Consider the following 84192-nt stretch of genomic DNA (forward strand, 5'->3'; position numbering starts at 1 on the left):
TGCGCGACACCCCCTTGCGAACCGGTCTGCGGTCAGGGCTTGTCGGTCTCCGGGGCCTCGGCCGGCTCCGCCTTGCGCAGGTCGGCCTTGGTCTCCGTCGCCGTCTTCACGGCGCCTTCGGAGGCCGCCGCCTCTGCGGGTACGGCGTCCTTCCGCTCCGCCGGGCGGTCCGCGGGCGCGGCTTCGTCCCCGGCCTCGGACCCCGCATCGGCCTTCGCGGCGCCGGCGTCCGGGACGGCTCCGGCCTTGCTGCCGGGGGCGTCCGGTTCGACGACCTCCTCGCGGCCCGGCCGCAGCTTCGCCGAGACCACCAGGTAGACCACGGCCAGCACGAAGACCACGATCGCGGTCCACACGTTCAGCCGCAGGCCCAGGATGACGTGCGCCTCGTCGACCCGCATGTACTCGATCCAGACCCGGCCGGCGCAGTACGCGGCCACGTACAGGGCGAAGGCCCGCCCGTGGCCGAGCTTGAAGCGGCGGTCGGCCCAGATCACCAGGACCGCGACCCCGACGCACCACAGCGACTCGTACAGGAACGTCGGGTGGTAGGTGCCCGCGACCCGGTTCGGGCCCTCGCTGATCTCCACCGCCCAGGGCAGGTCGGTCGCCCGGCCGTACAGCTCCTGGTTGAACCAGTTGCCCCAGCGGCCGCAGGCCTGCGCCAGCGCGATGCCGGGGGCCAGGGCGTCCGCCCAGGCCGGCAGCGGGATGCCGCGCAGCCGGCAGCCGATCCAGGCGCCCACCGCGCCCACCGCGATCGCGCCCCAGATGCCGAGCCCGCCCTCCCAGATCTTGAAGGCGTCGACCCAGTTGCGGCCCTCGCCGAAATAGAGCTGGTAGTCGGTGATCACATGGTAGAGGCGGCCTCCGACCAGGCCGAACGGCACCGCCCACACAGCGATGTCCGCGACCGTGCCCGGCTTTCCGCCGCGTGCGATCCACCGCTTGTTGCCGAGCCAGACGGCGACGAAGACGCCGAGAATGATGCAGAACGCGTAGCCGCGCAGCGGGACCGGTCCGAGATGGATCACGCCGGTCGACGGGCTGGGGATGTAAGCAATGTCCATGGCAGACATGACGCTACCCTGCCGGGCGGTGCTGACCGCAACCCGCCCGGCAAGCCGAAACCAAATCCTCACCCGGCACGGGTGTCGCTCAGTTCTCCGGGGAACCGCCGGAACCGGCCTTCGGGGCCGGCTTCGACCCGCTGCCCGAGGAGTCGGACGACGGCGAAGCCTTCGCCCCTGCCCCTGCCGTGGCCCCTGTCCCGGATCCGGACACCGTGCCGGAGCGGGAGCCCGTGCTCGCGGACGGCGAGGCCTTGCCCGCGCCCTTCGAGGACACGGCGCCGCCACCCGCGTCCTTGGCGCTGCCGCCGCCGGAGCCCTTGGCCGCGGCCTCCACCCGCTCCTTCAGCTTCTGCGGGGTGAGCGGGTCGGACTGGTCGGCGAAGATGTCCTTGCCGTCCAGGAGGATCGTCGGGGTGCCCCGGAACTTTCCGGTCCGGAAGGCCTCCTGCGATGCGGCCACCCAGCTGTTGTGCGTGCCGTCCTCGACGCACTTGCGGAAGGCCGGGGTGTCCAGCCCCTCCACCTTGCCCGCCAGTTCCAGCAGCTTGGCGTTCTTGCCGTAGGCGTCGTCGACCTCCGGCGGCTGGTTCTGGAAGAGCACGTCGTGGTACGCGGTGAACTTGCCCGCGTCCTGCGCGCAGGCCGCCGCGTTCGCCCCCTTGAGGGAGCCGCTGCCGCCCATGTTCCCGTCGATGAGCGTGACCAGGTGGTAATCCGTCTTGAGGAGCCCCTTGGCCTCCAGCTCGTGGATGGTGTCCCGGTAGTTGTCCTCGAAGGACTTGCAGGCCGGGCAGCGGAAGTCCTCCCATACGGTCAGCGTGGACTTGGCCTCTTCCTTGCCCGTCCGGATGGCGAGCGCGTCCTTGCCCGTGGCCCCGGAGGGGGCGATCACCGGTCCCTTGGCGGAGTCCCCGCTCTTGCCGGCATTGGCCGCGATCAGGCCGACGACGGCGGCGAGGCCGAGCACGCCGACCACCGCCGCCGACACGACGAGGGTCCGCCGTCGCTTGTCCCGGGTCTTCTGCCGCTCGCGCTCCAGCTGGAGTCGCTCCCGGGCCGATCGTTTCGTCGCATCGCGGTTCGCACCGTCGTTCTTCTCGCTCACGTTCGGCCAAACGAAGCGGGGAGGCACTCGCGTGCCTCCCCGCTCCCACTTCCACCCGATCGGGCTACAGAACCCGCCCGGCGGACCGCTGTACGTCAGCTCCTGCGTACGCCTTCCGCAAGCTCGCCCGCCAGTGCGCGCACGGCGGCCAGCCCGGCGGGCAGGTCCGGCGCGTCCAGCAGCAGCTTCACGAAGGCCGAGCCGACGATCACACCGTCGGCGAACGCCGCCACTTCCTTGGCCTGTACGGCGTTGGACACGCCCAGGCCGACGCAGACGGGCAGCCCGTCGCGGGCGCCGGGGGTGGCGCGGGTGCGCTCCACCAGGTCCTGGGCCTGGTTGCCGACCGACTCGCGGGTGCCGGTGACACCCATGAGGGAGGCGGCGTAGACGAAGCCGGAACCGGCCGCCGTGATGGTGGCCAGGCGCTCGTCCTTGCTGCTGGGGGCGACGACGAAGACGGTCGCCAGACCGTGCTTCTCCGCGTGCTCGCGCCACAGCGCGGATTCCTGGACCGGCAGGTCGGGCAGGATGCAGCCGGCGCCGCCCGCCTCGGCCAGCTCGGAGGCGAACCGCTCCACGCCGTAGCGGTCGATGGGGTTCCAGTAGGTCATCACCAGGACCGGGGCGCCGGTCGCCGCGTGGGCCTCGCGCACCGTGCGCAGCACATCGGCGATCTTGACCCCGCCGCGCAGGGCGATGTCGTCGGCGGTCTGGATGATCGCGCCGTCCAGGACCGGGTCGCTGTGCGGCAGGCCGACCTCGACCACGTCCGCGCCGCCCTCGACGACGGCCTTGACGGCCTCGATGGCCCCGTCCACGGTCGGGAAGCCGGCCGGGAGGTAGGCGACGAGGGCCGCGCGGTCCTCCGACTTCGCCTTCGCGAGGGTGTCCTTCAGCAGCTGGATGCGCCCGGTCTTCTCGCCGGCGGTGCTCACTTGCTCTCCCCTTCGGTTCCGTCGTAGAGCCCGAAGTAGCGGGCCGCCGTGTCCATGTCCTTGTCGCCGCGACCGGACAGGTTGACCACGATGAGCCCGTCCGTGCCCAGCTCCTTGCCGAGGTCGAGGGCGCCGGCGAGGGCGTGGGCCGACTCGATGGCCGGGATGATCCCCTCGGTACGGGAGAGCAGGCGCAGGGCCTGCATCGCGGCGTCGTCGGTCACCGCGCGGTACTCGCCGCGGCCGGAGTCCTTCAGGTAGGAGTGCTCGGGGCCGATGCCCGGGTAGTCCAGACCGGCCGAGATCGAGTAGGGCTCGGTGATCTGGCCCTCCTCGTCCTGGAGGACGTACGAGCGGGAGCCGTGCAGGATCCCGGGCTCGCCCGCGGTCAGCGTGGCCGCGTGCTCACCGGTCTCGACGCCGTGCCCGGCGGGCTCGAAGCCGACCAGGCGGACGTCCGCGTCGGGGATGAAGGCGTGGAAGAGGCCGATGGCGTTGGAGCCGCCGCCGACGCAGGCCGCCACGGCGTCGGGCAGCCGGCCGGTGCGCTCCAGGATCTGCCGGCGGGCCTCGACTCCGATGACCCGGTGGAAGTCGCGGACCATGGCCGGGAAGGGGTGGGGGCCCGCGACCGTACCGAAGAGGTAGTGGGTGCGGTCCACATTGGCGACCCAGTCGCGGAACGCCTCGTTGATGGCGTCCTTGAGGGTCCGGGAACCGGAGGTCACGGCGATGACCTCGGCGCCCAGCATGCGCATGCGGGCCACGTTCAGGGCCTGGCGCTGGGTGTCGATCTCACCCATGTAGATGGTGCAGTCGAGGCCGAAGAGCGCGCAGGCGGTGGCGGTGGCGACGCCGTGCTGGCCCGCGCCGGTCTCGGCGATGACCCGGGTCTTGCCCATGCGCCGGGTGAGCAGTGCCTGGCCCAGCACGTTGTTGATCTTGTGCGAGCCGGTGTGGTTCAGGTCCTCGCGCTTGAGGAAGATCCGGGCCCCGCCGGCGTGCTCGGCGAACCGGGGCACCTCGGTGAGGGCGCTCGGCCGGCCGGTGTAGTTGACCATCAGGTCGTTCAGCTCGGCGGCGAAGGCCGGGTCGTCCTTGGCCTTGTCGTACTCGACGGCGACCTCGTCCACGGCGGCGACGAGCGCCTCCGGGATGAACTTGCCGCCGAAGTCGCCGAAGTAGCCCTCGGCGTTCGGGACGTGACCCTCCGGGTCCGGGATGAAGAACTCGCTGGACATGCCCAGTACTCCTACGGATGCGTGGTGCGGCGGTGGTTTTCACCGTATTGCGCCGCCCGCCCGTGATGCGCACACCCCGCTGGGGCATGCGTGCGTACGGTACGGGGCGGCCCGTGCCCGGAGCCGGCGGCCCGGGCGGCGGGCCGTACGGGAGCAGCCCGCGGCAGGTGCCGCGCGGCGTTCCTCGTTACGGCGCGTCTGCGCGGCGCCATCGCATGCCGTTGACCTGACCGGGCTCGGAGCCGATCACGTACCGGACCCGCCGCCCGTGCACGCGCCGGGCCGGGGCGCGGCAGCCGCGGGGGCGGCAGCCGCGCGCCAGGGGCGCGTGCGCCGTCGGCACGCCGGCCGGGCGGGAGCCCGGTCGGGTGCGGACGGAGGAGCGGTCGTGGGCCATGGGACGGGTCAGCTCCGCCCGTGGCGCAGGGCGGGGTGGGCGCCGGCGGCGACGAGGTCGGCCACGGCCGACTTCGGGTCACGGCCGGTGACCAGGGACTCCCCGACGAGGACGGCGTCGGCGCCCTCGTTGGCGTAGGCGATGAGGTCGTGCGGCCCGCGGATGCCGGATTCGGCGACCTTGACGATGTGGGCCGGGATCTCCGGTACGACACGCTCGAAGGTGGAGCGGTCGACCTTCAGGTCCTTGAGGTTGCGGGCGTTGACGCCGATGATCTTGGCACCGGCGGCGACCGCGCGCTCGACCTCCTCCTCGTCGTGGACCTCGACGAGCGGGGTCAGGCCGATGGACTCGGCCCGCTCGATGAGGGAGACGAGGGCTTCCTGCTCCAGGGCCGCCACGATCAGCAGCGCGAGGTCGGCGCCGTAGGCGCGGGCCTCCCACAGCTGGTACGCGGTGACGATGAAGTCCTTGCGCAGGATCGGGATGTCCACGCGGGCGCGGACGGCCTCCAGGTCGGCCAGCGAGCCGCCGAAACGACGCTGCTCGGTGAGGACGGAGATGACCGACGCACCGCCCGCCTCGTAGTCGGCGGCGAGCCCGGCCGGATCCGCGATGGCTGCCAGCGCGCCCTTCGACGGGCTGGAGCGCTTGACCTCGCAGATCACCTTGACGCTGTCGCCGCGCAGGGCAGCGACGCCGTCCTTGGCCTGGGGCGCCTTGGCGGCACGCTCCTTGAGCTCGTCGAGGCTCACGCGGGCCTGCCGTTCGGCAAGGTCTTCGCGGACCCCTTCGATGATCTCGTCGAGCACACTCACGCGAGCGGCCCCCTTCCGGGTCGATGACGGTCGGCCGCCTTGCAGACACGTACAACTGCAAGGTCAGCAATCAAATGGTATCCGCAGGAGGCCTTGCTCTCCGCACGCGGTTGACGGCGTCCCAGTAACTGGACATCCGGAATCAGGGCTTCATATGGCCTGCTGACAGGGCTCAGGGCGCGAGCGCGGAGCCGAAAGAAAGATTTCGGATCACGGCGAAAACGAGGGCCGCGACGCCGATCCCCCACCAGTACGGGGGCTTCAGGGAGATCGTCGGCACGGACCCCCCGCGGGCCGCCCGGAACAGCCACAGGGCCATGAACCCCGCGAAGGCGAAATAGCCGAGGACGGCCAGGGCATTTGCCCCGAAAGCTGTGATCAGATCGCCGTGGGCGAACGCGTGCGCGCTGCGCAGCCCGCCGCAGCCGGGGCACAGGACTCCGGTCAGCCGGAAGAGCGGGCAGACCGGGTAGTGACCGGGCTCGTTGGGGTCCACCGCGCCCACGTACGCGAAGGCGGAGACGGCCCCCGCCAGGACGAGCACCGGCGCGGCCGCCCGCCGGACCCGGCCCCGGGCCCCGGCCCCGCCCCGTACGGAACCACCCGGGACGGGCGCTCCGGGGGCGGGCACCCCGCCGGCCGGCGCGGTTCCGGGGGGCGGCACGGCGTCGGGGGTGCGAGAGGCGTCCACCCGCTGATTGTCTCCGCTCATGACAAAAGGCGCAGCCCGACGGGGCCGCGCCTTCCGGCTGCTCCGGATCCGCCTCGGCCGGGCGCTCAGACCTTGGCGGGAGCCTTGGACGCGGCGATGACCTCGGCGAGGTCCGTGTAGGTGGCCTTGGGCGCACCCATGCCGGCGGCCTTCATCGCCATGCCGACGACACCACCGAGCACGACGACACCGAGACCGAGCCAGAACCCGAGCTGGTTCGCCAGCACCATGAAGGCACCTGAGATGCAGAAACCGATGAAGGCGATGATGACACCGGTCCAGGCGGCCGGGGTGTGTCCGTGTGATGTGCCCGCCATGAGTTGCTCCTTGTTGCTCTGTCTTGTGTGTCGAACGCTGGTGCACATTGTCCCGCACCGGGCGTGGTCGCCGTCCACGGGGGTCCGGTCGGCGCACGGGGTCAGCGGGTCGGATCCTCGCCGCGGTCCAGAGCCTTCCACAGATCTTCCGGACGTTCCGGATCCACCGCCGCGGCCGCGGGCTTCCGGGGGCTTCCGTCACGCTCGTAGCGGCCCCCCATCGCGGGCCAGCCCCGCCCGAAGAACAGGGCGAGCAGTCCGGCCGCCAGGATCAGGGCCCCTCCGGCAGCCGTCACGTACGGCCACGCCGTGTGGGTCAGTCCCGCAACCTGCGCGGCGGTGTCCGCGGTCGTACGGGCCGCCTCCGCGTCCAGGGCCTGCCGGTCGTCGGCGGCGAAGACGGCGCCCAGGGCCGCGCCCAGCCCGCTCAGGGCGAGGAGCCCGGAGACCAGCAGCCGGCCCTTGCCGCGGACGGCGAACACGGCCACCAGCGCGGCGAGGCCCACGATGGCCAGCGCCGCCGGGAGGCCGGTGACGGCCCGCCCGTCCGCGGTCAGCGGCAGGGCACCGCCCCCGACGGCGGCGGTGCCCCGGGCCCAGACCCGGCCGGAGGCGAGCAGGACGACGGTCGCGCCGAGCGCTCCGAGCAGCAGCGCGGCAGCCACGCTGCGGCGGCTGCTGCGGCTGTCGGGACCGGCAGGACCCTGCGGGCCCCCGGGGTCGGAGGCGGCATCGGGTCGGGGCGGGGGTACGGCGCTCACGTACCCCACTATCCCCTACGCCCTCAGGAGCTGTGGAGGCGGTTGGCCGCTCCCACCGCGCGCAGCACGGCGGCCGCCTTGTTGCGGCACTCGTTGTCCTCCAGCTCGGGCACCGAGTCCGCGACGACCCCCGCTCCGGCCTGCACGTACGCCGTACCGTCGCGCAGCAGCGCGGTGCGGATGGCGATGGCCGTGTCGGAGTCCCCGGCGAAGTCCAGGTACCCCACGCAGCCGCCGTACAGGCCGCGGCGGGAGGGCTCCAGCTCCTCGATGATCTGCATGGCCCGCGGCTTCGGCGCCCCCGAGAGGGTGCCCGCCGGGAAACAGGCGGTCAGCACGTCGAAGGCGGTCTTCCCCTCGGCGACCCGGCCGGTGACGGTCGAGACGATGTGCATGACGTGCGAGTACCGCTCGATGCTCATGAAGTCGACGACCTCCACGGAGCCCGGCTCGCACACCCGGCCGAGGTCGTTGCGGCCCAGGTCGACGAGCATCAGGTGCTCGGCGCGCTCCTTGGGGTCGGCCAGCAGCTCCTCGGCGAGGTCGTGGTCCTCCTGCGGGGTGGCGCCGCGGTGCCGGGTCCCGGCGATCGGGTGGACCATGGCCCGCCCGTCCTCCACCTTGACCAGGGCCTCCGGGCTGGAGCCGACGACGTCGAAGCCGTTCTCGAAGCGGAAGAGGTACATGTACGGGGACGGGTTCGTGGCCCGCAGCACCCGGTAGACGTCCAGCGCGGACGCCTGGCAGGGGGTCTCGAACCGCTGCGAGGGCACCACCTGGAAGGCCTCGCCGGCCCGGATCCGCTCCTTGATGTCCTCGACCGCGGCCTGGTACTTCTCGCCGCCCCACAGCGCCGAGAACTGCGGCAGTTCGGAGGCGGGCAGCGGGGCCGGCACGTAGGGGGCGGGCCGGGCGAGGTCGGCCTCCATCGCGTCGAGCCGGGCGAGGGCGTCCGCGTACGCCTCGTCGACCCCGGTGTCCAGGTCGTTGTGGTTGATCGCGTTCGCGATCAGCTGGACCGTGCCGTCCCAGTGGTCCAGCACCGCCAGGTCCGAGGTGAGGAGCATGGTCAGCTCGGGCAGCTCGAGGTCGTCGGTGGTCCGGTCGCCGATGCGTTCCAGCCGCCGCACGATGTCGTAGCCCAGGTAGCCGACCATGCCGCCGGTGAACGGCGGCATGCCCGCCGCGAGGTCGCGGGGGGTGTGCAGGGCCTCGACGGTGGCGCGCAGGGCCTCCAGCGGGTCGCCGCCGGTGGGGACGCCGACGGGCGGCGTGCCGATCCAGTGCGCCTGCCCGTCCCGGGCGGTCAGGGTGGAGTCGCTGCGCACGCCGATGAAGGAGTAGCGGGACCAGGAGCGGCCGTTCTCGGCGGACTCCAGCAGGAAGGTGCCGGGGCGCTCCCCGGCGAGCTTGCGGTAGAGCCCCACGGGGGTGTCCCCGTCGGCCAGCAGCTTGCGGCTCACGGGGACGACCCGGCGGTCGACCGCGAGCTTGCGGAACGTATCGAGATCCATGTGCGTGGGACCCTACTCAGTCGGCGTCGCGGAAGAGGACATCGGCGTCGAAGCAGGTGCGGGCACCGGTGTGGCAGGCGGCGCCGACCTGGTCGACCTTGACGAGCACGGTGTCGGCGTCGCAGTCGAGGGCGACGGACTTCACGTGCTGGAAGTGGCCGGAAGTGTCCCCCTTCACCCAGTACTCCTGGCGGCTGCGCGACCAGTACGTGCAGCGTCCGGTGGTCAGGGTGCGGTGCAGGGCCTCGTCGTCCATCCAGCCGAGCATGAGCACCTCACCGGTGTCGTACTGCTGGGCGATGGCCGGTACCAGGCCGTCGGCGGAGCGCTTGAGGCGCGCGGCGACGGCGGGATCGAGGCTGCCGGGGCGGGGGGACGTACTCATGCGGCCATTGTGCCGGGCCGCGATGCCGGATACGGATCACCGTCCGCCTGATGAGCAGGCACGCGGCGTGTTCCGGCCGTAGGCTTTCGCGCATGTCTACCCATGCGAAGCGCGAACGACTGCTGCTGGCGGACCTGTTGGAAGCGGCGGGCCCGGAGGCCCCGACGCTGTGCGACGGCTGGACCTGCCGGGAACTGGCCGCGCACGTCGTGGTCCGGGAGCGGCGCCCGGACGCGGCGGGCGGCCTGCTGCTGAACGTCCTGAAGGCACGGCTGGACAAGGCGATGGAGGAGTACACGGCCAAGCCGTACGAGGAACTCGTCCAGTTGATCCGGACCGGGCCGCCGAAGCTGTCGGTGTACGCGCTGAAGCAGATCGACGAGGCCGCCAATGCCGTGGAGTTCTACGTCCACGCGGAGGACGTCCGGCGGGCCCAGCCCGACTGGTCGCCGCGGGAGCTGGACCCGGTGTTCTCGGACAGCCTGTGGTCCCGCCTGGAGAAGATGGCCCGCCTGACGGGCCGCCGCTCCCCGGTGGGGCTGGTGCTGCGCCGGCCGGACGGGCGGACCGTGGTGGCGCACAAGGGGGCGCCGGTGGTGACGGTGACGGGCGAGCCCGGGGAGCTGATGCTGTTCTGCTTCGGCCGCCAGGACTCCGCCGCGGTGGCGCTGGACGGGGAGAAGGAGGCCGTCGCGCAACTGACGACGGCCCGGCTGGGCATCTGATCCGGGCCGGCGGACCCCTCACGCGGCGAAGGCCGGCGTCGGGGCGGGGGCGAGGGCGCCGATGCCCGCCGAGCCGGCGATCAGGGTGACAGGATCAGCCCGAGGGTGAGCGGCGGCGAGGTCCCGGGCCGGCTGAGCGCGCGCCCGCCCCTCCCCCTTGGGCTGGACCGCAGGAGGAGGGGGCGGGCGGACCGGCTAGCGGACGGGGTGGCCGGCCTCGCGCAGGACGTCCTTGACCTCGGAGATCCGCAGGTCGCCGAAGTGGAAGACGGACGCCGCGAGCACCGCGTCCGCGCCCGCCTCGATGGCCGGCGGGAAGTGCGCGAGCGCGCCCGCACCGCCCGAGGCGATCACCGGGACCGTGACGTGCTTGCGCACCGCCGCGATCATCTCGGTGTCGTAGCCGTCCTTCGTGCCGTCGGCGTCCATCGAGTTCAGCAGGATCTCCCCGGCGCCCAGTTCGGCGGCCCGGTGGGCCCACTCGACGGCGTCGATGCCGGTGCCCTTGCGGCCGCCGTGCGTGGTGACCTCGAAGGAGCCCGACGCGGTGCGCCGGGCGTCGACGGACAGGACGAGGACCTGCCGGCCGAAGCGCTCCGCGATCTCCTGGATCAGCTCGGGGCGCGCGATGGCCGCGGTGTTCACGCCCACCTTGTCCGCGCCCGCCCGCAGCAGTTTGTCCACGTCGTCCGCGGTGCGGACGCCGCCGCCCACCGTGAGCGGGATGAACACCTGCTCGGCGGTCCGGCGCACCACGTCGTACGTGGTCTCCCGGTTGCCGGAGGAGGCCGTGATGTCGAGGAAGGTCAGCTCGTCGGCGCCCTCGGCGTCGTACAGCTTGGCCATCTCCACGGGGTCGCCCGCATCACGCAGGTTCTGGAAGTTGACGCCCTTGACCACCCGGCCGTTGTCCACGTCCAGGCAGGGGATCACCCGTACGGCGAGGGTCATGCCGCCCCTCCTTCGGGGGTCTGCGCGGGCCCGTACGCCTCGACCTCCACCTCGACGACCATGCTGGGGTCGACGAAGCCGGAGACGATGATCATCGTCGCGGCGGGGCGGACCGCGTCGAACAGTTCCTTGTGCGCGCGGCCCACCTCCTCCACGTCCCGGGCGTGGGTGAGGTACATGCGCGTGCGCACCACGTGCTCGGGGCCGAGCCCGGCCTGGGCGAGGGCCTTGAAGGCGACGCCGAACGCGCGGACGGCCTGGTCGTACGGGCCGCCGCCGTCGGCCGCGGTGCAGCCGGAGACGAGGACGAGGCCGTTGGGGAGCTGCACCGCACGGGAGTAGCCGATGACGTCCTCGTACGGGCCGCCGGAGGAGATGCGGCGCACTGCGTCGGCGCTCATGCGGATACCACCTTCAGGGCCTCTTCCAGGGTGAAGGCCTTGGCGTACAGGGCCTTGCCGACGATCGCGCCCTCGACGCCCAGGGGCACCAGCGCGGACAGGTCGCGCAGGTCGTCGAGGGAGGAGATGCCGCCGGAGGCCACGACGGGCCGGTCGGTGGCGGCGCAGACGTTCTTCAGCAGCTCCAGGTTGGGGCCGGTGAGGGTGCCGTCCTTGCCGATGTCGGTGACGACGTAGCGGGCGCAGCCCTCGGAGTCCAGGCGGGCGAGGGTCTCGTAGAGGTCGCCGCCCTCGCTGGTCCAGCCGCGGCCCTTGAGGGTGGTGCCGCGGACGTCGAGGCCGATGGCGATCCTGTCGCCGTGCTCGGCGATGGCCTTGGCGGCCCACTCGGGGGTCTCCAGGGCGGCGGTGCCGAGGTTGACGCGGGTGCAGCCGGTGGCCAGGGCCGCCGCCAGCGTGGCGTCGTCGCGGATGCCGCCGGACAGCTCCACCTTGATGTCCATGGCGCCCGTGATCTCGGCGACGAGGGCGCGGTTGTCCCCGGTGCCGAAGGCGGCGTCGAGGTCGACCAGGTGCAGCCATTCGGCGCCGGCGCGCTGCCAGGCGAGGGCCGCTTCCAGCGGGGAGCCGTAGGAGGTCTCGCTGCCGGACACACCGTGCACGAGGCGGACGGCCTGTCCGTCGCGGACGTCGACCGCGGGGAGGAGCTCGAGCGTCTTGCTCATCAGAGGGTCTCGATCCAGTTGGTGAGGAGCTGGGCGCCGGCGTCGCCGGACTTCTCGGGGTGGAACTGGGTGGCCCACAGGGCCCTGTTCTCCACCGCCGCGACGAAGCGCTCGCCGTGGGTGGCCCAGGTGACCCTGGGGGCGCGGATCAGCGGGTTGGTGACTTCGAGGCTCCACTCGCGCGCCGCGTAGGAGTGCACGAAGTAGAACCGGGCGTCGGCGTCCAGGCCGGCGAAGGCCTGGCTGTCCTCGGCCGCCTCGACGGTGTTCCAGCCCATGTGGGGGACGATCGGGGCCTTGAGCGGGCCGACCGTGCCGGGCCACTCGTCCAGGCCCTCGGTCTCGACGCCGTGCTCGATGCCGCGTTCGAAGAGGATCTGCATGCCGACGCAGATGCCCATGACGGGGCGGCCCCCGGAGAGCCGGCGGCCGATGATCCAGTCGCCTCGGGCGTCCTTGAGCCCTTGCATGCAGGCGGAGAAGGCGCCGACGCCGGGGACGAGGAGTCCGTCGGCGTCCATGGCCTTGTCGTAGTCGCGGGTGATCTCGACGTCCGCACCGACGCGCGCGAGGGCGCGCTCGGCGGAGCGGACGTTGCCGAAGCCGTAGTCGAAGACCACGACCTTCTTGGTGGGGCGGACAGCGCTCATTCCCAGATTCCTTGGATCCGCAGGACTCCGGCGGCGAGGCACATCGCGGAGCCGATGGCGAGCAGGATGACGACCGACTTGGGCATCTGCTGCTTCTGGAAGGAGTACACGCCACCGGCCAGGAAGAGGCCGAGGACGATCAGGATGGTGTTGAGCCCGGTCACGGTTAGAGGGCGCCCTTCGTGGAGGGAAGGATGCCGGCCGCGCGCGGGTCGAACTCGGCGGCGTAGCGCAGGGCCCTGGCGAGGGCCTTGAACTGGCACTCCACGATGTGGTGGGCGTTGCGGCCGTACGGCACGTGGATGTGCAGGGCGATCTGGGCCTGCGCGACGAAGGACTCGAAGATGTGCCGGGTCATCGTCGTGTCGTAGGTGCCGATCATCGGCGCCATGTTCTCGGGCTCGGTGTGCACGAGGTACGGGCGGCCGGACAGGTCGACGGTCACCTGGGCGAGGGACTCGTCGAGCGGCACGGTGCAGTTGCCGAAGCGGTAGATGCCCACCTTGTCGCCGAGGGCCTGCCTGAAGGCGGCGCCGAGCGCGAGGGCGGTGTCCTCGATGGTGTGGTGGGTGTCGATGTGCAGGTCGCCGTCGGTCTTGACCGTGAGGTCGAAGAGGCCGTGGCGGCCGAGCTGGTCGAGCATGTGGTCGTAGAAGCCCACGCCCGTCGAGACGTCGACCTTGCCGGTGCCGTCGAGGTCTATCTCGACGAGGACCGAGGTCTCCTTCGTGGTGCGCTCGACCCGTCCGATGCGGCTCATGCGTGCTGCTCCTTCTTCAGTGCGCGAACCGCTTCCAGGAACGCGTCGTTCTCGGCCGGAGTGCCGGCGGTGACCCGCAGCCGGCCCGGTACGCCGTTGTCCCGGACCAGGACCCCCTGGTCGAGGATCTTCTGCCAGGCGGTGTGGGAGTCGTCGAACTTCCCGAACTGGATGAAGTTCGCGTCGGACTCGGTGACCTCGTAGCCGATGGCCCGCAGTTCGTCGACCAGGCGGTCGCGCTCGGCCTTGAGCTGCTCGACGTAGCCGAGCAGGGTGTCGGTGTGCTCCAGGGCGGCCAGCGCGGTCGCCTGGGTGACGGCCGACAGGTGGTACGGCAGGCGCACCAGCTGGACTGCGTCCACGACGGCGGGGTGCGCGGCCAGGTAGCCCAGGCGCAGGCCGGCGGCGCCGAAGGCCTTGGACATGGTCCGGGAGACCACCAGGTTCGGGCGGCCCTCGATCAGGGGCAGCAGCGAGTCGCGGTGGCTGAACTCCACGTACGCCTCGTCCACGACCACCAGGGACGGTTTGGCCGCCTGCGCGGCCTCGTAGAGGGCGAGGACCGTCTCCGCCTCGACCGCGGTGCCCGTGGGGTTGTTGGGGGAGGTGATGAAGACGACGTCGGGGGCGTGCTCGGCGATGGCGTGCTCCGCCGCGGCCACGTCGATGGTGAAGTCGTCCCGGCGGGGGCCGGAGATCCAGCCGGTGCCGGTGCCGCGCGAGATCAGCGCGTGCATGGAGTAGGACGGCTCGAAGCCGATCGCGGTGCGGCCGGGACCGCCGAAGGTCTGCAGCAGCTGCTGGATGACCTCGTTGGAGCCGTTGGCGGCCCACACGTTCTCCCGCGCGACCGGGTGCTTGCCCGTACGGGTGAGGTAGGCGGCCAGCTGGGTGCGCAGCTCGACCGCGTCCCGGTCCGGGTAGCGGTTGAGGGTGCGGGCGGCGTCCGCGACGCGCTCGGCGATCCGCCGGACCAGCTCCTCGGGCAGCTCGTACGGGTTCTCGTTGGTGTTCAGCTGGACGGGTACGTCCAGCTGCGGGGCGCCGTACGGGCTCTTGCCCCGCAGCTCGTCCCGGATGGGGAGGTCGTCGATTCCGATGGGCGTGCTCACTGCTGGGGCACCTTCCATCCGAAGCGCGCCTTGAGGGCGGCGCCGTGCGCGGGCAGGTCCTCGGCCTCGGCCAGCGTCACCACGTGGTGGGTGACCTCGGCGAGGGCGTCGCGCGTGTAGTCGACGATGTGGATGCCGCGCAGGAAGGACTGCACGGACAGGCCGGAGGAGTGGCAGGCGCAGCCGCCGGTGGGCAGCACGTGGTTCGACCCGGCGCAGTAGTCGCCGAGCGAGACGGGGGCCCAGGGGCCGACGAAGATCGCGCCGGCGTTGCGGACGCGGGCGGCCCAGGCGGCCGCGTCGGCGGTCTGGATCTCCAGGTGCTCGGCGCCGTACGCATCGACGACCTTGAGGCCGTCCTCCAGGCTGTCGACCAGCACGATCGCGGACTGCTTGCCCGCGAGGGCGGGCTTGATGCGGTCCTCGACGTGCTTGGTGGCCGCGACCTGCGGCTCGAGTTCCTTCTCGACGGCGTCCGCGAGCTCCGCCGAGTCCGTGACGAGGACGGCGGCGGCCAGCGGGTCGTGCTCGGCCTGGCTGATCAGGTCGGCGGCGACGTGCACCGGGTCGGCGGTGGAGTCGGCGAGGACGGCGATCTCGGTCGGGCCGGCCTCGGTGTCGATGCCGATCTTCCCGGTGAAGTAGCGCTTGGCGGCGGCGACCCAGATGTTGCCGGGGCCGGTCACCATGTTCACCGGCAGGCAGTCCTGCGTGCCGTACGCGAACATCGCGACGGCCACGGCGCCGCCGGCCGCGTACACCTCGTCCACGCCGAGCAGCGCGCACGCGGCGAGGATCGTGGGGTGCGGCAGGCCGCCGAACTCCTTCTGCGGCGGGGAGGCCAGCGCGATCGACTCGACGCCCGCCTCCTGTGCCGGTACGACGTTCATGACGACGGAGGAGGGGTACACCGAGCGGCCGCCCGGGGCGTACAGCCCCACGCGCTCCACGGGAACCCACTTCTCGGTCACGGTGCCGCCGGGGACCACCTGGGTGGTGTGCTCGGTGCGGCGCTGGTTGCGGTGCACGATCCGGGCGCGCCGGATCGACTCCTCCAGGGCGGCGCGGACGGCCGGGTCCAGCTGTTCCAGGGCGGCCGTGATGGCCTCCTCGGGTACCCGGACCTGCGAGAGCTCGACACCGTCGAACTTCTGCGCGTACTCGATCAGCGCCGCCGTGCCACGATGATGGACGTCCTCGCAGATGGGCCGCACCTTCTCCAGGGCAGCTTCTACGTCGAACTCGGCACGGGGCAGCAGATCGCGCAGGGCGCCGCCCTCGGGGAGGGCGTCACCGCGCAGGTCGATACGAGAGATCACCCCCCAATTCTCTCAGACCGTGCAGCGCCACCGTTCTCCCGTATCACTGGCTGATACACGCCCCGGACGTCACAGGGGCCGGTTAGCGTTCCCCTACACGCAGGTGACAGCGGAGGGGGGCCGCCATGACCGAGGCACGCGCCGGTGAGGAACCGGCGGACCTCACGGATCCCGAGCGCCGCATGTGGAGCGCCTTCCGCACCGGTGGCGTCTGCGATCTGAGCGCCCGCTCCGCCGACCGCGACGACCCCCACGGCGACCGGGTCTGGGGCCCGGAGCGCAGCGTCCGCGCCCAGGTGGTGGCGCTGCTGCTGCTCCACGGACCGTCTCCGGTGCCGGGCCGGGTGGCCTCGCTCAAGCTGCGCGGTACCCGGATCACGGGACGGCTGGACCTGTCCGGGGGCACGGTGGCCCCGTACGTGGAGCTGCAGTCCTGCCGTTTCGACAGCGAGGTCCAGCTGTCCGAGGCACGCTTCGGCACGCTGCGGCTGATGAACTGCGCGATCCCCCGGCTGGAAGCGGCGCGCCTGCACACCGAGGGGGATCTGCACATGCCGCGCTGCCGGGTGGCCCGCGGGGTGCGGCTGACCGACGCGCAGATCGGGACCGACCTGCTGATCAGCCAGGCGGTGGTGCAGCGGGACGGCAAGGGCCGGGCGATCGCCGCGGACGGGATGTCGGTGGCGCAGGACTTCCAGGGCGAGCTGCTGGAGACGTACGGGGAGGTGAGCCTGCGCGGGGCGAAGGTCGGGGTGTCGATGAACCTGCGCGGGGCCTGCCTGCGCAACCCGTACGGCCGGTACGCGCTGAACGCCCCGCAGCTGACGGTCGAGCGGACCCTCCACCTGACCTCGATCGCCCTGGACTACGTGCCCGGCACGAACTCCTCGACTCCCCCGTACGGGGTGGGGGCGACCCCGCCGCGCGGCCGGCCGGCGCACCCGTTCGAGTGCCGGGGCGGGCTGCGGCTGGACGACGGCCGCTTCGGCGACGCCATCGACTTCTACGGGGCGCGGTTCGTGCTCACCGCCGAGCAGGAGATCTCCCTGCGCCGGATCCAGACCCCCGAGTTCCGTTTCGTGGGCGAGCGGCCCGAGCAGGGGCGGGTGGTGGTGTCGGGGGCGAAGGTGGTCAAGCTCGTCGACACCTCCACGAGCTGGCCGGGCCCGGGCGGGGTGTCGATCGAGGGGTTCGTGTACGAGAACCTGGCGCCCCGCGGCCATTTCCCCCTCGGCCGCCGGCTGGCCTGGGTGGAGGCGTCCACCCCCGAGTACTCGCCGGAGCCGTACGAGCGTCTCGCCGCCGTGCTGCGGGCGAGCGGCGAGGACGCGGACGCCCGCGAGGTGCTGCTGGCCAAGCAGCGGCGCCGCCGGGCCACCCTGCCGATGGCGGCCAGGGCCTGGGGGTACGTGCAGGACTGGACGGTGGTCTACGGGTACCGGCCGGGCCGGGCCGCGCTGTGGATGGCGCTCCTGTGGGCCGCGGGGACGCTGTTGTTCTCGCAGCTCGACCCGCCGGCGATCAAGCAGAACGAGCATCCGCAGTGGAACGCCGCCCTGTACGCCCTGGATCTCCTGCTTCCGGTGATCGATCTCGGGCAGCAGGGCCAGTGGCGGGTGGAGGGCGGGTGGCAGTGGGGCGCGGCCGCCCTCGTCCTGCTGGGGTGGATCCTGGCCACGACGGTGGCGGCGGGCGCTTCCCGGCTGCTGAGGCGGGGGTGACGGCTCCGGGTCCGTGGCCATTACCCTGTGCCTCGTGACCACCGTTCGCCTGCCCCTCTTCCCGCTCAACTCGGTGCTGTTCCCGGGACTCGTCCTCCCGCTGAACGTGTTCGAGGAGCGTTATCGCGCCATGATGCGCGAGTTGCTGAAGACGGGCGACGACGAGCCGCGCCGCTTCGCGGTCGTGGCGATCCGGGACGGCCGGGAGGTCGCTCCGACGGCGCCGGGCCTGCCGGACCAGACGGCGGTCCCCGAGCGGGGGCCCGCGGCGGGCTTCGGCGCGGACCCCATCCAGGCCTTCCACCGGGTGGGCTGCGTCGCGGACGCGGCGACGATCCGGGAGCGGGAGGACGGCAGCTTCGAGGTGCTGGCCACCGGTACGTCCCGGGTGCGGCTGCTGTCGGTGGACTCCTCGGGGCCCTTCCTGACCGCGGAGCTGGAGGAGCTGCCGGAGGACGCGGGCGACGGCGCCGGGGCACTGGCCGAGGGGGTCCTGCGGGCCTTCCGCGCCTATCAGAAGCGTCTGGCGGGGGCCCGCGAGCGGTCGTTGACCGGTGCGGACCTGCCCGACGAGCCGTCGGTGGTCTCGTACCTGGTGGCGGCGGCGGCCGTGCTGGACATCCCCGCCAAGCAGCGGCTGCTCCAGGCCCCGGACACCGCGACCCGGCTGGCGGAGGAACTGAAACTGCTGCGGACGGAGACGGCGGTGATCCGCCACCTGCCGTCGCTGCCGGCGGTGGACCTGACCCGCGCTCCGACCAGCCCGAACTGACGACCGGATGACGATGGCGAAGAAGTCGAAGCAGGCGTCGGGGACCCCGGCGATCGTCGCCCTGACGGCGGCGGGGGTCCCCTTCACGACCCATGCGTACGAGCACGACCCGGCGCATCCCTCGTACGGCGAGGAGGCGGCCGAGGCGATGGGCGTCTCCCCGACGCAGGTGTTCAAGACCCTGGTGACGGACGTGGACGGGGTCCTGACGGTGGCGGTGGTCCCGGTGTCGGGCTCGCTGGACCTGAAGGCCCTGGCGGCGGCGGTGGGCGGCAAGCGGGCGGCGATGGCCGAGCCGGCGCTGGCGGAGCGCACCACGGGCTACGTCCTCGGCGGCATCTCCCCGCTGGGCCAGCGCAAGCGGCTCCGCACGGTGCTCGACGCCTCCGCCGCGGCCCACGCCACGATCTGCTGCTCGGCGGGCCGCCGCGGCCTGGAGATCGAACTCTCCCCCGCCGACCTCACCACCCTGACGAACGCCACCCTGGCCCCCATCGCCCGCCCGTAACCCGGCACATCCAGCCCCGCCGGCGTTTGCGGCGGGGGGCCTGTGCGGAGCCCCGCGAGACGGCGCCGCAGGGGCCGTACCACCCGGCGCCGCACATCCAGCCCCGCCGGCGTTTGAGGCGCGGGGTCACGGGGCGGAGCACCGGGAGACGGCGCCGCGCAGGCCGTACCACCCGGCGCCGCACCCGGAGCGTCAGCCGCGCGGAGGCTCCGGCGCGGCAGCAGGATCGGCATGGACGTGCGGCGGCGGATAGACACCGGCCCACTCCGGCAAGGGCGCCGGATCCCTCGGCGCCCACAGGGCCGTGAGGCCGAGATGGACCAGGACGGCGGCCATCGGCCAGGTCAGCAGCACCCCCTGCGCGAGCAGTTGCAGCGGCGCGTCGAAGGGAACCCCCTTGCCCGCCCCGGCGGCGGCCGCCGCCAGGTCCGCGGACGGCCCCAGCCACACTCCGCCGCGCCAGCCGACGAGCGCGGCGAAGAGCGATCCGATTCCCAGCCCGATCACCAGCGGTACGCCGCCCTTGCGGCGCCACAGGAAGACGGCCCCGGCACTCAGCACGCCCAAACCGGCCGAGAGCAGGAAGAACGTCCCGTCGGCGCCGATCCGCGCCTCGCTCTCCGTGTTGCGCAGGAAGACGGCCTCGCCGTTGGACACGTACTGCGTCCGGGGCGCCAGCCAGGCCCACAGCAGGGCGAGGAGGACACCGGCCGCCCCGACCGCCAGCGCGACGGCGGCGCCGTCGCGGACGTCCAGCGGGGTGATGCGCCCCGTCGTGTCGGCCGGCTTCCCGGGTGGGAGCGGCGGCGGGTCGAACGGGGACGGCGGGGTCACGGCTTCGGTCACCCCCACATCGTGCCAGGTACGCCCGGCAGCGGCGTCAGCGGACCGCCGCCCGGCGGTACGCCCACGTCGCGGCGGCCAGCGAGAGGACCCCGACGGCGGCGCACACGCCGAGGTCGAGCACGACGGCGGCCCAGTCCGGGTGGGGGGCGAAGGTCCGCGCGAAGGCCTCCACCCCGTACGTCGACGGCAGCAGGTCCCGCGCCCACACGATGACGTCCGGCATCCGCTCCGGCGGCAGCACCCCCAGCAGGAGCGCCGCGGACATGCCGAGCTGCCCGGCGAGCGTGGCCAGTTCCTGGCGGGGTGCGAGCAGCCCCAGCGCCGCCCCGAGCCCGGCCAGCGCGGCTCCGGCCAGCGGCACGACCGCGGCGAGGATCCACAGCCCGCTCAGGGGCAGCCCGAACAGCACGCAGCCGAAGACGGCGGTGACGAGCGTGCCCGGCAGGGTGAAGGAGGCGTACGCGGCGGCCGCGCCCAGCACGACCGAGGCGGGCGGCACCGGCAGGGTGGCGTAGTGGTCGAGCCCGCCGCCGGCCCGCAGCTGCCCGAAGTACTGCGCGAGCAGGTTCAGGGCGACGAAGGCGACGACGAGCACCGAGGAGCCGGCCACGACGGCCCGGGCCTCCGAGCCGCCGTCCACCACGCCCCGCATGAGGATCATGATTCCGACGGACTGGAAGGTGGCCACGAACAGAAGCGGGATCCGGGCCACCCGGGCCCGGGAGAGCTGTGCCCGGTACACGGCGGCCAGCGCCGGGAAGAAGCGTGCGCGGGCCGCGAGCGGCGCCGGGGCGGCGGGGTGGCGCGGGGCGTCGTCCTGCGCGCCGCCGGGTACGGCGTCCTGCGCGAGGCCGGGCACGGCGTCCTGTGCGACGGCGCCCGGGGAGCGGTCGCTCACGACTTCACCAGCCCTTTCGTCCTGCCGCCGAGGGCGAGGTACACGTCCTCCAGGCTCGGGGTGGCCAGGGTGAAGTCGTCGAGGGCGGCGAAGGCGGGGCCGCCGGTGACCGCGGCCACCGCGGCCCTGGCCTCGTCCGGCGCCAGCCGCAGCACCCAGCGGCGTCCGGACTCGACGGCGTCCTGGCGCAGCCGCGCGACCTCGGGCACGTCCAGCGGGGCGGCCTCGCGCCACACCAGTTCCAGCCGGACCTCGCCGGACACCTGGGCCTTCAGCCCGGCCGGGGTGTCGCAGGCGATGACCTTGCCCTGGTCGATGACGGCGACCCGGTCGAGGACGGTCTCGGCCTCGATGACGTTGTGGGTGACGAGCAGGACCGTGGCCCCGTGCTGCGCGCGCCGCCGGTCCACGGCCGCCCACACCGCCCGCCGGGCCACGGGGTCCATGCCGGTGGTGGGCTCGTCCAGGACCAGGACGGGCCGCTCCCCCACCAGTGCGGCGGCGAAGCAGGCGAGGCGCCGCTGTCCGCCGGAGAGCTTCTTCAGGGTGCGTCCCGCGAGGGGGGTCAGCCCGAGTTCGTCCAGTACGGCGTCCCGTGCGGCCCGGGCGTCCCGGGCGCCCAGTCCGCGCAGCCGTCCGGTGGTCTCGGCGGCGAGGGACACGGTGAGCTCGTCGAGGGCGGTGGACTCCTGCCCCAGGTAGGCGAGCAGCCGGGCCGCCCGCTCGGGGTGGCCGACGAGGTCGTGGCCGAGGAGGGTCACGCTGCCGGAGTCGGGGCGCATCAGGCCGGTCAGCTGGCGGACCAGGGTCGACTTGCCGGCGCCGTTGGGGCCGAGCAGGCCGAAGATCTCGCCGCGCCGGACGTCGAGGGAGACCCCGTCGTTGGCCCGAGTCCCGGGCAGGGCGGGGGCGCCGCGGCGGCCCCGTACCGCGGGGTAGGTCTTGACCAGGTCACGCACCGCGCAGACGACGTCGGAGGCCGCTCCCGCGGCTGCTGCCGAGGCCGCCGCCATGGGGTGTCCCGCGTGTGCTGTGCCCGTACTCACGAGGGAGCAGCCTACGGGGTTCCCGGCCCTACTCGGCCGCCGGGGTGGCCGGGGCTGCGGGCGTGGCGGGGGCGGCGGTGGGGACGGCGGTGGGGACGGCGGCCACGTGTTCGGCGGCCGCCCGGACGTCGATCTCGCGCCAGAACCCGGCCCGGATGGCATACCGGTCGTGCTCGTCGATCTGGTCGTCCTTGTGCGCGAGCAGCCCGAAGCGGGCGGCGTAGCGCAGCAGCTCGCCGTCGATCCGGTGCGGGATCCGCGGGTACATGGTGGCCAGTTTCTGCAGGTGCACGGTCTCGGGGAGCCGTTCCATCCAGCGCCGGGCGAACACCTGTCCCACCTCGAAGGGGTCCCCGCCGACGGTGGTGATGTCCTCCTCCCGGTCGGCCCAGCGCTGCTCGGCGCTGGTGAGCTGGGCGAGGGTGGGCAGCGAGGCGGTTTCGGCGGGTTCGCCGAGGGGGCCGGCCCGGTCGATCCAGCCCTTGTCGGAGGACCAGCGCAGGGCGCTGCCGGCCGGGGCCGGTGCGGCGTGCTGCGCGCCGGCGGGGGCGGCCTGCTGGCCGGGCGCCCGCAGGGATCCGGCGAGGTCCTTGGGCGTGGGTACGGCGGCCTTGGCCGCGGAGCCGGTGGGGGCGGGCAGCGAGGGGCCGCCGCCCCCGGCGTCGCCCGCGGTGCCTCCGTTGCGGGCGGCTTCGGCGAGGGCCGCCTCGGGCAGCGGGGCGGAGAGGATGGCGGCGATGTCGGGGCGGGGGGCGGGCGGCGGGGCGCAGAGTCCGGTGAGGTCCTTGGCGCGGACGGCCCGGGTGATCCAGGCGCGGTCGAGGACGCGGCGTTCGTCGGCTTCGGCGACGAGGTCCTCGGACTGGTTGTAGTCGCCGTCGGCAGCCTGGACGGCCCACAGGTGGACGGCGACGCCGTGTTCCTTGGCGGACATCAGGCCGGGCAGCAGGTCGCCGTCGCCCGTGACGAGGACCACGTCGGAGCAGGCGCGGTTGCGGGCCAGCTCGGTCAGCTCGGCGTGCATGGCGGCGTCGACGCCCTTCTGGGCCCAGCGGCCGTCGCTGCGGGTCAGGGCGCCGAGGCGGACGGTGACGCGGGGCATGACGCGCAGCCGCCGGTGCTCGGGCTGCGGCACCCGGTCGGGTGCGCCGTCGAACCAGTAGATGCGCAGCAGCGGCTGCTCGGTGTCGGCCTCGGCCCGCTCGCGCAGGCCCTGGATGAGGGCGGTGTGGTCGACGGTGATGCGGGAGCGCGAGGGCTCCCCTGCGAGAAGGCTCGCGGCGGCGCCCAGCAGATAGCCGGCGTCCACCAGGACGACGCAGCGGTCCACGCGTTCCACCCTCTTCCCTGGGGGTCCTCTGTGCTTTCGGGGAGTGCCCCGAGTCTGCCCGACCGCAAGGGTGTTGACGGCCGGAACTGGATCATCGGCGTGGCGTATCTCTCAGGAGGTGCGGGAATGCGCACCGGCCACGCGCAGTAATGATCCAAAATGCGCGCTTTGGGGCGCTGTGTGAGTGTGAAGGCGGTCCTGGACCCTAGACGCAACGGAGGCTCCACCATGGCCAAGAACAAGAACCAGAAGCAGCCGTCCAAGCAGCAGTCCGGCTCGGCCTCGCAGGATCCGTCGAGGCGTGCGCAGGAATCCGCCTCGGAATCCGTGTCGCCGTCGCCGAGTCCGCTGGACATGGCGCACAAGAGCAAGCAGAAGAAGTTCGGCCACAACTGACGTCTGCGCGTCCGCTCGGCCCGTCGACGACGGAAGGGCCTGCCCGGCTGCCGGGCAGGCCCTTCCGTACGGCCGCGCCCCGCGCCGCGGGCGCGGGGCGCGGGCGGGCCCGGCGCTATCCGGCGAGGCAGGACGGGCCGAGCAGCACCTTCAGGTCGCCGAAGAGGGCCGGGTCAGGCTGGACGCGGTGCTTGTCGAGGCGCAGCACGGTGGTGGTCCGCGGGCCCTGGAGCTTGATGCGCACCTCGGTGTTGCCCTTGTGGTGGCGCAGGATCTCCCCCAGGCGGGTCACCATCGGCGGGGTGACCTTGACCGTGGGGATGGTGAGGACCACGGGGGCGTTGGTGCCGGCCGAGGACAGGTCGGGGACCATCATCTCCATGGCGACGAGGCGGGGTACGTCCTCCCGCTTGTCGAGGCGGCCCTTGACGAAGACGACGGTGTCCTCGACCAGCTGGGTGGAGACGAGCTGGTAGGTCGCGGGGAAGAACATGCACTCGATGGAGCCGGCCAGGTCCTCGACGGTGGCGATGGCCCAGGCGTTGCCCTGCTTGGTCATCTTGCGCTGGAGACCCGAGATGATGCCGCCGATGGTGACGACCGCGCCGTCGGAGTGCTCCCCGCCGGTGAGCTGGGAGATCCCGGCGTCCGTCTTGTCGGAGAGCACGTGCTCCAGGCCGAAGAGCGGGTGGTCGGAGACGTAGAGGCCGAGCATCTCGCGCTCCTGGGCGAGCAGGTAGGACTTCTCCCACTCCACGTCGGAGAACTCCACGTCGAGTCCGAAGCCGGGCTCGTCGCTCGCGCCCTCGTCGCCCATTGCGCCGAAGAGGTCGAACTGTCCCTCGGCCTCCTTGCGCTTGACGGCCACCACGTTGTCGATCATGGGCTCGTGGTGGGCGACCAGGCCCTTGCGGGTGTGGCCCATCTCGTCGAAGGCGCCGGCCTTGATCAGGGACTCGACGGTCCGCTTGTTGCAGACGACGGCCTCGACCTTGTCCAGGAAGTCGGGGAAGCTGGAGAACTTCCCCTTGGCCTTCCTGGTCTTGATGATCGACTCGACGACGTTGCTGCCGACGTTGCGGACGGCGGTGAGGCCGAAGAGGATCACGTCGTCGCCCTGGGCGGCGAAGTTCGGCTCCGACTCGTTCACGTTCGGCGGCAGGACCTTGATGCCCATGCGCCGGCACTCGTTCAGGTAGATCGCGGACTTGTCCTTGTCGTCCTTGACCGAGGTGAGGAGCCCCGCCATGTACTCGGCCGGGAAGTTCGCCTTGAGGTAGGCGGTCCAGTAGGAGACCAGGCCGTACGCGGCCGAGTGGGCCTTGTTGAAGGCGTAGCCGGCGAAGGGGACCAGGACGTCCCAGAGGGCCTTGATCGCCTGGTCGCTGAAGCCCTTCTTCTTGGCGCCCTCCTCGAAGATGACGAAGTTCTTCGCCAGTTCCTCGGGCTTCTTCTTGCCCATCACGCGGCGCAGGATGTCGGCCTCGCCGAGCGAGTACCCGGCGATGATCTGGGCGGCCTTCTGCACCTGCTCCTGGTAGACGATCAGGCCGTAGGTGACCGCGAGCACCTCTTCGAGGGGCCCTTCCAGCTCCGGGTGGATCGGGGTGATCTCCTGCTGCTTGTTCTTGCGCAGGGCGTAGTTCGTGTGCGAGTTCATGCCCATCGGACCCGGCCGGTACAGGGCCGAGACGGCGGAGATGTCCTCGAAGTTGTCGGGCTTCATCAGGCGCAGCAGGGAGCGCATGGGGCCGCCGTCGAACTGGAAGACGCCGAGGGTGTCACCGCGGCCGAGCAGTTCGAAGGTCTTGGGGTCGTCGAGCGGGAGGGCCAGGAGGTCGATGTCGATCCCCTTGTTGGCCTTCACCATCTTGACGGCGTCGTCCATGATCGTGAGGTTGCGCAGGCCCAGGAAGTCCATCTTCAGCAGGCCGAGCGACTCGCAGCTCGGGTAGTCCCACTGGGTGATGGTGACGCCGTCGGTGTGCCGCACCCAGACGGGCACGTGGTCGGTGATCGTCTCGCTGGACATGATCACGCCGGCCGCGTGCACGCCCATCTGGCGGACCAGGCCCTCCACGCCGCGGGCGGTGTCGATGACCTTCTTCACGTCCGGTTCGTTCTCGTACATCCCGCGGATCTCGCCGGCCTCGCCGTAGCGGGGGTGCGTCGGGTCGAGGATGCCGGAGAGCGGGATGCCCTTGCCCAGGACGTCGGCGGGCATGGCCTTGGTGAGCCGGTCGCCCATGGCGTACGGGTAGCCCAGGACGCGCGCGGAGTCCTTGATCGCGTTCTTGGCCTTGATGGTGCCGTACGTGCCGATCATGGCGACCTTGTCGGCGCCGTACTTCTCGGTCACGTACCGGATCACCTCGACGCGCCTGCGCTCGTCGAAGTCGATGTCGACATCGGGCATGGAGACGCGCTCGGGGTTCAGGAAGCGCTCGAAGATCAGGCCGTGGGTGAGCGGGTCGAGGTCGGTGATGCCCATGGCGTAGGCGACGATCGAGCCGGCCGCGGAGCCTCGGCCGGGGCCCACCGCGATGCCCTGGTTCTTGGCCCACATGATGAAGTCGGCGACCACGAGGAAGTAGCCCGGGAAGCCCATCGAGATGATCGTGTCCATCTCGTACTCGGCCTGCTTCATCCGGTCGTCCGGGATGCCTCCGGGGTAGCGGCGGTGCATGCCGCGCATGGTCTCCTCGCGGAACCAGCTGACCTCGGTGTGGCCCTCCGGGATGTCGAACTTCGGCATCAGGTTCCGGAACGTGAACATGCCCTCGGTGTCGACCTGGTCCGCGACCAGCTTCGTGTTGGCGCAGCCCTCCTGCCAGGCGTCCGAGGAGTCGATGGCGTACATCTCGTCCGTGGACTTCAGGTAGTAGCCGGTGCCGTCGAAGCGGAAGCGGTCCGGGTCCGAGAGGTTCTTGCCGGTCTGGATGCACAGCAGGGCGTCGTGGGCGCCGGCCTCGCTCGCGTAGGTGTAGTGCGAGTCGTTGGTCACCAGCGGCGGGATGCCGAGCTTCTTGCCGATCTCCAGCAGCCCGTCGCGGACCCGGCGCTCGATCTCGATGCCGTGGTCCATCAGCTCGAGGAAGTAGCGGTCCTTGCCGAAGATGTCCTGGTACTCGGAGGCCGATTTCAGGGCCTCGTCGAACTGGCCGAGGCGGAGCCTGGTCTGCAGCTCTCCGGAGGGGCAGCCGGTGGAGGCGATGAGCCCCTCGGACCACTTGGAGATGGTCTCCTTGTCCATGCGGGGCCACTTCGTGAGCCAGCCCTCGGCGTAGGCGTCGGAGGACAGCCGGAAGAGGTTGTGCAGGCCGGTGGCGTTCGAGGCCCAGATCGTCTTGTGCGTGTAACCACCGGAACCGGAGACGTCGTCGCGCTTCTGGTGGGGCTGGCCCCACTGGATGCGCCGCTTGTTGCGCCGGGACTCGGGGGCGACGTACGCCTCGATGCCGATGATCGGCGTGATCCCGGCCTTCTGGGCGGTGTGGAAGAAGTCGTAGGCCCCGTGGAGATTGCCGTGGTCGGACATGGCGATGTGCGTCATGCCCATCTCGTTGCACGCGTTGAACATGTCCTTCAGCCGCGCGGCACCGTCCAGCAGCGAGTACTGGGTGTGGACGTGCAGGTGCGTGAACGGCGGCTTGGTCACGGTGGGAGTCCTCCGGGGGGAGAGAGGGGCGGCAGCTCTGAATCCTACGTCTCCCGAGTGACACATCCGGGGCACCGACGGGTACCTTCATCCGTTGCAGAGCCAGAGGGGACGGACGCCCGTCCGAGCCCCTCCGGATCCGAACGTGATCGGCAAGCGATCCACCCCGCACCACCAGGAGGCACCGGCCATGGCGGTTCCCGAGACGACCGACGAGCAGCGCGCCGAGCAGATACTCGACGTGTTCGACACCGCGTTCGGTGAGCTGCTCGCCGCCGACCCCGCCGCCTTCCAGGTCAAGTTCCGGAAGATGGCCGCCTCCGCCTTCGCGTTCTACCGGGGCACGGCCTGCCTGTTCTACGCGGACCTGGAGCACGACCGGCACGGCGGCCCGTACCTGGACGAGCGGACGGGCCGGGTGTGGATCCACGGCGATCTGCACGCCGAGAACTTCGGCACGTACATGGACTCCAACGGCCGGCTGATCTTCAACGTGAACGACTTCGACGAGGCCTACGTCGGCCCCTTCACCTGGGACCTCAAGCGCTTCGCGGCCTCCGTCGCGCTGATCGGCTACACCAAGGCGCTCAGCGACGGTCAGATCGGCGAGCTGGTGCGGATCTACGCGGGCGCCTACCGGGAGCGGATCCACCGGCTGGCCGTCCGGGGCGCGGCCCCCTACAAGGACGAGGTGCCCTCCTTCACCCTCGACACCGCCGAGGGCCCGCTGCTGGCGGCCCTGCGCGCGGCCCGCTCCCGTACCCGCTTCTCCCTGCTGGACTCGATGACGGAGATCCGGGAGTGGGAGCGCCGCTTCACCCCGGGCGGGGGCACGGTCGAGCTGGACGCCGCCACCCGCTACAAGGTGCTGGCCGCCTTCGACGGGTACCTGGAGACCCTCCCCGACGAGTCGCTGGTCCGCCCGGACTCCTACCGGGTCAAGGACGTGGTGGGCCGCCGGGGCGTCGGCATCGGCTCTGCGGGGCTGCCCTCCTACAACATCCTGCTGGAGGGGCACAGCGACGCCTTGGAGAACGACGTCGTGATCTACCTCAAGCAGGCCCAGACCCCGGCGGTGTCCCGGCACATCACGGACCGGGGGGTACGGGACTACTTCCGGCACGAGGGGCACCGCACGGTGATCTCCCAGCGGGCCCTGCAGGCCCATGCCGACCCGTGGCTGGGCTGGACGGAGCTGGACGGCGCGGGACAGCTGGTGGCGGAGGTCTCCCCGTACGCGGTGGACCTGGACTGGTCCGACCTGGACGACCCGGAGGAGATCGCCGCGGTGGTCGCCGACCTGGGCCGGGCGACGGCGACCATGCACGGGGCGGCCGACGCGGCCGAGAGCGGGCAGACGCTGGTGCCCTTCTCCACCGAGCGGGCGATCGACGCGGCCATCGCCGCCGACGAGGAGGGCTTCGCGGAGCTGCTGGTGGACTTCGCCCACGCGTACGGGGCCCGGGCGCGCGCCGACCACCAGATCTTCGTGGACCTCTTCCGCAACGGCCGCCTCACGTCCTGACCGGCGGAAACGGGACCCGGCAGGAACCCCAGGTCCCGTTTTCACAGGGTCGCATGGCACACTCGCGGCGATGGACATATCAGGGGCAGGACTGCGGGGGCTGCGGGCGGCGCTGTTCAGCGCGCTCGTCGTGCTGCTCTCGGCGGGCTCGCACGTCCTGATGTCGCGGGTACCGCTGCCGGCCCCGCTGGCGGTGGGGGCCTTCGCCACCGTGTTCGTCACCGCCTACGCGCTGGCGGGCCGCCGGCGCGGCTTCGGCCCCATCGCCGCACTGCTCGTGCCGCTGGAGCTGGCCGCCGACACCGTCTTCACCGCCGGACAGCACGTCTGCTACGGCCCGGCGGGCGGCCCGGTCTCCGGGCCGCTGCGCGCGCTCGGCCTGGACGAGCTGTGCGGGGGCGCGCCCGTGGGCGGGCCGCTGGCCGAGGTGGGCGGCCCGGCCGCCGACCCGGCGGCCCTGCTGGCCTCGCCCGGCCCTTGGGCGCCCTGGCTGCTGCTCGGCGCGCACGTCTCGGTGGGGCTGCTGGCCGCCGCCTGGCTCGCGTACGGCGAGCGGGCCCTGGGCCAGTTGCTGCGGGCGGCGGCCGCCTGCGCGTTCCGGCCGCTGCTGCTGGCGGCGGCCAGGGCGTCGACGGCCGCGGGCCCGGCCCGGCGGGTGCTGCGGCCCTTCCGCGCGGGCTCGGTGGCCCGTACCCGGTTCCCGGCCCATTCCGTGGGGCGGCGGGGACCTCCCGTGCTCGGCGCGCTCGACGGCGCCTGACGTACGCAGGGCAGTCCCCACCCCCTTCCGCATGTCACTGACATGCCACACCCACGGAGATCACGATGAGTGCACGCAACAACCAGGCGAACAAGGCGGCGGCCCGCGAGCGGCTGCGCGCCGAGCGCGAGAAGCAGGCGAAGAAGGACAAGGCGCGCCGCCAGGTGATCGTGGCGGGCGCGGTCGCCGCGGTCCTGGCCCTGGCCGGCGGCGTCGGCTACCTGGTCATGCAGGCCAACGAGCCCGGCTACTGGGACAAGGCCGCCAAGGCCGAGCTGGTCAAGCCGGCGAACACCACGGGCGAGGACGGCACCACGGTCGTCATCGGCAAGCCCGAGGCTCCCAAGACCCTGGAGCTCTACGAGGACTCGCGCTGCCCGGCGTGCGCCTCCTTCGAGCAGGCGAGCGGCGAGCAGATCAAGAAGGACGTCGACGCCGGCAAGTACAAGCTCCAGTACGTCGGCGCGACCTTCATCGACAACGCCGTCAAGGGCGAGGGGTCGAGGAACGCCCTGAGCGCGCTGGGCGCGGCGCTGAACGTCGGCCCGGAGGCCTTCCTCGAGTTCAAGGCGGCCCTGTACTCGAAGGAGCTGCACCCCGAGGAGACGGTCGACAGCTTCGCCAAGGACGCCTACCTGCTGAAGGTCGCGGACACCGTCCCGGCGCTGAAGGGGAACGCCGAGTTCAAGAAGGCCGTCGAGGGCGGTACGTACGACCGGTGGGCGATCGAGATGTCGAAGTCCTTCGACAAGTCGGGCGTGACGGGCACCCCGACGCTCAAGATGGACGGCAAGAAGATCAACACCCCGGACTCGGCGCAGGCCTTCACCGAGGCGATCGACAAGGCCCTGAAGGGCTGATCCAGCCAATCGGATCACCGGTTTCCGGACACCGGAGACCAACAGGCGGGCGGACTCCCGGAGTTCGCCCGCTTTTTGCGTTCCCGGGGATGTCCGAGAACGCGTACCCATCAGTAATATGATCATCCGTGACCAGTCATCTCCCCTCTGTTACGACCACGGCAACTCCCCGCCGCCGTACGGTCGTCCTCGCCGCCGCGGCCACCGCCGCGCTGGCCCCGCTCGCTCTGGGCTCCACCGCCGCCCACGCGGCGGACGCCGCCCCCGCCTTCCTGCACGGCGTCGCCTCCGGCGACCCGCTGCCCGACGGGGTCCTGCTGTGGACCCGCGTCACCCCGACCCCCGAGGCCGTACCCGGCTCGGGCGCCGGCCCCGCCACCCAGGTGACCTGGGAGGTGGCCGGGGACAAGGCCTTCTCCCAGATCGTCGCCCGGGGCGCGGTCACCGCGAGCGCCGCCACCGACCACACGGTCAAGGTGGACGTGCGCGGACTGCGGCCGCAGACCTCGTACTGGTACCGGTTCACCGCCGGCGCCACCGTCTCCCCGGCCGGGCGCACCCGCACCACCGCGGGCCGCGACGTGACCACGGCCGGGGTCCGGTTCGGCGTGGTCTCCTGCGCCAACTGGGAGTCCGGCTACTTCTCCGCCTACCGCCACCTGGCCGCCCGTACGGACCTGGACGCGATCCTGCACCTGGGCGACTACATCTACGAGTACCAGTCGGGCGGGTACCCGGAGGCCAAGTACGTCGTGCGCGCGCACGAGCCGAAGCACGAGATCGTCTCGCTCGCCGACTACCGGACCCGGCACGGGAAGTACAAGACGGACGGCGACCTGCAGGCGCTGCACGCCGCGCACCCGGTCGTCGCCATCTGGGACGACCACGAGTTCGCCGACGACGCCTGGTCGGACGGCGCGGGCAACCACACGCCGGGCGCCGAGGGCGAGTGGGCGGCCCGCGCGGCCGCCGCCAAGCAGGCGTACTTCGAGTGGATGCCCGTCCGCGCCTCCATCGCCGGCACCGTCTACCGGCGGCTGCGCTTCGGCACCCTCGCCGACCTGCACCTGCTGGACCTGCGCTCCTTCCGGTCCCAGCAGGTCAAGGTCGGCAGCGGCTCGGTCGACGACCCGGAGCGCACCCTCACCGGGCGCGCCCAGCTGGACTGGCTCAAGGCGGGCCTCGCGGAGTCCGACGCGACCTGGAAGCTGGTCGGCACCTCGGTGATGATCTCGCCGGTGGCCCTCGGATCGCTGCCCGCGCACCTGCTCCAGCCGCTGGCCAAGCTGCTGGGCCTGCCGCAGGGCGGCATCGCGGCCAACGTGGACCAGTGGGACGGCTACACGGACGACCGGAAGGAACTCCTGGGCCACTTGAAGGACCGCAACGTCAGGAACACGGTGTTCCTGACCGGCGACATCCACATGGCCTGGGCCAACGAGGTCCCGGTGAACATGGCGACCTACCCGGGTTCGGGCACCGCGGCGACCGAGTTCGTGGTCACCTCGGTGACCTCCGACAACCTCGACGACATGCTGCACGTCCCGGCGGACACCGCCTCGCTGGTCGCCGAGTCCGCCGTCAAGAGCGCCAACTGGCACGTGAAGTGGCTGGACATGGACGCGCACGGCTACGGCGTGCTCGACGTGACGGCCGAGCGTTCACAGATGGACTACTACGTGGTGTCCGACAAGCGGAGGCAGGACGCCTCGGCCGCGTGGGCGCGCTCGTACCGGACCCTGAACGGGACGCACAAGGTGGAGCGGGCCGACCGACCGGTTCACTGACAGACCGTCAAATTTGCGGTACAGAGGGGCCCCTGGTGCAGACCAGGGGCCCCTCTGTCATCAGAAGCAACAAATCTTTTACGCAGGAGGCTTGACCTGTACGTGTCATCAACCCATAAGCTTCGCGCCAACCGGAAAGATCTTCAGGCCGGAAACCCCCCACCGAGACCCCCACCTCGAGGAGCACACGTGCGCGCTGTCGCCCGCATATCCCCCCTTCTCCGCCGCCGCCTGCTGGGCACCGCGGTCCTGGCCGGGACCCTGGCCTTCACCCCGCTCTCCGCCCCCACCACCCTCGCCGCCGCCAAGACCCCCGCCGAGGTCTGTGCCGAGGAGTCGGCCGCCGCTCCCGCCGACGCCCGCGTCGTACGCCCCGAGGACCACCACGCGGCGGAGCCGAACGAGGTCACCGAAGCCCAGGCCAAGGCCATGGACGCCGACCTCAAGGCGAAGCTGGACAAGGCCCTCAAGAACCAGCCGCAGCGCGGCCTCGGCGCCACCGCCGCCGTGGTGAACATCCCCGTGTACTTCCACGTCGTGCACTCGGGCACCGCCGGCAAGCTGTCCGCCACGGACATCGGCAAGCAGCTCTCGGTCCTGAACGCGGCCTACGGCGGCCAGGGCACCGGCAACGCCAACACGAACTTCCAGTTCACCCTGGCGTCCACCGACTACACGGACAACGCCTCCTGGTACAACCTGGCCTCCGGCTCCCAGGCCGAGAAGGACATGAAGAACACCCTGCGCAAGGGCGGACCCGGCGCGCTCAACTTCTACACCGCCAAGCTCTCCGGCGGCCTGCTCGGCTGGGCGACCTTCCCGAGCTCCTACGCCTCCAGCCCCACGATGGACGGCGTGGTCGTGCTCGACTCCTCGCTGCCGGGCGGCTCCTCGGCCAACTACAACGAGGGCGACACCGCGACCCACGAGGTCGGCCACTGGCTGGGGCTGTACCACACCTTCCAGGGCGGCTGCAACGGGAACGGCGACTACGTCTCCGACACCCCGGCCGAGAAGAGCGCCGCGTACGAGTGCCCGACCGGGCGTGACAGCTGCGCGAGCAAGCCCGGTGCGGACCCGATCCGCAACTTCATGGACTACACGTACGACTCCTGCATGTACCAGTTCACGGCCGGCCAGGTGAGCCGGATGCAGAGCAGCTGGACCGCCTACCGGGCCGGCTGAACCACCCCGGGCCTCCCCCCGGGACACCTCACGGACGACCAGAGACCGGCTCCCGCGGCCAACCGGACCGCGGGAGCCGGTTCCGTCGTCCTCCGGGGCGGTCAGAGGGTGTCGAGGAAGCCGATCGCGACCTTCCAGACCTGTTCGGCGGCCTCGGCGTCGTAGTCCTCCAGCCCCGGGTCGGTGAACAGGTGACCGGCCCCCGGGTAGTTGTGGACCTCGACGTCGGCCCCGGCCCGCTGCATCCGCAGGTACCAGGCGGTCAGCCAGTCGTGCGGCTCGAAGGGGTCGGGGTCGGCGACGTGCAGCTGCACGGGCAGCCCGTCGACCGAGGCGTCGTCCTCCAGGTCCGCCGTCCCGTGCAGGAGGAGCAGCCCGCGCGCCTTGTCGTCGGCCAGCGCCAGGTGCTGGGCGACGGAGCCGCCCAAGGAGAAGCCCGCGTAGACCAGGCCCTGGTCGGAGTGCGGGGCGGAGGCCAGCACCGCGCGCCGGAGCAGCTCGTCGCGGCCGATCCCGTCCTGGTGGGCCATTCCCTCCTCGACGGTCTCGAAGGTGCGCCCCTCGAAGAGGTCCGGCACCTGGACCTGGTGCCCGGCCGCGCGGAGGCGGTCGGCCGCCGCGTGCACCGCGGGCCGCAGCCCGTACGTCGAGTGGAAGAGCATGATGTTCATGCCCCTCATCGTGCCAGCCGCCGAGGAAAGGTGTGAGGAGGCGGCTTCCGGTTACCTTCCTCCCCATGGAGATGGAGAACGTACTGCGCCCCGTCGCGGTCGTCGGCGGTTCGCTGGTGATCACCCTGTTCGCGGGGTGGCTGCTGGACCTGCTGCTGCGCCGCGCCGACGCCCGGCACACCGAGACCCCTTTCTGGGGCCTGCTGCGCCGCTGCCGCGTCCCGTTCCAGCTGGTCCTGTGCACGACGCTGCTGAGAGGCTCCTACCGCCAGGCGCGGGTCCTGCCCGACCACTCGGTGGGCGTGGGCCGGGCCCTGACCCTGGTCCTCATCGCCGGGGCGGCGTGGCTGCTGGTGCGGTTCGCGACGGCCGTCGTCGACTCCAGCTACGCCCGGTACGCCGCCGCCACCCCGGACGCGGCCCGGGTCCGGCGGGTCCGCACCCAGGTCACGCTGATCCAGCGGGTGGTCACCGCGGTGGTGGTGGTCGTGGCGCTGGCCGCGATGCTGCTGACCTTCCCGCCGATGCGCACCCTCGGCGCCTCCATGCTCGCCTCGGCCGGTGTCCTCGGCATCGTGGTGGGGATCGCCGCCCAGTCCTCGCTGAGCAACCTCTTCGCCGGCCTGCAGATCGCCTTCGGCGACACCGTCCGCATCGGCGACACGGTGGTGGTCGACAAGGAGTGGGGCACCGTCGAGGAGATCACCCTGACCTTCCTGACCGTCCGCACCTGGGACGAACGCCGCATCACGATGCCGGTCTCGTACTTCACGAGCAAGCCGTACGAGAACTGGTCGCGCGGCGGGGCCCAGATGACCGGCACGGTCTTCTGGCACCTGGACCACAGCGCGCCGCTCGACCTGATGCGCGAGCAGCTCCAGCGGATCCTGAAGGAGATCCCGGAGTGGGACGGCCGGGGCGGCGGACTGGCCGTGACGGACACCACCCCGCACACGGTCCAGGTCCGCGCGGTGGTCACCGCGGTGAACGCGGACGACGTCTGGACGGTCCGCTGCGCGGTCCGCGAACGAATGATCACCTGGCTCCTCACCCACCATCCCTACGCCCTCCCCCACATCGCCACCACCCCCGCCGTCCCCCCACCCACCCCCTGACCCCGACTCCGCCCCGCACCCCCACACCCAGCCCCGCTTCCGCACAACAAGCCCCGCCGGCGTTCGAGGCGCCGGGGCCGGCGGCGAAGCCCCGTCTCCCCCAGCCGCCGCCCCGCCGATCCAGCCCCGCCGGCGCTTGGGGCGCCGGGGCCGGGGGCGAAGCCCCGGTACCCGGTTCCCAGCCGCCGCCCCGCATACCCAGCCCCGCCGGCGCTTGAGGCGCGGGGTCCGGGGCGGAGCCCCGGTCTTCAGCCCCGCCGGCGTTTGAGGCGCGGGGCCGGGGGCGGGGCCCCCGCGGCGGGGCCGCGCCCCGGGTCAGAACGTCAGCCGGAACAGGGCTCCGCCCCCCGGCGCGGCTTCCGCCACCAGCTCCGCCCCGTGCGCCCGCGCGATCTGCCGCGCCATGGCCAGCCCCAGCCCCGACCCCGGCAGCGCCCGCGCCGCCTCGGCCCGGTAGAACCGGTCGAAGACGTACGGCAGGTCCTCCGCCGCGATCCCCGGCCCGTGGTCCCGTACCGTCACCACCGCCCCGACCCCGGCCCCGCCCCCCGGCGCCGTCAGCTCCACCTCCACCGGCAGCCCGGCAGGGCTGAACTTCGCCGCGTTGTCCAGCAGGTTCCCCAGCAGCCGGCTCAGCCGGGCCGGCACCCCCGCCACCACCACCCCACTGCCCGCCTCCACCCGCACGCGCAGCTCGACCGGTACGTCCGGCCAGTGCGCCCGCGCCGCCCGCACCCCGTGTTCCACCAGCGCGTCCAGCCGCACCTGCTCCACCAGCGGCTGCGGCTCCTCGTCCCGGGCCAGCTCGATCAGGTCGTTCACCAGCCCCGTCACCTCCCGCAGCTGCCGCCCCAGCGCACCGGAGGCCCGCTCGCGCTGCGCGGGGGTGAGCCGGTCGGCCCGGGCCAGCAGCTCCGCGTTGGTCCGCAGGGCCGTCAGCGGGGTCCGCAGCTCGTGGGAGGCGTCCGCGACCAGCCGCCGCTGGGCGGTCACGGACTGCTCCAGCTCCCCGAGCATGGTGTTGAAGCTCCCGGCCAGCCGGGTGATCTCGTCCTCCCGCCCCGGCGGAGGGAGTTCGATGCGGTGCCGGGGGTCCCGGGTCGCCGCGATGCGCTCGGCGGTGGCGGTGAGCCGGGTGACGGGAGCCAGTCCGGTCCGCGAGACCCAGTACCCGAGCACGGCGGCGAGCAGCACTCCGGCCGCCGCCGTCAGGAGGAGCCACCACGCGGCCTCCTCGATGCCCGCCTCGACCCGGTCGGCCCGCAGGGCCACCTGCAGCGCCCGCCCGTCGGCGTAGTCGGTGGTGAGCATCCGCGCGGGGTGCCCGGCGAGCACGAAGTCCGTGTAGTACGGGGCCCGCTCGCCCCGCGCGACCTCCCGGGCGGCCGGGTCGACGGGCAGCAGTCCCGGCGTACGGGGGTCCCGGGCCGGATCGGCCGGGACCACCTCCGCACACGCCGGGGCGGCCAGGAAGCGGCACTCCCCGGCCAGCGGGCCCGGCCCGGCACCGGGATTGCGCTGGGCGGCGAGCCGGGCGGACTGGGTGAGGCTGAGGTCCAGCTGCTGGTAGAGCGCCCCCCGTACGACGAAGAAGGCCGCGGCGCACACCCCGACTGCCACGAGCGCCACCGCCGCCGTGGCGGCCAGCGCCAGCCGGGTGCGCAGCGGCCTGCGCCTGCGCCAGGCCGCCCCGAGCCGCCGCCGGCCGCGCCCCCGCCCCGGCCGGGCCCCGGACCCGGAACCGGCCCCGGTCACGCGGTGTCCAGCCGGTAGCCGACCCCGTGCACGGTGTGGACCAGCCGCGGCTCGCCCCCGGCCTCCAGCTTCCGGCGCAGGTAGCCGACGTACACGGCCAGCGAGTTCGAGTCCGGCCCGAAGTCCCGGCCCCACACCAGCTCCAGGATCAGCTCGCGCGGCAGCACCTGGCCGGGGTGGCGCAGCAGCAGTTCCAGCAGCGCGGCCTCGGTGCGGCTGAACTCCAGCGGCCTGCCGCCGCGCTGCCCGGTACGGGTCGCGGGGTCCAGGACCAGGTCGGCGAAGGCCGGCGGGGCCGCGCCCGCGGGCTCGGGCGCGGCCCGCCGCAGCAGCGCCCGTACCCGGGCGACGAGTTCGTCCAGCGCGAAGGGCTTGACCAGGTAGTCGTCGGCGCCCGCCTCCAGCCCGTCGACGCGTTCGCTGACCGAGCCGAGCGCGGTCAGGACGAGTACGGGCGTCCGGTCGCCCAGCGCGCGCAGCTGCCGGCACACCCCCAGCCCGTCCAGCACCGGCATCATCACGTCCAGGACGACGGCGTCCGGCTCCCAGGCCGCCACCTCGGACAGCGCGGCCAGCCCGTCCGCCGCCCCCCGCACCTCGTAGCCCTCGACGGCCAGGCCGTCCTCCACGGCGGCCCGCACCTCGGGCTCGTCGTCCACCACCAGAATCCGATGCCTGTTCAGGGAGCTCATGGACAAAGCCTGCCAAAGTCCCGTCGCGTTCCTCTTAGAACCTTCTTAGGGCGCACCAGCAGGGTGCGTCCATGACCACAGGCACAGGAGACACGCGAGACGCACAAGACATACGGGACACGCCCCGGGCACCCCTCTCCGTCGTGATCGGTGCGGGGGGCACCGGCGGCCACATCTATCCGGGGCTGGCCCTCGCCGAGGCGCTGCGCGCGGCCGTCCCCGGCGCCGTGGTCTCGTTCATCGGGACCGAACGGGGCCTGGAGACCGAGCTGATCCCCCGCGCGGGCTACCGCCTCCACACCGTCGACATGATCCCCTTCGATCCCGCGCTGGGCGCGAAGCGCTATCTGCTGCCCGCCGCGCTGCTGCGCTCGGCGCACCAGGCCCGTGCGGTGATCCGGGCCCAGGGCGCGCACGCCGTCGTCGGCATGGGCGGCTATCCGAGCGCGCCCGCCGTGCTCGGTGCCCGCCTCGCCGGGCTGCCCGCCGTGATCCACGAGTCCAACGCGGTACCCGGCCGCGCCAACCAGTTCGCCGCCCGGCTCACCCCGCACGTCGCGGTGGCCTTCGACCGCAGCCGCGGACACCTCGCGGGCGGGGCGCGGGCGCTGACCACCGGGATGCCGATCTCCGCGGCCCTCGCCGGACTCGCGGGCCTCCCCGCGGCGGAGCGGGCGGCGCTCCGCGCCGAGGCCCGGCGGGCCCTGCGGGTTCCCGCCGGGCGGCGGCTGGTGGTGTTCAACGGCGGCAGCCTGGGCGCGCTGCGCCTGACCGGTGCCGCGGCCGCGCTGGCCGGGCTCTGGCAGGGGCGGGACGACGTACAGCTGCTGGTCAAGACGGGTCCGGCGGCGCTGGCGGACACCGAGCGGGAGCTGGCCGCCTCGGGCGGCCACCGGATCGCGCGGGCCGTGCCGTACCTGGACCGGATGGACCTGGTCTACGCGGCCGCCGACCTGGTGGTCTGCCGGGCGGGCTCGGCGACGGTCGCGGAGCTAGCCGCGACCGGGGTCCCCGCGGTGCTCGTCCCCTACCCCCACGCCCCGGGCGACCACCAGACCCACAACGCCCGTGTCCTGTCCGACGCGGGAGCCGGGCTGCTGCTGCCCGACGCCTCGACGACCGGCGAACGCCTCGCCGGACTGCTCGGCCCCCTGCTGGCCGACCCGGCCCGGCTGGCGGCCATGGCCGGCGCCGCCGACCCCGGCCCGCACGCGCGGGCCGCCGAACTGCTGGCGGCGGAGGTCCTCCGGGTCGCCGGCCTCGTCCCCGTCCCCACCCCCCTCATGGAGCGCATGTGAACAGCTGGACCGACCGCACCGTCCTCGTCACCGGAGCCGAGGGGTTCATCGGCTCGACCCTGGTGGACCTCCTGGTGGCACGAGGTGCGCGGGTGCGCGCCTTCGTGCACTACAAGCCGTACGCGGAGAAGGGCAACCTGGCCCGCTACCTCGCCGACCCGGACGGTCCGGTGGAGATGTGGGCGGGGGACGTCCGCGACGCCGGGCGGGTCAGCGACGCGGTGGCGGGCTGCGACACCGTCTTCCACCTGGCGGCGCTCATCGGGATCCCGTACAGCTACGCCTCGCCGGGCGCGTACGTGCAGACCAACGTCACCGGCACGCAGAACGTGGCGGAGGCCTGCCGCCGCCACGGGGTCCGCCGCCTGGTGCACACCTCCACCAGCGAGGTGTACGGGACGGCGCTGACCGCCCCGATCGCCGAGAGCCACCCGCTGCAGCCGCAGTCGCCGTACTCCGCGTCGAAGATCGGCGCGGACATGATGGCGCTCTCCTTCCACCACGCCTTCGAGCTGCCGGTGACGGTGGTGCGCCCCTTCAACACGTACGGCCCCCGCCAGTCGGCCCGCGCGGTCGTCCCCACGATCCTGGCCCAGCTGCACGCCGGCGCGGCGGAGATCCGCCTCGGCTCGGTGACGCCCACGCGGGACTTCACGTACGTGACGGACACCGCGGCGGGCTTCCTCGCGGTGGCGGAGTGCGACCGGGCCCTGGGCCAGGTGGTCAACCTCGGCACGGGCGAGGAGATCTCCGTGGGCGACCTCGCGCGGGCCCTGATCGCGGCCTCGGGCCGGGAGGCGGAACTGGTCGTGGACCCGTCCCGGCTGCGCCCCTCGGGCAGCGAGGTCCAGCGCCTGCTGTCGGACAACACCCGCGCCCGCGACTGGGCGGGCTGGCAGCCGGAGGTCTCCCTGGCGGAGGGCCTGCGCCGGACCTCGGACTGGATCGCGTCCCACCTCCACCTCTTCGCCCCGGACCGCTACGCGGTGTAGCCCGGGCCGGCCCGGCCTGCGCTCAGCTGCGCAGGCTCCGGACGTCCAGGTGCCGCAGCACCCGGTCGACGATCTCGGGATCGGAACCGGGTTCGCTGCGGGCCGCGAGGACCTCGTGGCGGGCGGCCGACATCATCTCGCGCTGGATCCGCTGGATGTCCCGGATCCGCTCCACCCGCTGCGCGTACGCCTCCCGCCGTTCCTCGTCCACCATGTCGGGGCTGATCCGGGCCCCCACCTCGTACGCACGCCGGTACAGCGTCTCCACCAGGTCCTCCGCGAGGTCCTCCACCTCCTGGATCTCCTTGAGCCGCCGCTTCGCCGCCTTCGCCGCGCGGACCGCCAGCTGCCGCTCGGTCTCCCGCTCCGCGTCCGGGTCCGCCTCCACGCCGAGCCGCCGGACCAGCCACGGCAGGGTCAGTCCCTGGAGCACCAGCGTCGTCATGATCACGGCGAAGGCGATGAAGACGATCTGGTCCCGGGCGGGAAAGGGGTCGCCGGCGTCCGTACGGAAGGGGATGGCGAGGGCCAGCGCGACCGAGGCCACCCCCCGCATCCCGGCCCACCACATCACGACGCTCTCCCGCCAGCTCAGCGGGATCTCCTCGTCGTAGTCGCGCCGCTTGTGCAGCTTCTTGGCGACCCAGCCGGCCGGCAGCAGCCACACCAGCCGTACGCCGACCACCACCGCGACCACGACGGCCGCCCACCCGGCCATCTCCCCCGCGCGCCCCTGGGCGGTGCCGAACACGTTGTGGAGCTCCAGCCCGATCAGCCCGAACGCCACCCCGGTGACCAGGACGTCGACGACCTCCCAGAAGGTGTGCCCGGCCAGGCGCCCCAGGACGTCGTCGGCGTCGGTGGCGTACTCGGCGAGGAACAGTGCGGTCGTCAGGACGGCCAGCACCCCCGACCCCTGGAGTTCCTCGGCCACCACGTACGCCACGAACGGCACCAGCAGCGTCAGACCGATCTGGAGCGTGGCGTCGCCGAGCCGCCCCATCAGCCAGTGGGTGGCCCGGCCGAGGGCCAGGCCGACGGCCACGGCGACGACGGCGGACAGGACGAACTCCCCGAGCGCGTCGGGCCAGGAGAAGCTTCCGCTGACGGCGGCGGCGACCGCCACGTGGTAGAGCACGATGGCGGTGACGTCGTTGAAGAGCCCTTCGCCCTCCAGGATCGACACCATGCGGCGGGGCAGGCCGAGCGATCCGGCGACGGCGGTGGCCGCGACCGGGTCGGGCGGGGCGACGAGTGCGCCGAGCGCGACGGCCGCGGCGATCGGCAGGCCCGGCACCACGGCGTGCGCGACGGCCGCGACGGCCGCGGTCGTGACGAACACCAGCGCCACGGCGAGCAGCAGGATCGGCCGGACGTTGGCGGCGAACTGCCGCCAGGAGGTGCGCTGCGCGGAGGCGTAGAGCAGCGGGGGCAGCACCAGCGGCAGGATGTACTCGGGCGGGATGTCGACACTGGGCACGGCCGGCACCAGCGCGAGCACCACCCCGCCGAGTGTCATGAGCACGGGCGCGGGCAGCCCGAGCCGGTCTCCCAGCGGAACCGTCACCACGGCCCCGAGCAACAGCACGAAGAGCAGAGCAAGCTGATCCACTCCCCCACCCTGCCAGTCCGCTGCGCTCGGCCAAGCACCCGGCAAACCCCGGCCCCCGTGTCGCCCCCGCCCCCGCCGGACCGATCCCGGCCCGGCCCGGGACGCGGCCCCGGCCCACCCGTCCCAGGCGGCGTCGCGCTCCGGCGGGCAGTCCTCGGCCTGCGAGGGCGCCGCCGAGGGCTGCGCGGCGGACCGCGACCCGCGCCGGGACGGGTGGGCTGGGGCGGCCCCGGCCCACCCTTCCGGCACCCCACGCCAAGGCCGCCCCAGCCCCGCCGACGTTCGAAGCCCGGGCACGGGACGGCAGCCCCGGCCCCCACCCGCCCGGCCACGGCAGGGCGATTCCAGCCCCGCCGGCGCTTGAGGCGCGGGCACGGGGCGCAGCCCCGGCCTCCACCCGCACCGTACCGAGGCCCGGCGCGGCCACGTGCGAACCGGCCTCCGCCGCGGAGGCGGCGAGCCGGGCCCGGGTCAGGCCGGGGAGCCGCCCGCCAAGGAACGCCGCATCGAGCGGTGGGGGATCCCCGCGTCCCGGAACTCCGGCCCGTAGGCCGCGTACCCCAGCCGCTCGTAGAAGCCGAGCGCATGCGTCTGCGCACCCAGATCCACCGCGACCAGCCCCATCCGCCCCGCCTCGGCCTCGATCGCGCGGACCAGCGCCACGCCCACGCCCAGCCCGCGCGCGGACTTCCGTACGGCGAGCCGGCCCAGCGAGCCGACCTCCTCGGACCCGGTCTTGGCCACGGCCGCGGCCCCGTACAGCAGCCGCCCCGTGCCCAGCGGCACCCCGTCCGGCCCCACGGCCAGCACGTGCACCGCACCCGCGTCGTACGCGTCGTACTCGATCGACTCCGGCACCGACTGCTCGACCACGAACACCTCGGTCCGCACCGCGAAGCAGGACTTCAGGTCCTCCTCCGAGGCGACGACCCGGACCTCGACCGGAGAGGTCACTCGCTCTCCGCCCGGATCACGTCCAGCGCGTGCTGCAGGTCCGCCGGGTAGGTGCTCTCGAACTCCACCCACTGCCCGTCCGAGGGGTGCTCGAAGCCGAGCCGCACCGCGTGCAGCCACTGCCGGGTCAGCCCCAGCCGCTTGGCGACGGTCGGGTCGGCCCCGTAGGTGAGGTCGCCGACGCACGGGTGCCGGTGCGCGGACATGTGCACGCGGATCTGGTGCGTACGCCCGGTCTCCAGCTTGATGTCCAGCAGCGAGGCGGCGCGGAAGGCCTCGATGAGGTCGTAGTGGGTGACGGAGTCCTTGCCGTCCTGGGTGACGGCCCACTTGTAGTCGGCGCTCGGGTGGCGGCCGATCGGCGCGTCGATCGTGCCGCTCATCGGGTCCGGGTGTCCCTGCACCAGCGCGTGGTAGCGCTTGTCCACGACCCGCTCGCGGAACTGGTTCTTCAGCGAGGTGTACGCCCGCTCCGACTTGGCGACGGCCATCAGGCCGGACGTGCCGACGTCGAGGCGGTGCACGATGCCCTGGCGCTCGGAGGCGCCGGAGGTGGAGATGCGGTAGCCGGCCGCGGCGAGGCCACCGATGACGGTGGTGCCGGTCCAGCCGGGGCTCGGGTGGGCGGCGACGCCCACCGGCTTCATGATGACGACGATGTCGTCGTCGTCGTGGACGATCTCCATGCCCGGCACGGGCTCGGCGACGACCTCGACCGGCCGCGGCGGCGCGGGCATCTCGACTTCGAGCCAGGCGCCACCGTGCACGCGCTCGGACTTCCCGACGACGCTTCCGTCGACCGCGACCTTCCCCGCGGCCGCGAGTTCGGCCGCCTTCGTCCGGGAAAATCCGAACATACGGGCGATGGCGGCGTCGACGCGCTCGCCCTCGAGGCCATCGGGAACGGGCAGGGTGCGGATCTCGGGAATCGTACTCACCTGTCGAGTATGCAGGACTCGGCGGGAGAGCCGTCCCGCGATCAGTCCTTGTGCACGGTCCCGTCCGGGTCCAGGCCCTTGAACGAGAGCAGCACGATCAGGATGCCGCCGCACACGATCGCGGAGTCGGCGAGGTTGAACACGGCGAAGTGGGCGGGCGCGATGAAGTCGACGACCGCGCCGCGGAACACGCCCGGCGAGCGGAAGATCCGGTCCGTCAGGTTGCCCAGCGCCCCGCCGAGGAGGAGGCCCAGGGCGATCGCCCACGGCAGGCTGTAGAGCTTGCGGGCCAGCCGTACGATCACGACGATCACGGCGGCCGCGATGCAGGTGAAGAGGATCGTGAAGGCCTCGCCGAAGCCGAACGCGGCGCCCGGGTTGCGGACCGCCTCGAACCTCAGGAGCTCGCCGATGATCTCGATCGGCGGCTGGTGCTCCAGCTTCGCCACGACCAGCATCTTGCTGCCGAGGTCGAGCGCGTAGGCGAGCAGCGCCACGACGAGCAGCGCCACGATCCGCCGGTGCCCCTTGGCCGCGGCGGGCTCCGGCTGGGCGTCGTCCCCGACCTCCGGCGTACCGATGATGCGCTCCGCCTCTGCCACGTGAGTCCCTCGAACTAGCTCGAACCAGGTCCGCCAGGTTCCTGGACCCTGACGAGACACGAGGGTACGTCAGGGCGCCCGCACGACGCCCGTCAGGAGGTCCACTCCGTGCGGAAGGCACCTGCGGCCCTTCCGGCGGCCACCGACGGTGACCACCGGAACACCCGCAGGCCCTTCAGTGGCGCCGCTCCTGCTTCTGCTTGCAGTCCACGCACAGGGTGGCCCGCGGGAAGGCCTGCATCCTGGCCTTCCCGATGGGCTTGCCGCAGCTCTCGCAGAGCCCGTACGTGCCCGCTTCGAGCCGCTCCAGGGCCCGCTCGGTCTGCTCCAGCATCGAGCTGGCGTTCGCCGCGAGCGCCAGCTCGGACTCCCGGGTGATGTTCTTGGTGCCCGTGTCGGCCTGGTCGTCGCCCGCGCCGTCGCCCGAGTCCCGCATCAGCCCCGAGATGGCCACCTCCGAGGCGTCCAGCTCGCTGCGCAGCCGCAGGACCTCCGAGGCCAGCGCCGTACGGGCCTCCTCGACCTCCGGCGGCGTCCAGGGGTCCTCCCCGGGCCGTACGGCGAGCTCGCCGTGCGCGGAGGTGGCCGTGGCGCGCGTCTTGGGCAGGCCGCTGGTGGCGGCCGCGGCCGTCTTCCGCGTCGTCCCGGTGCTCTTCTTGGCAACCACTTTCCGGACTCCCGTCTTCTTCGCGGCCTGCGCCGCCCCCTCGGCCGCGGCCGTCTTGGCCGTGGCCTTCCGCTTGTCGACGGCGGTCGTCTTCTTGACTGCGGTCGCCTTCCTGGTGGTCGCCTTCCGGGTCACGGCCGTCTTCACGGCGGTCCCGTCGGCGGCTGCCGCCTTCCCGGCCGCTGCTCCGGCCGCCACCGCCTCGGTCACCACGGTCTTCTCGGCCACGGCTTTCTTCGCCACGGTCTTCCCGGCCGCAGCCGTTCCGGCAGTACTGCCGGCGGTCTTCTTCGCCACCATGGCCGCGGCCCCTTCACATACTGTGATCATTGCTCGCGAATCCGTGCCGGAACGATAAGTCGGCACCGGCCCCGCGGCAACGGGGCACGCATCCGTCGAGGTCAACCTGCATCCGTTGTGCCCATCCGGAGCCCCGATAACCCGCCCCACCCGCCCCTCCGGGATCCGTACCGGCGCGTCGGCCCGTTCGGGTCACTCCGGCGCCCGTTCCGCGCCCCCGCCACGCCGCGCCGGCCGCCCCGCCACGGGCCCCCGTAAACCGGTCTGCCGGGGCGCCCCCGGGCCCGTACACTGGCCCCAGCGAGAGGCATGGATGGGGACGAGTAGCGTCGGACGCAGCCAGGAGCGACCCGGGGACGGTGAGAGCCCGGGGGCGAGCGCGATGCGAAGGATCACCCCGGAGCCGCCGGAAGAAAGCCCGTACGGATCACCGTGGGGCGAGTAGAACCGGCTTCGCACCCCAATGAGGGGGCCGCCGGATCCGTCCGGGGGCCAAGGAGGGTGGTACCGCGGGAGCAGTTGCGCTCTCGTCCCTCCGGACGGAGAAGACACCCGCCGGAGGAAGAGTTCAGCCTCATGACCACACCGCCGCAGTACCGCCCGGTACCCGCCCAGGTCGACCTGCCCGCCCTCGAACACGCCGTCCTCGACTTCTGGCGCGAGAGCAAGACCTTCGCCAAGACCCTGGAGCAGTCCGAGGGCCGCCCGGAGTGGGTCTTCTACGAGGGCCCGCCGACCGCGAACGGCATGCCCGGCGCCCACCACATCGAGGCCCGCGTCTTCAAGGACGTCTTCCCCCGCTTCCGCACCATGCGCGGCTACCACGTGGCCCGCAAGGCCGGCTGGGACTGTCACGGCCTGCCCGTGGAGCTGGCCGTCGAGAAGGAACTGGGCTTCAACGGCAAGCAGGACATCGAGGCGTACGGCATCGCCGAGTTCAACGCCAAGTGCCGCGAGTCCGTGACCCGCCACACCGACGCCTTCGCCGACCTCACGACCCGCATGGGCTACTGGGTCGACCTGGACGACGCCTACCGGACCATGGACCCCGAGTACGTCGAGTCCGTGTGGTGGTCGCTCAAGGAGATCTTCAACAAGGGCCTGCTCACCCAGGACCACCGCGTCGCCCCCTGGTGCCCGCGCTGCGGGACCGGCCTCTCCGACCACGAGCTGGCCCAGGGCTACGAGACGGTCGTCGACCCCTCCGTCTTCGTCCGTTTCCCGCTGACCTCCGGCCCGCTGGCCGGGCAGGCCGCCCTCCTGGTCTGGACGACGACCCCCTGGACCCTGGTGTCCAACACGGCCGTGGCCGCGCACCCCGAGGTCACGTACGTCGTCGCCGTCCGCAGCGGCGACGACGGCACGGAGAAGCTGGTCGTCGCCCAGCCCCTGCTGGAGAAGGCCCTCGGTGAGGGCTGGGAGGCCACCGGCGAGTCCTTCACCGGCAAGGAGATGGAGCGCTGGACGTACCAGCGCCCCTTCGAGCTGGTCGAGTTCCCGGAACCCGCCCACTACGTCGTGAACGCCGAGTACGTCACGACCGAGGACGGCACCGGTCTGGTCCACCAGTCCCCCGCCTTCGGCGCCGACGACCTCGCGGTCTGCCGCGCGTACGGCCTGCCCGTCGTGAACCCGGTCCGCCCCGACGGCACCTTCGAGGAGGACGTCCCGCTCGTCGGCGGCGTCTTCTTCAAGAAGGCCGACGAGAAGCTGACCGCCGACCTCGACGCGCGGGGCCTGCTGTTCAAGCACATCGCCTACGAGCACAGCTACCCGCACTGCTGGCGCTGCCACACCGCGCTGCTCTACTACGCGCAGCCGTCCTGGTACATCCGCACCACCGCCGTCAAGGACGCGATGCTGCGGGAGAACGAGAAGACCAACTGGTTCCCGGACTCCGTCAAGCAGGGCCGCTTCGGCGACTGGCTGAACAACAACATCGACTGGGCGCTGTCCCGCAACCGCTACTGGGGCACCCCGCTGCCCATCTGGCGCTGCGAGGAGAACCACCTCACCTGCGTCGGCTCCCGCGCGGAGCTGAGCGAGCTGTCCGGCACGGACCAGTCCGGCCTGGACCCGCACCGCCCGTACATCGACGACGTCACCTTCACCTGCACGGCGGAGGGCTGCGAGCTGACCGCGGTCCGCGTGCCGGAGGTCATCGACGCCTGGTACGACTCGGGCTCGATGCCGTTCGCACAGTGGGGCTACCCGTACAAGAACAAGGAGATCTTCGAGAAGCGCTACCCGGCGCAGTTCATCTCGGAGGCCATCGACCAGACCCGCGGCTGGTTCTACACGCTGATGGCGGTCGGCACCCTCGTCTTCGACAAGTCCTCGTACGAGAACGTGGTCTGCCTCGGCCACATCCTCGCCGAGGACGGCCGCAAGATGTCCAAGCACCTGGGCAACATCCTCCAGCCGATCCCGCTCATGGACCAGCACGGCGCGGACGCGGTGCGCTGGTTCATGGCGGCCGGCGGCTCCCCGTGGGCGGCGCGGCGCGTCGGCCACGGCACGATCCAGGAGGTCGTCCGCAAGACGCTCCTCACCTACTGGAACACGGTCGCCTTCCAGGCCCTGTACGCCCGCACGTCGAACTGGGCCCCCTCCGCGGCGGACCCGGCACCGGCGGACCGCACCGTCCTGGACCGCTGGCTCCTCTCGGAACTCCACACCCTCACCACCGAGGTCACGGAGGCGATGGAGGCGTACGACACCCAGCGCGCCGGCAAGCTGCTGTCGGCGTTCGTGGACGACCTGTCGAACTGGTACGTCCGCCGTTCGCGCCGCCGCTTCTGGCAGGGCGACGCCGCGGCCCTGCGGACCCTGCACGACGTGGTCGAGACCGTCACCCGCCTCATGGCACCCCTCACCCCCTTCATCACGGAGCGGGTCTGGCAGGACATGATCGTCCCGGTCACCCCGGACGCCCCGGAGTCGGTGCACCTGTCGTCCTGGCCGCAGGCGGACACCTCCGCCGTGGACCCGCTGCTGTCGCAGCAGATGCAGCTGGTCCGGCGCCTGGTGGAGCTGGGCCGCGCCACGCGCGCCGAGTCGGGCGTCAAGACCCGCCAGCCGCTCTCGCGGGCGCTGGTCGGCGCGGTGGGCTTCGACGCGCTGTCGGCCGAGCTGCAGGCGCAGATCACGGAGGAGCTGAACGTCTCCTCCCTGGCCTCCCTCTCGGAGGTCGGCGGGTCCCTGGTCGACACCACGGCGAAGGCCAACTTCCGTGCCCTCGGCAAGCGCTTCGGCAAGGGCGTCCAGGACGTCGCCAAGGCGGTGGCGGCGGCCGACGCGGCGGCGCTGTCGCTGGCGCTGCGCTCGGGGACGGCCACGGTCGAGGTGAACGGCGAGCCGGTGGCCCTCACCGCGGAGGAGGTCATCATCACGGAGACCCCGCGCGAGGGCTGGTCGGTGGCCTCGGACTCCGGTGCGACGGTCGCCCTGGACCTGGAGATCACCCCGGAGCTGCGGCTGGCGGGCCTGGCCCGTGACGCGATCCGCATGATCCAGGAGGCCCGGAAGAACTCCGGCCTCGACGTGGCCGACCGGATCGCCCTGAGGTGGGTCTCCGACGCGCCGGAGGTGGTCACGGCCCTGACGGACCACGCGGCCCTGATCGCGGACGAGGTCCTGGCCACGGACTTCGCATCCGGCGAGGCGGACGCGGCGTACGGCGAGGCCTTCACGGACGAGGCCCTGGCCCTGACCTTCCGCCTCCGCAAGGCGTAACCCCCGACCGGACCCGAACGGCCCGCACCTCCCCTTCCCGGGGGGGTGCGGGCCGTTCCCCTTTCTCCCCGCGCCTCAATCGCCAGGCGGGGCTCAAAGACGCCCTCGATCGCCGGGCGGGCTGAAATCCCGCTGCACCCACCCCGCCGAGCCAGATCCAGCCCCGCCGGCGTTTGAGGCGCGGGGTCTGGGGCGGAGCCCCGGAGGGCCCGGGCGGAGCCCGGGTACGGGAACGGGCCGGGCCCGGTGCCCCCGTGGGGGAACCGGGCCCGGCCCGTATGACTGCTGCCGACAGCTGCGGCGGCGACGCCTAGTTGTCGTCCTCGTCGATCAGGAAGCCCCGCATGGGCGAGGGCGCCTGCATCGGCTGCGGAGCACTCGGCCGGACCGGAGCCATCGGCTGGGTCATGGCCGGGGACATCTGCTGCTGGCCACCGTACGACTGGGCTCCGCCCATCGGCGAGGGACCGCCCATGGGGGACGGGCCGCCCATCGACGGACCGCCCATGGAGTGCCCCATCGCACCGGCCGGAGCCATCGACGGGGACGGCGACGGCGGCAGCGAGGGCGCACCCGGGTTCCGCGGCGGGGCCAGGGAGTCGTCGGCCTGGGTCTCCAGCTGGCGCAGCTGCGACTCCAGGTAGGACTTCAGACGGGTGCGGTACTCACGCTCGAAGCCCCGCAGGTCCTCGACCTTGCGCTCCAGCGTGGCGCGGGCGGACTCCAGGGAGCCCATCGCGACGCGGTGCTTCTCCTGCGCGTCCCGCTCCAGCGCGTCGGCCTTGGCACGGGCGTCGCGCTCCAGACCCTCGGCGCGCGAACGGGCCTCGCCGACGATCTTGTTGGCCTCGGAACGGGCCTCCGCGATCGCCTGGTCGGCAGTCTGCTGAGCCAGCGACAGGACGCGGGCGGCACTGTCGCCGCCGGGGCCCTGCTGCGGGAGCTGCGGCTGCTGCTGGTGCTGCTGCTGCTGGTGCATCTGCTGGCCCATGGGCTGCATCTGCTGCCCCATCTGCTGCATCTGCTGGCCCATGGGCTGCATCTGCTGGCCGAGCGGGTTCTGGCCGCCCATGGACTGCTGCTGACCCATGCCCTGCGGACCACCCATGGGGTGCTGCTGCATGGGGCCGCCCATCGGGCCCGGACCCTGCGGTCCGTGTCCGCCGGGGCCGGCGGGCAGCTGCGGCTGGCCGCCCGGCAGCTGCGGCGGGCCCATCTGCTGCTGCTGCTGCTGCTGCGGCGGGCCGGATATGGCCGCGGGCACGGGGGCACCGGGGCCGCGCTGCTGGTCCTGGGGTTCCGGCTTGCGCATGCCCTGCTGCTGCTGGTTCTGCGCGGCGGCACGCGTGGCGGCGGCCAGCTTGGCGCGCAGGTCCTCGTTCTCGCGCAGCAGGCGCGTCAGCTCGGACTCAACCTCGTCGAGGAAGGCATCGACCTCGTCCTCGTCATAGCCTTCTCGGAGGCGGACGGTCGTGAACTGCTTGTTCCGCACGTCCTCGGGGGTCAGCGGCATGTCTTCTTCACCTCTACGTAGTCGTCGGCAGTCGGCAAGACCGTATCGGGACTGTCCCCGCGCCTGCGGGGGAGCACATCGTTCACACGCTTCTCGCAGCGGTGCTCACGAAACTGATGAGGATGTAAACGATGATCATCAGAACGAAGAAGGACAGGTCGAGTGCCACGCCCCCGAGACGCAACGGCGGGATGAACCGCCGAAGAAGCTTGAGCGGTGGATCGGTGACAGTGTAGGTGGCCTCCAGAACGACCACCATCGCCTTGCCGGGCGCCCATGAACGTGCGAACTGGAACACGTAGTCCATGACCAGTCGGAAGATCAGCACGATGAGGAAGCACATCAGCGCGACGTAGACGACCTCCAGTGCGACACCCATCCCGCGCTTCCCTCTCCCCGTTTCCCGCTCTGTTCCCGGTCCCGTATCTGACGGATCGGTCTAGCTTTGGTTGAAGAACCCGCCCTCCGCGATGCGGGCCTTGTCCTCCGCCGTGACATCGACGTTAGCAGGCGACAGCAGGAACACCTTCTGTGTCACGCGTTCAATGCTGCCGTGCAGACCGAAGACAAGACCGGCGGCGAAGTCCACGAGACGCTTGGCGTCCGTGTCGTCCATCTCCGTGAGATTCATGATCACCGGAGTGCCCTCACGGAAGTGTTCCCCGATGGTACGGGCCTCGTTGTAGGTCCGGGGGTGCAGCGTCGTGATGCGGTACGGCTCCCGCTCGGAGACGACCTTGGGCATGATCACGGGGGCGTTCTTCTCCAGGTTGGTGCGGTCAGGTGTGATGGATGCCACGGGGGCGATTCGCGCAGGACGTCCGTTTTCCACCGGAATTGGGATGGGCTCCCGCTGCGCCGGGGGCTGGACGGCTCGTACCGGTTCGTCCGTTACGGGCGGTTGGTGAACCGGCGGTTGGCGGCGGTCCCGGTCCCGGGCTCGCTCCGGCTCCGGCTCGGGCTCGAACTCGTCGTCGGGGTCGTACCCCGGGTTGTCGTACCGGTCGTCCTCCACGAGGCCGAGGTAGACCGCCATCTTGCGCATCGCGCCGGCCATTCTCTGAGTCCTCCGCTCTGTGGTGGATCGCCCTGTCGCAGGTGCCGCCGTGTCACGAATGTCACCAACTGCCCGCGATCCACGTGGTCTGCCCGCCCATCAGCGGGAATGACCATATTTTCTGCTGTGGTCCGACTTTCTTCGCGACGTTACCCGAGCCGGGGTCTCGCGCCGAGTACCGCAGTGCCGACGCGTACATGTGTCGCACCGGCCACAACGGCCTGTTCCAGGTCTGCGCTCATCCCGGCCGACACCATCGTGGCAGCCGGATGGTCCGCGCGCAGGCGGGATGACAATTCCACCAGCCGGTCGAACGCGGCGCGTTCGCGCCCCGCGTACGGACCGGCCAGCGGTGCCACGGTCATCACTCCGTCGATCCGCAGCCCCGGCGCCCCGGCCACGAGGTCCGCCAGCTCGGCGAGCTGCTCGGGCGCCGCGCCGCCGCGGGCACCGCGCTCCCCCGCCTCGGCGTCGAGCGCGACCTGCACGAGGCAGCCGAGTTCCCGTCCGGCCTGGACGGCCGCCGCCGAGAGGGCGGTCACGAGCTTCGGCCGGTCGACCGACTGCACCTCGTGCGCATATCCGGCCACGGAACGGACTTTGTTCGTCTGCAACTGACCGACGAAGTGCCAGTTCAGCGACAGGTCCGCGCAGGCCGCGGCCTTGGGGGCGGCGTCCTGGTCCCGATTCTCCGCAACATGACGGACACCCAGGTCCGCCAGCAGTCGTACGTCGCTCGCGGGGTAGGTCTTGGTGACCACGATGAGCGTCAGCTCTTCCCGCTTGCGCCCCGCGGCCGCGCAGGCGGACGCGATGCGCTCCTCCACCCGCGCGAGGTTCTCCGCGAGCTCCGACTTACGATCCGTCATCCTTCAGTCCAACCAGACATATCCGGCAAGCCGCCCGGTCACCCGGTCACGGCGGTACGAGAAGTGGTCCCGCGACTCCAGTGTGCAGACCCCGGATCCGCGGACGTCCACCACCCCCGCCTCCGCGAGCTGGGCGTGCACCCCGGCGACCACGTCTACGGACGGGGTCCCCCAGCTGGTCTCGGCCCAGGAGGCCGGCACCGCCTCGGCCACCGCTTCCCGCATCCCGGCGGGCACTTCGTAGCAGCGCCCGCAGACCGCCGGCCCGGTCCGGGCGACGATCCGCCCCGGCTCCGCCCCCAGCGCGGCCATCGCCTCCACCGCGGCGGGCACCACCCCGGCGACCAGTCCGGGCCGCCCCGCGTGGGCCGCCCCCGCGACCCCGGCGACGGGGTCGGCGAGCAGGAGCGGCGTGCAGTCGGCGGTGAGCACCGCGAGGGCCGGCCCCCGGCGGGCGGTCACCAGCGCGTCCACGGACGGGATGTCCTGTCCGGCCGCCCAGGGTCCGTCGACCACCGCCATGTCCCGGCCGTGGACCTGGTTCATCCACACGACCCGGTCCGGCTCCAGGCCGAGGGAGCGGGCGGCGAGCGCCCGGTTCGCCAGAACGGCGGCCGGGTCGTCTCCGACCGCGCCGCCGAGGTTGAGCTCTTCGTACGGAACGGCGCTCACCCCGCCCCACCGGTCGGTGAAGGCGAAGTGGGCGCCGCCCACGCTGTGCTGCTCCGGTGTCACTTCAAGAAGTCCGGGACATCCAGTTCCTCGGCCGGGCTGTCCTGGTACGGCCGGGCCGTCGGGACCTGCGGCGCGGGGGCCTGGGCCTCGGCCGGGGCCGCCTCGACGGGGGCCGGGGGCTCCTCGCGCGGGGTGACCGAGCCGAGTCCGCCGAAGGCCGGGCGGACCGGCTCGGGCGCGCGCACCGGAGCCGGGGCCGGCTCCTCCCGCTTGGTGGACGCGGCGCCGATGACGTTGTCCCGGCGGGCCGGCGGCTGTCCGCCGTCGAACCCGGCTGCGATGACGGTGACCCGTACCTCGTCGCCGAGCGCGTCGTCGATGACGGCGCCGAAGATGATGTTCGCCTCGGGGTGCGCGGCCTCACTGACCAGCTGCGCGGCCTCGTTGATCTCGAAGAGACCGAGGTCCGAGCCGCCGGAGATGGAGAGCAGCACGCCGCGGGCGCCGTCGATGGACGCCTCCAGCAGCGGGGAGGAGATCGCCATCTCGGCGGCGGCCACCGCGCGGTCGTCCCCGCGGGCCGAGCCGATGCCCATCAGGGCCGAGCCGGCCTCGGACATCACGGACTTGACGTCGGCGAAGTCGAGGTTGATCAGACCCGGGGTGGTGATGAGGTCGGTGATGCCCTGGACGCCCGAGAGCAGGACCTGGTCGGCCGACTTGAAGGCGTCGAGCACGCTCACCTGGCGGTCCGAGATGGACAGCAGACGGTCGTTGGGGATGACGATGAGGGTGTCGACCTCTTCGCGGAGCTCGGCGATGCCGTCCTCCGCCTGGTTCGCGCGGCGCCTGCCCTCGAAGGTGAACGGGCGGGTGACCACACCGATCGTCAGGGCTCCGAGCGAGCGCGCGATGTTGGCGACGACGGGGGCACCGCCGGTGCCGGTGCCGCCGCCCTCGCCGGCGGTGACGAAGACCATGTCGGCCCCCTTGAGGACCTCCTCGATCTCCTCGCGGTGGTCCTCTGCCGCCTTGCGTCCGACGGCCGGGTTGGCGCCGGCGCCGAGGCCGCGGGTGAGTTCCCGGCCGACGTCGAGCTTGACGTCGGCGTCGCTCATCAACAGCGCCTGGGCGTCCGTGTTGATGGCGATGAACTCGACGCCCTTGAGACCGACCTCGATCATTCGGTTGATGGCATTGACACCACCGCCGCCGACACCGATGACCTTGATGACTGCGAGGTAGTTCTGCGGTGCTGCCACGTCGAAGGCCTCTCGCCTCGAGTTACGTGTCGCCGCCTCGCGGGCCTGCGTTGCGACGACTGATGCCGAAATAGGGACGGTCCGAACGCGCCGACCCGAACCCTCACCCTGAAGTTTAGGGTTAGGGGTGTGTCTGTTCCTTGGACTCTTCCGAACAGGACACTAAGTCGACAAGTAGCGCGGGTTCAACGAACACGCCGAACCTCCCGTTTTTCTTTTCACCCTATGTGATCACCCGTATCGCTGGCCAACCAGGGTGCGCCGCTGTTCGACTCGACGTCAACTCCCGGACACGGCAGGGGCGGTGGGGACGCTCACGTCGAAGTGATCGGCCGTGGGCGCGGCTTTCAACAGGGCGGTCAGCGCACGGGCCTTCGCCTCGCCCTGTTCGCCGCTCCCCCACCGCACGGTCCGGCCCCCGGTCAACTCCAGCACGACCGAATCGTACGAACCCACCTTGACCTGCACGGTCTCCTTGACGATCGGTTCCGGGAGGCCCGCGGCGACCTGCACGGCCTCGTGCAGCAGCCGCTGCTCGTCGAAGCGGCGGGCGCTCGGTGACCGGCCGGCGTCCAATTCGAGGACCGGAACGCCCGCGGGTGCTTTCGGAACCGTGTCGAATCGCACACCCGAAGCGTCCACTTCCACGAAGCCGGCGTCCTTTTTGATGAGCAGTACGGGTTTGCGTTCCGTCACTTTCAGCCCGATTCCGTGCGGCCAGGCCCGCACCACATCGACCGAATCGATACGGGGCAGCCGGCCGCGGACCCGGCTCTCGATCTCGTCCGTGTCGACGCTCGCCAGGGGTGCGCCGACGGGCACGGCCGCGGCGGCCAGGACCTGCTCGGGGGTGAGCACCTCGGTGCCGGCGGCCGTGACCTTCTCGACGCGGAGCCAGGAGGAGCCGTAGAGGGCCCAGGTGCCCGCGGCGGCGAGGACCACCGCGGCGGCGAGAACGGCCAGCACGGGGCCCCGGCGGGAGTTCCCGCCGGGGACGCCGGAGCTCCCGGGCCGCCCCGGTTCCCTGGGGGGCCGGGGGGCGCCGGAGCCCTTGCGGGCAGGCCGGTCAGAGCCTGGTGTGCCGCGCTGCGCGGTCGTCCCTCCGGCCACTCCTGTGCCTCCTGCGTAGTTGCGACCGCCACTCCGCCTCAGCGGTTGTGGTGGGCCGCGATCGCCTCGTACACCATGCCGACCAGCAGCTCGTCGGCGTCCCGGCGGCCGAACTCGCCGGCGGCGCGGGACATCTCGTACAGGCGGTGCGGATCGGACAGCACCGGGAGGACCTGGCCGAGCACCCACTCGGGCGTCAGCTCCGCGTCGTCCACCAGCAGACCGCCGCCGGCCTTGACCACCGGCTGGGCGTTGAGCCGCTGTTCACCGTTGCCGATCGGCAACGGGACGTAGGCGGCGGGGAGCCCGACGGCGGACAGTTCGGCGACGGTCATCGCGCCCGCGCGGCACAGCATCATGTCGGCGGCGGCGTACGCGAGGTCCATCCGGTCCACGTACGGTACCGGGACGTACGGCGGCATCCCGGGCATGTTGTCGACACGCGGCAGTTCGTTCTTCGGGCCCACCGCGTGGAGGATCTGGATCCCGGAGCGCTGGAGGGTCGCGGCGACCGCCTGGATGGTCTCGTTGAGGCGGCGGGCGCCCTGCGAGCCGCCGGAGACCAGCAGGGTCGGCAGGTTCGGGTCCAGGCCGAAGGCGGCGCGCGCCTCGGGGCGGACCGCGGCCCGGTCGAGGGTGGAGATCGAGCGGCGGAGCGGGATGCCCACGTAACGGGCCCCGCGCAGCTTGCTGTCGGGGGTGGAGACCGCGACGGCGTGCGCGTACCGGGAGCCGATCTTGTTGGCCAGTCCGGGCCGGGCGTTGGCCTCGTGGACGATGATCGGCACCCCGAGCCGCTTGGCGGCGAGGTAGCCGGGCAGGGCCACGTAGCCGCCGAAGCCGACGACGCAGTCGGCCTTGGTGCGCAGCAGGATCTCCTCCGCGGCCTTGATGGTGCCGCGCAGCCGTCCGGGGACGGTGATCAGCTCAGGGGTGGGCTTGCGGGGCAGCGGTACGGCGGGGATCAGCCCGAGCTCGTAGCCGCGCTCCGGCACCAGGCGGGTTTCCAGTCCGCGCTCCGTGCCGAGGGCGGTGATGCCCACTGAAGGGTCCTGCCTGCGCAGGGCGTCCGCGAGGGCGAGCGCCGGCTCGATGTGGCCGGCGGTCCCCCCACCGGCGAGTACGACATGCACCGAAATTCACCGCTCTCCGGACGGACGCTTCTTGACGCGCCGTCTCATCGACTTCCATCTCACCACGGTCCGCTTCCAGCCGGTCTTCTTCGGCTGCCGCATCGCGAGGGCCGCGCGCGCCGCCGGCTCCTCCCGCGCGAAGGCGATGAGCAGTCCGACCGCGAACATGGTCGGCAGCAGGGCCGACCCCCCGTAGGAGAACAGCGGGAGCGGGACTCCGGCGATCGGCAGCAGGCCGAGCACCGCACCGATGTTGATCACGGCCTGGGCCGTGATCCAGGTGGTCACGCCTCCCGCGGCAAACCGTACGAAGGAGTCCTCCGTGCGTCCGGCCACGCGGATACCCGCATAGCCTAGGGCCGCGAACAGGGCGAGCACCGACAGCGTCCCCGCCAGACCCAGTTCCTCCCCGGTGATGGCGAAGATGAAGTCGGTGTGGGCTTCCGGCAGTTGTCCCCATTTTTCCACACTGGCACCGAGACCGGAACCGAACCATCCGCCGGAGGCGAGGGCGTAGATTCCGTGCACGGCCTGCCAGCAGAGGTCGTTCTTGCCGGGTTCGGTCGCGCCGAGGCACTGCAGCCGGTCCATCCGGTGCGGGCTCGTCTTGATGAGCAGTGCGACGATCACACCCGCGAACGCCAGCACCCCCACGAACAGCCGCGTCGGCGCCCCGGCCAGCCACAGCAGGCCGAACAGGATGGCGCCGAGGATCATCGCGGTGCCCATGTCCCCGCCCAGCATGATGAGCCCGAGCAGCAGGAAGGCCACCGGGACCAGCGGCACCAGCAGGTGCTTCCACTGGCTCAGCAGCCCCTTGTCGCCCTTGCGCGCCAGCAGGTCGGCCCCCCACAGGATCAGGGCCAGCTTGCCGAACTCACTGGGCTGGAGCATGAACGGACCGCCGAGGGCGATCCAGTTCTGGTTGCCGTTGATCGAGACCCCTATCCCGGGGACCTGGACCAGGACCATCAGGAAGAGCGTTCCGGCGAGGACCGGGTAGGAGAGCGCGCGGTGCAGCTTGACCGGCATCCGGGAGGCGATCAGCAGGAGCCCGCCGCCCAGCAGGGCTGCCAGGAACTGCTTCTTGAAGAAGTATGCGTCGCCGAGGCCGAGCTGGAGCGCCTTGATCATGGAGGCCGAGTAGACCATCACGAGGCCGAGCACGGTGATGAGCAGCGAGCTGCCGAAGATGAGGTAGTACGCGGTGAGCGGCCGGTCCCAAGCCTTGCGCAGCTGCTGCTGCGTGCGCCGCACCCCCGCCAGGGGCCCCCGCCCGGCGGGCCGCCTCACGCTCACCACCGGGCGGACCCGGCCCCTGGTCCTGGCCGCGGACGGCCGCCGCCCCGGCAGCATTTGCTTGGCCGGCATCTGTGATCTTCCCCTCCACTCGTACGAGGCGAGCAGCCGACCGGAGGGAACCGTTCCGGAGCCCTAGGCCTTGGCCGCGTCCGCAGCGCTCCCGGCGGCCAGTTCGCGCACCGCGTCGGCGAATGCGTCCCCGCGCTTGTTGTAGTTCGCGAACATGTCCATCGAGGCACAGGCAGGCGCCAGCAGGACCGTGTCGCCGGGCTCGGCGAGCCGGGCCGCTTCCCGGACCGCCGCGAGCATCGCCCCAGTGTCGGTCCGGTCGAGGTCGACCACCGGGACCTCAGGGGCGTGTCGCGCCAGCGCCTCGGCGATCAGCGCCCGGTCGGCGCCGATCAGCACCACGCCGCGCAGCCGCTTCGCCGACTTCTGTACCAGCTCGTCGAAGGTGGCTCCCTTGGCGAGGCCGCCCGCGATCCAGACGACCGGCTCGAAGGCCGCGAGGGAGGCCTCGGCCGCGTGCGTGTTCGTGGCCTTGGAGTCGTCGACGTACACGACCGCGTCCACCTCGTCCACGTGCGCGACCCGGTGGGCGTCCGGGCGGAAGTCGCGCAGCCCGTCGCGGACCGCGCGCGGCTCCACGCCGAAGGCGCGGGCCAGGGCCGCCGCGGCGAGCGCGTTGGCGATGTTGTGCGGGGCGGGCGGGTTGACGTCCTTGACCTCGGCGAGCTCCTGGGCGTTCTTCTGCCGGTTCTCCACGAAGGCCCGGTCCACGAGGATCCCGTCGACCACGCCGAGCATGGAGGGGCCGGGGGCGCCGAGGGTGAAACCGATCGCCCGGCAGCCCTCTTCGACGTCGGCGTCCTCGACCAGCTTCTCGGTGGCCGGGTCGGCGACGTTGTAGACGCAGGCGACGGTGTTGCCCTCGTAGATCCGGCCCTTGTCGGCGGCGTACGCCTCCATGGAGCCGTGCCAGTCGAGGTGGTCCGGGGCCAGGTTGAGGACGGCCGCCGAGTGGGCGCGTACGGAGGGCGCCCAGTGCAGCTGGTAGCTGGAGAGTTCGACGGCGAGGACATCGTACTGCTGCTCGCCGAGCACCACGTCGATGATCGGGGTGCCGATGTTGCCGACGGCCGCGGTCCGCAGGCCTGCGGCCCTCAGGATGGACGCCAGCATCTGGGTGGTGGTGGTCTTGCCGTTGGTGCCGGTGACGGCCAGCCACGGCGCGGCGTTCTCCCCGCGCAGCTGCCAGGCGATCTCCACGTCCCCGACCACCTCGACGCCCGCCCGTCCGGCGGCCGCGAAGAGCGGGCTGTCGGGCTTCCAGCCGGGCGAGGTGACGACCAGGTCGGTGCCCTCGGGGAGGGTGTCCGCGTCCGCGAGGCGTACGGAGATCCCCGGGCCGGCGAGTTCGGCGGCGCGGGCGCGGTGGCCCTCGCTGTCGCCGCCGTCGACGACGGTCACCGACGCGCCGAGGCCGGCCAGGGCGCGGGCGGCGCTGATGCCGCTCACGCCGAGGCCGGCGACGGTGATGTTCTTGCCCTGCCAGGAGGTCACTTGTCGGCTGCCCATCCCGCGTAGAAGATACCGAGACCCACGATCACGCACATGCCCTGGATGATCCAGAAGCGGACCACGACAAGGACCTCGGACCACCCCTTGAGTTCGAAGTGGTGCTGGAGCGGCGCCATCCGGAAGACCCGCTTCCCGGTCATCTTGAAGGAGCCGACCTGGATGACGACCGACATGGTGATGAGGACGAAGAGGCCGCCGAGCAGGGCGATCAGGAACTCCGTGCGGGAGCAGATCGCGAGACCGGCGAGCGCGCCGCCGAGGGCCAGCGAACCGGTGTCACCCATGAAGATCTTGGCGGGCGAGGTGTTCCACCACAGGAAGCCGAAGCAGGCGCCCATCAGGGCGGAGGCGACGACCGCGAGGTCCAGCGGGTCGCGCACCTCGAAGCAGGCGCCCGGGTTGGTCAGGTCCTGCGCGTTCACGCAGGACTCCTGGTACTGCCAGACGCCGATGAAGGTGTAGGCGCCGAAGACCATCACCGCGGCGCCCGTGGCGAGGCCGTCCAGACCGTCGGTGAGGTTCACGCCGTTGGACATCGCCAGGATCATGAACAGGGCCCAGACCACGAACAGCACCGGGCCGATCGACCAGCCGAAGTCCGTGACGAACGACAGCTTGGTGGAGGCCGGGGTGAGTCCGCGCGAGTCCTTGAACTGGAGCGCGAGCACCGCGAACGCGATGCCGACGATCAGCTGGCCGGACATCTTGGCCTTGGCGCGCAGGCCCAGCGACCGCCGCTTGACGATCTTGATGTAGTCGTCCAGGTAGCCGACCAGGCCCATGCCCGCCATCAGGAACAGCACGAGCAGGCCGGAGAAGGTCGGCTCGCTGCCGGTGATGACCTTCGTCAGGGCGTACGCGATGAGCGTCGCCAGGATGAAGGAGATGCCGCCCATGGTGGGCGTGCCCTTCTTCCCGGCGTGGCCGCGGGGGCCGTCGTCGCGGATGAACTGGCCGTAGCCCTTGCGGGCCAGGAGCTTGATCAGCAGCGGGGTGCCGACGAGCGTCAGGAAGAGTCCGATGACTCCGGCGAACAGGATCTGCCTCATCGGTCGGCGACCTCGCCCTCGCGCTCCAGCAACGCAAGCGCGACCCGCTCCAGACCGATCGACCTCGAAGCCTTCACCAGCACGACGTCACCCGGGCGCAGTTCACTGCGCAACAGGTCGACCGCCGCTTGCGCGTCGGACACGACCACCGACTCCTCACCCCACGAACCCTCGTTATATGCGCCCAGTTGCAGCCAGGACGCTTCCCTGCCCCCGACTGCGACGAGCTTGCTCACGTTGAGCCGGACGGCAAGCCGTCCCACCGCGTCGTGCTCGGCGAGTGATGCGTCACCGAGCTCGGCCATGGGGCCGAGCACCGCCCACGTACGTCCCCCGTTGGCCCTTGCGGGGCCGCCCATCGCGGCAAGCGCGCGCAGAGCGGCCCGCATGGACTCGGGATTCGCGTTGTAGGCGTCGTTGACGATCGTCACGCCGTCCGCCCGCTCGGTGACCTCCATCCGCCACCGGGACAGGGTGCCCGCCCCGGAGAGCGCGGTGGCGATCTCCGATGTGGACATGCCCAGTACATGGGCGACGGCGGCCGCGGCGAGCGCGTTCGACACGTGGTGCTCACCGTACAGCCGCAAGGTCACATCACTGCACCCGGCCGGTGTGTGGAGTGTGAAGGCGGGCTGTCCCCCCGGGGCCATCCGTACGTCGGTGGCCCGTACGTCGGCGTCCTCGGCCTCTCCGAAGAGGACCGTACGGGCCTTCGTACGGGCGGCCATCGCACGCACCAGCGGGTCGTCGGCGTTGAGTACGGCGATGCCGCCCTCGGCCGCGGTCGGCAGGGCCTCGACCAGTTCCCCCTTGGCCTGGGCGATCTGCTCGCGGCCGCCGAACTCGCCGATGTGGGCGGTGCCCACGTTGAGGACGACGCCGATGCGCGGCGGGGTCAGCCCGGTCAGGTACGCGATGTGGCCGATCCCGCGGGCCCCCATCTCCAGTACCAGGTGCCGGGTTTCGGCGGTGGCCTTCAGGGCGGTGAGGGGCAGGCCGATCTCGTTGTTGAGGGAGCCGGGTGTCCACACCGTGGGCGCGTGGGCCTGGAGCACCTGCGCGACGAGGTCCTTGGTGGAGGTCTTGCCGGCGGAGCCGGTCAGGGCCACCACGTCGGTGCCGAGGCGCTCGACGACGGCCCGGGCCAGGGCGCCGAGCGCCTTCTCCACGTCGGGGACGACGACGGCGGGTACGCCGACCGGCCGGGCCGCGAGGACGGCCGCGGCGCCGGCGGCGACGGCGCGTTCCGCGTAGTCGTGGCCGTCGACGTGCTCGCCGTCGAAGGCGGCGAAGAGGCTGCCCGCCTCCACCTGGCGGGAGTCGATGACGACCGGCCCGCTGATCCGCACCGACGGATCCGGTATGTCGTGGGGCCGCCCGCCGGTGATGTCGGCGATCTCGGCGAGGGAGAGGTCGATCACTGGTTCACCTCGGCCTGTCGGACCTGCTCGGGGGAGTCGGCCTGCTCGGCCCGCTGCCGGCGCTCGATCGCCGCGCGGAGCACCGTGCGGTCGTCGAAGGGCCGTACGACACCGGCGGTGTCCTGGCCCTGCTCGTGACCCTTGCCCGCCACCAGCACGGTGTCACCGGCTCCGGCGCGTGCGACGGCCGCGGCGATGGCCGCCGCCCGGTCGGCGTCGACGAGGACGGCGGCGCGCTCGGCGGGCGGTACGGACACGGCGCCTTCGAGCATGGCGGCGAGGATCGCGAGCGGGTCCTCGGAGCGGGGGTTGTCGGAGGTCAGCACGGCGACGTCGGCGAACCGGGCCGCGGCGGCGCCCATCGGGGCGCGCTTGGTCGTGTCGCGGTCGCCGCCGCAGCCGAGCACGACGTGCAGCCGGCCGGTGGTGACCTCGCGCAGTGCGCGCAGCACCGATTCGACGGCGTCCGTCTTGTGGGCGTAGTCCACGACGGCGAGGTACGGCTGTCCCGCGTCGACCCGCTCCAGCCGGCCGGGGACCCCGGGGACGGCGGCGACGCCGTCGGCGGCGGTCTGCGGGTCGAGGCCGGCGGCGGCGAGCGTCACGATGGCGGCGACGGTGTTGGCGACGTTGAACGGGCCGGGCAGCGGGGCGGTGGCCGAGACCCGCTGTCCGTCCGGGCCCAGCAGGGTCAGCGTGGAGTCCATGTGCCCGAAGACCACGTCCTCGGCACGCCAGTCGGCGGCCGGGTCACCCGCGGCGGAGAAGGTGACGACCGGGATGGTCGCCTCCTTGGCGAGGCGGCGGCCGTACTCGTCGTCGGTGTTGACCACTGCGAGGCGGGCGCGGCGCTCGGTGAAGAGCTGTGCCTTGGCCTGGAAGTAGTCCTCCATGCCGGAGTGGAACTCCATGTGTTCCGGGCTCAGGTTGTTGAAGACGGCGACGTCGAAGACGCATCCGTCGACCCGGCCGAGGACCAGGGCGTGGCTGGAGACCTCCATGGCGACGGCCTCGACCCCGCGTTCGCGCATGACCGCGAAGAGGGCCTGGAGGTCGGTGGCCTCGGGGGTGGTGCGCTCGGACTTGATGCGCTCGTCACCGACGCGCATCTCGACGGTGCCGATGAGCCCGGTGCTGCGTCCCGCCGCGCGCAGTCCGCCTTCGACGAGGTACGCGGTGGTGGTCTTCCCGGAGGTCCCGGTGATGCCGATCTGGAGCAGGCCCTCGCCGGGGTGGCCGTAGATCGCGGCAGCGAGCTCGCCCATCCGGCCGCGCGGGTCGGCGACGGCGAGCACCGGCAGCCCGGTCGCGGCCGCGCGTTCGGCGCCCGCGGGGTCGGTCAGCACGGCCGCGGCGCCGAGACCGGCCGCCTGGGCGGCGAAGTCGGCGCCGTGCGCCCGGGCTCCCGGAAGGGCCGCGTAGAGGTCACCGGGGCGCACGGCACGGGAGTCGTGCGTGATGCCGGTGATCGTCGGACCCGTCGCCTCGCCGGCGGCTTCGAGGTCCACCAGGGCCGCGAGCTCGGGAAGCGGGGTCGGTCGCACGGACGCGGGGCGCGGCGCTCGCGGCGGCGCTGCCGGGGCGTCCTTCTGGGTGGTTCTGGGCTGATCAGCGTGGGGCACGGCGGTGAGCGTACCCGGCGCGGCGGGCCGCTCGCGAAGTGAGGGCCCGGTCTCCGCGCCGGTGGCCCCCTGGTTCGCCGGTTTCGGGGTGATCGTTGTCACTGATGGTGCCTCACGCTCTTCTGGCCGGGTCGTGGATCACGGACCGGGCTGCGGACTGGGCTGCGAGCCGGGCCGGGCGGCGGGCTGCGGGCCGGGTTCGAAGGTGACCGGGAGCCCTGCGGGGGCGGTTCCGGTGGGGGCGATCTGAAGGGTCTTGAGCGCGAACTCCATGACCTTCTTGTAGATGGGGCCGCAGATCTGGCCGCCGAAGTAGCTGCCCTTCGTCGGGTTCTGGATGGCGCAGTAGACGGTGATCCGCGGGTCGTCGGCGGGCGCGAAGCCGGCGAAGGAGGCGGTGTAGCCCTTGTAGCGGCCGGTGGCCGGATCCACCCGGTTGGAGGTGCCGGTCTTGCCGCCGACCCGGTAGCCGGGGATGCGGGCCTTGGTGCCGGTGCCCTCCTGGTCGTCGACCACCGATTCGAGCATCTCGGCGAGGGTCTTGGCGGTCTCCGGGCTGACCACCTGCCTGCGTTCGGGCGCCGGGGCCGGGGTGAAGCGGCCGTCGGGACCCTTGGTGCCGCGGACCAGGGTGGGCTCGATGCGGACGCCCCCGTTGGCGATGGTCGAGTACACGGAGGCCGCCTGCATGGCGTTCACGGACAGGCCCTGGCCGAAGGGGATCGTGTACTGCTGGGAGGTGGACCAGTCCTGGGGCTCGGCGAGGATGCCCCGGGACTCGCCGGGGTAGTCCAGGCCGGTGGGCTGCCCCATCCCGAACTTGGTCAGGTAGGAGTGCAGCACCTTGTTGGCCTCGGGCTGGGTGGGCCCGAGCTGGCCGGTGGCCAGGATGGTGCCGATGTTGGAGGACTTGGCGAGGACCCCGTTGAGGGTCAGGTACCAGGTCGGGTGGTCGATGTCGTCCTTGAACAGCCGGTCGCCCCGGTGCAGCCGGTTGGGGACCTCGACGTGGGTCTCCGGCGTGGCCTTCTTCTCCTCCAGCACGGCGGCCATCGACATCACCTTGGCGGTGGAGCCGGGCTCGTACACGTCCTGGAGGGCGGCGTTGCCCATGGCGGCGGAGCGGGCCCGGGTCAGGTCGTTGGGGTCGAAGCCGGGGGCGTTGGCCATGGCCAGCACCTCGCCGGTGCGGGTGTCCTGGACGATCACGTAGCCGCGGTCGGCCTCGGACTTCTGGACCTGCTCGGCGATGGCGCTCTGCGCCGCCCACTGGATGTCGCGGTCGATGGTCAGCTCGATGTCCTCGCCGGGGACGGCGGGCTTCTCGCTGGAACCGGCCGTGGGCACCCGGCGGCCGCCGGACTGGGCGTAGGTGACCTCGCCGTCCTTGCCGGACAGCTTCTTGTCGAGGGAGGACTCCAGCCCTCCGCCGCCCTTGCCCTCGGCGTTGACGTAACCCAGTATCCCGGCGGCGAGGTCGCCGCCGGGATACACGCGCTTGCTGCTGTTCTCGTTGAACACGCCGGCGAGGACGTTGGCGCCGGGGCCGTTGTTCTTCTTGTCGGCCGCCGCCTTGTCCGCGAAGACCCGCTTGAGGTCCTTGATCTGGTTCCAGACCTGCGGGGTCTGGCGCTGGGCGAGGACGACGTACCGGGTGTTCTTCGTCTTCAGCCGGTCGGCGATCTCCTTGGCGTCCTTGCCCAGGATCGGCGCGAGGAGGGCGGCCGCCTGCTCGGGGGCGTCCGGGGCCTTGCTGTCCTGCGGGGTGAACATCTTCGGGTCGGCCGTGATGTCGTACGCGTCCACGCTGGTGGCCAGGGCCACGCCCTTGCGGTCGGTGATCTCGCCGCGCTCGGCGGCCAGCTTGACGCTGGTGTACCTGTTCTTCGAGGCCTCGGCGGAGAAGGCGCGGGCGTCGACCGCCTGCACCTGGAGGAGCCGGACCACGAAGACGAGCATGACGAGGGTCAGGCCGACGCTGACCAGGCGCAGCCGGGGCCGGGGGCTGCCGAGCCGGATGGTGTGGGGCCCGCGCGACGCGGCGGGCCGCCGGGCCCCGGGGCGCGCGCCCGCCGGGCGGGCGGTGGCGCCGCGCGGCCTCCCCGGCCCGGGCACCCGCCTGCGCGGCGGCTCCTGCGGGCTCACGCCGTCACCGCCCGCGTCCGGGGGCGGCGGGGGGGCGGGGTGGGGAAGGGCCCCGCAGGGCTGCGCACCGGCACCGCGGAACCTGCCATCGGCGTCACGACGTCACCTGCCTGGGTTGGGGGTGGGCTGCTGCGGGGGTGAGGGCTGCGGCGCCGGCGCGGCGGAGCCGCCGGGCGCGGGGCCGGCCGCCGGGGACCGCCCCGGCTCCGACGCGGGGGCGGACGCGGGGGCCGACGCCGGGGCGGAGGCCTCGGGGGACGCCGGGGCGGGGGCCGCGGGCGGGGCCGCAGGCGTCGACGGGGGCGGCGGGACCTCGGCCACCGAGACGGCCCCGCTGACCTTGCCGTCGGGGGCGAGGAAGACGGGGCTGCCGCCCGGGACCAGGCCCAGCTCGTGCGCCCGGCGCTGGAGCGCGTCGGGGGCGGAGTAGCCGTCCACGTCCCGCTGGAGCGCCTGCTCCTCGTCGGTGAGCGCGGTGGTCTCCTTCTTGAGCTTGCTGAGCTGGAAGGAGCCCTCGTTCAGCGCCGAGTTCAGCAGCAGCAGGCTGATCAGGCCGCCGCCCAGGAGGGCGACGACCAGCAGGACGAAGGGCATCCGCGCCGCCTGGCCCGCGGAGCCGCCCGGGCGCCCCGGCCCGCCGGGACGGCTCGGGGGAGCCGGCCGGCTGCCGAGCGCCCGGCCGAGGCGGGCCGCCCGGCCGCGCGTCAGAGTGGCGACCTTCCCCGCCTTCCCGGTCCCGCCGCCCCCGGCGGTCACAGGTGGGCCTCCCGGATGCGTTCGACCCCGCGGAACCTGGCCGGGGCGGCCCGCCGGTTCTCGGCGATCTCCTCCTCGGTCGGCAGTTCCGCGCCGCGCGTCAGCAGCTTCAGCTTCGGCTGGTACTTCTCCGGGACCACGGGCAGGCCGGGCGGGGCCGTGGAGGCGGCACCGGCCGCGAAGACCTGCTTGACCAGGCGGTCCTCCAGCGAGTGGTACGAGAGCACGGCGATCCGGCCGCCGACCGCGATCCGGTCGACCGCCGCCGGAATGGCCCGCTCCAGCCCGGACAGCTCGCCGTTGACCTCGATCCGCAGGGCCTGGAAGGTCCGCTTGGCCGGATTGCCCCCGGTCCGCTTCGCGGCCTGCGGCAGGGAGTCGCGGATCAGCTCGACCAGCCGGGCGCTGTCGGTGAAGGGTTCCTTGTCCCGCTCCCGGACGATCGCGGACACGATCCGCTTGGCCTGCTTCTCCTCGCCGTACTGGCGCAGGATCCGGACCAGCTCGCCGGGCGCATAGGTGTTGAGCACCTCGGCCGCGCTGATGCCCGTCGTCTGGTCCATCCGCATGTCCAGGGGTGCGTCCTGGGCGTAGGCGAAGCCGCGGTCGGCCTCGTCCAGCTGCATGGAGGAGACGCCGAGGTCGAAGAGGATGCCCTGGACGGCCGGGATGCCCAGCCCGTCGAGCACCTCGGCCAGGTCGGCGTAGATCGCGTGGACCAGGGTGGCCCGGTCCCCGAAGGGGGCGAGCCGCTCGCCGGAGAGCCGCAGGGCCTCCTTGTCGCGGTCGAGGCCGATCAGGCGCGCCTCGGGGAACCGGGTCAGCAGGGCCTCGCTGTGGCCGCCGAGGCCGAGGGTGCAGTCGACGACGACGGCCCCGGGCCTCTCCAGCGCCGGGGCCAACAGGTCCAGGCACCGCTGGAGCATCACCGGGACGTGTCGGGACTCGCTAGTCAAAGCGCCCTCTCAGATAACGGCGCGGCAGGCGTACGCACCGCCGGCTGCCCGCCCTCCCCCGGCTGTCGCCGGGAGGTGCCCCGGAAGGGCGACCGGTGCGCCGGCGCCGTTGAGGTGGCGCCGGCCGGCCGGTGAGCGGAAGATGGCCGGGCCGTACGTACGCGCCGCGCACGCGGAGTGTTCGTCGGGGGCCGGGCGGCCGGTGAGGGCCGGGCTCCGGCCGGTTCGCGCCACTTTAGTGCAACGGTCGCCGCGGTCAACGAACCGCCCCGCGCGCCGTCGCCGCCTCTCCTGCGGAACCGGCAGATGCCGTGAATCACCCGGACGGCGACCCCCTCCCACCCCTGTGGGTTAGCTCACAACCTGACTTGTTGACCTTCTTTGTCCACCCTCACGCGAGACCTTTGCCCGCGGTGACCACTACCGTCGTACCCATGACGACTTCCGCATCCCTGCCTGCCGCGTCCACGCCCGGGGCATCCGGCGGCGGCTCCGTCACCGACCGACTGGTCGAGGCGAACCGCTCCTACGCGGCCGAGTTCACGGACCCCGGCATGGACGCCCGGCCGGTCCTCCGGGTGGCCGTGGTGGCGTGCATGGACGCCCGCCTCGACCTGCACGCCGCTCTGGGCCTCGAACTCGGTGACTGCCACACGATCCGCAATGCGGGCGGCGTGGTCACCGACGACACCATCCGCTCCCTCACGATCAGCCAGCGGGCCCTCGGCACCCGCACGGTCATACTCATCCACCACACCGGCTGCGGCCTCGAAAGCCTGACCGAGGACTTCCGGCACGAGCTGGAGGACGAGGTCGGCCAGCGCCCCGCCTGGGCCGTCGAGGCCTTCCGGGACGTCGACCAGGACGTCCGCCAGTCCATGCAGCGGGTCCGCACGAACCCCTTCCTGCCGCACAAGGACGATGTGCGAGGCTTCGTCTTCGACGTGCACACCGGACTCCTGCGGGAGATCGATCCCAGCTCCTGAGTGACACAAGCCCGTAAAGCCGTCAACAATGCGGGGTGACACCCCCCGGGAACCCTCCGGGGCGGTGTCCGTGTTTGGGGTGGGCCGGTCATGCGCCAAGGGCGTCGGCCCTGAGCTAGGGCCGAGGAGAACCAGGTGACCACGTACGACGACCGAGCGAGCCTCGCGGATCTGACCAGCACGGCGGAGCGGGTGCGCCACTCGGTCGAGAGCGTGATCGAGGGCAAGCCCGAGGTCGTCCGCCTCGCGCTGACCGTGCTGCTCGCCGAGGGGCACCTGCTGATCGAGGACGTCCCCGGCGTCGGCAAGACCATGCTCGCCAAGACCCTCGCCAAGTCGATCGACTGCTCGGTGCAGCGCATCCAGTTCACCCCGGACCTGCTGCCCTCCGACATCACCGGCGTCAGCATCTACGACCAGCAGCGCCGCGAGTTCGAGTTCAAGCCGGGCGCGATCTTCGCGCAGATCGTCATCGGCGACGAGATCAACCGCGCCTCCCCCAAGACCCAGTCCGCACTGCTGGAGTCGATGGAGGAGCGCCAGGTCACCATCGACGGCACCACCTACGCGCTGCCGAGCCCCTTCATGGTCGTCGCCACCCAGAACCCGGTGGAGATGGAGGGCACGTACCCGCTGCCCGAGGCCCAGCGCGACCGCTTCATGGCCCGGGTCTCCGTCGGCTACCCCAGCGCCGAGGCGGAGCTCCAGATGCTCGACGTGCACGGCGGACTCTCCCCGCTCGACGACCTGACGGCGGTCGCGCACGCCCACGACATCGTCAAGCTGATCGAGGCCGTGCGCGAGGTGTACGTGGCCGACCCGGTCCGGCGCTACGTCGTCGACCTGGTCTCCGCCACCCGCAGCCACCCGGACCTGCGCCTGGGCGCCTCGCCCCGCGCCACCCTGCACCTGCTGCGGGCCGTGAAGGCCTCCGCCGCGCTCTCCGGCCGCGACTACGTGCTGCCCGACGACGTCCAGGCGCTGGCCGGGCCCGTCCTCGCGCACCGGCTGCTGCCGACCGCGCAGGCCCAGCTGAACCGGCGCAGCGCCGAGCAGGTCGTCCACGACATCCTCCAGCGCACCCCCGTCCCCGCCGCGCACGTCCGCGGCGAGATGCCGCCCGGCGCGGGCATCCGGGGCTTCTGATGAACGCCGGTGCCCCGCGCGGCGCCGGCGGCCGGCCCGACGGCGACGGGACCGACCGCGGCCACGACGCCGGCGGGCTGCGCGCCTCGCTGTCGGGGCTGACGACCCGCGGCCGCTCGTTCCTGGCCGCCGGGACGGCCGCCGCCGCGTGCGCGTACGTCCTGGGCCAGGGCGAACTGCTCCGGGTCGGGCTGCTGCTGGCCCTGCTGCCCCTGATCTGCGTCTACGCCCTGCACCGCACCCGCTACCGGGTCTCGGGCAGCCGCCGGCTGACCCCGGGCCGGGTCTCCGCGGGCTCCGAGGCCCGGGTGCAGCTGCGGATGGACAACGTCTCCCGGCTGCCCACGGGCCTGCTGATGCTCCAGGACCGGGTGCCCTACGTGCTCGGGCCGCGGCCCCGCTTCGTCCTGGACCGGGTCGAGCCGGGCGGCCGCCGGGAGGTGTCCTACCGGGTCCGCTCCGACCTGCGCGGACGCTATCCGCTGGGCCCGCTCCAGCTGCGGCTGACCGACCCCTTCGGGCTGGTCGAGCTGACGCGGTCGTTCAGCGCCTACGACACCCTCACCGTCGTCCCGCGCACCGAACCGCTGCCGCCGGTCCGGCTGGCCGGCGAATCCTCCGGCTACGGCGACGGCAGCCGCCGGTCGCTGGCCCTCGCCGGTGACGACGACGTGATCCCGCGCGGCTACCGGCGCGGCGACGACCTGCGCCGGGTGCACTGGCGATCCACCGCCCGCTACGGCGAGCTGATGGTGCGCCGCGAGGAGCAGCCGCAGCGCAGCCGGGCGACCGTGCTGCTGGACACCCGGCGCCTGGCCTTCGAGGGGGCCGGCCCGGACTCCGCCTTCGAGTGGGCCGTGTCGGGCGCCGCCTCCACGCTGGTGCACCTCCTCGAACAGGGCTTCGCGGTGCGCCTGCTGACGGACACCGGGGACTCGGTGCCCGGCGGTGCCGGCGGATCCGACAACTACAGCTCGTCCGGCGGACACGACTCCGCAGCCGCCGCCGGACTGATGATGGACACCCTCGCGGTCGTCGGCCACTCCGACGGCGCGGGCCTCTCGCGGGCCTACGACGCGGTGCGCGGCGGGGGCGGCGGCTTCGGCGGAGCCGGCGGTGACGGGCTCCTCATCGCCTTCTTCGGCGATCTGGACGACGTACAGACCGAGCTGGCGGCCAAGCTGCGCCAGCGGGCGGCGGGCGCCGTGGCCTTCGTACTGGACTCCGCGGCCTGGGCCGGGCAGCCGGCGCGGGCGCAGGACGTGCCGGCGCTGGAGGAGCGGCTGCGCCGGCTGCGCGACGCGGGCTGGACGGCGCTGGCCGCCCCGCCCGGGGTCGCCTTCGGCGAGCTGTGGAGACAGGCCGGGACCGCCCCGATCGGCACGGGTACCACCGGAGGGCTGCGATGAGCGGGCGCGCGAGACTGACGCTGTTCGCGCTGCTGGCGACGCTGCTGACCTCCTGGTCGCTGGTCCCGCTGGTGGAGGCGCAGGGCTGGATGCTCCAGGCGGCGCTGCTGCTGGGCGTGCAGAGTGCGGTGGGGGCGGGTGCCCGGCGGCTGCCGCTGGGGCGGTCGCTGACGGTGGCGTCGCAGCTGCTGGTGTCGCTGCTCCTGCTCGTGCTCCTGTTCGCGGGGAAGGGCGGTTCCACGGGGAGCGGCCCGCTGGCGTACCTGGTGACGGACTTCGGCGCGCTGTTCCGGCAGGGCGTCCAGGACGTGGGCGAGTACGCGATCCCGGCCCCGCTGACGGACGGCATCCGGCTGCTGCTGGTGTCCGGGGTGCTGCTGATCGGGCTGCTGGTGGACGTGCTGGCGGTGACCGTACGGACGGCCGCCGCGGCCGGTCTGCCGCTGCTCGCGCTGTACTCGGTGGCCGCGGGCCTGTCGGGCGGCGGGGAGGCCTCCTGGGTCTCCTTCGTGCTCGCGGGCTGCGGGTACCTGATGATGCTGCTGGCCGAGGGCCGCGACCGGCTGGCGCAGTGGGGCCGGGTCTTCGGCACGGGCTCGCGGGACCGCGGCCCGTCCTCCTCCGGCCTCAGCGCCACCGGCGGGCACGCGACGGCTCCGGTACGCACCGGGCGGCGGATCGGCGTGGTGGCGCTGGGCCTGGCGCTGGTGGTGCCGGCAGCGCTCCCCTCGCTCGGCGGCGGGATGCTGGGCGGGCAGGGCAACGGCGAGGGCGGCAGCGGGGTGGGCGGGACGATCTCCGCGGTCAACCCGCTGGTCTCCCTGCAGAGCAACCTGAACGCGCAGGACAACCGGGTCGTGCTCAAGTACGTGACGGACAGCCCCCAGCAGAGCGAGCAGTACCTGCGGTTCCTGGCGCTGGACGAGTTCAACGGGGTGAAGTGGGAGGCCTCCGGGCGGTCGCTGGCCGACGTCCCGACGCGGATGCCGAATCCGCCCGGCCTCGGTGACCAGGTCCGCGGGACCGCGACCGAGGTGTCGACGAACGTGTCGGCGGCGGACGGCTACACCCAGCGCTACCTGCCCATGCCGTACCCGGCGACGAGCGTGGACATCAGCGGGAAGTGGCGTTTCGAGCCGGCCGGCCGGACGCTGGTCGGGGACCAGCTCGGCAAGGACAGGTTCCAGAACGTCCAGGGCGCGCAGTACCGGGTGCGGAGCCTGCTGCTCCGGCCGACGGTGGCGCAGCTCCAGAACGCCCCGCAGCCCGATCCCGCGGTGCGGGCCGAGTACACGAAGCTGCCGGACAACCTGCCGCCGGTGGTCGCCGAGACGGCTCGCAAGGTGACGCAGGGCGCGAAGGACGACTACACGCGGGCCGTGAAGCTCCAGGACTTCTTCGCCGTGAACGGCGGATTCCGCTACGACACGAAGACGGCCTCGGGTACCGGTCCGGACGCGGTCGCGCGTTTCCTCGCCGACAAGGAGGGCTTCTGCGTCCACTTCGCGTTCTCCATGGCGGCGATGTCCCGCTCGCTGGGCATCCCGGCGCGGGTCGCGGTGGGCTTCACCCCCGGCGAGAAGCAGTCGGACGGCACGGTGAACGTGTGGATGCGCGACGCGCACGCGTGGCCGGAGCTCTACTTCGAGGGCGTGGGCTGGACCCGGTTCGAGCCGACGCCCCGCGCGGGCATCTCGGTGCCGGACTACACCCGGCCGCAGGCGCCGGCGGCCCAGCCGTCCGCCCCGGCACCGCTGCCCTCGCAGAACGCCGCGCAGCCCTCGGCGGCGCCCTCGCAGGCCGAGGACTGCCCGCCGGAGATGAAGAAGCTCGGCGAGTGCGGCGGCCCGGCGCTCACGCAGGAGGCCGGGTCCGGGGGCGGCGGTCCCTCGCTGACGTCCGTCCTCGGCTGGACCGCGGCGGCCCTGGCGCTGGTCGGCCTGCCGCTCCTGCCGCTGCTGTGGCGCACCCGCGTACGGACCCGGCGGCTGGCGGCCGGGGAGGTGACGCGGGCCTGGCGGGAGCTGGGCGACGCCGCCTGGGACGTGGGCGTCGCCCCGGACGAGGCCCTGTCCCCGCGCCGGGCGGCTACCCGGATCGTGGAGCTGGGCCGCCTGGAGGCGGAGGCCGCCGGGGCCGTCCACCGGATCACGGCAGCGCTGGAGCGGACCCTGTACGCCCGGGCGGGCACCACGGTCGCCTACCCGGAGCTGGCGCGGGACGTGCTGACGGCCCGTGCGGGTCTGCTGGCCGGGGTGGGCCGCGGTACGCGGCTGCGCGCCCTGCTGCTGCCGCGTTCGGCGGCGCGCGTCTCCTGGGCGGTGTCGGCCCGCTGGGCGGGCGTGGCCCCGGCGGTCTCGGCGCGGCTGGCCGCCGTACGCCTGCGGCTTCCGCTGCGGGGCCGCGGCTGACGGGAGCGGCCCCTGCGGCCCGTGGACGCGACAGTGCGGCGAGGCTCGATCCCCCCGAGCCCCGCCGCACTGCTCACTGCGTCACCGGGTCCCTCGTTCCCCTCCCGGTCACGGGCGGAGGTTCCCGGTCCGCTCCGCGGCCCCGTGTCCGCGGTACGGACCGGGCCTCCTGCCCGTTGCCCCCAGTCTGGCGTCCGCGCCGGCGGGGGCCATCCGCGCGCGTACTCATCTCCGCGCCTGGGTACGGGTACTCAGTCGCGCGGCGGCCCCACCAGTTGTACGGGCCGGCGGGCCCGGACGGCACCGCCGACCGGGGGGTGCCGTCAGCGGTTTCCGCTGACCCGGCCGCGCAGCAGCAGGGACAGCGCCGAGTGCACGTCGTCCAGGGAGCGTTCGCTCTGGAAGGACTGCCAGTCCAGGGCGGCCACCAGCACCATCCCCACCAGCGCGGCGGCGGTGAGCGGCACGTCGATCTCGCCGCTCAGTTCACCGCGTTCGACCCCCTCGCGCAGCACGGTCTCCACCACGGCCACCGCTTCCCGGCGGACCACCATCAGGGTGGACTGCCAGGCCCGGTTGGTCCGCCACAGCTCCGCGACGTACAGCTGGGTGAAGGCCGGGTAGCGGTCGATGAAGACGAGCCCCGCCCGGATCATCGCGTCGAGCGCCTCGACGCGGCTGCCGCCCCGGGCCTCCGTCTCCTCCGCCGCGGTGCGCAGCGAGACGGTGAGCAGGCCGACGCCGTGCCGCAGCAGCTCCTCGAAGAGGTCGTTCTTGCTCGCGAAGTTGTAGTAGACGGTGCCCTTCGCCACTCCCGCCCGTTCGGCGATCTCCTCGACCGTGGTCGCGGAGAAGCCCTGCTCGGCGATGAGCGTCACGGCTGCTTCGTAGAGCTTCTGCCGGGTGGCCCGGCGTCGGGCGCCGCCGGTGCCCGTACCGGTGCTGCTGCTTTCCATGGCGCTGATTGTCACAGGTCAACACGTCCCTCACGGGCTCAGGCCTACAGGCTCAGTTCCGGGTGCAGCCGGTCCATCGTCCAGACCTGCTTGCCGCGGGCGGCGAGGGCGGTCAGGGCCAGGGCTCCGACGGTGAATGCGGTCAGGACCGCGCAGCCCTGCCAGACCGGGCCGAGGTCGCCGCCGGTGATGAGGCGGCGCAGGCTCTCGACGACGTAGGACATCGGCAGGTAGGGGTGGACGGCGTTGAAGAAGTCCGGGCTGGTCTGGACGGGGTACGTGCCGCCCGCCGAGGTCAGCTGGAGCATCAGGAAGGCGAGCACCAGGATGCGTCCGGCCGCACCGAACTTGGCGTTCAGCCATTGGACGATCGCCGCGAAGCAGCCGCTGACGAGCACCAGGAAGGCGACGGTCAGCGCCGGCCGGGACATCTCCAGGCCGAGGCCCGGGGCCCAGTGGAGCACCGCCATCAGCAGGCCCACCTGGGCGGCGCCGATGCCCACCACGGGCAGCCAGCCCGCGAGGGCGATCCGCCAGGGCGAGGCGCCGGCGGACAGGGCCCGCCGGTTCATGGGCGCGATCAGCATGTAGGCGACCATCGCGCCGACCCACAGGGAGAGCGGGATGAAGTAGGGGGCGAAGCCGGTGCCGTAGTTGGGCGCCTTGTGCAGGGACTGGTTGGCGAGCCGGATCGGGTCGGACATGACCTCGGTGCGGGCGTCGCGCTGCTGCTGGTCGTAGTCGGGGATCTTGCCGGCGCCTTCGTGCAGGCCGTCGGCGAGGTCCCGGTTTCCGTCGACGAGCTTGTACATGCCGCCGTCGAGGCTGTGCGCCCCGTCGCCGAGCTTGCCGACGCCCTCGTCGATGGCGCCGGAGCCGCTGGTGGCGGAGCCGAGGCCGGTGTGCAGCTGGGCCATGCCGGTGGCGACCTTGTGGGCGCCGGTGTTGAGGGCGTTGACCTGGGAGACGGCCGCGTCGAGGTCCCCGGCCAGGCCGGGCGCCTTGACGACGAGCTCGCGGGCCTTGTTCTCCAGGTCGGTCAGCTGGGTCCGGAGCTTGCCGACGTCGCCGTTGGCGTTCTGGGCCAGGGTGCTGACGTCGCCGGTGAGTTCGGCGGCCTCGGCCGCGTCGTCCTTGATCTTCTTCAGGTCGGGGCAGGTGGCCAGGTGCGGCTCCGCGCCGGGGGTGACGCAGTGCCGGGTGTAGTAGGCGTCCGAGCCGGAGGCGGCCTTCTTGGCGGCGGTGGCCGCGGCCGGGGCCTTCTGGGCGAACGTGTCGAGGTGGTTCTTCACGACCTTCGCGGTGTCGGCGACCAGCTCGGCGGTGTCGGCCAGGTTCTTGGGGTCGCTGACGAAGGGGCGGGCCTTGGCGGCGGCGCCGTTGACCTTGTCGGCCAGGGCCTGGGTGCCGTCGGCGACGCTCTTGGAGCCGGTCTTCAGCTGGCCGGAGGCGGTGTTCAGCTTCTTCAGGCCGCCGTTGAGCTCGCCGGTCTTCTCCTTGGCGGTGTCGAGGCCGGCCGCGAGGTCCTTGGCGCCCTGCTTGGCCTTGTCGGCGCCGTCCTTGAGCTTGTCGGCCCCGTCGGCGGCCTCGGCGGTCTTGTCGTGCAGGTCGGAGAAGTTGACGAAGATCTTGTCGAGGAAGCCGCGGGAGGCGTTGGTGGACGCCGCCGTGCGGACCTCGGCGAAGACGGTGCGGGAGATCGAGCCGACGATGTAGTTGTTGGCGTCGTTCGTGCGGACCTGGAGGGCTCCCGTCGTGGGGTCCTCGCCGGAGCTGGAGGCGATCTTCTCGCTGAAGTCGGCGGGCATCGTGAGGGTGAGGTAGTACTTCCCGTCCTCCAGCCCCTCGGCCGCCTCTTCGGCGCCGACCTCGCGCCAGTCGAAGGTCTTGCTGTCGCGGAGCTTCTTGGTGATCTCGTCGCCCGCGTCGATGCGTTCGCCGTCGACCGTGGTGCCGCGGTCGGCGTTCACGAGGGCCACGGGCACCTTGTCGAGGCGGCTGTAGGGGTCCCAGAAGGACCACAGGTACAGGGCTCCGTACAGCAGCGGCAGCAGGAGCAGTGAGACGAGTGCGGCCCGGGGCAGCTTCCCCCGCCCGAACCGCTTCATCTCAAGCGCGGCCAGCTTCGGCGAGCGCATCGTCCTCCCCCTTCGTGTCGTCGTCGTTCTCGTTCTCGTTCTCGCCCGTGTCCGCGTCCGCGTCCGCGTCCGTGTCCGTGTCCGCGTCCGTGTCCATGTCCGCGTCCGTGTCCATGTCCGCGTCCGCGGAGTCGGCGGGGTCGGCGGGCGGTTCGCCGTCTTCGTCCGCGGAGTCGCCGGCCGGGGTGGAAGCCGGATCCTTCGCGGATCCGGCCGGGGCCTCGGCGGGCACGGTGCGCAGGATCGTCGCGTCGGCGGGTGCCTCGCTGCAGACGGCGAGGACGGTGATCCCGGTCGCGGTGATCGAGCGCAGCAGGACCCAGGCCTCTTCGCGTTCCGCGTCCGAGAGCTTCAGGTCGAGGTCGTCGAAGGCGAGCAGCCGCGGGGTCCCCAGCAGGGCGATGGCAACGGACAGCCGTACGGCTTCCAGGCGTTCCAGGTCCCGTACGGAGGTGCGCCCGCCCTTGGGCAGCGCGGCGAGGTCCAGCCCCGCGGCGGCGAGGGCGGCTTCGATCCGGGCCGTGGCCGCGGCGCGGCGTTCGGCGCGCGGGCGCAGCAGGGCGCGGACCGGGCCGTCGTAGCGGCGGTGGAGCAGGGCCCCCTCACGCAGCTGTTCGGCGACGGTGAGGGCCTGGTCGAGGTCGTTGACCCCGGGCACCGGGCCGAGGGCGGCGATCCTGCGGACCGCCGCCATGTGCTTCGGCAGCCGGTGGCCGCCGATCTCGGCGCGGCCCGCGGTGGGCTTCATGCGGCCGGTGAGCGCGAGGAGCAGGCAGGTCCGGCCACTGCCGGAGGGGCCCTCGACCGCGATGAGCGAGCCGGGTGCCGCGTCGATGCCGACTCCCTGGAAGGCCCAGCCGCGCGGGCCCTTGAGTCCGAAGTCCTCGGCCCTGACGGCCGCGCCGTGCGGGCTGTCCACGCCGTCCCCCTTCTTTTTGAACTGACCAGTCAGTTCAAAAACTACCAGCCTCCGGAGCACCAGGCGCGCAGCGGGGGGAAGTTGTCCGGTCCAGGACCGCAGAAGTGCAGGTCAGCGCGATTGTCAGTGGCGCCCGTCACGATGGGGACAAGGCGATGAACACCACGCGCCGAAGGCAACGCAACGACAGGAGGTTCGTCATGGCCACACCGTCCCCGTCCCCTGTCCATCCCGTCCTGCGGAGGTCCGCCGCTCCACCGGCCGCTCTCGACCTGCTCGCCAAGGCCCGTGCCGGTCTGGCCGAGGCCGCGGGCCTGCCCCGGCCCGGCGAGCGGTACGCCACGGCCCACCTCGCCGCCCTGCGCGCCGCCGCCTCGGTGCTCGCCGCGCGCGGCCGGGCCGAGCCGGTCAACCCGCGGCGGCGGCCCCGGATCCGCAGCACCTGGGAGCTGCTGCCGGAGCTGGCCCCGGAGCTCGCCGAGTGGAGCGCGCTGTTCGCCTCCGGCGCCGCGCGCCGGGCCCGGGCCGAGGCGGGCATAGCCGACGCGGCGAGCGACCGCGAGGCGGACGACCTGGTGCGCGCCGTCGCGATGTTCGTGCGCCTGGTGGAGCGGATGCTCGCCCTCCAGGCGCCGGGGCCGGGGCCGCTCCCGACCGGGCCGCACCCCGTACCGCAGGCCGTGCCGCAGCAGCGTCCGGAGCGTCCGGACGCGGGATGAGCTGCCCGGCAGCGGAAGGCCCTAAGGTGGGGGACGGGTGGGGCGCGCACCGCTCACCCCCTTCCTTTCCTACCGCGCCGAGGAGCCATCTGCCGTGTCGGACACTTCCCGCCCCCGAGCCTCCCTTCGCACCGCCGTGGTGTGGGAGGTCCTCAAGGAGGCACTCGACCGCCGGGTGAAGGCGACCGGGCGGGACGTGCTGGACGTGCTGGACACGGGCGGCGGCACCGGCAAGTTCGCCGTGCCGGTGGCCCGTCTGGGCCACCGGGTCACCGTGGTCGACCCCAGCCCGAACGCCCTGTTCGGGCTGGAGCGCCGGGTGGCCGAGGCCGGCGTCGCCGACCTGGTCCGCGGTGTCCAGGGCGACGCCCAGGGCCTGCTGGACGTCGTCGACCGCGGTGCCTACGACGTGGTGCTCTGCCACGGCGTGCTGGAGTACGTGGACGACCCGGCGGAGGGCGTGGCCAACGCGGAGGCCGCCCTGCGGCCCGGCGGCACGCTGAGCCTGCTGGCCGCCGGCCTCGGCGGCGCCGTGCTCGCCCGCGCGCTGGCCGGGCACTTCACCGAGGCCCGTACGGCCCTCACCGACCCGGCCGGCCGCTGGGGCGCGGGCGACCCGGTGCCGCGGCGGTTCACCGCCGAACAGCTCGCCGAGCTGGTCGGCGGCGCCGGTCTGGCGGTCGGTGCGGTGCACGGCGTCCGCGTCTTCGCGGACCTCGTCCCCGGAGTCCTGGTGGACACCGAGCCGGGTGCGGTCGAGGCGCTGCTGCGTCTGGAGGAGGCCGCCGCCGAGCTGCCCGCCTTCCACGCGGTCGCGACGCAACTGCACGTTCTGGGCGAGAAGCAGTCCTGATCTGCGTTCTTCCTCGGATGCAGTGAGCCACAAGACCCTCCGCTCCGGCACTCCGCCCCGTATGATCGGGGGCAGTGACCGGCATGGTGAACGGGCCACTGGGGAATAACCGCCTCAGCGACCCCTCCCGCGACGGTACGGTTTCTGCGTCGTGTCAATCGGAACGTGGCGTAGAGGGCGGGTATCACGGGGGCGATTCCCCGCCTATCCTGAAGGGGACCCCTGGTCGCTACCCCCCGCGACCGACGGATGAGGAGGACTCCCGTGCCGCTCTCGGAGCACGAGCAGCGCATGCTCGAGCAGATGGAGCGAGCGCTGTACGCCGAAGATCCCAAGTTCGCGACAGCGCTTGAGGGAAGCGGACTGCGTACGTATACCCGGCGACGGGTCTACCAAGCAGTCGCAGGCATTGTGGTGGGTATCGCGCTCCTCATGACCGGTGTGATCATTCCGAACGTACTCTGGGTCAGTGTGGTGGGGTTCCTCGTCATGCTGGGCTGTACGGTCCTCGTGGTCACCGGTTGGCGCAAGGCACCCAAGCCTGGCGAGCAGCCCGTCTCCGGCAGTACAGGCGGTTCTGCCGATGGCCAGAACCGGCAGCGTCGGTCGATGATGACCCGCATCGAGGAACGGTGGCAGCGCCGCCGTGACGAACAGGGGCAGTGACCCCGACAGACATGAGCACGGATGAGGGGACGGCCGCCGGACGGCGGCCGTCCCCTCCCTGCTCCCCGCGTGCCCGCCGCAGTGCGCCGCGGCTCCTGCCGGATCACCCTTTCTGCGCCATGATGATCCGGTGAGTGTGCTCCCCCTGGTCTTCACCAGCGGCTGGGCCAGCGGGATCAACGCCTACGCGGTGGTCCTGCTGCTCGGCATCTTCGGCGCGGCGGGCCTGACCGACGAGGTCCCCGAGTCCCTCCAGCGCACCGACGTGCTGATCGCCGCGGGCGTGCTGTTCCTCTGCGAGGCGGTGGCCGACAAGATCCCGTACCTGGACTCGGCGTGGGACGCCGTCCACACCGTGATCCGCCCGGTCGCGGGTGCGGTGGTCGGCGCCCTGCTGGCGGGGCAGAGCGGTTCGCTGTCCGACATCACTGCCGCTGCGGTCGGCGGCTCCACCGCTCTGGCCAGCCACTTCGTCAAGGCCGGCACCCGGATGGCGATCAACACCTCGCCCGAGCCGTTCACCAACGTCGTGATGAGCACCGCCGAGGACCTGGGGGTGGGCGCCCTCGTCACCTTCGCGATGTTCAACCCCGAGGCCGCGGCGGTCATCGCGGCAGTGCTGCTGGCCGCGGGGCTGGCCCTGCTGGTGTACCTCTGGACCCGGATCCGCCGCTTCCTTCGCCGCCGCGCCCAGCGCCGCGAGGAGAAGCGGCTCGCCGCCGAGGCCCGCCGGATCACCGGGCCACCACCCCGCTGAGGGCCGCCCGCAGCCTCGATAGGCTCACCCCATGGCACGAATTGCGGTGATCGGCGCCGGCATGGGCGCGATGGCGACGGCGGCCCGGCTGGCGGTGGCGGGGCACCGGGTGACGGTGTACGAGCGCGGCTCCACCTACGGAGGGGCGGTCGGCCTGCGCGAATGCGAGGGCTTCTCCTTCGACACCGGGCCGGGGCTGCTGCACCTGCCCGCCGTCTACCGGGACCTGTTCGTGAAGACCGGCAAGCGGCCCCTGGAGGACTGCCTCGACCTGGTCCAGGTGGATCCGGCCCTGCGGCACGTCCTGCCCGGGCACGGCATCGACGTCACCCTCCCGGGCGCCTCCCGCGGGGGCGTCGCCGCCTCCTTGGACGGGGCCTTCGGCCAGGGGGCGGGCGAGCGCTGGAACGGCATGCTGGGCCGGGCCCGGGACGCCTGGGACGCCACCCGCCGCCCCCTGCTGGAGGAACCGCTGCGCCCCGACTGGCAGGTCCTCGGCCGCGACCCGTACCCCGCGCTGCGCAGGAGCGGCCTGCTGCGCCGCCGCCCGCCGACCTTGGCCGAGGTGGCCGGCCGCGAGCTGGGCGGGGGCCTCGGCGAGCTGCTGACCGCCCGGGTCGCCTCGTACGGCGTCGACCCGGGCCGGGCGCCCGCCGCGGCGGCCGTACTGCCGTACATGGAGCAGACCTTCGGCAGCTGGTACCCGCGCGGCGGGATGCGGGCGCTGGCGACCGCCGTGTACGAGCGGTGCCTGGAACGGAAGGTGGAGTTCGTCTTCGGGGCCGGGGTGGAGGACGTCCTCGTCCGGGACGGCCGGGCGGCCGGGCTGCTGCTGTCCGACGGCGGCGAAGCGGCCGCCGATTCCGTCGTGTGCGGCGTGGACCCCCGGCTGCTGGCGGCCACCGCTGACCGGCCGGACGGCGCCGCTCCGCTCCGCGGGGCCGGGATGCCGTCGCGACTCACCCTGTTCCTCGCGCTGAGCGGCCCCCGCCCCGCGGATGCCGTCCACCGCACCCTCGTGCACTCCCCCGCCGGTCCGGTCGTCACCGTGCTGCGGCCCGACGACCCGGCCACCCGGCCCGACGCCGACCACGAAGCGGTGACCGTGAGCGCGGTGTGCGGCCCCGGGGCTCCCGGCGGCGCGGCCGCGGCCCCCGGGCCCGAAGAGCTGCTGGACCTCGCCGCACACGCCGTCCCCGGGCTGCGGGAGCGGCTGCTGTGGCAGGAGGTGCGTACGCCCGCGGACATCGAGGAGGCCACGGGCGCTGCGGGCGGAGCGGTGCCCGCTCCGGCTCTCGCGGGGGCGGAGGGGCGGTTCCTCTACCCGGCGAACCTCACGGCCGTGCCCGGGCTGTACCTGGCCGGCGGCTGGGCCCATCCCGGCGGCGGGCTGGCGCACGCCGGGATGACCGGGGCCCTGGTGGCCGGGCTGATCGTGGAGGGCGCGCAGTTCCGCGGCTCCCGGTGACCGCCCGCCGCGCCGGGCGGCCGGGGCGGCCCGGCGGAAGCGGTCAGTAGCGGTACTGCTCGTACTCCCCCGTGCCCTGGTGGGGGTACGGGTACTGCTGCGGCGCGTCGCCCTGCTCCTCCGCGGGGTAGGGCTGGGTGACGTCGCGCTGCTGCGGGACCCAGACCCCGCCGGGCGGGGTGTCGGTGGAGTACTGCTGCTGCCCGTAGTCGCCGTAGGGCGCGTAGCCGGAGTAGTCGCCGCCGGGCTGCGGCACCACCCCGCCGGTGGTGCCGATGTACGGGTCCGAGTAGGCGGCGTAGACCTGCTGGCCGCCCGCCGGGTAGCCCGCGGTGTAGTCGTAGCCGCCGGAGCCGCCCTGGCCCTGCTGGTCGTAGTACGCGGCGTACTGGTGGGCGTCCTGCTCCGCCGTGGTGAACGGCGAGGCGAAGGCCTCGGGCACGCCGATGGCGGGCGGTGCGGCGGTGAAGCTCTGGATCCCGTAGGACCCGGTCTCCTCGGGCACCGGCTCAGGGCTGTAGACGTCCTCGGCGGTGTCCCGGAACTCCCGCTCCGAGGCGGGCCGTTCGGCCTCGTCCGCGTCCACGCCCCCGGCGCCGTACTCCAGCGCGGTCACCTGGAGCGCCGCTTCCGGACGCGCTTCGCCCCCGGCACGGCGCCGTCCGCTCTTCCGTACGGGTTCCCCGCCCCGGCGCAGCGCCCAGCCGGCCACGAATCCCTTGCGGAAGGAGAGCGTCACCAGGGTCTGGCCCACCGCGAACGCGGTCGCGCCGACCCCGATGACCAGCACGGACGGCAGCACCACTCCGGCGACCACGCCCACGAAGCCGGTGAAGGCGAGCAGGCGCCAGCGGAGCCGGGCCTTGTACTGCATCAGGACCTCGGCAAGCAGCCACAGCGCGACGAATCCGAACGCGATGTAGAGGACCGTCATTCCCACGCGTGGCCCCTCTCGGTGCGGCCGACCCCCCGGCAACGGGGTCGGCCGATCAGGCCCGCTGGTGCAGGCCCAGGTTCTCGTAGATCTCGAGAGTCGCCGTGGAATTGTTCAGCGTGATGAAGTGCAGCCCCGGGACACCCTCGGACAGCAGCCGCGCGCAGAACTCCGTGGCGAACTCGATGCCAATGGAGCGTACAGCGGCCGGGTCGTCCTTGACCGCGAGCATGCGTTCTTTTACAGCGGCCGGGAAGACCGCGTTGCTGAGTTGCGGCAGCCGGTCGAGCTGCTTGATGCCCACAACAGGCATGATCTCGGGGATGATCGGGGTCTCGCAGCCCGCCTTCTCGACACTGTCGCGCAGCCGCAGATAGTTTTCCTCGTCGAAGAACATCTGGGTGATCGCATAGTCGGCACCCGCGCGGCACTTGTCCACGAAGTGCCGGATGTCCGTATCCCAGTCCGTCGATCGCGGGTGCATCTCGGGGAAGGCCGCGACGCCCACGCAGAAGTCGCCGGACTCCTTGACCAGCCGGACCAGGTCGGCCGCGTAGTGGACGCCTTCCGGGTGGGCCACCCACTCGCCCATCGGGTCGCCCGGCGGGTCGCCGCGCAGGACGAGCATGTTGCGGATGCCGGCGTCGGCGAACTGCCCGATGACGTTGCGCAGCTCGGCGACCGAGTGGTCCACGGCGGTGAGGTGCGCGACGGGGGTCAGGGTGGTGTCGGCGGCGATCTGCTGGGTGGCGCGGACGGTCCCGCCGCGGGTGGTGCCGCCGGCCCCGTAGGTCACGGAGACGAAGCTGGGGGCGACCGCCTCGACCCGGCGGAGCGCGTTCCAGAGGTTGCGCTCGCCCTTCTCGGTCTTCGGGGCCCAGAACTCGAAGGAGTAGGAGTGCCCGGACGCGAGGAGGTCGCGGACCGTGTGTGCACGATCCGACCAGGTGGAGGAGGTTCCAAGGGCCATACGGGCAGGTTAGACGCGGCCTTGCGGACACCGAAGCCGCGTCCACCCATTGGACACGTTTTTGGACACGTTTTTGGACACCTGGTGGGCGGTAGGCCCTACGGGTGGGTGAGGCGGGCGCGGACGCGCCGGGCGAGGTCGGCCGCGGCCGAGCCGGGATCGGTGGCCTCGGTGAGCGCGCGGACTACGACGACCCGGGTGGCGCCCGCGTCGAGCACCTCGTCCAGATTCGTGCCGTCGATGCCGCCGATGGCGAACCAGGGCCGGTCCTGCTCCAGGGAGGCCGCGTACCGGACGAGCCCGAGGCCGGGGGCGAACCGGCCCGGCTTGGTGGGGGTCGGCCAGCAGGGGCCGGTGCAGAAGTAGTCCACGCCCGGCTCGGCGGCGGCCGCGTCGACCTCGCTCTCGGCGTGGCAGGACCGGCCGATGAGCAGGTCCTCGCCGAGGACGGCGCGGGCGGCGGGGACGGGTATGTCGCCCTGGCCGAGGTGCAGGACGTCGGAGCCGATGGCGTGGGCGACGTCGGCGCGGTCGTTCACGGCGAGGAGCTTGCCGTGGCGGCGGGCGGCGTCGGCGAAGACCTGGAGGTGTTCGAGCTCCTCGCCGGCTTCCATGCCCTTGTCCCGGAGCTGGACGATGTCCACGCCTGCGGCCAGGACGGCGTCGAGGAATTCGGGGAGGTCCCCCTGTCGCTTGCGTGCGTCGGTGCACAGGTAGAGCCGGGCGTCGGCCAGCTGGGCGCGCGCGTCGTTCGCGGACATGGATAACCCCCGGGGTGGGCGGTGGGGCCGGGAGGGGGCGCGGCGGGGGCCCCGGCGGGGGGGGGCGGGCCCACGGGAGGGGGGGGGCGCGCGGGGGCCGCCGGGGCCAGACCCACCACCG

The 84192-nt window shown here is 72.7% G+C and carries 77 protein-coding genes; 23 read left to right on the forward strand and 54 right to left on the reverse strand.

The window, feature by feature from the left end:
- Nucleotides 1-32 precede the first annotated feature (32 nt).
- The 11 genes from lgt to hisI all read right to left on the reverse strand — a co-directional run bounded on the left by lgt (nucleotide 33) and on the right by hisI (nucleotide 9261).
- Complete coding sequence (gene lgt / locus ACFWUZ_RS07600) at nucleotides 33-1070, reverse strand: prolipoprotein diacylglyceryl transferase (protein WP_384368878.1); 1038 nt, start codon at nucleotides 1068-1070, stop codon at nucleotides 33-35.
- An 88-nt stretch (nucleotides 1071-1158) separates the two neighbouring features.
- Complete coding sequence (locus tag ACFWUZ_RS07605; RefSeq protein WP_384368638.1) at nucleotides 1159-2178, reverse strand: DsbA family protein; 1020 nt, start codon at nucleotides 2176-2178, stop codon at nucleotides 1159-1161.
- 95 nt (nucleotides 2179-2273) lie between these two features.
- Nucleotides 2274-3116: a tryptophan synthase subunit alpha gene (trpA, locus tag ACFWUZ_RS07610; protein ID WP_384368641.1), complete on the reverse strand. Its 843-nt coding sequence runs from the start codon at nucleotides 3114-3116 to the stop codon at nucleotides 2274-2276.
- Nucleotides 3113-4357: a tryptophan synthase subunit beta gene (trpB, locus tag ACFWUZ_RS07615; protein ID WP_384368644.1), complete on the reverse strand. Its 1245-nt coding sequence runs from the start codon at nucleotides 4355-4357 to the stop codon at nucleotides 3113-3115. The genes trpA and trpB overlap by 4 nt, the downstream gene beginning before the upstream one ends.
- Nucleotides 4358-4544: 187 nt before the next feature.
- On the reverse strand, nucleotides 4545-4754 hold the full coding sequence (trpM, locus tag ACFWUZ_RS07620) for a tryptophan biosynthesis modulator TrpM (RefSeq protein WP_384368647.1): 210 nt from the start codon (nucleotides 4752-4754) through the stop codon (nucleotides 4545-4547).
- An 8-nt stretch (nucleotides 4755-4762) separates the two neighbouring features.
- Nucleotides 4763-5572 carry an indole-3-glycerol phosphate synthase TrpC gene (trpC, locus tag ACFWUZ_RS07625; protein WP_384368650.1) on the reverse strand — a complete coding sequence of 270 codons (810 nt, stop codon included), beginning with the start codon at nucleotides 5570-5572 and terminating at the stop codon, nucleotides 4763-4765.
- A 172-nt stretch (nucleotides 5573-5744) separates the two neighbouring features.
- The gene (locus tag ACFWUZ_RS07630; RefSeq protein ID WP_384368653.1) at nucleotides 5745-6263 is read right to left on the reverse strand and encodes a DUF2752 domain-containing protein; all 519 of its coding nucleotides are present in this window, start codon (nucleotides 6261-6263) and stop codon (nucleotides 5745-5747) included.
- Between the two features lie 86 nt (nucleotides 6264-6349).
- Nucleotides 6350-6601: an HGxxPAAW family protein gene (locus tag ACFWUZ_RS07635; protein ID WP_384368656.1), complete on the reverse strand. Its 252-nt coding sequence runs from the start codon at nucleotides 6599-6601 to the stop codon at nucleotides 6350-6352.
- A 101-nt stretch (nucleotides 6602-6702) separates the two neighbouring features.
- Nucleotides 6703-7371 carry a TIGR02234 family membrane protein gene (locus ACFWUZ_RS07640; protein ID WP_384368659.1) on the reverse strand — a complete coding sequence of 223 codons (669 nt, stop codon included), beginning with the start codon at nucleotides 7369-7371 and terminating at the stop codon, nucleotides 6703-6705.
- 14 nt (nucleotides 7372-7385) lie between these two features.
- Entirely contained in the window at nucleotides 7386-8876 is a 1491-nt protein-coding gene (locus ACFWUZ_RS07645; RefSeq protein ID WP_384368662.1) for an anthranilate synthase component I, read from the reverse strand.
- A gap of 16 nt (nucleotides 8877-8892) precedes the next feature.
- Nucleotides 8893-9261, reverse strand: a complete 369-nt coding sequence (gene hisI, locus ACFWUZ_RS07650) for a phosphoribosyl-AMP cyclohydrolase (RefSeq protein ID WP_384368665.1) — start codon at nucleotides 9259-9261, stop codon at nucleotides 8893-8895.
- A 92-nt stretch (nucleotides 9262-9353) separates the two neighbouring features.
- On the opposite strand from hisI, the gene ACFWUZ_RS07655 reads away from it, so the two are divergent.
- The gene (locus ACFWUZ_RS07655; protein ID WP_384368668.1) at nucleotides 9354-9986 is read left to right on the forward strand and encodes a TIGR03085 family metal-binding protein; all 633 of its coding nucleotides are present in this window, start codon (nucleotides 9354-9356) and stop codon (nucleotides 9984-9986) included.
- A gap of 195 nt (nucleotides 9987-10181) precedes the next feature.
- Here ACFWUZ_RS07655 and hisF read toward each other — a convergent pair whose 3' ends face one another.
- Genes hisF through hisD form a run of 8 tightly spaced genes read right to left on the reverse strand, consistent with a single transcriptional unit; the run spans nucleotide 10182 to nucleotide 15904 of the window.
- Nucleotides 10182-10937: an imidazole glycerol phosphate synthase subunit HisF gene (gene hisF, locus ACFWUZ_RS07660; protein ID WP_384368671.1), complete on the reverse strand. Its 756-nt coding sequence runs from the start codon at nucleotides 10935-10937 to the stop codon at nucleotides 10182-10184.
- The gene (locus ACFWUZ_RS07665) at nucleotides 10934-11338 is read right to left on the reverse strand and encodes a RidA family protein (protein WP_384368674.1); all 405 of its coding nucleotides are present in this window, start codon (nucleotides 11336-11338) and stop codon (nucleotides 10934-10936) included. The genes hisF and ACFWUZ_RS07665 overlap by 4 nt, the downstream gene beginning before the upstream one ends.
- A complete protein-coding gene (gene priA / locus ACFWUZ_RS07670) occupies nucleotides 11335-12063 on the reverse strand; it encodes a bifunctional 1-(5-phosphoribosyl)-5-((5-phosphoribosylamino)methylideneamino)imidazole-4-carboxamide isomerase/phosphoribosylanthranilate isomerase PriA (protein ID WP_384368677.1) in 729 nt (242 codons plus the stop codon). Before priA ends, ACFWUZ_RS07665 begins: the two co-directional genes overlap by 4 nt.
- Nucleotides 12063-12713, reverse strand: coding sequence for an imidazole glycerol phosphate synthase subunit HisH (gene hisH, locus ACFWUZ_RS07675; RefSeq protein WP_384368680.1), 651 nt, complete (start codon nucleotides 12711-12713; stop codon nucleotides 12063-12065). Before hisH ends, priA begins: the two co-directional genes overlap by 1 nt.
- Nucleotides 12710-12877, reverse strand: coding sequence for a hypothetical protein (locus ACFWUZ_RS07680; protein ID WP_362048253.1), 168 nt, complete (start codon nucleotides 12875-12877; stop codon nucleotides 12710-12712). The genes hisH and ACFWUZ_RS07680 overlap by 4 nt, the downstream gene beginning before the upstream one ends.
- Before the next feature lie 2 nt (nucleotides 12878-12879).
- The gene (hisB, locus tag ACFWUZ_RS07685; RefSeq protein ID WP_384368684.1) at nucleotides 12880-13473 is read right to left on the reverse strand and encodes an imidazoleglycerol-phosphate dehydratase HisB; all 594 of its coding nucleotides are present in this window, start codon (nucleotides 13471-13473) and stop codon (nucleotides 12880-12882) included.
- A complete protein-coding gene (locus tag ACFWUZ_RS07690) occupies nucleotides 13470-14585 on the reverse strand; it encodes a histidinol-phosphate transaminase (protein ID WP_384368687.1) in 1116 nt (371 codons plus the stop codon). Before ACFWUZ_RS07690 ends, hisB begins: the two co-directional genes overlap by 4 nt.
- Nucleotides 14582-15904, reverse strand: a complete 1323-nt coding sequence (gene hisD, locus ACFWUZ_RS07695; RefSeq protein WP_384368690.1) for a histidinol dehydrogenase — start codon at nucleotides 15902-15904, stop codon at nucleotides 14582-14584. The genes ACFWUZ_RS07690 and hisD overlap by 4 nt, the downstream gene beginning before the upstream one ends.
- Before the next feature lie 125 nt (nucleotides 15905-16029).
- On the opposite strand from hisD, the gene ACFWUZ_RS07700 reads away from it, so the two are divergent.
- Genes ACFWUZ_RS07700 through ybaK form a run of 3 tightly spaced genes read left to right on the forward strand, consistent with a single transcriptional unit; the run spans nucleotide 16030 to nucleotide 18905 of the window.
- Complete coding sequence (locus tag ACFWUZ_RS07700) at nucleotides 16030-17625, forward strand: oxidoreductase (RefSeq protein ID WP_384368693.1); 1596 nt, start codon at nucleotides 16030-16032, stop codon at nucleotides 17623-17625.
- 34 nt (nucleotides 17626-17659) lie between these two features.
- Nucleotides 17660-18397 carry an LON peptidase substrate-binding domain-containing protein gene (locus ACFWUZ_RS07705; RefSeq protein ID WP_384368696.1) on the forward strand — a complete coding sequence of 246 codons (738 nt, stop codon included), beginning with the start codon at nucleotides 17660-17662 and terminating at the stop codon, nucleotides 18395-18397.
- A 13-nt stretch (nucleotides 18398-18410) separates the two neighbouring features.
- The gene (gene ybaK / locus ACFWUZ_RS07710) at nucleotides 18411-18905 is read left to right on the forward strand and encodes a Cys-tRNA(Pro) deacylase (RefSeq protein WP_384368881.1); all 495 of its coding nucleotides are present in this window, start codon (nucleotides 18411-18413) and stop codon (nucleotides 18903-18905) included.
- Between the two features lie 192 nt (nucleotides 18906-19097).
- Here the strand turns inward: ybaK and ACFWUZ_RS07715 are convergent, their stop codons facing one another.
- From ACFWUZ_RS07715 to ACFWUZ_RS07730, 4 genes are all read right to left on the reverse strand, one after another.
- A complete protein-coding gene (locus tag ACFWUZ_RS07715) occupies nucleotides 19098-19751 on the reverse strand; it encodes a hypothetical protein (RefSeq protein ID WP_384368699.1) in 654 nt (217 codons plus the stop codon).
- Between the two features lie 34 nt (nucleotides 19752-19785).
- Nucleotides 19786-20610 carry an ABC transporter permease gene (locus ACFWUZ_RS07720; RefSeq protein ID WP_384368884.1) on the reverse strand — a complete coding sequence of 275 codons (825 nt, stop codon included), beginning with the start codon at nucleotides 20608-20610 and terminating at the stop codon, nucleotides 19786-19788.
- Between the two features lie 35 nt (nucleotides 20611-20645).
- Nucleotides 20646-21662, reverse strand: a complete 1017-nt coding sequence (locus ACFWUZ_RS07725) for an ABC transporter ATP-binding protein (RefSeq protein ID WP_384368887.1) — start codon at nucleotides 21660-21662, stop codon at nucleotides 20646-20648.
- A gap of 61 nt (nucleotides 21663-21723) precedes the next feature.
- Nucleotides 21724-23034: an NYN domain-containing protein gene (locus tag ACFWUZ_RS07730; protein WP_384368702.1), complete on the reverse strand. Its 1311-nt coding sequence runs from the start codon at nucleotides 23032-23034 to the stop codon at nucleotides 21724-21726.
- A gap of 219 nt (nucleotides 23035-23253) precedes the next feature.
- Between ACFWUZ_RS07730 and ACFWUZ_RS07735 the strand changes: the two genes are divergently transcribed.
- On the forward strand, nucleotides 23254-23421 hold the full coding sequence (locus ACFWUZ_RS07735; protein ID WP_384368705.1) for a hypothetical protein: 168 nt from the start codon (nucleotides 23254-23256) through the stop codon (nucleotides 23419-23421).
- A gap of 115 nt (nucleotides 23422-23536) precedes the next feature.
- Here the strand turns inward: ACFWUZ_RS07735 and dnaE are convergent, their stop codons facing one another.
- Nucleotides 23537-27079 carry a DNA polymerase III subunit alpha gene (gene dnaE / locus ACFWUZ_RS07740; protein WP_384368708.1) on the reverse strand — a complete coding sequence of 1181 codons (3543 nt, stop codon included), beginning with the start codon at nucleotides 27077-27079 and terminating at the stop codon, nucleotides 23537-23539.
- Between the two features lie 190 nt (nucleotides 27080-27269).
- Here dnaE and ACFWUZ_RS07745 point away from each other — a divergent pair, with 190 nt between their 5' ends.
- The 5 genes from ACFWUZ_RS07745 to ACFWUZ_RS07765 all read left to right on the forward strand — a co-directional run bounded on the left by ACFWUZ_RS07745 (nucleotide 27270) and on the right by ACFWUZ_RS07765 (nucleotide 33196).
- Entirely contained in the window at nucleotides 27270-28604 is a 1335-nt protein-coding gene (locus ACFWUZ_RS07745) for a DUF2252 domain-containing protein (RefSeq protein WP_384368890.1), read from the forward strand.
- Between the two features lie 70 nt (nucleotides 28605-28674).
- A complete protein-coding gene (locus ACFWUZ_RS07750) occupies nucleotides 28675-29364 on the forward strand; it encodes a hypothetical protein (protein WP_384368711.1) in 690 nt (229 codons plus the stop codon).
- Between the two features lie 65 nt (nucleotides 29365-29429).
- Nucleotides 29430-30224: a DsbA family protein gene (locus ACFWUZ_RS07755; RefSeq protein WP_384368714.1), complete on the forward strand. Its 795-nt coding sequence runs from the start codon at nucleotides 29430-29432 to the stop codon at nucleotides 30222-30224.
- Between the two features lie 128 nt (nucleotides 30225-30352).
- Nucleotides 30353-32011: an alkaline phosphatase D family protein gene (locus tag ACFWUZ_RS07760; protein WP_384368717.1), complete on the forward strand. Its 1659-nt coding sequence runs from the start codon at nucleotides 30353-30355 to the stop codon at nucleotides 32009-32011.
- 189 nt (nucleotides 32012-32200) lie between these two features.
- Nucleotides 32201-33196, forward strand: coding sequence for a zinc metalloprotease (locus ACFWUZ_RS07765; protein WP_384368719.1), 996 nt, complete (start codon nucleotides 32201-32203; stop codon nucleotides 33194-33196).
- Nucleotides 33197-33297: 101 nt separating this feature from the next.
- Here ACFWUZ_RS07765 and ACFWUZ_RS07770 read toward each other — a convergent pair whose 3' ends face one another.
- A complete protein-coding gene (locus tag ACFWUZ_RS07770) occupies nucleotides 33298-33867 on the reverse strand; it encodes a dienelactone hydrolase family protein (RefSeq protein WP_384368721.1) in 570 nt (189 codons plus the stop codon).
- A 71-nt stretch (nucleotides 33868-33938) separates the two neighbouring features.
- Here ACFWUZ_RS07770 and ACFWUZ_RS07775 point away from each other — a divergent pair, with 71 nt between their 5' ends.
- Nucleotides 33939-34982, forward strand: a complete 1044-nt coding sequence (locus ACFWUZ_RS07775) for a mechanosensitive ion channel family protein (RefSeq protein ID WP_384368893.1) — start codon at nucleotides 33939-33941, stop codon at nucleotides 34980-34982.
- 315 nt (nucleotides 34983-35297) lie between these two features.
- On the opposite strand, the gene ACFWUZ_RS07780 is transcribed toward ACFWUZ_RS07775, so the two are convergent.
- Both ACFWUZ_RS07780 and ACFWUZ_RS07785 read right to left on the reverse strand, forming a co-directional pair.
- Nucleotides 35298-36737 carry a sensor histidine kinase gene (locus ACFWUZ_RS07780; RefSeq protein WP_384368724.1) on the reverse strand — a complete coding sequence of 480 codons (1440 nt, stop codon included), beginning with the start codon at nucleotides 36735-36737 and terminating at the stop codon, nucleotides 35298-35300.
- Nucleotides 36734-37429 (reverse strand): response regulator transcription factor, encoded by a 696-nt coding sequence (locus tag ACFWUZ_RS07785; RefSeq protein WP_384368727.1) that lies wholly within the window; start codon nucleotides 37427-37429, stop codon nucleotides 36734-36736. The genes ACFWUZ_RS07780 and ACFWUZ_RS07785 overlap by 4 nt, the downstream gene beginning before the upstream one ends.
- A 71-nt stretch (nucleotides 37430-37500) precedes the next feature.
- Here ACFWUZ_RS07785 and ACFWUZ_RS07790 point away from each other — a divergent pair, with 71 nt between their 5' ends.
- Together ACFWUZ_RS07790 and ACFWUZ_RS07795 are read left to right on the forward strand one after the other, a co-directional pair.
- Complete coding sequence (locus tag ACFWUZ_RS07790) at nucleotides 37501-38727, forward strand: glycosyltransferase (RefSeq protein WP_384368730.1); 1227 nt, start codon at nucleotides 37501-37503, stop codon at nucleotides 38725-38727.
- A complete protein-coding gene (locus ACFWUZ_RS07795; protein ID WP_384368733.1) occupies nucleotides 38724-39719 on the forward strand; it encodes an SDR family NAD(P)-dependent oxidoreductase in 996 nt (331 codons plus the stop codon). The genes ACFWUZ_RS07790 and ACFWUZ_RS07795 overlap by 4 nt, the downstream gene beginning before the upstream one ends.
- Before the next feature lie 22 nt (nucleotides 39720-39741).
- Here ACFWUZ_RS07795 and ACFWUZ_RS07800 read toward each other — a convergent pair whose 3' ends face one another.
- The 5 genes from ACFWUZ_RS07800 to ACFWUZ_RS07820 form a co-directional block, all read right to left on the reverse strand.
- The gene (locus tag ACFWUZ_RS07800; protein ID WP_384368736.1) at nucleotides 39742-41331 is read right to left on the reverse strand and encodes a Na+/H+ antiporter; all 1590 of its coding nucleotides are present in this window, start codon (nucleotides 41329-41331) and stop codon (nucleotides 39742-39744) included.
- Between the two features lie 471 nt (nucleotides 41332-41802).
- Complete coding sequence (locus ACFWUZ_RS07805; RefSeq protein WP_384368739.1) at nucleotides 41803-42285, reverse strand: GNAT family N-acetyltransferase; 483 nt, start codon at nucleotides 42283-42285, stop codon at nucleotides 41803-41805.
- A complete protein-coding gene (locus ACFWUZ_RS07810) occupies nucleotides 42282-43223 on the reverse strand; it encodes an RluA family pseudouridine synthase (RefSeq protein WP_384368742.1) in 942 nt (313 codons plus the stop codon). The genes ACFWUZ_RS07805 and ACFWUZ_RS07810 overlap by 4 nt, the downstream gene beginning before the upstream one ends.
- A gap of 41 nt (nucleotides 43224-43264) precedes the next feature.
- Nucleotides 43265-43825, reverse strand: coding sequence for a signal peptidase II (gene lspA, locus ACFWUZ_RS07815; protein ID WP_384368745.1), 561 nt, complete (start codon nucleotides 43823-43825; stop codon nucleotides 43265-43267).
- A gap of 175 nt (nucleotides 43826-44000) precedes the next feature.
- Nucleotides 44001-44822 (reverse strand): TraR/DksA family transcriptional regulator, encoded by an 822-nt coding sequence (locus tag ACFWUZ_RS07820; RefSeq protein WP_384368748.1) that lies wholly within the window; start codon nucleotides 44820-44822, stop codon nucleotides 44001-44003.
- A gap of 546 nt (nucleotides 44823-45368) precedes the next feature.
- Here ACFWUZ_RS07820 and ileS point away from each other — a divergent pair.
- Complete coding sequence (gene ileS / locus ACFWUZ_RS07825) at nucleotides 45369-48527, forward strand: isoleucine--tRNA ligase (protein WP_384368751.1); 3159 nt, start codon at nucleotides 45369-45371, stop codon at nucleotides 48525-48527.
- 310 nt (nucleotides 48528-48837) lie between these two features.
- Here ileS and ACFWUZ_RS07830 read toward each other — a convergent pair whose 3' ends face one another.
- The 16 genes from ACFWUZ_RS07830 to rsmH all read right to left on the reverse strand — a co-directional run bounded on the left by ACFWUZ_RS07830 (nucleotide 48838) and on the right by rsmH (nucleotide 66948).
- Complete coding sequence (locus ACFWUZ_RS07830) at nucleotides 48838-50040, reverse strand: DivIVA domain-containing protein (protein WP_384368754.1); 1203 nt, start codon at nucleotides 50038-50040, stop codon at nucleotides 48838-48840.
- An 82-nt stretch (nucleotides 50041-50122) separates the two neighbouring features.
- Complete coding sequence (locus ACFWUZ_RS07835) at nucleotides 50123-50419, reverse strand: YggT family protein (RefSeq protein WP_215015015.1); 297 nt, start codon at nucleotides 50417-50419, stop codon at nucleotides 50123-50125.
- Nucleotides 50420-50479: 60 nt separating this feature from the next.
- Nucleotides 50480-51097: a cell division protein SepF gene (locus ACFWUZ_RS07840; RefSeq protein ID WP_384368758.1), complete on the reverse strand. Its 618-nt coding sequence runs from the start codon at nucleotides 51095-51097 to the stop codon at nucleotides 50480-50482.
- 149 nt (nucleotides 51098-51246) lie between these two features.
- On the reverse strand, nucleotides 51247-51966 hold the full coding sequence (locus ACFWUZ_RS07845) for a YggS family pyridoxal phosphate-dependent enzyme (protein ID WP_384368761.1): 720 nt from the start codon (nucleotides 51964-51966) through the stop codon (nucleotides 51247-51249).
- 3 nt (nucleotides 51967-51969) lie between these two features.
- A complete protein-coding gene (pgeF, locus tag ACFWUZ_RS07850; protein ID WP_384368764.1) occupies nucleotides 51970-52701 on the reverse strand; it encodes a peptidoglycan editing factor PgeF in 732 nt (243 codons plus the stop codon).
- On the reverse strand, nucleotides 52698-53903 hold the full coding sequence (ftsZ, locus tag ACFWUZ_RS07855; protein WP_266937095.1) for a cell division protein FtsZ: 1206 nt from the start codon (nucleotides 53901-53903) through the stop codon (nucleotides 52698-52700). The genes pgeF and ftsZ overlap by 4 nt, the downstream gene beginning before the upstream one ends.
- Before the next feature lie 279 nt (nucleotides 53904-54182).
- The gene (locus ACFWUZ_RS07860) at nucleotides 54183-55013 is read right to left on the reverse strand and encodes a cell division protein FtsQ/DivIB (RefSeq protein ID WP_384368767.1); all 831 of its coding nucleotides are present in this window, start codon (nucleotides 55011-55013) and stop codon (nucleotides 54183-54185) included.
- 38 nt (nucleotides 55014-55051) lie between these two features.
- Nucleotides 55052-56146, reverse strand: a complete 1095-nt coding sequence (gene murG, locus ACFWUZ_RS07865) for an undecaprenyldiphospho-muramoylpentapeptide beta-N-acetylglucosaminyltransferase (protein WP_384368770.1) — start codon at nucleotides 56144-56146, stop codon at nucleotides 55052-55054.
- Nucleotides 56147-56152: 6 nt separating this feature from the next.
- The gene (gene ftsW, locus ACFWUZ_RS07870) at nucleotides 56153-57517 is read right to left on the reverse strand and encodes a putative lipid II flippase FtsW (RefSeq protein WP_384368773.1); all 1365 of its coding nucleotides are present in this window, start codon (nucleotides 57515-57517) and stop codon (nucleotides 56153-56155) included.
- 63 nt (nucleotides 57518-57580) lie between these two features.
- Nucleotides 57581-59026, reverse strand: a complete 1446-nt coding sequence (murD, locus tag ACFWUZ_RS07875) for a UDP-N-acetylmuramoyl-L-alanine--D-glutamate ligase (protein ID WP_384368776.1) — start codon at nucleotides 59024-59026, stop codon at nucleotides 57581-57583.
- Nucleotides 59008-60078 (reverse strand): phospho-N-acetylmuramoyl-pentapeptide-transferase, encoded by a 1071-nt coding sequence (mraY, locus tag ACFWUZ_RS07880; protein ID WP_384368779.1) that lies wholly within the window; start codon nucleotides 60076-60078, stop codon nucleotides 59008-59010. The genes murD and mraY overlap by 19 nt, the downstream gene beginning before the upstream one ends.
- Entirely contained in the window at nucleotides 60075-61499 is a 1425-nt protein-coding gene (gene murF, locus ACFWUZ_RS07885; RefSeq protein ID WP_384368782.1) for a UDP-N-acetylmuramoyl-tripeptide--D-alanyl-D-alanine ligase, read from the reverse strand. The genes mraY and murF overlap by 4 nt, the downstream gene beginning before the upstream one ends.
- Nucleotides 61496-63223 carry a UDP-N-acetylmuramoyl-L-alanyl-D-glutamate--2,6-diaminopimelate ligase gene (locus ACFWUZ_RS07890; RefSeq protein ID WP_384368785.1) on the reverse strand — a complete coding sequence of 576 codons (1728 nt, stop codon included), beginning with the start codon at nucleotides 63221-63223 and terminating at the stop codon, nucleotides 61496-61498. Before ACFWUZ_RS07890 ends, murF begins: the two co-directional genes overlap by 4 nt.
- Before the next feature lie 36 nt (nucleotides 63224-63259).
- Nucleotides 63260-65266 (reverse strand): peptidoglycan D,D-transpeptidase FtsI family protein, encoded by a 2007-nt coding sequence (locus ACFWUZ_RS07895; protein WP_384368788.1) that lies wholly within the window; start codon nucleotides 65264-65266, stop codon nucleotides 63260-63262.
- A 102-nt stretch (nucleotides 65267-65368) separates the two neighbouring features.
- Nucleotides 65369-66022 (reverse strand): septum formation initiator family protein, encoded by a 654-nt coding sequence (locus ACFWUZ_RS07900; protein WP_384368790.1) that lies wholly within the window; start codon nucleotides 66020-66022, stop codon nucleotides 65369-65371.
- Entirely contained in the window at nucleotides 66019-66948 is a 930-nt protein-coding gene (gene rsmH, locus ACFWUZ_RS07905; RefSeq protein ID WP_384368896.1) for a 16S rRNA (cytosine(1402)-N(4))-methyltransferase RsmH, read from the reverse strand. The genes ACFWUZ_RS07900 and rsmH overlap by 4 nt, the downstream gene beginning before the upstream one ends.
- Nucleotides 66949-67412: 464 nt before the next feature.
- On the opposite strand from rsmH, the gene ACFWUZ_RS07910 reads away from it, so the two are divergent.
- From ACFWUZ_RS07910 to ACFWUZ_RS07925, 4 genes are all read left to right on the forward strand, one after another.
- Nucleotides 67413-67964: a beta-class carbonic anhydrase gene (locus ACFWUZ_RS07910; protein ID WP_384368793.1), complete on the forward strand. Its 552-nt coding sequence runs from the start codon at nucleotides 67413-67415 to the stop codon at nucleotides 67962-67964.
- 135 nt (nucleotides 67965-68099) lie between these two features.
- Nucleotides 68100-69110 (forward strand): AAA family ATPase, encoded by a 1011-nt coding sequence (locus ACFWUZ_RS07915; RefSeq protein ID WP_384368796.1) that lies wholly within the window; start codon nucleotides 68100-68102, stop codon nucleotides 69108-69110.
- Nucleotides 69110-70519 carry a DUF58 domain-containing protein gene (locus ACFWUZ_RS07920; RefSeq protein ID WP_384368799.1) on the forward strand — a complete coding sequence of 470 codons (1410 nt, stop codon included), beginning with the start codon at nucleotides 69110-69112 and terminating at the stop codon, nucleotides 70517-70519. Before ACFWUZ_RS07915 ends, ACFWUZ_RS07920 begins: the two co-directional genes overlap by 1 nt.
- A complete protein-coding gene (locus ACFWUZ_RS07925) occupies nucleotides 70516-72930 on the forward strand; it encodes a transglutaminaseTgpA domain-containing protein (RefSeq protein WP_384368802.1) in 2415 nt (804 codons plus the stop codon). Before ACFWUZ_RS07920 ends, ACFWUZ_RS07925 begins: the two co-directional genes overlap by 4 nt.
- 323 nt (nucleotides 72931-73253) lie before the next feature.
- On the opposite strand, the gene ACFWUZ_RS07930 is transcribed toward ACFWUZ_RS07925, so the two are convergent.
- From ACFWUZ_RS07930 to ACFWUZ_RS07940, 3 genes are read right to left on the reverse strand one after another with little or no spacing between them, the layout of a single operon-like run.
- Complete coding sequence (locus tag ACFWUZ_RS07930) at nucleotides 73254-73886, reverse strand: TetR/AcrR family transcriptional regulator (protein WP_384368805.1); 633 nt, start codon at nucleotides 73884-73886, stop codon at nucleotides 73254-73256.
- Between the two features lie 44 nt (nucleotides 73887-73930).
- Complete coding sequence (locus ACFWUZ_RS07935; RefSeq protein WP_384368808.1) at nucleotides 73931-76024, reverse strand: YhgE/Pip family protein; 2094 nt, start codon at nucleotides 76022-76024, stop codon at nucleotides 73931-73933.
- Nucleotides 75996-76943 carry an ATP-binding cassette domain-containing protein gene (locus tag ACFWUZ_RS07940; protein ID WP_384368811.1) on the reverse strand — a complete coding sequence of 316 codons (948 nt, stop codon included), beginning with the start codon at nucleotides 76941-76943 and terminating at the stop codon, nucleotides 75996-75998. The genes ACFWUZ_RS07935 and ACFWUZ_RS07940 overlap by 29 nt, the downstream gene beginning before the upstream one ends.
- 200 nt (nucleotides 76944-77143) lie before the next feature.
- Here ACFWUZ_RS07940 and ACFWUZ_RS07945 point away from each other — a divergent pair, with 200 nt between their 5' ends.
- The 5 genes from ACFWUZ_RS07945 (at nucleotide 77144) to ACFWUZ_RS07965 (ending at nucleotide 81406) form a co-directional block, all read left to right on the forward strand.
- Nucleotides 77144-77662 (forward strand): SAV_6107 family HEPN domain-containing protein, encoded by a 519-nt coding sequence (locus tag ACFWUZ_RS07945; RefSeq protein ID WP_384368814.1) that lies wholly within the window; start codon nucleotides 77144-77146, stop codon nucleotides 77660-77662.
- 94 nt (nucleotides 77663-77756) lie between these two features.
- Nucleotides 77757-78515: a methyltransferase domain-containing protein gene (locus tag ACFWUZ_RS07950; RefSeq protein WP_384368817.1), complete on the forward strand. Its 759-nt coding sequence runs from the start codon at nucleotides 77757-77759 to the stop codon at nucleotides 78513-78515.
- A 264-nt stretch (nucleotides 78516-78779) separates the two neighbouring features.
- The gene (locus tag ACFWUZ_RS07955) at nucleotides 78780-79181 is read left to right on the forward strand and encodes a DUF3040 domain-containing protein (protein ID WP_384368820.1); all 402 of its coding nucleotides are present in this window, start codon (nucleotides 78780-78782) and stop codon (nucleotides 79179-79181) included.
- 130 nt (nucleotides 79182-79311) lie between these two features.
- Nucleotides 79312-79938 (forward strand): DUF4126 domain-containing protein, encoded by a 627-nt coding sequence (locus ACFWUZ_RS07960; RefSeq protein ID WP_384368823.1) that lies wholly within the window; start codon nucleotides 79312-79314, stop codon nucleotides 79936-79938.
- A 31-nt stretch (nucleotides 79939-79969) separates the two neighbouring features.
- Nucleotides 79970-81406, forward strand: a complete 1437-nt coding sequence (locus ACFWUZ_RS07965) for a phytoene desaturase family protein (RefSeq protein WP_384368826.1) — start codon at nucleotides 79970-79972, stop codon at nucleotides 81404-81406.
- Nucleotides 81407-81449: 43 nt separating this feature from the next.
- On the opposite strand, the gene ACFWUZ_RS07970 is transcribed toward ACFWUZ_RS07965, so the two are convergent.
- The 3 genes from ACFWUZ_RS07970 to thiE all read right to left on the reverse strand — a co-directional run bounded on the left by ACFWUZ_RS07970 (nucleotide 81450) and on the right by thiE (nucleotide 84071).
- Nucleotides 81450-82346, reverse strand: a complete 897-nt coding sequence (locus tag ACFWUZ_RS07970) for a hypothetical protein (RefSeq protein WP_384368829.1) — start codon at nucleotides 82344-82346, stop codon at nucleotides 81450-81452.
- A gap of 49 nt (nucleotides 82347-82395) precedes the next feature.
- Complete coding sequence (gene metF, locus ACFWUZ_RS07975) at nucleotides 82396-83310, reverse strand: methylenetetrahydrofolate reductase [NAD(P)H] (protein ID WP_384368832.1); 915 nt, start codon at nucleotides 83308-83310, stop codon at nucleotides 82396-82398.
- Between the two features lie 98 nt (nucleotides 83311-83408).
- Nucleotides 83409-84071 carry a thiamine phosphate synthase gene (gene thiE / locus ACFWUZ_RS07980; protein ID WP_384368835.1) on the reverse strand — a complete coding sequence of 221 codons (663 nt, stop codon included), beginning with the start codon at nucleotides 84069-84071 and terminating at the stop codon, nucleotides 83409-83411.
- Between the last annotated feature and the right edge of the window lie 121 nt (nucleotides 84072-84192).

The sequence above is a fragment of the Streptomyces sp. NPDC058646 genome, assembly GCF_042716875.1.
Taxonomy (GTDB): Bacteria; Actinomycetota; Actinomycetes; order Streptomycetales; family Streptomycetaceae; genus Streptomyces.

Coding starts and splice junctions, on each gene's coding strand:
- ybaK (WP_384368881.1), top strand. CDS start 18,411: ATGGCGAAGAAGTCGAAGCAGGCGTCGGGGACCCCGGCGATCGTCGCC.
- ACFWUZ_RS07735 (WP_384368705.1), top strand. CDS start 23,254: ATGGCCAAGAACAAGAACCAGAAGCAGCCGTCCAAGCAGCAGTCCGGC.
- ACFWUZ_RS07755 (WP_384368714.1), top strand. CDS start 29,430: ATGAGTGCACGCAACAACCAGGCGAACAAGGCGGCGGCCCGCGAGCGG.
- ACFWUZ_RS07835 (WP_215015015.1), bottom strand. CDS start 50,419: ATGGGTGTCGCACTGGAGGTCGTCTACGTCGCGCTGATGTGCTTCCTC.
- ACFWUZ_RS07820 (WP_384368748.1), bottom strand. CDS start 44,822: ATGATCACAGTATGTGAAGGGGCCGCGGCCATGGTGGCGAAGAAGACC.
- lgt (WP_384368878.1), bottom strand. CDS start 1,070: ATGGACATTGCTTACATCCCCAGCCCGTCGACCGGCGTGATCCATCTC.
- ACFWUZ_RS07935 (WP_384368808.1), bottom strand. CDS start 76,024: ATGCGCTCGCCGAAGCTGGCCGCGCTTGAGATGAAGCGGTTCGGGCGG.
- ACFWUZ_RS07635 (WP_384368656.1), bottom strand. CDS start 6,601: ATGGCGGGCACATCACACGGACACACCCCGGCCGCCTGGACCGGTGTC.
- ACFWUZ_RS07645 (WP_384368662.1), bottom strand. CDS start 8,876: ATGGATCTCGATACGTTCCGCAAGCTCGCGGTCGACCGCCGGGTCGTC.
- ACFWUZ_RS07770 (WP_384368721.1), bottom strand. CDS start 33,867: ATGAACATCATGCTCTTCCACTCGACGTACGGGCTGCGGCCCGCGGTG.
- priA (WP_384368677.1), bottom strand. CDS start 12,063: ATGAGCAAGACGCTCGAGCTCCTCCCCGCGGTCGACGTCCGCGACGGA.
- ACFWUZ_RS07840 (WP_384368758.1), bottom strand. CDS start 51,097: ATGGCCGGCGCGATGCGCAAGATGGCGGTCTACCTCGGCCTCGTGGAG.
- murD (WP_384368776.1), bottom strand. CDS start 59,026: ATGGGCAGCCGACAAGTGACCTCCTGGCAGGGCAAGAACATCACCGTC.
- ACFWUZ_RS07750 (WP_384368711.1), top strand. CDS start 28,675: ATGGACATATCAGGGGCAGGACTGCGGGGGCTGCGGGCGGCGCTGTTC.
- hisB (WP_384368684.1), bottom strand. CDS start 13,473: ATGAGCCGCATCGGACGGGTCGAGCGCACCACGAAGGAGACCTCGGTC.
- ACFWUZ_RS07655 (WP_384368668.1), top strand. CDS start 9,354: ATGTCTACCCATGCGAAGCGCGAACGACTGCTGCTGGCGGACCTGTTG.
- ileS (WP_384368751.1), top strand. CDS start 45,369: ATGACCACACCGCCGCAGTACCGCCCGGTACCCGCCCAGGTCGACCTG.
- hisF (WP_384368671.1), bottom strand. CDS start 10,937: ATGACCCTCGCCGTACGGGTGATCCCCTGCCTGGACGTGGACAACGGC.
- metF (WP_384368832.1), bottom strand. CDS start 83,310: ATGGCCCTTGGAACCTCCTCCACCTGGTCGGATCGTGCACACACGGTC.
- thiE (WP_384368835.1), bottom strand. CDS start 84,071: ATGTCCGCGAACGACGCGCGCGCCCAGCTGGCCGACGCCCGGCTCTAC.
- ACFWUZ_RS07925 (WP_384368802.1), top strand. CDS start 70,516: ATGAGCGGGCGCGCGAGACTGACGCTGTTCGCGCTGCTGGCGACGCTG.
- ACFWUZ_RS07785 (WP_384368727.1), bottom strand. CDS start 37,429: ATGAGCTCCCTGAACAGGCATCGGATTCTGGTGGTGGACGACGAGCCC.
- ACFWUZ_RS07665 (WP_384368674.1), bottom strand. CDS start 11,338: ATGAGCGCCGACGCAGTGCGCCGCATCTCCTCCGGCGGCCCGTACGAG.
- hisH (WP_384368680.1), bottom strand. CDS start 12,713: ATGAGCGCTGTCCGCCCCACCAAGAAGGTCGTGGTCTTCGACTACGGC.
- ACFWUZ_RS07775 (WP_384368893.1), top strand. CDS start 33,939: ATGGAGAACGTACTGCGCCCCGTCGCGGTCGTCGGCGGTTCGCTGGTG.
- trpB (WP_384368644.1), bottom strand. CDS start 4,357: ATGTCCAGCGAGTTCTTCATCCCGGACCCGGAGGGTCACGTCCCGAAC.
- ACFWUZ_RS07910 (WP_384368793.1), top strand. CDS start 67,413: ATGACGACTTCCGCATCCCTGCCTGCCGCGTCCACGCCCGGGGCATCC.
- ACFWUZ_RS07965 (WP_384368826.1), top strand. CDS start 79,970: ATGGCACGAATTGCGGTGATCGGCGCCGGCATGGGCGCGATGGCGACG.
- trpM (WP_384368647.1), bottom strand. CDS start 4,754: ATGGCCCACGACCGCTCCTCCGTCCGCACCCGACCGGGCTCCCGCCCG.
- ACFWUZ_RS07790 (WP_384368730.1), top strand. CDS start 37,501: ATGACCACAGGCACAGGAGACACGCGAGACGCACAAGACATACGGGAC.
- ACFWUZ_RS07725 (WP_384368887.1), bottom strand. CDS start 21,662: ATGGCGGCGGCCTCGGCAGCAGCCGCGGGAGCGGCCTCCGACGTCGTC.
- ACFWUZ_RS07945 (WP_384368814.1), top strand. CDS start 77,144: ATGGCCACACCGTCCCCGTCCCCTGTCCATCCCGTCCTGCGGAGGTCC.
- mraY (WP_384368779.1), bottom strand. CDS start 60,078: ATGAGGCAGATCCTGTTCGCCGGAGTCATCGGACTCTTCCTGACGCTC.
- hisI (WP_384368665.1), bottom strand. CDS start 9,261: ATGAGTACGTCCCCCCGCCCCGGCAGCCTCGATCCCGCCGTCGCCGCG.
- ACFWUZ_RS07830 (WP_384368754.1), bottom strand. CDS start 50,040: ATGCCGCTGACCCCCGAGGACGTGCGGAACAAGCAGTTCACGACCGTC.
- ACFWUZ_RS07920 (WP_384368799.1), top strand. CDS start 69,110: ATGAACGCCGGTGCCCCGCGCGGCGCCGGCGGCCGGCCCGACGGCGAC.
- ftsW (WP_384368773.1), bottom strand. CDS start 57,517: ATGCCGGCCAAGCAAATGCTGCCGGGGCGGCGGCCGTCCGCGGCCAGG.
- rsmH (WP_384368896.1), bottom strand. CDS start 66,948: ATGCTCCAGCGGTGCCTGGACCTGTTGGCCCCGGCGCTGGAGAGGCCC.
- ACFWUZ_RS07700 (WP_384368693.1), top strand. CDS start 16,030: ATGACCGAGGCACGCGCCGGTGAGGAACCGGCGGACCTCACGGATCCC.
- ACFWUZ_RS07930 (WP_384368805.1), bottom strand. CDS start 73,886: ATGGAAAGCAGCAGCACCGGTACGGGCACCGGCGGCGCCCGACGCCGG.
- ACFWUZ_RS07745 (WP_384368890.1), top strand. CDS start 27,270: ATGGCGGTTCCCGAGACGACCGACGAGCAGCGCGCCGAGCAGATACTC.
- ACFWUZ_RS07845 (WP_384368761.1), bottom strand. CDS start 51,966: ATGACGGATCGTAAGTCGGAGCTCGCGGAGAACCTCGCGCGGGTGGAG.